Origin of the sequence: Vibrio sp. 947 (assembly GCF_033339115.1) — a bacterium.
In the GTDB taxonomy this organism is placed as follows: Bacteria; Pseudomonadota; Gammaproteobacteria; order Enterobacterales; family Vibrionaceae; genus Vibrio; species Vibrio alginolyticus.
The window spans coordinates 115,343-223,064 of the sequence record NZ_JAWOTX010000009.1; the positions used below are offsets into that span (position 1 = coordinate 115,343).

Below are 107,722 nucleotides of genomic sequence, written 5' to 3' on the forward strand. Positions count from 1 at the left end.
GATTCTCTCGGCGGTAGTTTCCGCGAGCCAGATTAGCAAAGTTGGTAGTGATTCGCGTGTTGTCTGATGGTTGGTAATTCTCATCAAAGCGAATGCTTTTGATAGCAAATGTGAAATCGTTATTCATCGTGAGTTGGTATCCTATTTCCTTAGATAAAGCAGACTTTTCCTAACTCTGTGCATGGGGACATTTTTTGTTTTTTGGTTTTCCCAATCGTTAGGTTGCACAGCACTTACGACGAACGGTTCGTACAAAAAACGACCGTCGCAGTGCCTAACACCAGAGCAGTCCTTTTTTTATACTTGCTTCACGAGTTGAGTAATATTGGTATTGTTTCACATTGAACATGAAGGAAATTCATAGTGGCAGTTCCAACCCTGAGAGAGCTATCGTAGATACTGTTTTTCATTGACACCAATACACGTAACTTGGCGAGCATATTGCCAATATGTGTAATTAAGAAACGGATAAGAGATTAGCAGTACGTAAACCAGTTTAAGCCGAGAAAACGCATTGTATAAACAAGACGCCAACTAGAATATAGGACAGCGTAACTTAAATAGCACGTTTCACATCCCATCGTTTATTCAAGCATTCGTTTAATTAGAAGTACGTTACATTTTATATTCTCGAAACATGATTATTTAATTATCTTATTTATTTCTTTTTCTATCTTTATCATCTTAAACGTAAAGTTTAATTTCCTGCTGTAAAAGCACATATAACTTCATACACGAACATGACAACTTCATTGACGGACTTTATCACTCAACTATTACATTAAGCTCTAAAAAAATAATAACAAAAAACATAAACCACTGTTTTAATTTGAATTGAACTCATAAACCCGAGATAACCACATAACGATACTTTACTTAGTTTGGTATAACAAAAACCCTAAAAATAACATGGCTAACATTTATAAAATTCACTTTTATCAATAAAAAAGCTCAATATAACATTAGAAAGTTAAAATTAAGCAATAACTTAAAAAGGCAAGACTTAATAACCAAATTCTTATTTATTATAGTTGAGAGGTAAATTTAAAAACTATGAGACATTAATCCCACGAATCTATCCTTTTTCTTTTTTTAATAAAAAACAAGATGCACTATTTCACCGCTCATTTATTGAGCTTGAATTTATAACCTGTCCATAATTATAAAGTGCCCATCAAGATAGTTTAAAACAAAAGTCTTTATGGGCTGACTAATAGGAAACAATAATGGAAAAACAGCATCTTTCCGCGAGTATTATCGCACTCGCTTTACTTGGTTCTTTAGCACCAGCACATGCTGAAGATACATTGAAATCTTACACTTCGACGTTGCTTCAGCTTGATGATGGTGATGCACGCTCGAAAAAAATCCGCTTAATTTATTCTTTAGAAAATGTCTGGAACCAATCTTTGCTACCAAATGGCGCTAAAGAAGCCAAGTTGATCCTAAATGGCGGTTCTGGCTTCGACATGACTAATGTTCCAAACAAAGAACAAATCTATGGTTTTGCCACTGGGGGAGATTACCGTTACACCGTTCCAACGGCTTTTAAGCTGGCACTGAGCTATTTAAATGGCGCCCCTTTACGCCACATGAGCCATGCTCCCGAAAACACCATTGCAACGGCATCTGTCAGTGAGTCTCTAGATTTTAACCTTGGATTTAGTGCTTCTACTTCTCCAAATATTAGTGGGGGAATCTCCTGGAGCAACCGTGTAACGTACGACCAGCCAGAGTTTCAAACGGTTGCCGATTTTAACCAAGCTAACGAAAGCATTAATTGGTTAATTGAAAACAAGACTATCCGCCATAATACGCCAGCTAAAGACTGGTTATTGTATCGTTGGACCAGTTGTGACATGGGTAATTTGATTGATTACAATGAGTTACCTGTCGTTATGCGTTCAGATTTTAAACCACAAGTCGGCGTCGTATATAGAAAAAATGACATTCAAGATGGCCTAGATACATCAGAGGTCAAGCTGGTTGCTGGTTGGCGAAAAACCAATTACTACTTTGGTCGCGACTGGTGTAGCTGGTATACCACTCCAGAAAATACCTGGAAGAAAAATCGTGATAGCAGTCAATGGACAGAGACTAGCCGAGCCGTAACTATCTCTTGGAATGACGATCTCTACCACTAACTTATTAGCCTGCGGCCACGGAATAAATAAGTGGCCGCCGTATTTACTAATGAAATAAACGGTAAGACATGACACATGACAAGTAACAAAAAACTCTTGACTGGATCGGCGCTAGCACTTGGTGCAGTACTCGCCATATTTCTGATTAATTCAAATAACAAGAATGCCCAGACCGAACCTGTTGCAAGCCTTGATGAGCAAATCAAGACAGAAGACGCTGCGACAATAAGTGTAACGCCTCCTGAGAGCGATGCTGCTCAAGAGGTTGTTACCGCTCCAACACCACTAAGTCGCAATGATGATACTTCCGACGTCATTCCAGCTACACCTTGGATATCTGCCCCATTAAATGAACTGAGCAATGAACTGTACGATTTTATTGAAGCTGAACAGGTAAGTTACATCAGTACGACCGACTATCCATTCGACGAGAAAAAGCAAAAACAATTGCGAACATTAGCTAAGCAAGGGGTTCCTATCTTGTTTGACAATACGGAGTCATCCTATTTGGATAGCTACGGTGTCAGCGAAACCAAAGTCGTATCAGAGTATTTTGGTACGGCGTCTGAAGGTGATGTCATCATCGCTACCGGAGTACAGAATGCAGATGGCAGCATTCATTATCTAGTTTTGCCTTTGAAGAGCAAAGATCTCAACGATAACAGTAAATTGATTGAGGACACTAAGCTCGCAATCACTCTACTTAAAGAACAAAAGCATGACTTGATAAAAGAGAGACAAAACGAACATCGCGAATAAAAGTAAAGGGAGATAGCCTCTGTATCGCTATTTCCCTTAAAACTCAGTTCTCAATTAAGAAAAGCTCATTTCTCCCTACTTACCGGCACCCTATCCGAAATCACCTTGCCGTCTTTGATGGTGATGATGCGTTTAGTGCGCTCTGCCAGAGCGTTATCGTGCGTCACGATGATCAGCGTTCTACCTTCGGCGTGGAGTTGGTTGAACAAGGCTTCAATCTCTGCGCCGGATTTTGAATCCAATGCACCCGTTGGTTCATCTGCTAAGATGATTTGCGGATCGTTGACCAAGGCTCTTGCAATCGCGACCCTCTGTTTTTGACCACCAGAAAGCTGGTTTGGTTTATGGTCTAAACGATCCCCTAGCCCGACTTGCTCTAGCAATTTAGCTGCGCGCTGGCGACGTTCTTTGGCTTTGATACCAGAGTAAACCAACGGCAGTGCCACGTTATCAAGCGCCGTCGCGTATTCCAATAAGTTAAAGCTTTGGAAGACAAATCCGATCTTTTGGTTACGAATGCCAGCCAGCTCATTCGCACTTAAACTTGCGACGTTTTGGCCGCCAAGTTGGTACTTGCCATCGGTGGGCTTGTCTAAACAGCCGAGCATGTTCATCAACGTTGACTTGCCTGAACCGGACGGGCCAAGAATCGAAAGAAACTCGCCTTGATTAATGGTTAAGTCAACGCCGTCTAGCGCGCGAACTTCCGCCTCCCCGCTTGAGTAGTATTTACAGATGTTGGTCAGCTCAACAAGCGGCTTGTTCGACATGTTCTTTCCAGAGTTATTGTTGTTATTCACTTTGTAGCGCCTCCAACGGGCTGACTTTTGCGGCTCGGTTTGCAGGTAACCATGCAGATGCCACACCAATGATCACTAAGGTGAGGATGACAATCGCGACAACGACCCACGACAACTCAGGGACAGGTTTACCTAGTTGTTCATAAAAAGCATTGCCCTCTAAAGGAATGGAACTGATGGCAGACACCAGCGCGTACGTAACGGCTAACCCAAACGCCCCCCCCATCATCATTGTCAATAAAGACTGCACTAAATAGTGCATGCGAATAGCCGTTGGTGTTGCACCGACTGCCATGCGCACACCGATATCACGCGTAGATCGCTTTACGGTGGCATACATCACATTGGCGATGCCAACACCAGCAACAGCTAACGTCACGAAGCCGATAATGCCAAGGAAACTCTGCAAACCTATCAGAAACTGCTGCATACTCTTTTGCTTAAGGAACATATCATCGACTTGGACGACCTGTTCATCACTGACACTTGCCCCGTGTTTACGGGCAATCACTTGCCTGATCGTCTTTGCTAAGGCTTCTCGGTCTACATCCGCTTGTGGCTGCACATTGATGCCACCAATTTCACCGTTGACATGAAATCGCTTCCACGTCGCTAACGGCACAAAGCTAGAATAGTTGATAAGATCCCCCAGTTCTATTTGGGAGCTGTTTTTCTCCAATACGCCCACAACAGTGAACTCCTCATTGCCGATTTTTACCTTTTTCCCCACAGGGTTGACTTGCAATGTGACTGTCGCAAACCAACTAAAGTCCTCATTAGGGTTGAATAAGTCGGCTGCCAGTTCATAACCCAGTACAACGACTTTGCGCGTCTCTTTTTGATCGAGTGGGTTTAACCATCGTCCCCCCGCCATCGGCACCAAATTGGTCATGGATTGAAACTCGCTCGTGACCGCTAACGGCTCTTGCCACGAGCTTCTGTCACCAACGGTGATGCGCTCTTTCCACTTCGCCGTTGGCGCAACGCTTTTTACATCGGGTAACGCTCGAACAACCTCTGAATCGTCCATTTTTAGTGTCAGAAACTTACCTTGGTGAAAAGCACCGTGGTCGACGGTGGCCATCCCTCCGGTCAAATAAATCAAGTTGCCGTTACCATTTTGTGCGGTTTTCAATACGCCCTGACGAATACCCTCACCTACCGCCAACATAGCAGCGATACAAAGGGTCGCCCACGCTACTGCTAGAATGGTCAAACCCAGTCTCAGCTTTTCTGCGGCCATTTCTTGGAAAATTTGTCTCATCGGTAACAACATGGCTAAGCCCTCGCACTCAAAGCAATGACTGGCGTGAGACGTGATGCTCGCCTTGCTGGGAAATACGATGCCATCAATGCCAAGATAAGCGTCACAAGTAAAGACCAAGCAATGGAATCTGGCGTGGTCACAGGCAAACCAATCCATTCCGGTAATCCCATGCTGCTTAGGACAGATACCACGGCATACGAAAACATCAGACCTAATGCCGTGCCCACAGCTACCAAAATAAGCCCCTCAAGAATAAACTGACTGAGTATGGATTTTTGAGTCGCCCCGATCGCCAAACGCACACCGATTTCACGCGTGCGCTCAGTGACGGATAAAAACATGATGTTGGCAACACCAAGCGCACCGACCGCCATGGTCATCGCACCGCTCGCTCCGAGAAAAATCTGAATGCCACGCAAAATTCCACTGATGACCGCCGCACCTTCACTAAAATCGGGTAATTCGACCGCATCTTTATCACTTGGGTCAAAATGAAGCTGCTTGGCGAAAAAGTTCACAATATTTTGTCGAAATGACGATGCATCCATCCCTTCTCTCGGCTTCATCAATACCATCCAAGGTTTCGCATCCCACAAATCGCGGTACGTTGTTTGAGGAATGAAAACCGTGCGGCTATCGCCGAATGAAATGCCAGTGTCCTCACCAACGGTTATCCCAATCACCAAAAACGGAATGCCGTTGACTTTGAGCCTATCCCCGATTTGGATTCCGCCCATTTGCGCAATTTGATCGCCTAACACTGCCACGCGAGTGTGGTTGTCCATATCACTTGGTGACAGGTTTCTCGAACCGGATTGCAGCTTGCGTTGCATTAAAGGAAAGTAAGACGTATCAATACCGCTGACCGTACTCGATAAATTCTGTCCTTTGAGATTGGTGATATTCGCATCCCATTTGGCGTAAACGCTCGACGCCTGTTGCACAAAGCCTGACTGTTTGATCATGTCGACTTTTTCTTGTGGAATATCAATTTGTCGCCTTGAAGGTAACCCTTGCCACGGTTTACTGGTACTCGACGGAAACACCACTTGCACATTGTTGATCATAAATGAAAACGACTGAGTCTGATGGCGATAAAAGCCTTCGCCAAGTGCGATTAACACCACCACAGAGATCACGCCCCAAGCAATCGCGATAATGGCTAGAACGCTCTTCATGCGGTGCGCCATCAACGTTTGCCAAGTTTGTTGCAATAGGCTGCTCATGAATGAAAAGCCCGAGAGATCAACGCCATGGTATCGTCATCGAGTTTCCCTGCGGTTTGCAGTAAGCCGATTCTCTTACGCCAGTAGCTGTACAAGTTGGTTTGCAGACTGTTTTTCGCCTCAAACAAGCTGTTGTGTGCGCTGATAACTTCCGACACTTCAAGCAGGCCAGCGTCGTAAAGTTTCTCTTTGCTTTGCAACACTCTGGCGCGCGACTCAACCAGCTCGTTCGCTATCAAAACTTGATTCCAGTTGATATCGACCTGCGTAAACTGCTGAATAACTCGTTTCTGAATATCAATTTCCACTCTATGCATATCTTGCTTGGCGCTTAAAATGTTCAACGATGCTTCGTCCACTTTCGCTCGCACTGCACCATTGAGGTCAATCGGCAAACTCAAACTAATCCCAGCGTTAAACTCGCCGTTTGAACGACTATCACCATCGCTGTAGCCCACACTGCCTTTGACGGTTGGGTAGTATCCACCTTTAGCTGAATCTTTCGCGAACTCGCTCGCTTTCACCATCTGCGCCGCCACCAACAGCTCTGGACTACTGTCTTTCGCCAGCTTTAGCCATTGCTCCTGAGAGTCCACCAGCATCGGTGGCTGAATCAAAGAATCCGTTCGAATTTGGTCGACACTCTCCGGCATTTGATTGATTAACGCCGCAAGCTCTGCTTTTTTCACTTCGAGATCGGCTTTTGCATTGAGGATACTTGCTTGCTCAGAAACTTGATTCGCTCGCATCTCTTCAACATCAACCGACTTCACTTTGCCTGCTCGATAGCGTTTCTCAATGATGTTGAGAAGTTCTTTCCCCTCCTCCAGCTTGGACTGTGCCAATTTGAGGTCGCCCTGTGCGCTTGCCACATCTAGGTAAGCGGTGAGCAACTTCTGCGCAAGCTCGTTATGTGATTGAGATAGCTCTAACTGTGCTTTGAGATAATTGGCATTCGCTTGATCCAGTTCCGACCACAAGCTGCTATCCCAAATAGTTTGAGATAAGGTAGCGCCGTAACTGTTCGAATGGCTTGAGGACTCATTCCAATCCGCTGACGCACTGGCACTTAAACCCGGCAATAACGCACTGCGGCTACTCTGTACGCCAACCTCGCCAAGCTGGACGCCGATTTTCGCTTTTTCGTAATTTGGATCGTTCTGCTTTGCTTGTTGCCAAGCTTGTTCAATAGAAATTGCGTAGGTCGGCAAACTGAGCGTGGCAGCCAACAATGCAAAGGCGATTGTTGATCGTTGCAGCTTAACCATGCGCCGCTCCCATCATACTGTTGTCGATAACCTCTTCATCAAGCTCCACGCCGTCAAGCACTTCGACATTGATGCCATCTGACAGACCGAGTTTCACAGGTTGTTTATGAAACCCTTGTTCTGAGCTATCGGGGATCAGAACATTCGGTGCGTCACCATCAAATTGCAGAGCGCGCTCCGGTAGAGTGAGCACGTTTTCAGACTTCTTCAGAATGATTTGAGCCGTCGATGAAAAACCAGAACGAAGCAACACATCTTGTGGGATCTTGAGTTCTCCCACTTCAACCTCAAAACCGTTATCAAAACTTTTTGCAGAAGCATTGCCCTCTGGTGAGTTAAGGTTCTCAGATTGAATCGCCACTTTGGTTAGCACACCAGAAATCGCCACATCAGGATAAGGCGCAACCGTCAACATAACGGGCATTCCCGGAGACAACTGCGCAGCATCATGCTCACTGACGCTACCTTTAAAAATCAGACTGTTCATGTCGGCCAATGACATCATTTCAGTCGCGGCTTGGCTTGATTGAGTCGAGATGATCGGCTCTCCGACCTCAACTTTCTGGTTGAGTACCGTGCCATCAATTGGCGCGTAGATCGTCGACGTTAAACGCGCATCACCGATAGACGCCTCACCACTGCGGATGAGTTCGAGATTCTGGCGCTTTTGCAATACGTCCGCTTGCGCAGATTTGACTGCCGAGCGCGCACTTACGTATTCGTCGTAGTTACTTGGAATAATGTCCTGCTTGACCAAGCTTTCTAAGTTGGACAGTTTTTGTTTGGCGGATTCCAGATCGGCTTCACTACGCATGAGTTCTGCCGATGCATCCGTTAATGCTTGGGGGGTTGGGTTTGGACGCACTTTGATCAGCGGCTGGCCTTGCTTCACCTTTTCACCAACTTTCGCGTAAATTTCACCGACGATACCGTCGATTTGTGACTTGATAGACACGGAGTGTGCAGGGACAATTTTACCAACAGCCACCGCTTGTTTTTCAATCGTGCCTTTTTCCACAATCAATGTAGGCAGCAATTCTGGTTGAGCGGCAGATTGGAGATAGAAATACGTACCACCGCCGAGCAGCGCAATGCTCACAGCGGAGACAAGCCAACGTTTCGTCATTATTTATTCCAACAATTATTGGGTAGTCTAATGACTACTCCTAAAACACAAAGTTGAAGGAATAATATCCTGCTTTAATAGCGGTATGGTTGTCACAGTTGGTATGGTTTTGTCAGTCGCCTCTGACAATCAAAGACTAAAAAATCTCGACGAATCATTCAGCAAAGACGCTGTCTACGATGGCGACTAACATGCTCTGTAACCGCTCGTTTCAACCGCTATCAATTTAATTCTGAACAATGTGCAAAATGGCGCTGTTCGATATCCTCCAATCGCATATCCATACAGTCTTGCGCCTCACGTCCTAGAGCAGGAAAAACTGCATGCGCTTTTAAAATGCCTTGGCTGATAAAGCCGCATTTCTCCAACACACGGATACTCGCGTGGTTGCCAATATGCGGGGCGGTGCGAATGCGCGTTATACCCAAGCTTTGCAGGTAGACAACGCCAAGTTTGCAGGCTTGGGTTGCATAGCCTTTTCCCCGATAGCGAGCAGAAATACCAAAATGGATTTCACTGCTGTCTTGCTCAGGTATCAGCACCAGACAACCAATAGGAGTTTGAGAAGTGAGTTCTTCAATAGCGAAGACTAAGAGATTGGGAGACTTTTGATCATATTGAGCACACCATCTTTCGATAGCTTCAAGGGTTTGATTAACATTTTGGTGGGCTTGGCGATTGAGGAAGCGGCATGCTTTCTCATCGCCTAAATAGTTTTCAAACAGGGGAGCAGCGTCTGTTGTTTTGAGGTATCTGATTGCCACTTGTTGAGATTCAACTCTCATCATGATTTAGCTCTGATAAACATTCGGTTTCCAGATTTGCATAAAGTTTTCTACTGGAGCAATAGGAGTGAACCCAAACTGTTCGTACAACCCATGAGCATCGCGGGTTGCAAGCATCATACGGCGTAAGCCTTGTAGTTCTGGATGAGCAACAATTTCTGAGATCAACCACTTACTGATGCCTTTACCACGGTGTACCTCCATAACAAACACATCGGCAAGGTACGCAAACGTGGTACGATCGGTAATTAACCGAGCAAAAGCAACGAGTTGATTTTCATCATCCAAAACCGCGAAACAGAACGAATGGCGCAATGACTTCTCAAGGCGTTCTCTTGGAATGCCCTTTCCCCAGTAACTGTTTGAAATGAACTCGTAGATAACGTCTAAATCCATGTCATCTAACGACGTAGTAATTCGAAATCCTTGCATTGTATCCCTCAACATTGATTTATATTTTCTTAGCCACACAGACAAGCGAGTTGGCATTCGCCTCAAATGCTTGCGCTGACCAAGACTGGTACTTCTCTATGATTCTGAATCCCGCTTGTTCAAGGAAAACCTCTATGTCTTCCAGCGGACGATATTTTAAATCAATGCTGGAATACTCAATCGTTCCACCTTCAAAATGGCGCTCTTTCTTCAAATACATGATGGATGTTTGCAAGTCATACTCGGCCTTCATACCGAAATAATTCACTTCACCATAGGTTGGAGAAACATAGGTTTGCCACAGTGCCATCTCATTATCCAGTTCTAGATTCTCTGGCGTTGGTAACCGCGTATCGAAGACAAATCGCCCACCTTTTTCGAGGTGTCTTGATATTGAGCTCAGTGCACCTGCTAGCATCTCATCACTTAAAAAGGCTTGGAATGCATTCCCTGTCATTATGGCTAGGTCAAACTTCTTACCTAACGAAAACTGGGTTGCGTCGAGATGAAGAAAACGCAAGTTACTCCTGCTTTTGGCTTTGTCCTTTGCGTGTTTGAGCATCCCTTCAGAAATATCAATGCCAATGGCTTCGTTGAGTTGCTCAGAGACTGGAATCGTGACAATGCCGGAACCACAACAGACATCCAGTACACTTCGAGCATTGGTTTCTTCGATTAACCTTGTGATAAAAGCAATGTCGTGATGGTAATGCTGGTCGTATTGAGCATCGTATTCAATGCCAGACCCGAACTCGGTTAAATCTTGTGTTTTCAAAAACAATCCTTGTTTGTTACTTATTTCATCGGTGTGACTTTTTCAGCTCTAGCATCAAGTATCGACACACATAACCAACACCAGATACGTAACCAATCACATTTTCTAGGGAAACCACTTCCAACCCCGCTTGCTGACAGAGTTGCTCAACTTCACTTTCGGTATATGCCGTATGCACGACCGATCCACTATAAGTATTTCGAGGCAAATCTTGTCCATCCGGATCGTGGTATTGAAAGCTGATAAAACATCGTCCATTCGCAGTTAGCTTATGCGAAATGCACTCCAGAAGTTGTTGAGGCTCTGCTAGAAACTCAGTAAAACCAAGTGCGGTGATAAGGTCGAAGGTTTGTTCAAACAAAAGGGAAAATGGCTCATCGAGATTATGAACCGCGACGCTTTGATAGAGGTTAGTTTGGCGCGCTTGATCAACCATTTTGGACGAGATGTCTAAGCCATGGATGGCGAGTTCTGGATAGTGACTTTTTACGACATGGCCGATACTGCCAGTCGCACAGGCTAGGTCGAGAACCGAGCCTTGCTCGATGGGAAAGGTTTTTAACTTCTCAGAAATCCAACGTGGACCGACGTAGTGACTGTCATCCACCAACTTTTGATAACGATCCGACACATCATCATACATTTTTGCTACGTTCATCGTTTCCTCCTTGATAACCAGAACGATGCTCGAATGTAGCACGCAATAAGCATCTAGACACTTATTGGTTAACTAGTTCTTTATGGTATGTGACCGACTGGTTGTTTAGGACAACAAAAAAATCCGATACTCAATATTTTGAATATCGGATTTTTATAGCGTTATCGAGCTAACCAAATTCTCGCTAGTATTCCTATCGGAGTGGTAACGCCAGTTGTGACAGAGGAAATTTCACCATTTCTTAAAACATAAATGGTTGGGGTCACGCTAATTTTCCATTCGCGCATAATATCGCTTGAAGGATCGTTTATGTTTTCGAAACGATATTCTTTTGCCTGCATAAACTGCGCCACACGCTCATTTGGCCCTGATGAGCCAGAAACACCAACTAAGGCATAGTCATCACTCAGCCAGCTCACGCTTGGGCTTACAAATTTACAAGCGGGACACCAAGTCGCCCAAAAATAAACAACGACAGGTTGTTCATAACTTTGCGCGATTGCATCGAAGTGTTCACCATCGCTCAATACGGAGCTCAATGGTGGTGACTCCTGTTTAGGAATATCTTTGGTGCGATACCAATCCATCACGATGGAAATGACGGTGACAATGAGCACCATCTGTACGATTTGAACGAGCCAATATCGGAATGTTCTACGCTGCTTTGTCGAACTCATTGAATGGATCCTCCACTCGCTTGTTTCACCGCGCTTAAAACAACATCATCAGTCAGAATCACAGGTAACGGGATACCTTGTCGCGCTGCCGGGCCATAGACGATGTTAAACGGCACACCGTAACGCCCATGAGCTCGTAAAAAGTCAGTTACCGAGCCGTCCGGATGTGTCCAATCCCCTTTTAACATCGCTACATTAGGGCTTTGCAGCAATGAGTAGACAGGATCTTGCCAGATCACACCGATCTTGTTCGCTTTACACGTGACACACCAATCCGCAGTGACATCCACAAACACCACTCGCCCATTATTGACGTGATCTTCAATCGCCGAGTTAGAAAGCTTCTGCCACGCTAAGTCCTCAGGAAGCGGTGTCGCCCATTGGTCGGCAGTGACACTACCAAGTAACAGGCCACCAGCTATCAACACTAATGACGCAGTTCCGGATACAGCAAGCGCTTTCTCACCATACACTTTCTTAACTCTTGCCATCATTACAACAAAAGCAGCCACAGCGATAAGTGCAATCCATAACATCGGAACATGATTTGCCATTAATGAAAGTAGCCAAACGCTGGTTGCCAACATCATTATGCCAAACACTATTTTAACGACATTCATCCACGAGCCAGGCTTTGGTAGTTTCAGCGCGATACTTGGAAACACAGCGACTAAGATCCAAGGCAGTGCCATACCCAATGCTAATGCTGTAAAAGTTGCAAATAACGTTAATACGTCGGCACCCAAGGCAAACGCCACGGCTGTTCCCAGGAAAGGCGCGGAGCAAGGCGTCGCAAGCAATGTGGCAAACATACCTTGAACATAGTGACCAACTAGGGAGTTATCACCTTTCGAGGCCAGCCATGTATTGGTACCCGATGATAGACGGATTTCAAACAGCCCCAGCATATTGGCCCCAAACAAAGTGGTGACCAACACCATAAAACCTAAGAACCAAGGGCTTTGAAATTGCACGCCCCAGCCAATGGCATTACCTGTTAGCTTGAGCACCAAAATAAAACCAGCGAGAATCCAGAACGACGTTAATATACCAAGTGACGAGGCAACAAACTGAGCGCGAATTTGACGACGCTCGATACCTTGAGCGGCAACAATACTACTTAGCTTCATCCCCAAAACCGGAAGAACGCAAGGCATAATGTTAAGAATTAAACCGCCGAGCAACGCGAATAGAAAAACACTCGTTAGAGACGTGCTCGGCAACGGTTCAACTATTGCCTCAGCAGTTGCTTGAGTGGTTTCTTCTGCTAGTAAATTGGTGTCTTTGATGGTCACAAACAGCGACTGATCATCTAACTCCACATCGCCCAGCCAAGTATCAACGATATAGCTCGCGGTGACGATGTTTCCTTCTTGATGCATTCCTTCAAGCTTGAAGCTATAGTCTCGCGTTGCTTCATCGACACCATCCACCAGCACTTGTGGTTGTTGCCAACCCTGACTGTTCTTTAGCTTGATTTGTAGTTTCGATTGGTTCGCATCCCAACTCGCCTGAGTAACATCAATAAACGGCGATGGCTGCGGCACGTTGCTCACTGCTTGAGCGTAACTGAACATCACGCCTTCATCGACTGTTAGATCAGAAGGCAAGAACGTCAATTGAATTTGATAGTCCGTCAGCACACAAATCGTCGTACAAGAAGAAAGTGTCAGTACCGCATCAATCGTGACAGGTTTGGACATGTCTTCGACGTGCAGCGTCATGGGGAACAAAGTGTCGCCTTTATACCCAAGAGTCTCGATACCTAATAGTTCGAATTTTTGTGGGTGCGGCCATTGCCAATCCACTTTGGATAAATTTTGTGAATTTTGCCAATCAATAGATGGTGCTACGCCGCCCTCACCAGGTGAACGCCAGTAAGTTTTCCAGTCCCCAGCCAACTTGACGTCCAGATAACCAGTGATTGTTTTGGCTTGCGGATCTTGTTGACCAGTGAGCACAAAGCGCGTTTGCACTGGAGGATGTTGTGGGTTGGTCAGCCAACCTGTATCAGTAGTTTGAGCTGAAACACTCAGAGAGAGCAAACTCAAAGCAAGCGTCATAAAAAACATGGACGCAAACTGAGTCAGTTTAGTAATTTGATTCATAGTGATTCCTAGTTATAAAGACAAAGGTGCTAAATAACTGACGCTAGTGGTCAGAAAGCACGCTTTTATTCTCGGAACACACAGAAAGTCAGATGGACTCGATACTTACGGCCTATCGGTTCCGTCCAATGTTGCGCACCAATATAGGCACTGCACAACCAAATTGCCGAAGCAAAAAGACCGACAAACAGAACAACAATAAATACATCGAGTTGATGTTGAGAAAACTGAATTAACTTTTCAGACAATTCGCACTTGCTAGTTTCTTTAGTATCAATCGACTTGACGCTCGAACGCTCATCAGCAAGTGAAACCGCGGGCGATTCCGTCTCATATTTCATAGAGCATGACGATGCAAAGCCTGAATTTTGCATCAGACACACAACCACCACCCAGCCAATAATCGCCAGTAGCCATTTTGCCCGCTTATGTGGCGTGTGATGTCGTTTAGTCAACAAACTCATAAGAATTCAGATAAGTAAGAACGAAGAAGATAATACGCGAGTCGTCATAAAGCTCAAGTTGTATCCTCTAAATAGCCTTAAGAGGCTTCACTCGGTAAGCTTTAATCTAGCTTGCCATAAATATATGCCAACTCTGCGACGGTTTTTGCCGAGAACTTCTTCAATAGATTAGCTCGGTGTACTTCAACCGTTCGCATTGCTATGCAAAGTTCGTCAGCAATACGAATATTGCGCTTTCCTTCAATAATCAAACGTAAAATGTCTTTTTCTCTAGGTGTGAGCGATTCATAAGCCGATTTAGCTGCTGCCATATCGAGGTTTGTGGCAGACTGCGCCTGTCCCTGCAAAATGGCTCGTGCCAGTTCATCGCCTTTGACTGGTTTTTGGAAGAAATTGACCGCCCCAGCTTGCAATGCATCGACCGCCATCGGAACATCACCATGCCCTGTCAGATAAATAACGGCTAGCGGGCTGTTGGCTTGATTTAAAATTTGGTGCACTTGCTGACCACGAAGGTTGGGCATTCGGCTATCAAGGATCACGCATCCGGCCTGATGAATGTTCACTTCGTCGAGAAAAGATTGCCCATCAGCAAAAGTCGTCACCTTGAACTCATGCTCTTCCAGCATAAAAGCGAGCGAGTCACGCACCGATTCATCATCATCGACTACAAAAACAGGTAGCTGCTTTTCACCGCTGCTCATTGAGTGCTCCTATGCCTAGTTCAGATTAGTTTTGATATGGAAACACAAGCTCAACCAAACAACCATGTGGTGCTATCGAGCTGATGACAAACTCGCCACCATGCATTTCCATCACATCGCGACAAATGGCTAACCCCAGCCCAAGCCCTTCTTCTTTGCTACTCACAAACGCTTGAGTCGGATTCTCTTGCTGCAACCCTGTACCATTGTCTAACACTCGAATAGAGAGTTGACTGATTTGGTAATCGCAATGCAGGGCAATTTTACCTTGATAACCTGATGAGTGATATTTCTCTTGGAACAAAGTACACGCATCAATCGCGTTGCTGATCACATTAACTAAAACCTGTTGTACGCCAACTGCATCGACAAGTAATGGACGAATGTTCCCTTCTGTACTGGCCACAATAGAAATGTTTTGCTTCTGCATTCGAAAATGGAGTAACTCAATCGTGTCATCAATGAGTACTTGAAGATCGCACGGCGCTTTGTCGACACTACGCTTGCGGATCAACGTTCTTAATCGCTGAATAATTGCATCGGCTCTTTCAACTTGGCCCTGTATTTTCTCAAGTACAGGGACAATATCTTCATGTGGGCGTTTTTTGGCCAAGCGAAGTAAACCGCCTTCACTATAATTGCGAATGGCTGCCAATGGCTGATTGAGTTCATGAGCAAGACTAGTGCCGATTTCTCCGACAATCGCGACCCTTTGTGAATGTTCTAACTGTTCACTTTTCTCTTTTAATCGTAACGATGTCTGCTCCAACGCTTGCTTACTCTTGCTAAATCGATACTCAAGCCAAAAGTGGTACGCGTTCAACACAATCACAAACATGAACAGAGCCCATGCCCATTCTTGATGACTACGCAGCCAGCGTAGAGCCTCACTCCACCAGGGTTGTTGCAACGGATGGAGATCCAACGCCTGATAAAGTTTGTCGATGCTCAGCAAGCTGACGGGGGACGTCCAACCTGACGCGCCTGCCGCAATAACCGCAGGGTGTTCAGGTGGCATCGCTAACAATGCTTGCGCAATCTGTTTGGCGATCTGAGCTGAGCCGCGCTCTGTTTTGGCAAATGACCAGTTAGGATAAAGCGGTGTGGAAACAGCGCATAACGAGCGCTCGTTCGGCTGTTGATTTAAAACTCGGTAATTACCCGGTTGTAAAAGCCCTTCACTTAGCATCTGTTCCAATAAACAAGCAGGGACGACGGCCGCTTCCACATTACCATCACGTAATTGATACAGGTTGGCATCAATAGGAAAACCAAGATAGCGGACATCAGAAAAGAAATCGTTTGGATTAAGCCCCATTTTGACTATTTGATAGCGCATCGTTAGATAACCACCAAACGCTTTTTCTGATACCGCCGCAACGGGACGTCCTGAGACATCTTGCACCGTTTGATAACTTGAATTGGCTCGAACCACAAGCGCCGAACCAATGCCGTAATTCGAGTTTTGTGGGGCTCTGCTGGTTAGCGTTGCCATCCACGACAGCGCGTATTGCCTGCCCAATCGCACTGCCTGACCTGGGTTGGTTAAGATGAAATCCATGGTCTGAAACTTCACCGCTTCGCCCATTTCATCCAAGTTAAGGGGATGAAGGACAAAATGCACATCGGAAATTTGCTGATTGAGCCAATCAATGGTCGGTTGCCATCTCTGCTCAGCATAAAGATGGCCGCGTATCGCTAACACGCCCACTTCGACTTTTTGCTTGGCCTGTGGCTGCTCTGCTTTTTGCTCTTGCATTCCTTGCAGATCTGCTTGTTCAGAAACTGCGCCCTGAGTCAAAGATGCAAAGGCAACTAAGCAAAGAATCCAAAGCTGAAGCCACAGTGCTTTTTTCATGATGAGTCGAATCGTTCCGTCAAGAGAGTACGACAAGAATAACAGCTACCTTCCCTAAACCACATTTGTTTTAGATCAAGTTTGATCTGGGTATGTGGAAATCCACAATATAAGCCTCGCAGTGCATTTCTCACAATGGAATCAGTCAATTCAAATACAACAAAAAAGCAGGTGAGTTATGGATTCCACCAAACGTCGCTTTCTCAGCGCGGTCACAGCCGGAGCCGCGTTAATTCCAGTCGCAGGCATTGGCACGGCAACTGCGGGAAACATTATTCGAAATAACCAGTCCGCTGACCGAAAAGGACAAATCGGCAAGCGTTATGCCATGGTGATAGATTTGCGTAAATGTGTCGGATGCCAAGCGTGCACCGTAGGTTGCAGCATTGAAAACCAAGCGCCAATTGGTCAATTCCGAACCACCGTAAAGCAATACGAAGTTACGTTAGATGATGGCTCTACAGCCACGCGAGAAGCAAAAGCCTTTATGCTACCGCGCCTTTGTAACCACTGCGACAACCCACCTTGCGTGGCAGTGTGTCCGGTTCAAGCAACCTTTCAGCGCGAAGATGGTATTGTCATGGTGGATAACAGTCGCTGCGTCGCCTGCGCGTACTGTGTACAAGCTTGCCCTTATGATGCTCGTTTTATCAATGAGGACACGCTCACCGCAGATAAATGTACCTTCTGTGCTCACCGTCTAGAAAAAGGTCTATTGCCTGCCTGCGTGGAAACCTGTGTTGGCGGTGCACGTGTAATTGGTGATTTGAATGATCCATCAAGCGAAGTCCGCCGCTTAATTGCGAAGCACCAAGACGATATCAAAGTGCTAAAACCCAATGAAGGCACCAAGCCTCACGTGTTTTACATCGGCATGGATGAACGCTTCACCAGCCACATCGACGGACAACCTGCTATTTACGACCCACAGGGAGAGCGCGCATGAACATCACCGAAGTGTTAGTCCAACCTCAAGCGATGGCTTGGCTCCCGTGGGCGGTGCAATATTTCTTCTACATCGGTTCGGCTTATGCGGCTGCTGTTTTATTCCTAATCGCCCTATTATTTGAAAAACACACCAGTCACAGACTGCGCGCTGCGCTTGTTCTGACGCTGGCCATCGGCGCCATCGTGGGGCCATTAGCGTTAACTGGCGACCTTCACCAACCGGGACGCGCATGGCATTTTTACGCACACATCACTCCGTGGTCATGGATGTCTTTAGGGTCGCTTTTCTTGCCTGTTTTCTCAGGTTTAGCGGTAGTGACTGCATGGCTGTATCTCCGCGAGGATCTGATCAACTTACGTAATCAGCCAGGGAAAGTACTGCCTCTAATTTCAAAGCTGTCACTGGGTGACTGGGCGCTCTCTCGTAGAGTCATGCTTATGGTATCTGTTATCACGGTGCTATCAGGCATCACCATTGCAGTCTACACAGGCGCTGAAATTGCAGTCGTTAAATCGCGCTCTTTATGGCACCAACCCGCGTCGCCGGTTCTTTGGTTTGTCACTGCATTTATGAGCGCGGTCGGATTTTCTCTGTTGATTTGGCTCTTGCTGCCTAGTCAGTCAAAGACGCTGACATCTGGCGATACTAATTTACTTAAAAAATCAGTGGTTACCAGCGGTGTATTAACGCTGATACTGCTACCGATTTGGGCATCCAACAATTCCGCATTTTCGCTCTATTCTAGCGAACAATGGATGCACAACATTGCCCTGCTCACTTTTGTCGTTTTAGGTTGTGTTTTGCTCGCTTTCATCTTCTTGCGCGATACCAAAAAGTCCGCATCAGCCAGATTTCGTCACGTCATAGGGCTCAGTTTCGTGTCTGCTGCCGCACTGGCAAGTGCATGGCTGATTCGCTGGTTTACCATCATGGAAGTGCAAACCATCGCCAAGTTCGATGCAGGGCTGTATCCATACCAACTCACTATGGATGGAAATGGCTGGATAGGCATTATCGGCATGCTCGGATTATGGCTTGCACTGGCACTGCTCGGTTCGGAGCTGGTTCAGTCAAAACAAAAGATCGAAGTAAAAGCCTCATCACTCACCTTAACTGAACGCTAATCAAAGAGGATTTCATCATGGATAACAAACGCCGTCAGTTTTTGAAATCAGGCATTGCAGTGGGTGGGCTTGGCGCATTCGCTGCGGGTTACGCTACCACCACCAAACACATAGTCGAGGGTGCGCTCGAAGGCACTGCGGGAGAAAAAACGCGTGATATTCACCACGGTAACTCGCTTGAACCAGAGTACACGGTCAACAGCAAAGGCAACCTAATCCCTAATCCAAATCAGCGCGTTGCGCCATCGATGTGCTTTGGTTGTTGGTCACTGTGCGGATTGCGTGTACGCATTGATAACCGCAGCGACGATATTTTGCGTATTACTGGCAACCCATATCACCCACTCTCTCATCAGCAACACATTCCGTTCGAAACGCCAGTCAAAGATGCTTATTTAAGTTTGGCAGGAGAAGCGGGCCTTGACGGTCGTTCAACAGCATGCGCACGTGGCAATGGGATGCTAGAAATTCGCAACAGCCCGTACCGCATTACTCAGCCACTGAAACGAGTTGGAAAACGCGGCGAAGGAAAATGGATTCCGATCAGCTACGAGCAATTGATAGAAGAAGTCGTAGAGGGTGGTGATTTATTTGGTGAAGGCCATATTGATGGCTTACGCGACATCCGCGATTTAACAACGCCCGTAGATCCTGAAAACCCAGAATATGGACCGAAAGCCAACCAATTGTTAATGACCAACGCCGGTAACGAAGGCCGAGACGACATATTCAAACGCTTCGCGTTCAACAGCTATGGTACACGTAACTTTGGGCATCATGGCTCTTACTGCGGCTATGCATTTCGTGCTGGCAGCGGCGCATTTATGAACGACTTAGATAAGAACGCACACTTAAAGCCAGATTTTGATAATGCGGAATACATCATCTTCATCGGTATGTCGCCAGCTCAAGCGGGTAACCCTTTTAAGCGTCAGGCGCGCCAACTCGCCAATGCGCGAACAGAAGGCAGCTTGGAATACACCATCATCACGCCAAGTTTGCCGGCGGGTTCATCGAGCTTGGCCGCCGGTGACAACAACCGCTGGATACCAATCAAACCGGGCACCGACTCTGCCCTCGTGCTTGGCATGATCCAGTGGATCATCGAAAACCAACGCTACAACAAAACCTTCTTGGCGCAGCCGGGGGCAAACGCGATGAAACGAGCCGGCACCGCGCACTGGTGTAATGCTACGCATCTTGTGATAAGCGATAATCAGCACCCGAGAAACGGCACGTTTTTACGCGCGTCGGACTTGAATCTGCCATTCGAGGGCGAAGCGTTGTCTGACTCCGACCCGTACGTCATCGTGGATGATCAAAGCGGCGAATTTGGTGTGCATACCCAGACAGAAGAAGCGGCACTGTTTGTCGATAAAACGGTTTCGCTTGCATCAGGCGAAGTACGAGTAAAATCGTCTCTACAAAGGCTCAAAGAAGAGGCGTTCAAATACAGCCTTGCGTTCTACAGCAAACAATGTGAGATCCCTGTTGAGCAAATCGCAGAACTAGCGAAACGCTTCACCAGCTACGGCACAAAAGCGGTGGTCGATACCCACGGTGGCAACATGCACACCAATGGGTTCTATAACTCGTTTACCATCATGATGCTCAATGCATTGATTGGTAATATCAACATGAAAGGCGGCGCGATGGCCAAAGCGGGTGGCTACCCAACTTCCGCTGCGGGTCCTCGTTACGACTTCACCAAATTTGCGGGTAAGGTCGGCCCGAAAGGCGTCTTTCTATCGCGCAGTAAATTCCCCTACCACAAAACCAGCGAATACAAGCGTCGCGTTGAGGCAGGAAAATCCCCTTACCCAACTCGCGCACCTTGGTATCCGTTTGCAGCGCCACTGCTGACAGAGCACCTATCTGCGGCTATTGATGGTTATCCATACCGCGTTAAAGCGTGGATCAATCACATGGCGAACCCAATGTATGGTGTACCCGGTTTGAAAGCGCTGCTGGAAGACAAGCTTAAAGATCCAAAACAACTCGGTTTGATTGTGTCTGTTGATGCGTTCATTAACGAAACCACCGCATTGTCGGACTATATTGTGCCGGACACGGTCACCTACGAAAGCTGGGGTATGGCAACGCCTTGGCACGACGTTCCGGTGAAAACCGTCACCGCTCGCTGGCCGATTGTGGGAGCGCGAACAGAGAAAACCGCCGATGGTCGTTCAATTTGCTTAGAAAACTTTTTGATTGATGTCGCCAAGAAAATGCAACTAGGCGGCTTTGGTGACAACGCGATTCAAGATGCGCAAGGGAATTGGCACGCCCTCCACAGCGCTGAAGATTTCTACTTACGTTCCGCGGCAAACTTGGCGTATGTGAAAGGCGGGGTGCCTGAAGTTTCGGCAGAAGACATTGCGTGGTCCGGCCTAGAGCGTTTAATGCCAGCCATGCAGAAGACGCTGACAGCGGATGAGATGAAACGTGTGGCGTTTATTTTTGCTCGCGGTGGACGCTTTGAAAATGCAACCGAAGCGTATCAAGGTGAGCAAATGAAGCACAAATGGACACGACCTGTTGCGATATGGAATGAACGTGTCGGCAGCGCAAGAAACACCATGACCGGTGATTTCTACACCGGTTGCCCAACATGGCATCCACAAAAACTGGCCGATGGCACACCAATGGAAGACCAGTTCCCAAGCTCAGAGTGGCCTTTCAGCCTGACGAACTTTAAATCCAACATTCACAGTGCGGTATCCAATCTATCGCCAAGGTTGAACTCGATTAAAGGCGTAAACCCAGTGTACATCCATCCAATCGATGCCGAGCGCGCAGGCATTAAAACAGGTGATGAGTTTGTTATCGAGACACCATCTGCAAGCACCAAAGCACTCGCGATGATAGTCAGCGGGATTCGCCCTAGTACACTCGGATTTGAACATGGGTTTGGTCATACCGAGCTAGGACAACGCTCGCACTGGATCGGCGATAAACAACAACCCGTAAAAACGCGCAGCCAAGATGGCGTCAACATTAACGACATTGGCTTAATTGACCCTACTCGAGAAGGCAAAGGCGTGTTGTTGGATTGGGTAGTGGGCGCGGCGGCACGTCAGTCCCTGCCGGCCAAAATCCGCAAAGCGTAACGCCGCACGTTAAGACGTCTCTACCACTTAGAGCTGCCGATTTGTGCAGCTCTTCACCACTTTGTTTTTATCGCTTATAGAACAACCAATAAAAACAAATACGGCCATTTACACTTATTAAATATGTGGAAATCCACAATACCTTTCATTATTGACAAGGCCGACAATATTGTCCAAGTGACTACCAAGTAGCACTTAGACATATTAATAAAAATTAAAGTGAGTCAGCATGTCAAAAATTCTTCCAGTGGTGGTGGCCTGTTTGTTAGCAACCACTATGGGCGCAAGCGCCTCGTCTATTCCGGAAAAAGCCAGCGTATGTAGCGGTTGTCACGGCCAAGATGGCATGGGACAGCCAAATATCGCGCCGATGATCGCTGGTTTAAACGCGAATTATCTCAACACTCAAATCGAACTATTCCTTAGTGGCGAACGCCAAAATGTGGTCATGCAAGGCATGGCGAAGGAACTCAGCGATCCCGCAGACCGTAAGGAAGTTATGGAGTACTTTGCTAACCTCCCGAGCTATGAGTTCACGAATCCAGAACAACGCGGCGACCAAGCTGATATTCGTAACCCGTATCGTAAGTTAATTTTCCAAGGCGATTGGGATAGAAATATTCCAGCTTGCGCAACTTGTCATGGAGCCAGCGGTATGGGCGTCGACAAGTTCCCTCGCCTCGCAAGCCAACATGCTGATTACTTAAAAACGCAATTGATGGCATGGAAAAACGGCACTCGCAGTGGCGACCCGCTCAATATGATGGGGACCATCGCAAAAAATCTCACTGACAAAGAGATCGAAAATCTTGCTTACTACTTTGCCTCATTACGTTACTAGGAGCAGTCATGAAACGTTTCTATTCTTTGTTCGCACTGCCTTTCATTTCTACGCTCGTACTAGCTAACGATCCATTACCGGACCGCCAGAAAGAGCTACCTGCGATAGAAAAAGAAAATCACGGTGAATACTTAAAACCGCGTGATCTCAGCACAATCCCAAACACCGCATTTGGTGAGCAAGTAAAACGCGGTTACTCGCTCTTTGTTAACTCACAACAAATGCGCGGAAAATACGTTGGCAACGAACAAAACTGTGTGAACTGCCATATGGAGGCAGGACGAAAAGCAAACGCTGCGCCACTGTGGGCAGCTTACATGGCATACCCTGCATATCGTAAGAAAAACGATCGCGTAAACAGCTATGCTGACCGTATCCAAGGTTGTTTCGAGTATTCCATGAACGGTAAAGCGCCCGCTTACGATTCGACAGAAATTGTTGCCCTTAGTGCTTACGCCTACTGGTTAGCGATGGGCGGCTTGCTTGACAAACATGGTATGGCGGATGAACCCATTCCAGAACTAGACGCAAAAACGTTGCAAATTGGTGGAAAAGCAAAAGACTTCCCGTTGCCCGAAGCCATCGCACAAGCATTACCAATTGAAAAGCGGGGTAATCTCTCTGGGCGTGGCTACCCAAAAATCGCCGCCCCTGAGCAAGAACCATCAATAGAGCGAGGCGCATTGGTCTACGAAAAGAACTGTGAAACTTGCCATCGCGCCGACGGTTCAGGCATCAAAGACACCAACGACCATTCATACATTCCACCACTTTGGGGCGAATATGCGTATAACTGGGGCGCAGGTATGCACCGGATTAACACTGCAGCCTATTTTATTTACGAAAACATGCCGCTTGGGAAAAGTGTGCAGCTGACAGAGCAAGAAGCTTGGGATGTCGCAGCATACGTCAACAGCCATGAGCGTCCACAAGATCCTCGATTCAAAGGCAATGTCACCGCAAACGCGGAGAAATATCACCAGCACCAAGGCTATTACGGCAAAACGCTCAACGGTACGCAAGTCGGGGCCAATGCCTTTAAGAGCGGAACGGTCAAATAAAGTACAACTAACCACTTTAAATAAAATACTCTTTTCCCTGCTCAGATTATCTGGGCAGGATTACTTACCCTTAAAAACAAGTAATTACCCCTCCACAGACAAGCAATATCACATTATTTTCGACTTCCAACATACTCATCTTCGCCGTAAAATCTTGTACCAAACGCGACTTCGTTTATGTCTTAGATCTCCCATATGCTCTAATGCCAAAAGTAAGAAACTCGTAAACTCCTGAATCAAAACAAGCGTGCCTAGTGAAAAAAGAGTATTCTTAAAGCAAATGAATCTAAAACCTACCCGATGAGTATTCAACCTAATTCCCGTCAGTTAATTTCATGCGAAGAGTGCGGCCTTGTTGTTCGCATTCCCGATATCGAACAGGGGCAAAAAGCACAATGTCCTCGATGTTCGCATTCGCTGACTAAAGTGAATGCCAAGCCTTACCAAAGCGTGATCGCCATATCATCGGCATGTTTGATCATGTTAGTGCTAAGCATTTCTTTCCCTTTTATGTCGTTCAGCGTGCAAGGGTTGTCGCAAGAAATCACCTTGTTGCACGCTGCAAAAATGCTGGCTGAGTTTCAAAATGTGCTTTTGGGTGTGCTGTTACTCGCAACAGTTATCGTTTTACCTGCAATCTATGTTGGCCTCATTCTCTTTCTTCACCTTGAAGCATTAAAAGCACGTAAACATACCCCCTCTAAAAAGCAGCAACGAATGGCAAAAGTTTTATGCCGTCTTCTGTTTCGAGTCGAACCCTGGTTAATGGTGGATGTCTTTTTGATTGGCGTGTTGGTCAGCTTAATTAAAATAGCTTCCCTCGTAGACATAGGAATGGGCACTTCATTCTGGGCGTTTTGTGTATATACCGTTCTGGTAGTCAAATGCATATCAATGGTCGACAAAAGCTGGCTCTGGGGGCACTTTATTCCAGCTATCGAGCTATCTGATGTAAAAGAGGGTGATACACACCATAACCACAACCATATTGGTTGTCATACGTGTCACCAGCTCAACCCTATTGAAGCTAAAAAACACCAACACTGCATTCGTTGTAAAAGCCCTATTCACAGATACAACCCCGCAGACAATTTACAAAAAGCTTGGGCGCTTTTGTTTGCTTCAGTCATTTTCTATATCCCTGCGAACCTCTACCCTATGATGTACACCGTAAGCCTTGGACATGCAGAAGGTTCGACTATCATGGAGGGGGTAATATTGCTTTGGCATTTAGGTTCTTACCCTATTGCGATGGTAATTTTCTTTGCTAGCGTATTTATTCCAATGGCGAAAATGCTGGCACTCGCGTGGCTGTATTACAATGCGCAAAAAGCGCGATATCTTCCGCACGAAGAGAGTATTTCACGCTTAAAGATCTACCGCATAACTGAGTTTATTGGCCGTTGGTCCATGATCGATATCTTCGTCGTCGCGATCTTAGTTGCACTGGTTCAACTGCAAAACTTAATGGCGATTTATCCAGGTCCTGCTGCGCTCTCTTTCGCGGCAGTGGTCATTTTTACTATGCTTTCTGCAATGATATTTGACTCACGTTTGTTGTGGCAATTGCCACAAAACGAAGTGCAGGAGCCGATTTCTGACAACTTAAACGAGAAAGCCAAATATGAGTGATGAGAACAACGTAACCGCTCAAATAAAACCGCAAAAGCAGATTTCTGCGATATGGATTGTCCCGATCCTTGCGCTAGCCATGGGAGCGTGGATGCTGTTCCAATATATCAACAGTACAGGCCCACAAATTACTCTCCAACTGCCAACCGCAGATGGGATTGAGGTTGGCAAAACCGAAATCCGAGCATTGAATGTAAAAGTCGGACTGATTACTGAAGTCACTCTCAGTGAAAATTACGATCACATCATCGCTAAGGCACAAATGAACAAGGATGCAGAACGCATGCTGCGAGATGACACCATGTTTTGGGTGGTGAAGCCTCGCATTGGCCGTGATGGCGTTTCAGGTTTAGAGACCTTGCTCTCTGGCGCTTATATCCAACTTCAACCGGGTAAATCTAAGATAGAGAAAGAGCGCTTTACGGTCTTAGATGTTCCCCCAGTGGCCTCTCCTGATGCAGAGGGGTTACGCCTTGTGTTAACACACCGCGAGGCTGGTAAGCTAGGCGTTGGTGACCCCGTCATTTATAAAGGCTTTACGGTTGGTCGTGTAGAGAAAACCAGCTTTGATGTTGACACTCGCAAAGCGTTATACCAACTCTTTATTTTCAAGCCTTATGACAGCTTAGTGCGCACTCGTACCAAGTTCTGGCTGAATTCTGGCGTAGATTTACAGCTCAATGCTGAAGGGTTCGAAGTCAAGTTTGGCTCATTAGAGAGCATGCTAACGGGTGGTGTTACCTTCGATACCGTTCCAGGTCTTGAATCCGGTGAACAGCTCACTGAAAATATGGTCAACTTCCGCTTGTACGATGATATTAAACAACTTCGAGAAGGCATGTACGATGATTATATTGAATTCGTTATGCTTTTTGATGAATCGGTACGAGGACTTAAACGTAAGGCACCTGTCGAATATCGAGGCTTGAGAATTGGTACTGTGATGCGTGTACCAATGCGACTTCCAACCCCAGAAGAGAACTTTTCTGCGAAAAAAATCCCTGTATTGGTACGTATCGAGCTCGGCCGTGTTTATGGCGATTTCCAATCCCAATCTTTACCAATGTTAAAAGATAAATTGAAGAGTGAGTTTGCTAAAGGCCTACGTGGTACTTTAAAAACAGGTAACTTATTAACAGGCGCACTGTATGTTGACGCCGACTTCTATCCAAACGACGAGCCTTACGTACCGAGTAAGTTTGCTGATTTAGATGTTTTCCCAACCATGCGTGGTGGTTTTGCGCAGGTTCAGCGCCAAGTGAACGACTTCCTAAATAAGATTAATAACTTACCAATGGAAGAAACACTAGACTCTCTCAATTCAACGTTAAAAACGTCTGAAAAAACGTTAGCTTCAGCAGAACGCGTGGCGGACAGTATTGATAAACTTTTGAATCAAAAAGAGACGCAAGAGATCCCAACAGATATTCGCCAAAGCTTACAGCAATTACAAAAAACACTCGATGGTTATGGGCCCAACTCAACCATGTACAGCGAAATGGAAGCCACGCTAAAAGAATTAGAAAGCGTGATGACAGAGTTTAAACCCGTACTTAAACAGCTAAACGAAAAGCCAAACTCTCTCGTGTTTGGAGAAGATGAAATCAGTGACCCAATACCAGTTAAAGGCAAAAACTAATGAAACGAGTATTCTTTCTGTCTATCGCGCTATTTGTCGGTCTAATGGGTTGCAGTAGCGCTCCGCAAACTAAAGGAGCTATGTACCTTCTACCTAAGGCGGAACCAGTGACGCTGAGCTCTTCTGATATCGCTCAGCGCCCAACTTTAGTTGTTCGTCCAGTGACATTGGCGAGTTATTTGAATGATAATGGCATTGTTTATCGAACCTCTGAGACCCAAGTTATTCAGGCAAAACACAATCAATGGGCGCACAGTATTTCCGAGCAAATCACTCAGAGAGTTGTCGCGGAACTACGTCACAAGCAAAGTCATTACTGGCCGACTGAAATGAATAATCTGTTGGATCAAAGCGGTGAAGCCAAACTACAGCTTACGTTAAATAAATTTAATGGCAGCTACAAAGGTAATATCGAAATTGAGGGGGAATGGTTACTCATTAATGCCGAAGGTAAGGTAGAAAACAGCGCGCCAATACAAATCTCTCAGCCGCTTCAAGATGAGGGCTATGAAGCGCTCGTCAACGCTTTATCCATAGGCTTAGAAAGCCTAACCTCAGACATTGCCAAACAACTCTAAAGTCAATGTTAATTACAGGGAAGCAAGTTGCTTCCCTTTTTTATGCAGAGTGTAGCGACTTCTACTAAGCTGAAAGCTGACGAAAAGCCGAAAAGGAAATTGGATGAAACCATGTAACCTGCTATCACTCTCCTCACTCATTCTTGTATTACCTACATCAGTAGCGCTCTCAACCGAGACACAAGAATCTCGTTGGCGAAATAGCATAGAAGTGTACATGCTAGGACTGAATATCCACGGGGATACCAGTATTGGTCGCTTTTCATCAGAGGTGGATGTCGATCCTAAGTTCATCGTAGACCACCTCGATATTGGGGCGATGTTGCGATTCGAGAGTATTTACCAAAGTAAGTGGGGCTACTACATAGATTATAGTTTCATGAACTTAAGTGGTGATGTTAATAATATCAAGGGCGCTCTGCCTAACGCTCGTTATCGTGCGGACATCGAAATACGGCAAGGTGTTCTAGAAGCAAAGGCATTCCAACGCGAACAATATTCATTTGGTAAACTGGATTATATGTTTGGATTACGTTGGTGGGACAATGACATCACCGGCAAGCTGTATCGTAATGATAACCGGGTACTAGAAGATAGACTGTCATTACAAGAAGATTGGGTCGATTTTTTAGTTGGCTTGCGACTCATTGATGAATTGAGCGAAAACTGGCGATTTCATGCCAGCATCGACGCCGGACTTGGCAACGATACTCACTTCACTTATGCCATTCAAACTGGTGTTCGTTATCGTTTTAACGAATGGTCTGATCTCAACTTAGCTTACAAGTCGACCTGGGTTGATTACAAAAATGAGGGAGTATTTGAATATGATACAGCTTCTCAAGGGCTTTTAGTCGGACTTGGCTTTTACTTTTGATCAGGTGAAACCCTAGCCTATATTCAAGCGTTGTAACGTGTACTAGCTCTAGGTACACGTCTAGTGTCGCGTTACAGATGCTTAAATAAGGCAAATTGATCTTCATCAGACTATAAATTGCTCTTCGGTGTTACTCTCTGTCGCAAAATATAAAACCCCACTCTATGACCTCATATAGGTCTTATTGATAAGGTTCCCGAGTAGCAATGTCGATTAACATTTCCGATTTAACCACCGCCCTAAATAAGGTGGAGCATATTCATAAAGTTCAGCTTGAAAACGTACATCAGTTCTTCAAAGCAAACGAAGCTTTTTCGTTGCAAACATTCAGCCAGCTGATATCTAGCGACTCGCTTGATGATCGATTTAAAACCATCGATAGAGCGTTCTCTTTGCTTGGTGATGCAAAAACCTACCTTTTAGAAGTGTCTTACCTTATTAAGTAAAAAAGAAAGCCCCGATAAAATTCATTATCGGGGCTATCATTTTCTCTCTAAACTACTGATTTACAATTTGTAACGATCATCAATTACCGTTAGTTCTGGGAAGGTTTTACCCTCGTCCATCGCTTCTTCTGTCTCTTCTTTTACTTGGTTATCAATCCAGAAATTACCGATATCCATTGGATGAAGCACCCATTCTGTCGCTTTTGTCATGCCGTTTTTAGGAATTTTAACCCAGCGCCAATGAGCAACTCGAGAATAAGGCACCATGTAGCCAGGAACGATGATATTTGCTTTGCTGACATAGTTTTGGATTTGATGCGACAAGTCGTAACGCTTCTCCTGATCAAACTCAGAGTCATACGCTTCAATTAACTTGTCTAGCTCAGGGCTGCTGTAGTTGGTGTGAGCATTCGTTTGTGGTCGATTTGCATTATCCGAGTGTAGGTATTCCCAATACGCAGGGATCTCACCAGAGCCCATATTCAAAAACGCTAGCTGATGCTTTTTCTCAAGAATGTATTTAAACGCAGATGAGCCATCCACCAAGTTTAACGTGAACTCAAGACCAGCAAGTTTCGCTTGCTCTTTCAGGTATGCAATACGCGGTGTCCAAGAGTTGTATCCGTAGGTGATAGCAAAGCTCAAGCGTTGGCCCTTGTCGTTAACACGAATACCATCTGCGCCCACTTTGTCAAAGCCCGCTTTTTCGAAGTGTTTAACCGCCGCATCAGCATCAAACTTTGGCGGTGTATTGTTAGGATCATCGTATTCGCCATGACCAAAGCCGAGTCCATGCGGTTTACGTGAATAATCTCCACGCATGATGTTTTCAATCATGCCGTCATAGTCAGTGGCTGCCATAACACCTTTACGCACTTCTAGGTTATCCAACATCGGCATAGCTGTGTTCATCCAAAGACCACCAGCTCCTTGCGGTGCTTCGTTAAAGCCCCAGTACTTTTGGATATAGCCTTTTTTGTACACATCACTATTGGTTTTGTCATGCCAAAAGCTTGGTAGCACCATCTCAAAGTAGTCTAAGTTGCCTTTCTCAAAGTGCTTCATGGCAATATCAGGATCGCGAATCACCTTAATGCGAACCTTTTCAACGTTATAACGGTTTTTATAGTAGCGGTTGTTGTATCCCCACCAATCTTCACCGACATGTTTGAATGTTACGCTCTTACCTTTCTTCACTTGATCAATGTAGTAAGGCGCTGCGGTTGGCTCAGATTTAAAGTTAAACTTTCTGACGAAGTTATCAGGCATGCCATCGTTATTTGCGTCCTTTTCTCCTTCAAAGAAGTGTTCAGGACGAGGCTGAAAACCATTACTTGGCATGTTAATCATAACCATAAGTGAGTCATGACTTTGAGCTACAGCAAGGTTGACTTTGATCGTGTAGTCATCAATTTTTTCAACACTCACAATACTGTTTGTGAAGAAGTCGTTATACCACGGGTCGATAATGTCTTTTGACGTGTAGTACTTCATCATAAAGACGTAATCATCTGCTGTAATTTTTTCACCATCTGACCACTCGGCCGTTTCGTCGAGTTTAAAGAATACGGTTTTGTTGTCCTCTCCAAATGCCCATGACTTAGCAAGTTGAGGGATCCATTTGCCAGTATTTGGATGACGCTGAGCCAGTTTTGGTGAACCATCCATTAAGTATTGGCGCAAACCTGAGTTCGCATCTGGACCAACACTTCGTAATGTTTGCGGAAAGCTCTGAATGTAAGTGCGATAGGTGCCACCTCGTACCGCCTCTTCAGAGGCAAATAGAGGTTCGTTGTTGTTTGAAATCCATTCGATATCAGCTGGCAATTCTGCCGCACTCAGTTGAAAACTGGCAGCGGTCAGTGTTGCTAGTACTGAAAATGGCAGTTTTTTAGTCATGTTTCTTCCTTGTTGTGTTTGCGCACTAAGGTCGTAACAAGGAAGACAGTGTGTGAAAGCTCACAGAAAGCTGCGATTTAAAATACGCAGATAGGAAATAATAGGAACGTAATATGAAGTGACGTCCTGCCAGCTTCTATATTAATTTCAAAGAGTTTCACTAGGTCATCCTAGACCTTACAACGCAGTGAATGCATCTTCGCCATAGTATTCTTTAGACATTTGTAACGCAAGCCATCAATAACACATGGTTGCATTTTCGAGGCATCACAGTGAGTTATGTTACAAAAGTGTGATCGACATAGTACCAAGCCCTACTTTACTCAGAATAAACCGCAGAACCTTGATCTCAATTGGCCCCGATATACCGGTTAAAGCGAGTAAATGATCAGACATAGCTGGTTAAAAGGAATGGTTGTTTACCGCGATCAGTATTTTCATTCGATGTAAAAAGTGAGGCATCTTAGCCTCACTTTTCTCCATACAATCGAGACAGTGCTTACATGTTAGATAAGCTCTCATTGATCGACTTCAGCACTTCTGCAGGATTTGACGCTTGAGTGATAGGGCGACCAATCACAAGATAATCTGAACCTGATTGGATAGCGTCTACTGGCGTCATGATACGGCGTTGGTCACCTTGTTCTGAGCCAGCAGGTCGAATACCAGGGGTCACTAATTTAAATTCTTGGCCTAGTTCGCTCTTCAGTAGTGAGGACTCTTGCGCTGAACATACCACGCCATCTAAACCTGCGTTTTTGGTCAAGGTTGCTAGACGAATAACTTGCTCCTGAGGCGCAACATTCAAACCAATACCAGCTAAATCACTTTGTTCCATACTGGTTAGTACCGTTACACCGATAAGAAGTGGACGATCTTTACCATATGGCTCAAGAATTTCACGTGATGCCGTCATCATACGCTCACCACCGCTCGCGTGTACGTTCACCATCCATACACCCATTTCAGCCGCAGCGCGAACTGCTTTCGAACAGGTGTTTGGAATATCGTGAAATTTTAAATCTAGGAATACAGAGAAACCACGTTTATGGAGTTCACGTACAAAATCAGGACCAAATAGCGTAAACATCTCCTTGCCAACTTTTAGTCGGCATGACGCAGGATCAATTCTATCTACAAACGCAAGTGCATCTGCTTGGTTATCATAATCCAGTGCGACAATAACTTTTTGGTCGATCATTTCATCTCCTAACTGTTTTGGTTCTTATTCAATAAAAAGTTAAAAAAATGCAGCGGACAGAAACTCTGCCAGCTGCATTAAGAATTATTCACCATCCAATCCGCGGATTGGCTTGATCGTCCCCCATCCTTTACAGGACGGACAATGCCAATAAAGGGAATGGGTAGAAAATCCACACTTCCGGCATCGGTAATGCGGTTTCACTTTTAACTGTTCACCCACCATCGCTTGTAGTGTTGATAGGCTGTCTTTCGCTCGACCATCTTCTGCTTCTGCAATGTGGTAGTCAATTAAACGGTAGAAGCCCTTCATGGTTGGATTTTTCAGCAATTGTTTCGTCAGTAACTCTTGAGCAGCCCCAACGTTCTCGTGATGAGCAACTAATTGAGCCAACATCAACTCGGCTGATACGCCTGCTTTCTTATCAATACAAGCTCTCAGAAACTCGACAAGTTCATCTTCCTGACCCAGATGATGATAGCATTCTGCAATAGTTGGCAAGACATCACTGATAAAGTCTTTATCTTGCTCAAGTACCCCCGTCAGATATTTGATGGTGTGCTTATAGTCTTCAGACTCTAGGTAAATTCGTCCCAAAGCAATACTTGCTCGAACACACTTCGGGTCTTCCGCTAACGCTTTTTTAAAATGCTGTATTGCCTTATTAGTATTCCCATCAGCTTGGTCGAGCATGGCTATTTCACACCAAAAATGGGCAATATTTGCACGCATCCTTGAGCGTTTATTACCTAACTTAGCCAATTGGTTCGCGTAATAAATCGCCTTTTCCCATTCTCGTGTTTGCTGATAAATGGTCACTAATTGTTGAAGAGCCGCCTCTTTGTAATCTGGCTCTTCGACTAACTGTTCGAAGATTTTCTCTGCACGATCAAGAAAACCAGAGACCATGTAGTCTTTCGCTAACTGTTGAAGGGCGAGGTTCTTTTGGTCCAGTGTTAAGCCTGAACGAGAAATAAGATTTTGGTGAATTCTGATTGCGCGGTCGACTTCACCACGAGACCGGAACAGGTTACCCAACGCAAGGTGAGTATCGATGGTCTCGTTATCAACTTGGAGCAATTCAATAAAGTGATCGACAGCCTTATCTGATTGGTCAGAGAGCAGCAGATTAAGACCCGTCATATACTGACGAGAGATTTGATGAGATTGCTTCTGCTTGTCTTGCTGAGCGCTGCGATGCCCCATATACCAGCCATACGCAGCAGCTATAGGCAACAACAAGAAGAGTAGTTCAAGCATTAAAGTTAAGCCTTATCCTTATGCCTGTTTTTCAATGGCTGGCTTATCAGCAGCGTTGTTTGATTCAGTTGGTTCGTACTTTTTCAGTTTTTTCTTTAAACGACGGACCTGTAGCTGAGTTTTCAGTTGGATGCTACCAAATATAACCCACGCTAAAGCAAAGCCAACCACAAATACTACACCTAATAGCGTAGATAAGTGGAACTCTCCTTTTGCTAGAAGATAGTTAAAAGTCACGAGCTCTTGGTTTTGGGAACCTAACGCCAATGCAATTAAAAAGAGAGCTAAAACAGCAACGATTTTTATAATTTTCATGTTACATCACCCTTCTAGGAGTAAGTCGGTAAGATTATGCAGGAAAATGCTTCTTCAGACTACGTATATTAGCAATAATCTATACCCAAGTAACCTCAAGATGCTTAGTTTGTAGACATGCTTAGAAGTTAAAGTTATTTGGGTATAGAAAACAGCTGAATCCACAATTAGATTAGTAAACGATCTTGGATGTATGACTAACTTGGATACATTACAAAAAAGCGGCATACACAAACGTATGCCGCTTTTTTCAAACTAATAAGAGTGCATTAACCAATATTTACACGCTCACGAAGTTCTTTACCAGGTTTGAAATGTGGAACGTATTTACCTTCCAATTCCACTTTATCGCCCGTTTTAGGGTTACGACCTACGCGAGGCTCGCGGTAATGAAGAGAAAAACTACCAAAGCCACGGATCTCGATACGGTCACCGCTCTCTAGTGTAGAGGCCATGTGCTCTAAAATATCTTTTACAGCATCCTCTACCTCTTTCGCTGATAAGTGTGTTTGCTCAGCGCAGAGTCTTTCAATCAGTTCAGACTTAGTCATAGTTGCCCTCTTTGAGTATCTTTATCACTTATTATAGTAAGTAATACTAATTCCAACAAACACTTGCTGACAATTCTAGACAAATTTTATGCAAAATGCGCAATGAAGAAATGCCTTTTATTAAGATAGTTTACTGTCATTAGTATTACTACTTAAATATGACCAAATATAAAAAAGGAGCCTTGCGGCTCCTTTTTTGCTTAAGCGAGTATATTATTCGCCTTTAGCAGCTTTGAAAGCGTCAGCCATTGCGTTACCGAATGCATTGTCATCTTGCTTGTTGATAGATGCCATTGCTTCTTGCTCGTCAGCTTCGTCTTTAGCTTTGATAGATAGGTTGATTACGCGGTTCTTACGGTCTACACCTGTGAACTTCGCTTCAACAACATCACCAGCGCTTAGGATTAGAGAAGCATCTTCTACGCGATCGCGTGATACTTCAGAAGCACGGATGTAACCTTCAACGCCTTCTGCGATTTCAACAGTAGCGCCTTTAGCGTCAACAGCAGTTACAGTAGCGTTAACTAGAACACCTTTCTTGTTGTCAGCAACGTAAGCATTGAATGGGTCATTTTCCATTTGCTTGATGCCTAGAGAGATGCGCTCACGCTCAGCGTCTACTGCTAGAACAACTGCAGAGATCTCGTCGCCTTTCTTGTACTCACGTACAGCTTCTTCGCCAGCAACATTCCAAGAAATGTCAGATAGGTGAACTAGACCGTCGATGCCGCCTTCTAGACCGATGAAGATACCGAAGTCAGTGATAGACTTGATCTTACCAGTAACTTTGTCGCCTTTAGCTTGTGCTTCAGCGAATGACTGCCATGGGTTAGCTTTACACTGTTTCAGACCTAGAGAGATACGACGACGTTCTTCGTCGATTTCAAGAACCATAACCTCAACTTCGTCGCCAACATTAACAACTTTAGAAGGGTGGATGTTCTTGTTAGTCCAATCCATTTCTGAAACGTGAACTAGACCTTCAACGCCTTCTTCGATTTCAACGAAGCAGCCGTAGTCAGTTAGGTTAGTTACGCGACCAGTTAGTTTGTGACCTTCTGGGTAACGCTTAGCGATTGCTACCCATGGATCTTCGCCTAGTTGCTTAAGACCTAGTGATACGCGAGTACGCTCACGGTCGAACTTAAGAACTTTAACTTGGATCTCGTCACCAACGTTAACGATTTCAGATGGGTGCTTAACGCGCTTCCAAGCCATATCAGTGATATGTAGAAGACCGTCAACGCCACCTAGGTCAACGAACGCACCGTAGTCAGTAAGGTTCTTAACGATACCTTTAACTTCAGAACCTTCTTGTAGAGTTTCTAGAAGCTCGTCACGCTCAACGCTGTTCTCTGATTCGATAACTGCACGACGTGAAACAACTACGTTGTTACGTTTTTGGTCAAGTTTGATAACTTTGAACTCTAGCTCTTTGTTTTCTAGGTGAGCAGTGTCGCGGATTGGACGTACGTCTACTAGAGAGCCAGGAAGGAAAGCACGGATACCGTTTAGTTCAACAGTGAAACCGCCTTTAACTTTACCGTTGATGATACCAACAACAGTTTCAGCTTCTTCGTAAGCTTTCTCAAGTACGATCCAAGCTTCGTGACGCTTAGCTTTCTCACGAGAAAGTTGAGTTTCACCGAAACCATCTTCAACAGCGTCTAGAGCTACGTCTACTTCAGCGCCAACTTCAACTTCAAGTTCGCCAGCAGCGTTCTTGAACTGTTCAGCAGGGATAGCAGATTCAGACTTAAGACCAGCGTCAACAAGAACGAAACCGTTCTCGATAGCTACTACAGTACCTTTAACGATGCTGCCTTGTTGGAATTCTGTTTCGTTTAGAAACTCTTCAAAGAGTTGAGCAAAAGATTCAGTCATTTAATTAATCTTCAATAAATTAAACTTCCACGGGTATCCTACCGCATGGGGTTATTAAATTCGCCAGTCATCATCCTTGCGACCAACGCTCTTAGCCTAGTCGAGTATTATTACTCAGCTAGCTTCGATTCGATATATTGTAGTGCCTTTTCTACTACTTCGTCGATAGTCATCGACGTAGAATCTAGCACAAGCGCATCCTCAGCAGGGCGTAATGGCGCCACTGGGCGGTTACGATCTCGGTCGTCACGCTCTTGGATCTCGCTTAAAAGGTCAGCAAATCTAACATCTAACCCTTTCTCTTGCAACTGTTTAAGGCGTCGATTTGCACGCTCTTCAGCACTCGCATCAAGGAAGATTTTTGCTTGCGCACTCGGGAATACAATTGTGCCCATATCACGACCATCAGCAACCAGACCCGGAGCGGTCTCAAATGCACGCTGACGACGTAGTAATGCTTCACGAACACGTGGCAAAGCCGCAACTTTAGATGCTGCCATACCCGTTTCTTCTTTACGAAGCTCCCCTGACACATCTTCGCCTTCTAGAATGACCTTAACTAAGTCACCTTCCGCGATAAATTGAACGTCTAGGTGTGTTGCTAGTGGGACAAGAGCATCTTCTGACTCGGTGTCGACACCGTGGTGAATCGCAGCGAGTGCAAGTACACGATAAATTGCGCCAGAATCTAAGAGTTGGAAACCCAACTTTTTCGCCAGCAACATACATAAAGTGCCTTTACCTGCACCACTAGGTCCATCTACGGTTACAACCGGAGTTTGAGAGGACATGTTCTTCTCCACCAATAGTTTCTTTTCAGCAATTTGCTCGGTTTTCGAGGCGCACATTATACGGGTAATCAGTCTTTGGAGCGAGGAAAAATGTCGTGTAAAGCATTACACCTAATGCGTAATTGGATTCATCAATAAACATAAAGTTCAACAAAAACGGCGAGAGCTTCCGCCCTCGCCGTTTTAAATGTCATGAACTTAAGCTCGATTAAACAATCGGCTTTTGACCACGCTCAGCTAACTTTAAAATCACACTATCAGCGACTTTACCCGCCACACCTGCTAGCTTGTCGGCCAGTTTTTTCTTTTGTACATAATGCACAGAAAGTACAGTTTTATCTTTGCATGCCGCAACAACGATATCATCAGATGTACTAATGTCATCCACCAAACCAAGCTCTTTCGCTTGTGTGCCGAACCAGTGCTCACCAGTGGCTACTTTGTCTAGGTCCAAACTAGGACGACGCTCACGGATGAAGTCTTTAAACAAGACATGTGTTTCTTCAAGTTCTTGCTTAAACTTATCGCGCGCTTTATCGGTATTCTCACCGAACATCGTTAGCGTGCGTTTATATTCACCCGCTGTTAGTTGTTCGTACTCAATGTCATGTTTCTTCAACAGTTTGTTGAAGTTAGGAATCTGTGCGATAACGCCAATAGAACCCACAATTGCAAATGGTGCAGAAACAATTTTATCTGCTACACATGCCATCATGTAACCGCCACTTGCCGCAACTTTGTCAACAGAGATGGTCAGAGGAAGACCCGCAGCTTTGATTCGGTCCAGTTGAGAAGAGGCAAGGCCGTAACCATGAACCATACCACCGCCAGACTCTAAGCGAAGTAACACTTCATCACCTTCACGTGCGACAGCCAAAATAGCGGTGATTTCTTCACGTAGAGACGCGACTTCTTTTGCGTCTATGCTACCGTTGAAATCAAGAACAAATAGGTGTGGTTCACGCTTGCTATCTAATGAACCGTCTTTGCTCGCTTGTTTGATTTCTTTCTCGCGAGATTTGTCCTTCTCTTTTTCTTCTTTCTTGACGGCTTTATCTCGAGCCTTGATGAAAGCATCGTCATGCAAATGATGCTCTAACTGCTCAACAGATTGTTTGTGTTGCTCTGAAAGGTTGGTAATCTCTAACTCCCCTTTCGCCGCACCCGATTTGCCACCAGCCGATTTTGCAATAATGAGCAGAACAATTATCGCAGCAACCACCGTGATAATTTTGGCCAGAAACAGACCATAATCTAATAAAAATTCCAACGAGAGCTCCTTTATCTCATTTCAGATGACGTTAGTATGTTACGCAGAAACATCAGCGAGAAGGCAGCGCGGTTTGTAACCACTTGTTCTGATTGATAGCATACCTAACGAAAGTTCTGGAATTGGTATAACACATGAATTGGTGTATTGTAACCATCTTGTCACGATTACCAAGATTTTCCATTGAGAAACAGGCGTTTTTTAGCGTCAATTAACTATCATGGACCCTCTTACAATAATAAGGATTTATCGCCGTGAACTACTCCGTTTCAGCTGATGCTCTAAAAGGTAAAGTCATTCTTGTTACTGGCGCTGGTAATGGCATCGGCCGTCAAGCCGCGCTTTCTTATGCCGAGCACGGTGCAACTGTTATTCTCTTGGGTAGAAATGTGCAAAACCTTGAATCTATCTATGATGAGATTGAAGCTGCTGGCTATCCACAAGCTGCTATCATTCCATTGGATCTCAAGGGTGCAACTCAGCAGAATTACATTGATATGGCAGAGACAATCGAAGGACAGTTTGGTCGCTTGGATGGTCTATTACACAACGCAGGTGTCTTGAGTTCGCTGTGTCCATTTGATCAAATCAAAGAGGAAGACTTCGACGATATCATGCAGATCAACGTGAAAGCCGAAGTGCTAATGACTCAAGCATTACTGCCTGTGATGCGTAAATCAGAAGCTGGGCGTATTATCTTTACCTCTTCAACCGTCGGCCACTCTGGCCGCGCATTCTGGGGGCCATACGCTATCTCTAAATTTGCCGTAGAAGGCATGATGCAAGTTTTAGCTGACGAGCTGAGTGATACACCGATCCGCGTTAACGCAATTAACCCTGGTGCCACTCGTACTCGCATGCGTGAAAAAGCATATCCGGGTGAAGATGCAAATACTCTCAAAACGCCACTGGATATCATGCCGCTATATTTGCACTTAATGGATCCTGCGGTTACCGATGTGAACGGTCAGTGCATCGACGCTCAACCGAAGCGTAAATAACTCATTCAGGTTACCTCACATAATCGATTGAAAAGGCAGCAAACGCTGCCTTTTTTCATTTCTCTCTTCATAAAAATCTTGCGACTTTCTCCCACAGAAATATACTGTATGTACATACAGGTATTTATTATGCAAGATATTATTCAGAACTTAAAAAGCCAACACCTTGTTTGGCAAGCAAATTTAACGAAAGCAGATCCTCAGCAGTTGCAGACTAGTTCCGGTTTTTCTGAATTAGATGATTTGCTCGGCGGAGGCTTTCCACCTCATGGCGTAGTGGAGATGGAATCTATTGGTAGTATTGGTGAATTGCGTTTGCTCGCTCCTTATTTAAAAGCCACCCAGACCAATGGTGTGACTGCATTTATTCAACCTCCCGCGTTAGTGAATTCTCTGTTCTTACACTACATCGGTTTGGATATAAACCAAGTGTGGGTCGTTAATCCAGCTCATCCCAAAGATGCTCTTTGGGCTGCAGAGCAATGTCTGAAAAGTGGGGTATGCAGTAATGTTTTGTTATGGCAAGAAGAGCTTGAAATACATCAAGTGAAACGCTTACAGGTAGCGAGTGAACAAGGTACTTGCCCTCTCTTTATGCTTAAAACAGATACTATCAACCGCTTGTCTTTGCCTGTGTCACTCAGTTTAAAACTGAAAGGCGACGAGCAAGGGATTCATGTTGAAGTGCTGAAAAGGAAAGGAGGCTGGAATAGAGGTAGCGTTAGTATCGGATTCCAACACCATTACCCGCAACTGGTGAAACCATCATCTGAAACTGTGCACTCGACTGTGGTCAATTTCCCACTGGCGAACCAAGGTTAGTGATATGGCTCTGTGGATTTACTTGCACTTCCCTCGCCTGCAGCTAGACGCACTCTTTGGTGATAACCAAGAACAACCCGTGGTGATTGTCGAAAGCCAACGTTGCCAGATTATTCAATACAACGAGATTGCCGAACAACAAGGCACTAAGCCAGGTATGGGCCTAGGCAGTGCTGCGTCCTTGTGTCGAGATTTACAAGTGCATCCTTATCATCCGCACACCGAATGGAGCAAGTTACAAGAAATTGCTCAATGGCTGTATTTGATCACATCTGACGTTGTGTTGATGCCAAACCAAGGTATTTTGCTGCGTGCTACTCCAATGCTCGCTCTGTATGAAGGGTTTGAAAACTATTGGAACAAAGTCAGAGCTCACTTATCGGAGCTGAAACTGAGTTTTCAATTCGGATGTGGTTTTTCGCCTTTTGCTGCCAAATTGATGGCATTATCAGGAGCGAACGTCATCAGCGAAGACAAATCTGCCATACAAAAAGCCTTATCACCAATACCGTTAACACTGACAGATTTATCAAACGCTACCGTAGAGAAGTTACAACGTGTAGGTGTCACCACATTGCAAAACCTGCTTGAACTGCCATTGCAAGACATCGCACGACGCTTTGATATCGATTTGGTGAACTACGTTGGTCGACTGACTGGGCAGTTTAAACACCCTGTCGACTTTTATCACCCTACCGAATCCTTCCAAGTTTATTTAGAGCTGTTGTTTGAGATCGAAAACGTTCAGTGGATTGAAAAGCCGTTGGCCAAATTACTTCGTCAACTCGAAATCTTTCTTAAATTAAGAGATAAGGTCGCTTTTGAACTGTGTTTAACACTCCACCAGCGTGAGAAACAAGAGCAACACCTTCAACTCACTTCTGCGCAAGGTGATTACCTATGTCAGCGTTGGCAACAGTTAGCGAGTTTGAGCTTAGAGTCACTCTCGCTTAATGGCCCAGTCACAGAGCTAACGTTAAAAGTCATCCGTCAAGGTGAGCCTCTTAGTGCATCACGCGATCTCTTTGCTGGGCAGAAAGGAAACATGAATGCTTTAGAGTTGCTTTCTTTACTGCAAGCTAAATTGGGAAAAAGTGCCGTTTTAAAACCCAATATTGCTTGCGATCCTAGACCAGAAAAGGCCAGTCAGTATCGCCCTGCTGATGCTCCGGATGAAAAGGGGCACGCCATACCATCCATACTACGCCCCGCAATGCAATTACCGACTCCCATTGTATTGCAAGAGCAAGTTTCTTTGGTCCACGGACCTGAGCGAATAGTTTCTGGGTGGTGGGATGGTGATGAGATCATGCGTGATTACTACATTGCACACACCAAGCAAGGCCGCTGGTTATGGATATTTCGCGATCAGCACAAGCACTGGTTTCTTCATGGCTATTTTTGTTAAATCGACAGTTATTTTTGTTGGGTCATTATGAGTTACGCGGAACTATTTTGTCAGTCTAACTTCTCTTTTTTGACTGGGGCTTCTCATGCAGAAGAGCTGGTACTCCAAGCTGCTTTCTATCGCTATCAAGCTCTAGCTATAACGGATGAATGTTCAGTCGCGGGCGTTGTCAAAGCCCATGCGACCATCGAACAACATAAACTCGATATCAAACAAATCGTTGGAAGTATGTTTTGGTTAAATGATGAATGCCAAATCGTACTGCTTTGCCCTTGTCGCAAGGCTTATGCCGAGTTGTGTCGTATCATCACAAACGCAAGGAGACGCAGTGAAAAAGGCAACTATCAACTGTTCGAATGGGATTTGATGTCGGTTCGACATTGTTTGGTATTGTGGCTGCCCACACATCAAGAGAGTGATCACTATTGGGGGCGCTGGCTCAATCAACACCACGCTAATCGTTTGTGGGTAGCGATTCAGCGCCATTTGAGTAACAACGATACTGAGTACATTGCGCACTGCGAGCAGTTAGCACATGAATTTCAATTACCTATAACTGCCTGCGGAGGCGTTCTCATGCATGATGTTGAACGCTTGCCATTACAGCATGTACTTACTGCTATAAAGCATGGGTGTAGCGTCGATAAACTCGGTTTTGATCGTATTTCGAATACAGAGCGAGCGCTTCGTCCTTTTAAAAAGTTGATTCGGATTTACAAACCAGAATGGCTGGAAGAAAGCACTTACATCGCCGATTTATGCGAGTTTAAGCTCTCAGATTTAAAATACGAATATCCTACCGAGCTGATCCCAGATGGTTATACACCCGACTCTTACTTACGTATGTTGGTCGAGCGCGGTAAAAAGCTGCGTTTTCCTGAAGGCGTGCCAGCAGAAGTCAATCAAACCATCGAGAATGAACTGGCGCTTATTCAAGAGCTGAAATACCACTACTACTTCCTTACTATTCACGACATCGTAATGTTCGCGAAACAGCAAGGCATTCTTTACCAAGGGCGGGGTTCCGCTGCAAACTCTGTGGTGTGTTATTGCCTGGAAATTACCGCCGTCGATCCTCGGCAAATCGCTGTCTTATTCGAACGATTTATCAATAAAGAACGTAAGGAACCGCCGGATATTGATGTGGACTTTGAACACGAGCGCCGTGAAGAAGTTATCCAGTATATTTACAAAAAATATGGCCGTGAGCGTGCAGCACTTGCTGCAACAGTGATCAGCTATCGCTTTAAAAGTGCCGTGCGTGAAGTCGGTAAAGCACTAGGGATTGAAGAGACCCAATTGGATTTTTTCATTAAGAACGTTAATCGCCGAGATCGCAGCCAAGGCTGGCAAGCTCAAATTATTGAACTGGGCTTACAACCAGAATCTCTCAAAGGGCAGCAGTTCATCCAATTGGTCAACGAGATCATTGGCTTCCCACGCCATTTATCTCAGCACGTAGGTGGCTTTGTAATTTCATCTGGCCCTTTATATGAGTTGGTTCCTGTTGAAAATGCCTCGATGGAAGAGCGCACTATCATTCAATGGGATAAAGACGATTTAGAAAGCTTGAAGCTACTAAAAGTCGATGTGCTCGCACTCGGCATGTTAAACGCCATCAAAAAGTGCTTTCAACTGGTCGAGAAACATCACCAGCGATCCCTCTCGATTTCCGAGATCACTCGCCGACAAGATGATCCACACGTGTACCGCATGATCCAAAAAGCCGACACGATAGGCGTATTCCAAATTGAATCTCGTGCACAAATGAGCATGCTTCCTCGCCTAAAGCCTGCTTGTTATTACGACTTAGTGATTCAAATTGCAATTGTTCGTCCAGGCCCTATTCAGGGTGATATGGTGCATCCTTTTTTAAAACGACGAGATCACAAAGAGCCTGTCAGTTATCCATCGGAAGAAGTAAAAAGCGTTCTTGAGCGGACTATGGGCGTCCCTATTTTCCAAGAGCAAGTCATCAAGCTAGCCATGGTAGCCGCAGGGTTTAGCGGCGGCGAGGCCGATCAACTCCGTCGAGCGATGGCATCATGGAAAAAGAATGGCGATCTCGCTAAATTCAGACCAAAACTGATCAATGGTATGCAAGAGAGAGGCTATGACTTAGCGTTTGCTGAGCGCATTTTCGATCAGATTTGCGGCTTTGGTGAGTACGGCTTCCCTGAAAGTCATTCAGCGTCTTTCGCAGTGCTGGCATATTGTTCTGCATGGTTAAAATATTATTACCCAGCCGAATTTTACACTGCATTGTTGAACAGCCAACCAATGGGATTTTATAGCCCATCGCAATTAGTACAAGATGCTCGCCGACATGGCATCGAAGTATTGCCGGTGTGCGTCAATCATTCAAAATATCAACATCATCTCGTCTCACGTCCGAATGGCAGGCTCGGCGTGCAACTTGGTTTTCGCTTGGTGAAAGGCTTTAACGCAGAAAGCGCACAAAGGCTTATTGAGCGCAAACCACTTAATGGTTACCGATCGATTCAAGAAGTAAAGCAGATATTAAGAAGCCGAAGTGACATTGAATTATTGGCTTCAGCCAATGCATTTCAGGCCTTATCGGGGAATCGTTATAACGCTCGCTGGGCAGCAATGGATTCCTTATCTGACCTACCATTGTTTCACAAGGTCGAAGAACCCAATGTTAGCTACCAGACTCAACCCTCTGAATATGAAAATTTAATTGAGGATTACGCAAGCACGGGACTATCTCTTAGCCGCCATCCAATTAAATTATTAGAAGAAACGGGCAAACTCCCTCACTTTACTCGCATGATGCAACTGGCAGAGAAGCCGCATAAGTCACTGGTCACAGTGGTAGGCGTGGTAACAGGAAGACAATCTCCAGGCACCGCCGCTGGCGTGACATTTTTTACGTTAGAAGATGACACGGGCAACATTAATGTGATCGTTTGGCAAGCGACAGCACGAGCCCAAAAGCAAGCGTATTTAGGCGCTAAAGTATTAATGGTGAAAGGCATTCTTGAAAGAGAGGGAGAAGTCACGCACGTTATTGCTGGCAGGTTGATTGATTGCACGCACTACTTGAACAATCTACAAAGTAAATCTCGGGATTTCCATTAGTACAGAGGAATTAAGGAGAGAGATGTTAAAAATCAGAGAGAGGTGCGCTCCCTCTGATTTCACTAGATCTAATCATGCACTTTTAGAAAGCATCTGGCGTAATCGGTCTTGAGCAACTTCAACCAGCAGATCCGGTTGGAATTTAGATATAAAGCGATCACAGCCTACTTTTTGTACCATGGCTTCATTAAAACTACCGCTCAGAGAAGTGTTCAATGTGATAAACAACTTAGACATACGTGGATCTTGGCGCACTTCATGGGTCAGTTTATAACCATCCATTTCAGGCATTTCAGCATCCGTAATCATCATCAACAGCTCTTTTTCTACATCTTTACCTTCATCACACCAACGTTTTAAAACCGTTAACGCTTCTAGCCCGTCACGACACTCGATGATATTCATACCTAATTGAGAAAGCGTATCGCGAACTTGATTACGAGCTGTAGAGGAATCATCCACAATCAGAACATTACGCCCGACCATTGCTTGGGCCAATTCTTGATCGAGAATGTCCTCCGAGATAGTCACGTCGTAATGTACGATCTCTGCTAAAACTTTTTCAACGTCAATAATTTCGACAATTTGAGAGGCATCCCCTTCTTTGATTTGCGTGATAGCCGTGAGGTAATTCGAGCGACCAGACGTGGAAGGAGGCGGCTGAATTTCAGTCCATGCCGTATTAATAATGTTTTTAACCGGACCGACTAAGAAGCCCTGCACCGTGCGGTTGTACTCTGTCACGATCAAATTTTCTTCTTCCGCTTCACCACGTAAAGCAGGAAAACCAATTGCGCCTCGTAAATCAATCACTGGTACCGCTTCACCTCGTAGAGAAGCAACCCCACGAATATTGTAGTGCGATCCAGGGAGCTTGGTTAACGGTGGAAGCTTGATGACCTCTTTCACTTTGAACACATTAATCGCAAATAATTGGCGACTATTTAAAGTGAACAGCAGAAGCTCTAGTCGATTTTCACCAACCAAGTTTGTACGCTGGTCAACCGTATTTAACACTCCGGACATACTACTACCTAAATTATGGATAATTCTTATTTTACTCGAAATCAGTACAGACACAGCAAGGTTATATAACCAAATAACCTTAAAATATTTGGCTTTTCGAGCACAGCTTTAAAGTACAACAGTTTTAGCGTATTACTTCTCTTTGCATCAGACGCAAAGTCACGCAGCACATTGAAAGCCATTTTGTTTATTTACTTGAGCTTTTTAGGAAATTACATGAATGGCGCAGATATAGCAATGCAACATAACTCAAATTCCCTTTCTAGTAATAGGCGATCAAAAAGGGTGAGCCGTTAAGTCTCACCCTAAATCACCTACAAATGCAGTCTCAACAGCCAGGCACATCATCATGTTAAAAAGTACTTAACCTTCCACAACCTTCATCAATAGTTGACCATCGTACAACGCTTGCTTAATCAACGCGGCACCAGGCATTGTGGCTTGCTTATAGAAACGAGACTCCACCAGCTCAAGATCTTGGTGATAAACAGGTAAACTCTGCTCTTCGATACAGCGACGAACCGCAGGATAAAGCACATCTTTTGCTTGGTTAATCACACCACCGATCAAGATTTTCTCAGGGTTAAATAAGTTGATCACAATAGCAATTGCAGAGCCTAAGTAGCGTCCAAGTTTTTCAATCACATCGACGGCCAAAGGATCACCGTTTGCAGCGGCTTCACAAATGCTCTCAATACTCATTTCCTCTTGTTTAGCAAGAATAGAGTCTTCGCCATCAGCTATTCGTCTTACGACTTCTTCACGAATTGCCTGAGAACTGGCAACGGTTTCCAAACAGCCAATATTGCCGCAATGACAACGTTTTCCATTTGGGTCAATTTGAATATGCCCGAGTTCACCAATGTTACCGTGACGGCCTTGCAAAACGCGCCCATCCAGAATGATGCCCGCACCTAAACCGTGGTGGATAGAGATAAGAACGGAGTTGTCATTATCTTGAGAATGACCAAAAAGCTTTTCTGCTAATGCCCAAGCTCGCGTGTCATTGGCAATGAAAACTGGCAAGCCCGTTGCTTTGTATATCTCTGGTCCAAGAGCAAGATTTTCGACATTGTAATGAGGCATCTGCAAAACGACACCTTGCTCTGAGTTCACGAGACCAGGCAGCGTAAGGGCAATACTGGTAACACGATCAAGTTGATCCGCGTAAGTCTGAAAGAATTCATCAATTTCGTAAAGCAGGCGCTCAAGCACATCGTCTTGATCAAGCTCGTGTATCTCGATTTTAGTATCGATTAGTACATCACCGCCTAACTCATGCAAAGCAATGGTTAAATAACCCCGCCCCAAACGCATTGACAAAAATTGCCAGCCTTCATTATTGACCTGCAAACCGACAGCAGGTCGACCACGACTCGTCGCTTCTTGTACTGTCGTTTCATGAATCAAGTGCGCTTCAATTAATTCTCGAGTGATTTTGGTGATACTAGCAGGAGCAAGCTCACTCTGCTTGGACAAATCAATTCGAGAAATAGGACCTTTTAGGTCAATTAGTTTATATACACGACCAGCATTGACCTGTTTGATATGATCAATATGGCCCGGTTGAGCCATGTACATCTTGCACTCCGAAATTCTATAACGGGACAATTTTTTTACTTTGCGAACTAATTGTGAAGTGAATTAATAAATCCCCGTGACAAGCATCACGTATAAACCTGTTTGTTTGTGTATTCAATCAAATAACGAAGAATCTACTCCTGTTAAATTGTTTGAAAAATAACTTATTTTTATTCACTAAATTATGAAGTAATGCCTTTAAAGCAGCGTATTTTTATCAATAAGGCCATTGCCTGTCGAATATCTGTCTGTTTTACCGGGGTTACTCTTAATGTAAACATTCTGTGCATATACTTATATTCAAGTAGCTTTAAGGTGTGGGCTAAGCGAGGCTAACCTTGAGAGCGATTGCGTAAAGTAAGGATAGAGTTCAAGTTACCTGTACACACATTCATCGGAGAATCTATGACTTCCAAATTAAGACGAACAAAAATTGTCACTACGCTGGGTCCTTCAACGGATAAGGACAATATACTTGAGGAGATCATCAAAGCCGGTGCAAACGTTGTCCGTATGAATTTTTCACATGGAACCAGTGAAGACCACATTCAACGTGCGAACAAAGTCCGTACCATTGCAGCAAAACTTGGGCGTCAGGTTGCAATTCTTGGTGACTTACAAGGCCCTAAAATCCGTGTATCAACGTTTAAAGACGGCCAAGTCATTTTGAATGTGGGCGATAAATTCACATTAGATAGTGATTTACCAAAAGGTGAAGGCAATCAAGAATCTGTAGGGTTAGATTATAAAGAACTACCGCAAGATGTTTCACCAAATGACATTTTATTACTCGATGATGGACGCGTTCAGCTGCAAGTTACCAAAGTAGAGGGTAATAAAGTTCATACCCGTGTGATTGTCGGTGGTCCACTGTCCAACAATAAAGGGATCAACAAAAAAGGCGGCGGATTGTCAGCCGATGCGCTCACAGAGAAAGATAAAGCCGACATTCTTACCGCCGCAGCAATTCAAGTAGACTACCTTGCTATTTCATTCCCGCGTAACGGCGAAGACATGCATTACGCTCGACGCTTAGCCAGAGATGCAGGCCTTGAAGCCATGTTAGTGGCTAAAGTCGAACGAGCAGAAACCGTCGCGACCAATGAGTCTATTGACGACATTATTCTCGCATCCGATGTGGTGATGGTTGCACGTGGTGACCTTGGTGTAGAAATCGGTGACCCTGAGCTCATAGGTGTCCAGAAAAAACTGATTCGCCGCGCACGCAGTTTAAACCGTATCGTGATTACTGCGACACAAATGATGGAGTCCATGATTACTAGCCCAATGCCAACGCGTGCTGAAGTGATGGATGTGGCCAATGCGGTTCTAGACGGCACTGACGCGGTGATGCTTTCTGGAGAGACCGCTGCAGGTAAATATCCTGTAGAAACGGTCAAATCCATGGCCGAAGTATGTGTGGGGGCAGAAAAAATGTCGGAGGCAAGTCTATCAACCTATCGCTTAGATAGAACCTTCGAAACCGCTGAAGAAACCATCGCAATGGCAACCATGTACTCTGCGAATCACATGGAAGGAATTAAAGCGATGATCTCGTTAACTGAGTCCGGCAGGACTGCGTTGATGATGTCTCGATTAAGCTCTGGCTTGCCAATATTTGCCTTATCACGGAATGAATCGACACTAAATCGAGCAGCATTATACCGAGGCGTGACACCTGTATATTTCGAGTCAAAAAGTGATGCGGGTTTACCAACGGCTCAAGCAGCGATTACTAGCCTTAAAGAGCAAGGGTTCTTGCACAAAGGTGATTTAGTCATTATTACTCAAGGCGATGTAATGGATGTTGTTGGCTCAACCAACTGCATGCGCATTCTACAAGCGTAGTCGTTATACCTAACCGGAGTTAACCACAAGAACCCGCAAATAAGGCTCCGAAAATGGAGCCTTATTTATATGCTTTGTATATTGCGCACATCGTGAACGTAAGAAGGTTTATGCACTCTCTCTACCATCAATTTCAACATCCAGCTGGTCGTAGAGTTGAACTAGGTTAAACCCAGCTTGAAGCCCAAGTTGATAGTCATGCTCTAGTGACTCTTGGTCACTTAACAAAGAAGAAGAACGAAGTCCCTCTTTAGGCGCAACTTGTAAAATAAAAGTGTCGTCAGGTGGAGCAGATATAAAGGCCTGAGTGAGCTCAAATGTTTGATAATGAATCATCAGCATGTCGGCTAAACCTGAATCAAAATTCTCACCAATCAGATGACTTAAACGATACAAGTTATCGGCACCGAACAACCAACGGCCTCCATTTAACAGCATTTTCCCTGCAAGCTTCGATTGATGTGCTGCATTAATTTTTTGTTGGAAGAACGACGCCCAATCCAGCTTCCACTGATTCACTTTTTGCTGCCATGATTGCTGTACTGAGTTGATAGACTCCCGATACCATTCGACAGGCACATCCCCCACCTCACTTTGGGCTCTCGCTTCAATCTCTGAAAACGGCTCTGTGCGAATGACAATAATGTTGCGAGCATTCTGACGCCACGCTTCTTGAACAGGGATAGAGGCAGACACGCCGCCATCCACAAACTTATTGCCATTTACGTCGACAGGTCCGTGATATAACTTGGGAATCGCACATGTCGCTAGCATAGTGTTAAACCACGAGTCATCCAAGATTGGTAGATATTGATCTGATAGCGTCTCTATATTCGTTACCGCAGCAAACGCCCCTCGTTTTCCCAATGCACTGCGACCTAAATCAAGGTCAAGCTTGTATGGGAAATCTTGAATCCGTTCTAATGCCCACTCTAAACCTAAGTACTGCTGCTTTCGGATATAGCGAAACAGATTAAAAAATTCAGGAGACGTTGTCAGCTCGGTAATAAAAGCTTTGCCCATGCCATGTTGACGACACAAGTAAGAACATAAGTTAAGTGCTCCGGCAGAGGTGCCATAGAATTCATCGAAAGGATCGAAGTTGGAAAGTAAAAAGGCGTCTAAAACGCCAGCGGTAAAAATCCCTCTCTGCCCTCCACCTTGCGTGACTAAAGCAGTTTTACCATGCCTAAAGTGCTCATAAACTTTTACATCAAGCTCTGCATGGCTTTCTGTGATTATACCGCTGTTACGTATCATAGGCTCACGCCGTTTTGTTAAAACGTTTGGTAAAAGTGGTTATCTTAAGCTGTTGTAATAGCAATGATGCCAAATGACAAAAGCACTGCAAAAACAGTCACCACAATGATTAATGCGGATTTTAGATCGTGTTCCATAAACACCTCCTTAATATGTAACAAATTAATAACACCGGTGTGAAATATGTTCAAGATTTGCTTAATTTAGTCGCGCAATTTTGACTAACCCATCACAATTAGCTTAGTCATAATAAGGAGATAGGGCATGAACCAAAAACTCAGCTGGCTAGTAGGAATCATGATGATGAGTACTGCTATCAATGCACAAGCGAATATCATCGTTACGCCATACATAGGCTATACAGGAGGCGGCCAAGTAGAGGATGAAAGTGGTAATACATACGCTCTCGACCCCGCAGTGAATTACGCTCTTTCAGTCGAGGCTCCCTTAGAAAAAGGAAGGATCGGATTGTTTTACTCCAATCAATCGACGGAACTTGAAAAGCTGTCCAACTCGGCAGATATACATTATCTGCACTTCCAAAGCAGCATGTACTATCCTGTCGCAGAAAATTGGCAAACCTATATCGGTGTAGGTTTGGGCGCTTCTTATGCCGATGTGGATTGGGTAGACAAAAAATACGGATTTTCGGCTAGCGCTTTTGCAGGACTGGAATATGAATTTTCAAAGAACTTTGCATTAACAGCCCAACTGAGATGGTTAGGAACGGTCGTTGATAACGATACATCTGGCGCCTGTACTCTACCTAATGACGGCTCAAGCTGTATCATTAAGTTCGATACTGATTGGATGAACCAATTCCAATCAAATGTCGGTTTTAGTTTCCGCTTCTAATTTTTATGCATGTTCCTTTGTAGGACTCGTCACAAAGAACGCTGAACGAGTCCTGCACAGAGCCGATAAAGGATATCGTCTAAACACCATTGTTTGGCAAAGTAACGAAGCATCATCTAGATAGGTGCACAAAAGATAGCCGTACGCCCTAATTAATCAAAATAGTCTTAAACACCAAAGCAATTATTAGATCCCAGTCATTTATTCCAGACAAACAACCAATCACCCACACAAAACCACAATCAAACTCAAATTTAACAAGATTAAAACCAGACAACGCATCTGAATTAACATTTAGATTCTATTGCGCTAAGTATTATTAGAAGTTAGTCTGATCAGTGAAAACAGATAAATATTTCAGTTTTATCAAACACACATCAAAATTTTAAGATTAATAATCTACTTTCTCTTACAGTAGCCAGAATATAGCTCTATAAAATTATAAGAAGTTAGAATTAAGGATAGAAAAGCTGATGGATAACAGCGGTCCTTTCTTCCAACTGTTGGCGCAATTATTACTGTGTTACGTAGAGAGCTTCATTCCTCAGGGAGTCTTATAGGAGTCAAATATGAAGCGAGAACAATGGGGATCCCGGGCGGGATTCATCTTAGCAGCAGTTGGGTCTGCTATCGGTTTGGGAAACATTTGGCGTTTCCCATACATGGCCTATGAAAACGGTGGCGGCGCATTTTTTATTCCTTACATTTTTGCCATGATCACTGCCGGTATTCCATTTATGATCCTTGAGTTCAGTATGGGACAAAAATACCGAGGCTCGGCACCAAAAACACTTGCGAAAATTCATTCTAAATTTGAATGGCTTGGCTGGTTCCAAGTTGGTGTGGCTGCAGTTATTGCCGTTTACTATGTGGCTGTTATCGGTTGGTCGATTTCTTACTTTGGGTTGTCGTTCACTCAAGGTTGGGGAACCGATACCAACGCATTTTTCTTTAGTGAATACCTAAAGCTAGGTGACAACTCACCAACAGACTTAGGCAGTATTCAATGGAAGATTGCTTTATCCATGGTAATTGCTTGGGCAATTACTTACACCGCCATTGCCAAAGGCGTGAAATCAGGAATTGAACGAGCATCTAAAATTATGATGCCAATCCTATTCTTGATGGTGATTTTCTTAATCGGACGTATGATTTTCTTGCCAGGAGCTCTAGATGGCGTGAACTACATGTTCGAACCCGATTTCAGCAAAATTTGGGATGTGAAAGTATGGGCAGCGGCATATGGTCAGATCTTCTTTACGCTAAGTATCGGCTTCGCCATCATGCTAGCTTACTCTAGCTACCTACCAGAAAAGTCAGACATAACGAATAACGCGTTTATGACCGTGTTGATCAACTGTGGCTTCTCGATCCTAGCCGGCATCATGATCTTCTCAGTATTGGGTTACATGGCTCAAGAGCAAGGTAAGCCGTTAACAGAGGTGGTATCTGCAGGCGTTGGCTTGGCTTTTGTTACTTTACCTGCGGCAATTAACCTACTACCTGCCCCATATATTCTTGGTCCACTGTTCTTCTTTGCACTGGTGGTTGCTGGTCTAAGTTCGCATATTTCAATTATGGAAGCCGTAACTTCAGCCATTATCGACAAGCTGAAGTGGAGCCGTAAAAAAGCTGCAAATGTTGTGATTGGTATTGGCTTCGTTGTCTCTATGGCGTTTGCTACCAATGGCGGTCTGCTGCTACTCGATCTAGTAGACCACTTTGCAAACAACGTTGGCATCATGGTTGGTGGTCTGGTTGAGATTGTCTTGATGGCGTGGCTATTGAAGCGCGTGCCAGAAGTACGTAATTACGTTAACGAGCGCTCTGATTTCTCTGTTGGTCAATGGTTCGAGATCTGCTTACGCTTCGTTACATCAATCATGCTCGCCATTATCTTAGCGACCAAGCTATACGCCCTAATTACTGAAGGCTACGGTGGCTATGATCTAACTTTAGGCTGGGCACTTATCGCCGCACTCTTTATCTTTGGTCTAGTGATCAACGCAGTGAACCGCAAGGAGACAGCAAAATGACAATCAGCGCAATTATTATGATGGTTATTGGTTTAGGTATCACTTGGGGCGGCGCTGCCGTTTGCATCAAGCGAGCCATGGATAAACAATAGAACGTTAAGTTCCACATAAAAAAACGCCGGTAGTTACCGGCGTTTTTTTATACATACATTAGTTCAATTCTAGAAACTGTACTTGATGCCAACGGCGCCGCCAAGTTGCAAGTCAGCACCTTTGTAAAGATCTAGCTCTGGGTGTATTTGACCATAAAGGTCCCAGCCGCGTGATAAATCCCAGTTCACACCAAGTGGTACTCTCACACCAAACTCGTCATCCCATTCATACCAGCCACCAACGCCGACATACCAAGTCACAGGCATGTTTTGATCGAATGTTCCACGCTTAGCGATGTAATCAAACGCCATACCATCGTTTCCGATAATGCCACGATATTTGTTATCTAACTCTACAACAACACTTAATTGTTGATCGACAGCCATACCAACTGATAGATCCGTTGGTTCGCTTGCCGCCATTGCCGTACTAGAAACTAGTCCCAAAACTAAAATGAATTTGTTCTTCATACACGTTATCAATTATTCAAAAAAACATTATTCGCTATTCAAACATAATGGCATATCAATATGTCAACGATGGGTAAGCTCGATGTATGAAAAAGCTGACAAAAGTAAAGATGAGTTTAGGATCACACTAAAAAGGAACTGTCAGTTAATAAAATAGGAACTAAAAAAGGAGGCCGAAGCCTCCTTTTATGCATTACTATGAATGACTGCGATTAACCGTGGTTACGAATCCACTCATCCATTTCAGTTTTTAGGTTATCAGACTTAGTACCGAAGATAGCCTGTACACCACCAGCTACAACTACAACACCAGCAGCGCCTAGTTGTTTTAGCTTGTCTTGGTCAACAGCTGCTGTATCTGCAACTGCTACACGTAGACGTGTGATACATGCATCTAGACCAGTAATGTTAGCTTTACCGCCAAACGCTGCAACCAGTTCACCGCCCATATCAGAGCCAGAAGTTACAGCTGCACTTTCCGTTTCATCTTCACGGCCAGGTGTTTTTAGATCAAGCGCTGTGATTACACCACGGAACACTACGTAGTAAATTACTGCGTAAACTAGACCAACGGCAATCATTAGCACCATCTTCTGAGCGTTACCAGATAGAACTAGGAAGTCGATCAGACCGTGAGAGAAAGAAGTACCGTGTACAAAGCCTAGAGTGTTCGAAACGATGTATGCAGAACCAGCTAGTAGAGCGTGGATACCGTATAGTAGTGGAGCAACGAATAGGAATGAGAATTCGATTGGCTCAGTAATACCAGTTAGGAATGAAGTCAGTGCAGCTGACGCCATGATACCCATTACTTTTGCACGGTTTTCTGGTTTAGCACAATGAGCAATTGCGATTGCTGCAGCTGGTAGACCGAACATCTTGAACATGTAACCACCCGCTAGCTGACCGAAGCCATTACCAGCAGCACGAGATGCTTCATCAGCAACTAGGTAACAAGTTAGTACACCATTTTGAGCTTCACCGGCAGCGTTAACACAGGAACCTGCTTCGAAGAAGAACGGTACGTTCCATACGTGGTGTAGACCGAATGGGATTAGAGAACGCTCAACAACACCGTAGATACCGAATGCTAGCTGTGGGTTTTGGTGTGCAGCCCAATCAGAGAATGCAGAAATTGCACCGCCAATTGGTGGCCAGATAACAGAAAGGATAACACCTAGGATGATCGCAGCAAAACCAGTGATGATTGGCACTGCGCGCTTACCAGCGAAGAAGCCAAGGTACTCTGGAAGTTGGATTTTGAAGAAACGGTTGAATGCCCAAGCAGCCACACCACCGACAAGGATACCACCTAGTACACCTGTATCGATTTTCTCAACACCCATAACGCCCGCCATTACACCTAGCGTTGCCGTCATGATGCCGTAACCAACGATAGCTGCAAGACCTGCAACACCGTCGTTGTTAGTGAAGCCTAGAGCTACACCTACTGCAAATAGAAGTGCCATTTGGCCGAATACTGAACCACCAGCTTGTTCCATAAGATTAGAAACGATCTCTGGAATAAAGCTTAGATGGGCAGCACCCACACCTAATAAAATACCTGCAACTGGTAAAACTGATACTGGAAGCATCAGAGCCTTACCAACTTTTTGCAGGTTAGCAAAAAGGTTCTTAAACATGTTTATGCTCCTGATAAATTTATAAGTATTATTTGGGCACTAACGGCACACCCCCGTAGCCTAAAGGTTAGCACCCAATGAAAATGTAACCACAACTGCATTATATTTTCCGGCTCTAAATATATATTGATGACCCTCAAACTTTCCACACAGTTACGAAATTTAGTTTCAAAACAAGTCTTGGATCACACCCAAAAACAGCCGATGAAAAGGTTTGCATTGCACTTATATTACTGTTTTATAAAGAATTAATTATTTATATAATTAATTTTAAGGCGTAAATAAAATACGCCTCAATGTTATTTTTAGTAACAAAATTACATTTGTGATTTTTGAATGTTATTAAATCAACATTTTTAGTAAACATTAAACTCGTGAGCGTATCTGTTGTTTTTATCAACAAAAAAGGAGCCTAAGCTCCTTTTTTATGCTCTTATTATTTTTTCATCACAAAAAAAGATTTCGGAAGTTTTCGGTGGTTTTTTGTGCCACTTCAGAAAGAGAGCACGATTTGAGTTGCGCAATATAAGAAGCGACTTCGACAACGTAAGCGGGTTGATTCTCTTTGCCACGATGAGGGACAGGAGCCAAGTAAGGAGAATCTGTCTCAATAAGAAGCTTCTCTAAAGGTAGAGTCTTCACCACTTCTTTTAACTCTGTAGCTTGACGGAAAGTAACAATCCCCGAGATAGAAATATAAAACCCCAGCTCCAGTGCAGCTTCAGCAAATGGAAGATCTTCTGTAAAACAGTGGATAACACCACCACATTTCTCTGCCCCACCCTTACGCAAAATATCTAGAGTATCCGCACGTGCGTTTCTGGTATGGATAATTAAAGGTTTGTTGAGCTCCACTGCAAGATCAACGTGTTGCTCAAAGCGCTCTTTCTGTAACGCGGCCGTTTCGGGCTTGTAATGATAATCTAAACCCGTTTCGCCAATAGCGACGACTTTTGCATTCGACGCATGGTGGCGCAATACGTCCATCGAAAAGTCGCTTTCAACATCAAGTGGGTGCACACCGCACGAAGCATAAACATTGTCATAAGGCTCGATCATTTCCATCATTTTCGGGAAAGAATCCAGCGTTACTCCAACAGAAAGTAGCTCAGTTACGTTTGCTTGTTTAGCTTTGTTAATAACGTCTTCCACATTGATGTGGAGATCGTCGTAATTCAATTTGTCTAAATGACAATGAGAATCTACGAACATAATGCCTCTCGTGATTCAATTAACCAATTCATTGATAGTAGTTCAAGGTTCAGGCCAGGAAAGGCTTGCACCTGAGCTTTCAGGTTCATCAGCGCCTTCGCTGATGAGTACAAACCGTTATAGTTGTCCGGTTGAAACTTTGTCGCGCCCGGAAGCATTTGAGCTTCTGATACACCAAACTGCGCTTTCTGAGCATCTGTCAGTAAATACCATGCCCAGTCTAATGATTGCTCTGAGTGTTTAGCGATTAAAGAAGCACACTCAGAAACGTCTGAAACAGGCGAAGACATTGCCTTAATAAAACTGCGTTCAAAAGCCAAGTAAGCTTCGAGCTCACCATTATTTAACGCATCCAATGTTTTTATTGGAGAGCCCATATTCAGTTTTAAGGCATAAGCAGGAACTTGCTTCGCCCCTTGTTCGTGCATCCATTGCATCGCTTGTTCCGCTGACGGAGGCGCAACAACCCAGTGTTGGCAACGGCTACGAATCGTTGGGAGCAGACGCTCCTGATTGTGGGTAACGAGCAAAAACAAGCACTTTGCCCCAGGCTCTTCTAGCGTCTTTAACAGCGCATTCGATGCCGACTCGTTCATAGAGTCCGCCGGTTCTATTACAAATAGGCGGTAACCATTAAGCTGAGATGATTCCTGAGCAAGACGGTTACAAGCGCGAATTTGGTCCACCGTTATCGCCTTTCCTTCTTTCTCTGGCTTGATCCAGTGTAAATCAGGGTGGTTTTGAGATTGATTTAGCTGGCAGCTATGACAAAAACCGCATGCTTCACTCGCGTAATTTTGGCAAAGAAGTACTTGGCTAAAAAACTCGATAAGTTTTTCGATGCCCAAGCCCTGCTCGCTTTGTAATAAAAGCGCACCTGGTATTCTGTCCGACTCTAACCCTACTTTGAGGTTATCCCATATTGGCTGTAGCCATGGATAATCATTTAACATGAGTCACCTAAATTTACGTTTCACTTATTGACGAGCTAGCCACTCGTTTAGAGCGTCCCGAATATCACGCGACACGCCTTCAATCGTCTGTTCTGCGTTAATGATAACGATGGAAGGATCGGCATGAGCAATCTCCAAATAACGCTCACGTGTACGCTCGAAGAAACTAATATCCATCTTCTCTATACGATCTAACTCACCACGCCCACGTGCACGCTCAAGCCCAACACGAGGGTCAATATCCATATAGAGAGTGAGAGCAGGTTTAAAATCACCAAGCGTTGTATCCCGGAGATTTTTCATTAACGATGCGTCAATCTGACGGCCACCACCTTGATAAGCTTGCGACGACATATCGTGTCGGTCACCAACCACCCACTGACCGTTTTCCAAAGCTGGTTTGATCACGTTCTCAACCAACTGAACACGTGCAGCGTACAGAAGAAGCAACTCCGTCATGTCCTTAAGTTCTTCGCCTTCGTGCTCTTCTTTCACCAGAGCGCGCATTTTTTCTGCTAGCGGTGTGCCTCCTGGCTCACGGGTATTTACGATATCCTCAATACCGGCCGCTTTTAGCGTATCTAAAACGGTTTTAATCGCAGTGCTTTTACCCGCGCCTTCTAGGCCTTCAACGACAATAAAGTTTGCTTTCATCATTTGTTCTTTCTTAGTTCTCTTAAATAGGCACGAACAGCACGGTTGTGCTCAGCAAGGGATTTCGAAAATACATGTCCGCCCTTTCCACTTGCTACAAAATATAAATAGTTGCTGCTTTCTGGATTCAAAGCCGCTTCAATGGAAGCTTCACCAGCCATCGCAATCGGTGTTGGTGGCAAACCATTGATGGTATAGGTGTTATATGGTGTCGGCGTACGCAAATCTTTCTTACGAATGTTGCCATCGTAGGCGTCACCCATACCATAAATAACTGTCGGATCAGTTTGTAACCGCATGCGTTTGTTCAATCGGTTGATAAACACAGAAGCGACGCGCTCACGCTCAGAATCAATAGCCGTCTCTTTCTCGATGATAGACGCGAGAATCAAGGCTTCATATTTGTCCTGTAATGGCAGCTTTTCTTGACGCGCTTCCCAGTTAGCATCCAGTATTTTATTGAGTTTTCGATGCGCTCGTTTTAATAACTGGCTTTCACTCGCACCCGCTGTGTAATGGTAGGTTTCTGCTAAAAACAACCCTTCTAGCTTTTCTCTCTCAATTCCGAGCTTCGCAGCCATTTCTTTTTCTGAAAGATCGGTTAAATCATGCTTTAAATAAGGAGCACTTTTTAGTTGATCTACCCATTCAGAAAAGCGGCTGCCTTCAACAAAAGTGATCGCAAACTGGTATTCTTTTCCAGTATTCAGATGCTCCAATGTTTGCGAAAGTGACATACCAGGCTCAAGTTGGTAAGTACCCGCTCGCACTTGCAACAATTCTGGATATAAGTGAGGAATTAAACGGATGTACTCCGATGTTTCAATCACCTCACCTTCAACTAAGGCGCGCATGACATGATGAAAGCTTGTACCACTTTCTACAGTAAACAGCTGAGGTTGTTCCAATAGAATAGGCTTTTCAACGTATTGTTTAGCCTGTGAAATTATATAAAAAACAGCTGCTGCGCCTATCACTGCGATCAGCACAACAAAAGCCAACAGTTTTTTAATCACGTAGTTAAATTCCCTTGCAGTCGTTGAGTCAATTTTCCTATCGGAAATATAGTCTTAGAGTTCGATGTCACTATGCTGCGAATAGGTGCGACACCTAATATTGAGTTACACATGAAAGCCTCGTCAGCACTCAGCAAATCTGGAAGTATAAAACGCCCCTCGATGACTTCAATATGACTTACTTTAAGTAACTCAAGCACCTTACGACGCATTACGCCCGTAACGCCTGATAAGGTCAGCTCCGGCGTAAATACTTTATTACCTTTAACCCAAAAAAGGTTGGCCATTGTAGTTTCAATGACATGGTTTTGCACATTTAACGTTATTGCATCTGCAAACTCTGTATTGTCGATTTCAGCCTTGGCGAGAATCTGCTCTAAACGGTTGTTGTGCTTATGTCCCGCAAGTAAAGGTTGAATCCCTAGACGAGTATTACAAACGCCCAAGTCCACACCTTGTTCTTGCCAAGATGAATAATGAGAAGGAAATGCAAAATTGGAAATCGTCACGATAGGGCCTTTAATCCCATTAGGGCTATACCCTCGCCCGCCAATACCGCGGCTAACGTGAATCTTCACCCCCGCTCGTGCGTCAGATAAAACCGCTTTGCTTGCCCAACCATGCACAACTTTCCAGTCAGGTGAAGAGATCTTCAAAGCGTCAAGGCAAGCACTCATGCGCTCAGTATGCTCCTGCCAGTAAACCAACTCTCCATTTTGGGTCAGGATGGTGGTAAAGCCTCCATCACCGTATTGGAATGAGCGATCACCTAGCTCTACATGCGTTTGCGGAACTCCATTTACCCAAAACATTCACGTACCTTCAAATTAGCAGACAACAAATAAAACAAAACGGCTCAATGCTAAGCATCGAGCCGTTAGAATACAAGTTTCGCTTATCTAAATAAGGTTAGATAGTGTTACTCAGCGAACTTTTTGAAGATCAAAGAACCGTTTGTACCACCAAAGCCAAACGAGTTACAGATAGCGTATTCCATACCTTCAACTTTGCGCGCAGTGTGCGGCACAAGGTCGATGTCTAGACCTTCTTCTGGATCATCAAGGTTAATCGTTGGTGGAACGATTTGGTCAACCAAAGACATAACCGTGATAATTGCTTCAACAGAGCCTGCTGCACCTAATAGGTGACCAGTCATAGACTTAGTTGATGATACAAGTACTTTCTTCGCACCTTCTTCACCAAGAGCACGTTTCACGCCCTTGATTTCTGCAACGTCGCCAGCAGGAGTAGATGTACCGTGAGCATTCACATAACCTACTTGGGTACCTGTGATGTTCGCGTCACGCATTGCCGCTTCCATCGCAAGTGCACCACCAGAGCCATCTTCGCTTGGAGAAGTCATGTGGTAAGCATCACCAGACATACCAAAACCAACCAGTTCTGCGTAAATCTTCGCGCCACGTGCTTTTGCGTGTTCGTACTCTTCAAGCACCATCATGCCAGCACCATCACCTAGAACAAAACCATCACGGCCTTTATCCCATGGGCGAGACGCTTTTTGAGGCTCTTCATTACGAGTAGATAGTGCTTTAGCTGCACCGAAGCCAGCCATGCCAAGAGGCGTAGAAGCTTTTTCTGCACCACCAGCAACCATCGCATCTGCATCGCCGTAGGCAATCATACGTGCTGCATGGCCGATATTATGCAGGCCAGTAGTACATGCGGTAGAAATCGCGATATTTGGACCACGGAGACCACGCATGATAGATAGGTTACCTGCAACCATGTTTACAATGGTCGAAGGAACAAAAAATGGGCTAACTTTGCGAGGGCCTTTGTCTACTAATGCAGTATGGCCAGTTTCGATAAGGTCAAGACCGCCAATGCCTGAGCCGATAGCAACACCAACTCGAGCCGCATTTTCTTCGGTAATTTGTAAGCCAGAGTTATCAAGAGCTTGAATACCCGCTGCAATGCCGTACTGGATGAAAAGGTCCATCTTACGAGCATCTTTTTTAGACATGTACTCTGTGCAATCGAAATCTTTAACAAGACCTGCAAAACGAGTTGAGAAGTTCGTAGTATCAAAGTGCTCGATATTTACGATACCACTTTGACCTTCTAGCAGGGCTTTCCAAGATGATTCTACTGTGTTGCCTACCGGTGACAACATACCCATGCCAGTGACAACTACACGACGCTTGGACACGATATAATTCTCCGGGAATTGAATATTTCTATGAGAGGATAGAAGAAGTTAGAAAGAACACAGGCGGTCTAGGAGACCGCCTGGGAGAGCTAATTACTGAGCGCTGTTTACGTAGTCGATTGCAGCTTGAACAGTAGTGATCTTCTCAGCTTCTTCGTCAGGAATCTCAGTGTCGAATTCCTCTTCTAGAGCCATAACTAGTTCTACAGTGTCTAGAGAATCAGCACCTAGATCATCAACGAAAGAAGCTTCGTTTTTAACTTCTGCTTCGTCTACACCTAGCTGTTCAACAATGATTTTCTTTACGCGTTCTTCGATGTTGCTCATTTTTCTTTTCCTTTACAGATTTCGCCTAATGCGATGATTCCGTAGTTTATTCGAACTATTGAAAGTTGCAAGGGGGTCCTTGCTGGTCAAACCACAAAATTAGCGAATTTAACCGAATTTCAATACATTTTTGACTTAAATCATGCACAAATCTTGCGCATAAGCATGACAAGTTCATGACAGTTAACTGCAACTATAGGCTATTTTTCACAATGTAAAATAGCTTATTTTGCATAAACTGTCGCATTAAACCATGTACATGCCACCATTTACATGCAAAGTTTCACCAGTAATGTACGCTGCTTCAGGAGAAGCAAGGAAAACTACTGCTGATGCAATTTCACGTGGGTCACCTAAACGACCTGCTGGCACGTTCGACAAAGTTGCCGCACGTTGGTCATCACTTAGCGCCTTAGTCATGTCAGTTTCGATGAAACCAGGAGCAACAGTGTTCACTGTTACACCACGAGACGCAACTTCACGAGCCATTGATTTAGTAAAACCAATCACGCCCGCTTTCGCTGCTGCGTAGTTAGTTTGACCAGCATTACCCATGGTACCAACAACAGAGCCTACGTTGATGATACGACCCGCACGTTTTTTCATCATACCGCGTAAAACCGCTTTAGACATGCGGTAGATAGGCGTTAGGTTGGTATCGATGATGTCGTTCCACTCATCATCTTTCATGCGCATCAATAGGTTGTCACGAGTAATACCAGCGTTATTCACCAGAATATCGATCACACCAAATTCTTCGTTGATCGTTTTTAATGTCGCTTCGATAGACTCGACATCAGTCACGTTAAGCGCTAAGCCTTTACCGTTATCACCAAGATACTCGCTGATAGCAGCCGCACCACTTTCAGAAGTAGCAGTACCGATAACCGTAGCACCTCGCTCGACAAGAAGTTCCGCGATCGCGCGGCCAATACCACGGCTTGCGCCGGTAACTAGCGCGATCTTACCTTCTAGATTCATCATGTTGTGTTTCCTTTTCTTATCGCAAATTTATCGCTTGATGGATTACTTCGCAGCGTCTAGCGATGCGATATCATTCACTGCTGCTGCAGTTAGCGTTTTCACGATACGTTTTGTTAGACCTGTTAAAACTTTACCAGGACCAAGCTCAAGAAGATTTTCTACGCCTTGTTCGTGCATCAGTTCAACTGTTTCAGTCCAACGAACTGGGCTATGTAGCTGACGAACAAGCGCATCTTTGATTTTTGCAGGATCTGTCTCAGCAACCACATCAACGTTGTTGATAACTGGCAGCTGTGGTGAGTTAAATTCGATAGACTCAAGAGCTACAGCAAGTTTTTCCGCTGCTGGCTTCATAAGTGCACAGTGTGAAGGTACTGAAACAGGAAGAGGAAGCGCACGCTTCGCACCAGCTTCTTTACATAGCGCACCAGCTCGCTCTACTGCGTCTTTGCTACCAGCGATAACGACTTGACCAGGCGAGTTAAAGTTTACTGGAGAGACCACTTCGCCTTGCGCTGCGTCTTCACACGCTTTTGCAATCGCATCATCAGCCAAACCGATAATCGCGTACATTGCGCCAGTACCAGCTGGTACTGCTTCTTGCATAAGTTGACCACGTAATTCAACCAGCTTGATGGCTTCTTTAAAGTCGATAACACCCGCACATACAAGTGCTGAGTACTCACCTAGGCTGTGACCGGCTAGGTTTGCTGGTTGCTCTAAGCCAAGTTCCTGCCATACACGCCAGATTGCAACAGATGAAGCTAGCAAAGCTGGTTGAGTACGGAAAGTCTCGTTTAAATCTTCTGCAGGTCCATTTTGAACAAGCGCCCATAGATCGTAACCTAGTGCGTCAGATGCTTCTGCAAATGTTTGTTTTACTACGTCATATTGTTCGCCTAGTTCTGCAAGCATACCTACAGCTTGAGAACCTTGACCTGGAAATACGATAGCAAACTTGCTCATGTTGTTTTCCTTTAAGCAAAGTAAAAAGAAATAAGATGCACCAAGTGCACCTTAAATTTTGAATTCTTGTGAAACTTAGAACTTCACAAGGGCCGAGCCCCAAGTGAATCCGCCGCCAAACGCTTCAAGAAGCAGAGTTTGACCGCGTTTAATACGACCATCACGTACCGCTTCATCTAGTGCTGTTGGCACCGTCGCAGCTGATGTGTTGCCGTGTTTATCAAGTGTAATCACGACTTGGTCTAGTGACATCGAAAGTTTCTTCGCTGTCGCTGAAATAATGCGGTAGTTCGCTTGGTGCGGCACTAGCCAGTCTAGTTCAGACTTATGCATGTTGTTGGCTTCAAGCGTATCTTTTACTAGTTTCGATAGCTGAGTTACAGCGACTTTGAATACTTCGTTCCCAGCCATATGAAGCCATTTATCCGCATCTTGCCCCCGCACAGGTACAGGTAGGCTTAGAAGCTCTCCGAATTGACCATCCGAGTATATGTGGGTAGAGATAATGCCAGGCTCTTGGCTAGCGCCTACGACAACGGCTCCGGCACCATCACCAAATAGGATAATGGTTGAACGGTCTGTCGGATCACACGTTTTAGACAAAGCATCTGAACCAATCACAAGTACGTTTTTGCACATACCAGATTTGATATGTTGGTCTGCAACAGATAATGCGTACACAAAACCAGAACAAGCAGCGGCTAAGTCAAAAGCTGGACAACCTTTAATGCCAAGCTTTGCCTGCACCTGACACGCAGATGAAGGGAAAGTATGGCTACTGCTCGTTGTGGCTACGATAATCAGGTCGATATCGTTTTTATCAATACCCGCCATATCGATAGCGTTTTCAGCTGCGTAGAATGCCATGTCTGCTACAGTTTCGTTTTCTGCAGCAATTCGACGCTCTTTAATACCCGTGCGAGCAACGATCCACTCATCACTTGTATCTACCATTTTCTCTAGATCTGCGTTTGTACGCACCTGAGATGGCAGGTAGCTGCCAGTACCTAAAATTTTGCTATACATGAAGACTAATAATGCCTCTCGAGTAAAACCGCTTCCAAACGATCGCTAATACGGCTTGGTACTTGTCGTTTGACCTCGTGTACTGCCTCGCCAAGTGCATTGACAATCGCAGATACATCCGCACTTCCATGGCTTTTTATGACAATGCCGCGCAATCCTAGCAAACTTGCGCCGTTATACTGGTCGGGGTTCAGTGTTTTTAGTTCATTAAACAGCCTAGAAAACAACTTTCTAGCTATCCAACCCTTTATCGTTGATGCCATTATGCTGGTTTTAATTTTTTCGATAAAAAGTTGAGCTGTTCCCTCACTGGCTTTTAAGCATACGTTGCCGACAAATCCATCACAAACAATGACGTCCGCAACATCATGCAAAATTTGATTACCTTCAATATAACCGACAAAGTTAATCGCATCGGTCTGAGAAAGCATTTCTGCGCAACGTTTGACTAAATCGTTACCTTTAATCTCTTCTGCGCCAATATTGAGTACAGCAACGCGAGGAGGACGACCCAAGTGTTCTTCAGCTAATGCACTGCCCATTACAGCAAATTGGAACAAGCTATCAGCATCGCACGATACATTCGCCCCCAGATCCAGCATCCAAGTACGCTTTCCGGTAATCGTCGGTAAAGCGGAAACTAAAGCAGGACGTTCAATGCCAGGAAGTAACTTAAGAATGAAACGCGATAGTGCCATTAATGCACCGGTGTTGCCACCACTAACACAAGCATCCGCTTTCTGCTCAGAAACCAAATCGATAGCCATACGCATAGAACTATTTTGGCTATTACGTAACGCCAATGAAGGTTTTTCTGAGTTCGAGATAACTTTCTCGCTGTGAAGAATAGTCAAGCGGGAACTGGTCGAGGTACCGAGTTGAGATAATTGAGACGTGATCAGAGATTGATCACCAATAAGAATCACTTTTAGCTCTGGGAAATGAGACAGTGCCTGCACGGCGGCAGGCACTGTTACGCGTGGACCGAAATCCCCGCCCATTGCATCAAGTGCAACGGTAATACTTTGCAAAGGTTCAACCTTACTTGTTGATAACCTTTTGACCACGGTAGTAACCTTCAGCAGTTACGTTGTGGCGTAGGTGAGTTTCACCAGAAGTCGCGTCTACAGATAGAGCAGCTGTAGTTAGCGCATCGTGTGAACGACGCATACCGCGCTTAGAACGAGTTTTACGGTTTTTCTGTACGGCCATTGACCCTACTCCTATACTATTGGGTTAAAAACCTGAAGAAGAATCGGCTACCACACCTATTACTTTTTCAGACTTTTCAAAACGTCGAATGGATTCGGTTTTTCTTCCTCAATTTCTTCAGGAATCTCACCAAAAACCATGTTATTTGAATCAACGCTACAATCCGCTTCATCGTGCATCGCAATTTGAGGTAATGCTAAGATGAACTCGTCTTCAACAAGTTGTATGAGGTCTAATTCACCATATTCATTTAGATCTACCAAATCATAAATTTCTGGTGCTTCCTGTTCTGTTTTCTCACCGTAGTAAGGAGTAGAAAGGAATTCAACTTCGCACTCATGTGCGAATACCTCATTACAACGCTGACACTCTAAATCGACTTCGATGTTAGCTTTACCAGAGATAACAACGAGTCGCTGTTCATCCATCCCAAATGACAATGAGACTTCTGCGTCGCGTTTTACGCCTTCAGTTGTTTCCACTAAGCGCTTGAAAAGACTAGCTTGGATGATGCCATCGTAATCCAATCGTTTCTGTGCAGCTTTAGCTGGGTCAACCGTTCGCGGTATTTTTACCTTTTGCATAGGGCGCGAATATTATCTTCCAAATCAAAATTAGTCAAAGAAAAAGGCAAAAAAGTTGTACTTTTTTACGCTTAACATACAGAGCATTAGCCAGAATCATTTTTGATCTATTATCCTATTGGAAATGCTCCCACGAATTGTAATTCAAAATGAAAAATTACCAACTGGTTTTAGCCTCAACCTCCCCTTTTCGTAAACAACTGCTTGAAAAGCTCTCACTACCATTCGTTTGTTTATCACCTGATTGCGATGAAACACCTTTTGACCAAGAAACGCCAACTGAACTTGTGCAGAGACTGGCCCAAGAGAAAGCAATATCTTGCCAGACGGATAAAGCAAGTTTAGTTATCGGCAGTGACCAAGTTTGTGTCATTAATGGTGAAATCGTTGGCAAGCCTTTAAATAGAGATAACGCGATAAATCAACTTTTGGCTCAAAGTGGAAAAGTCATCACTTTCTATACTGGTCTTGCGGTACATAACACCGTGACAAACCATACAGAAGTCGGCTTTGATTCTTTCGAGGTGCACTTTAGAGATTTAACGCTTGAACAAATCGAACGCTACGTCGACAGGGAAGAACCTTTTTACTGCGCAGGCAGCTTTAAAAGCGAAGGCATGGGAATTTGTTTGTTTACGAAATTAGTTGGTAAAGACCCGAACACACTTGTCGGACTACCATTGATTGATTTGATTGATATGTTGCATGTTCAAGGACTCGATGTCCTTTAACCCAAATACGATAAAAGGGAGCCACAGGCTCCCTTTTGCATCCGCGAGGAAAACATGGTTACGCGTTTCTTAAACCCGCCAACACTTTTTCTAGTTTCGGTTCCATCGGTGCGTTGATTTCCATCCACTCATCATTTGATGGGTGTTGGAACTTGATGTTTGCCGCGTGTAGGAACAAACGATCTAAACCAACTTGACCTGTGTAAGCATCAAAGCGACGATCACCGTAGCGATCATCCCAAGCGATTGGGTGACCAGTGTATTGCGTATGAACTCGTATTTGGTGAGTTCGACCAGTAATCGGACTCGCCTGAATCAATGTAGCTTGTTCGAACTTTTCCAAAATCTTAAAACGCGTTTCTGACGGCTTACCATTAGGGTTAACACGAACAATACTGTTCACTTCGTTTTTGAGCAGTGGCGCGTTCACAACCTTACAACTGCTTTTCCATTGCCCCATGACAAGAGCTAAGTAAAACTTCTTTACTGTCTTTTCACGAAACTGGGCTTGCAAGTGACGAAGTGCAGAACGCTTCTTAGCAACCAGCAAAATCCCTGAAGTATCACGGTCAATACGATGCACAAGTTCAAGAAAGCGAGCTTGAGGACGCAGAGCCCTAAGCGCTTCAATCGCACCAAACTTTAAACCACTGCCACCATGCACAGCGGTGCCAGATGGTTTGTTTAGAATCAACATATGGTCATCTTCGAAGATAATCATATTTTCCAACTCAGCGACTTTGTTAAGTTTCGTACTTGGTGCGACATCGTCATCTTTTTTCTCGACGGTCACCGGTGGAATACGAACGAGATCGCCTGCTTTTAACTTGTACTCTGCTTTTATACGCTTTTTATTTACGCGCACTTCGCCCTTACGCACAATTCGGTAAATCATGCTTTTAGGAATGTCTTTTAATTGGTTGCGCAAAAAATTATCAATGCGCTGACCCGCCATATCTTCGTCGATGTCGACGAACTGGACTTTTGTTCTTATTTCGTTCATGGGCGGTATTGTAAACTCAATTTCGTGCGACTTCACATTATTCTTGTCGTAAAAGAAACACTCGGTGGCACATACTGGTCTAAATTTCGCCAAGCTTTTGTTTAAATTATTAAAACTCTCAATCAAGTTCTCAATTTGTTTTCTGTCCTGAACAGTTTGCACATCTCAATTGCTTATGAAACAGCCAGTTATAAATTAGAAATTTTGAGTTTAGCGGCAAATTTTCTATCGTTTGCGTGAAAGCAGATTGCTGATAGCCACGCGCACTGCTATAGTTCACAGCTGCTAAGGAAGGTTTGGTTACATTTTATTCATTACCAATCATTTATCCTCAAGCAATGTGAGTAGATCGTTGAAGGTCGAGTGCAGCATTGGCGTGAGACACATCGAATTCAACACTCTTGCCACCCTACTCCTCGCATATTCACGTTGAGTACCTACCGCCCAAATAGCGGGTCACAAGTCTACGTTTCCAACAGAAACCACAAGAGGCTTGTGATGACTGAAGTGCCCGAGAGCATCCCCTTCCAGCCGGGAGGCTGCAAAATACAAGCCATGGGATCAGGCACCGTGAAAGAGCGAAAAAACAGTGGCAAGTCGACAAGAAAGATATAAAAGAAAAGACAACGAGAATTTTCAATGAAAAGAATGTTAATTAACGCAACTCAAAAAGAAGAGTTGCGTGTCGCTCTGGTTGATGGCCAGCGACTTTTCGATCTTGATATCGAGAGTCCAGGTCATGAATCTAAAAAAGCGAATATCTACAAAGGACGTATCACACGTATCGAACCAAGCTTAGAAGCCGCATTTGTTGATTACGGCGCCGAGCGTCACGGTTTCCTCCCTCTCAAAGAAATTGCCCGCGAATATTTCCCTGAAGGTTACACCTACCAAGGTCGTCCAAGCATCAAAGAAGTGCTAACGGAAGGCCAAGAAGTTATCGTTCAAGTGGAAAAAGAAGAACGTGGAAGCAAGGGCGCAGCTCTTACTACTTTCATTTCTCTTGCTGGTAGTTACCTTGTTCTGATGCCTAACAACCCTCGTGCTGGCGGTATTTCTCGTCGAATCGAAGGTGACGAGCGTACTCAACTAAAAGCCGCATTAAGTACTTTGGAACTGCCTCAGGGCATGGGCCTAATCGTACGTACTGCTGGCGTTGGCAAGAGTGCTGAAGAGCTTGAGTGGGATTTGAATGTACTACTTAACCACTGGGGTGCAATCAAAGGTGCAGCGGACTCTAACCCTGCTCCATTCTTAATCCACCAAGAAAGTAACGTTATCGTTCGTGCAATCCGTGACTATTTGCGTCGTGATATTGGCGAAATCTTAATTGATAGCAACACCATCTACGAACGTGCAAAAGAGCACATTCAATTGGTGCGCCCTGATTTCCTTAACCGCGTTAAGAAATATGAAGGTGAAGTTCCACTATTCAGCCACTACCAAATCGAAAGCCAAATTGAATCGGCTTTCCAACGTGAAGTGCGTCTTCCATCTGGTGGTTCTATTGTTATTGACCCGACTGAAGCACTAACGTCTATCGATATCAACTCTGCTCGTGCAACCAAGGGCGGCGATATTGAAGAAACAGCTCTAAACACGAACCTAGAAGCAGCCGACGAAATTGCTCGCCAATTGCGTCTACGTGACTTAGGTGGCTTAGTGGTTATCGACTTTATCGATATGACCCCAGTTCGTCACCAACGAGAAGTAGAAAACCGTCTACGTGAAGCCGTTCGCCTTGACCGCGCTCGTGTACAAATCGGTCGTATTTCTCGCTTTGGTTTGTTGGAGATGTCACGCCAGCGCTTGAGCCCTTCTCTTGCAGAAGCAAGCCATCACATCTGTCCTCGCTGTAGCGGAACTGGTGTCGTTCGCGACAACGAATCTCTAGCACTTTCTGTACTTCGTTTAATTGAAGAGGAAGCGCTAAAAGACAACACAGCACAAGTACTTGCAGTCGTACCTGTGCCAATCGCCTCTTACTTATTGAACGAAAAACGTCGTTCAGTAAACCATATCGAACGCATTCAAGAAGTGAAAATTACGGTTGTTCCTAACTCTGATATGGAAACACCGCACTTTGAAGTTATCCGTGTTCGTGAAGGCGAAGAGTTCGATCTGATATCTTACTTACTTCCTAAGAAACTGGAAGCAATGAAAGAAGCAGAAGGTAAAGAGCCAGCGGAAGTTGACGTAAAACCAAAACGAATTGAAGAGCCAGTTCTTAAAGGCTTTGCTGCTCCGTCTCAAACCGCACCTGCACCAGCAGCTAAACCAGCTCCTGAGGCGAAGAAGAAAGAACAAAATGTTGAACAAGAAGAGAAACCTGGATTGTTCAGCCGTCTGTTTAAAGCACTTGGTAGCTTCCTATTCGGTGGTTCTGAAGAAACAAAAGAAGAACAGAAACCTCAGGAAGAGAAAAAACCAAATCGCGATAATCGACGTAATAAGCGTGATCGCAACGATCGTCGTCGCAATAACAACCAGCGCGATAATCGTGATAACCGCGACAATCGCGATAACCGACGTCGTCGTAAGCCTCGTGATGAGCAAGCGAATGAGCAAAACGAAGCTCAACAACAAACCAATAAACAGCAAAACCGCAACCAAAAGCGTAAGCCTAAAGCTCAACAAGCAGACAAAGCCCAAGAGCAAAAAGCAAATGCAAAAGTAGCGGAAAAAGGCCTGCAGCTAGCGGCGGAAGCTCGAACTGAAACAAAACCAGAAGAGAGCAAACCAAAGCAACAAAACGCGAAAGCAGAAAAAGTGAAGGAGCGTCGCCAACGTCGCAAACTGAACAAGTCTGTACGCGTTAAAGACCAAGAAGCGGTTGAGAGGAAAGCCGAAGAAACAGCGGTTAAGACTCAAGAAACGGTTGAAACCAAAGTTGAGAAGCCAACAGAAGCAGCGGTAGAAGCACAGCAAGACAACAAGCAAGCAGAGTCTAAGCAACGTCGTAATCGTCGTTCGCCACGTCACCTGCGTGCAAGCGGCCAGCGTCGTCGCCGTGGCCGTGATCGCCGCCCTAACCCGTTCCGCCTACGTAAGGGAGGTGTCGCTTCTCCTGAAATGGCTATGGGTAAAGTAATGCCACGTTACATTCCGAAACCAGCACCTAAGAAGGAAGAGCGAGTTAAGGAAGAAGCTGTAGCAGCAGTACCTACAATCCAAGGTGGCTTTGCGTGTCCAGAAATGGCAATGGGTAAAGTGATTATTCGTCGCGAGCAACCTGTCGTAACAGATGCTCCAGTTGTTGAACACAAGGTTCAAGAAACCGTTGAAGCGAAAGTTGAATCTCCAGCAGTAGAAGCACCTGTTGTGGAAGCAGTAATCGCAGAAAAAACTGAATCGGCAGTAGTAGAAACAGCCTCTGTAGAGCCTATCGTTGAAACTCCTGCAACTGAACATGCTGAACCGGTTGATGCCATTGTAGAAACGGCACCAGCTGAAGAGCCTGTGGTTGAAGCAGCAAAAGAGATTGCAGCCGAAGCGCCAGTAGCTAAACCAGAGCCTAAAGTCGAAGCCATCAAAGTTGCTGCTAAGCTAAACGCTAGCGCACCGATGACAAAAGCACCTGGCCCTCAAGAGCTACGCGAAATCACGGTTGCAGCAGCACCGTTCAAAACCGAACGTTACCAAGCTAAAGGTGCGGGTAGCCAAGTGGCTAAAAACCGCGCATCGGCAGAGATGACAAAGCCTAACTTTAACTAGGCTAAATCATTACGTTCAACTGCTTAACGGCATAAATAAATTAAAGGCTACCATCTGGTAGCCTTTTTTATCTTCATATCTGCCCAATAAATTGTTCATATAAATACCAATTCGCGATCACATTTGTACGCCATTATTCGTATCATTCTTGAACTTAATCACACTTTTCGGTAGCATGCGCCGACTCAAGTTTTCGACACCATTCTGATGCTGCTCTTTTAATACTACGGTTTACACTGCAATGTTTGATTAGAAATCAACCACTCAGTGGCTTGTGCAAATACGAATATGTGTCGGGTTTAACTCATTGCAAAGAGAACTTAAAAACAAACATGTTCGAATTTCCCCAATTTTCTAAGCACTCCGTAAAAAATGATGTGCTATCAGGCTTAACCGTTGCGCTAGCATTGGTTCCTGAAGCTGTCGCATTTGCGTTCGTCGCAGGCGTAGATCCGATGGTCGGTCTTTACGCTGCATTCATCGTTGGTCTTATTACTTCCATTTTCGGTGGTCGTCCCGGCATGATCTCTGGTGCAACAGGTGCCATGGCAGTCGTAATGGTTTCGCTTGTCGCGACTCACGGTGTCCAGTACCTATTCGCAGCCATCATGCTCGCTGGTATTCTTCAAATTGCCGCTGGTATGTTTAAATTGGGTAAGTTCATCCGTATCGTACCTCACCCTGTGATGATCGGTTTTGTGAACGGTCTGGCTATTGTTATCTTCCTAGCTCAGTTGGGTCAGTTTAAAGCGCCTGACATCAACGGCATGCTTACTTGGCTACCACAAGACCAGATGCTGCTAATGCTTGGTTTGGTTGCGCTGACTATGGCAATCATTCACTTTCTACCAAAAATCACAACAGCTGTACCCTCTTCACTTGTTGCGATCGTAACGGTGACGGCTTTAGTGGTTGGCTTGGATCTGGAAACTCGCACTGTTGTTGACTTCCTGCGTACAATGTCTGGAGATGAAGCTGCAACACTCGCAGGTTCACTACCAACCTTCTCTATTCCTGCGGTACCATTTACACTAGAGACACTACAAATCATTCTTCCATACGCGATCATTCTCGCGGCCATTGGTCTAATTGAATCTCTACTAACACTGACAGTTTTAGATGAGATGACGAATACTCGTGGTCAATCTAACCGCGAATGTATCGGTCAAGGTATGGCAAACATGACGTGTTCTGTGTTTGGCGCAATGGGTGGTTGTGCGATGATTGGTCAGTCGATGATCAACGTAAACTCAGGTGGTCGCGGCCGTCTATCTGGTATCGTTGCGGCTATCGCTCTATTGATGTTTATCTTATTCGCTTCTTCGCTAATTGAAATGATCCCACTCGCTGCTCTGGTTGGTGTGATGTTCATGGTTGTCATTGGTACATTCGAATGGGCAACATTTAAGCTAGCACGCCGCGTACCGAAGCAAGACTTCTTCGTTATTGTTCTTGTGACCGTTGTTACTGTTCTTACTGACCTTGCTGTTGCCGTAGCGGTTGGTGTTATCGTTTCTGCATTAATGTTTGCATGGCAACACGCTAAGCACATCTATGCCGACACGTGCTTAAACGAGGAAGGTTCAAAAGAGTACAAGATTCACGGCCCTATTTTCTTTGGCTCTGCGGCTAACTTCCTGGAGTTGTTTAACGCGCCTGAAGATCCAAAAGATGTGATTGTCGATTTTGCAGACTCTCGCGTGACAGATCACTCTGCAATTGAAGCCATTGAAACACTGGCTGAGCGTTACAATGCTCAAGGTAAAACGCTGCACCTTCGTCACCTAAGCCCAGATTGTCGTAAACTTTTGGACAAAGCTGGCAGCTTGGTTGAAATTAACGTGAAGGAAGACCCAAGCTACAAAGTCGCAACCGACATACTAGCGGGTTAACACGAATAAAAAGGGATGAGCTGAGCTCATCCCTTTTTCTATTGTCTTCAAGCCCGGCGATTATAGCTTCTTCAAAATAGCATCTGATGCCTCTTCGATTAAATCAAGCACCAGTTCAAAGCCATCTTCCCCACCATAGTATGGATCAGGGACTTCGTCGTAACCTGACCCAGAATGACTTAAAAATAACGATACTTTGTGTCGATACTTCAACGGACAAATATCCAATAAATCGGCCAAATTTGCTTTATCTGCGGCTAATATAAGGTCAAACTTTTCAAAGTCATCAATGGTGACTTGGCGCGCTTGCATTCCTCTAAAAGAATAGCCTCGCAGCTTTCCTGCTGCCATCGCTCTTGAATCCGGTCGGTTTCCTGCGTGGTAGCCAATTGTACCTGCCGACTCAACCTCTACTTCAACGCCTAGCTTTTGAGCTTTCGCTCTTAACACTGCCTCTCCAGTTGGTGACCGACAAATGTTTCCCATACAAACAACAAGTATTTTCTTCATTTTATTCCCTGAATTATCGGTGGTTTTTCTTCACGATATGTTGGTCTATCATAGCGAGATAAATCAATGAACCCAAATTAGCTTGGGCACAGCACGAAAAGGAATTGAGGAAGTATTATGTCTATCGAAGAAAATAAAGAAGCACGCCATAAAGCTCGCCAACAAAAAGTCAAAGAACAGGTAGACGCAAAAATCGCTGCTGCTCAAGAGGAAAAAGGTCTGCTACTGATCATTACCGGAAATGGTAAAGGTAAATCGACATCAGGATTCGGTACGATCGCACGCGCAGTGGGTCATGGTTTGAATTGTGCTGTCGCGCAGTTTATTAAAGGTACTTGGGACAACGGTGAGCGCAACCTACTTGAGAAACTCGGCGTTGAATTCCAAGTAATGGCGACCGGCTTTACATGGGAAACTCAAAACAAAGCCGCTGATACCGAAGCAGCGCAAGGCGTATGGCAAGAATGTAAACGCATGATGCAAGACGACTCTATCGATGTCATCTTGTTTGACGAGCTAACTTATATGGTGAGCTACGGCTACATCGACTTAGACGAAGTGGTCGAAGCGCTGAGCAACCGACCTAAAATGCAGTCGGTTATTATTACTGGGCGTGGCGCACATCGAACCCTGATTGAAATGGCCGATACCGTTTCTGAAGTGAAAAATGTAAAGCACGCATTTGAATCTGGCGTAAAAGCCCTCAAAGGCGTCGATTGGTAACACTCGCAGAGTAATTTAAAAAGGGTTGGCAAAATGCCAACCCTTTTGGTTTTCACGCACGGTTAGTTGAAAAGATTCTTCAATAAACCATCGACCGCATCTTTGGTTTTCTCGTCTTTGATTTTGTCCGTTAGCTTCTCCACGCCACGATCGATTTCTTTTTGAGCTTTCTGCTTCAGAACATCATCGAATACGAGCTTGAATTTAGGTTCTGCCCACTTACCAGACACATTGATTGGAATCGTGATGTCTTTCAGCTCATCTATATCTTTACCGCCCTGGCCTTCTAGGCTGCCTACAACTGACGTGCTGATAGTAAAGTCGACTGTTTCATTGATGTAGTTTGCGGTACCTTTACCACGAACACGTAACAATGGAGACTGAGCTTGCATATTATCCGTTGATACTACACCTTTGTTGAGTTTCAATGTCGCCGTCATCGCACTGAAGTCTGTTTTCTTAGCTTCATTGGTGCCTTCAACTTTTTGCCCTTTAAATTTCGCATAGTTTTCACGAATCAACTGAGCAACGTTGATGCCATTCACCGCACCGTCAGCAAAATTGATAACAACCGTACCAGATAGATTCTTCTTGATACCGGTAGGCGTTAGACTCTTACCTGTAACATTCACATCAATGTTACCTGTCCCTTCAAGTTTGTCGTTCTCAGCAACGTCTATAAGTAGCGGTTGAACTTTCACGCCTTTGATTGACTTTTTAACGCTGTAAGTCGCTGGTGATTGGCGTGCATCTAACTTCGCTGTCGCTGAGATTGAGCCTTGGTACAACTTCGAACTAAATGATGTAAGCTCAAACACGCCACGATTTACAGTGAAGCTCGTTTTTACCGCTTCCATCTTCGCATTTGCCGCTTTGAATTTGTCGATGGTAATGTCACCCTTTACATCTAACGCTTTCAACGCAGACAAATCAGGCTCAACCTCAGGTCCGGCAGGAGCACTCTCGCCACCAGAAGCAGGCTTATTACCTTCGGCAGCTTGCTTATCTAACCCTAAGAACTCATCAAGATCGATATTGGGGCTATGGAGAGCAAAGCGTACTTTAGGAATATCACCGAGTGTCACATCTGCCTTACCATCTAGGGCGATAGCATTCGCTGTTAACTTCTCTAGAACAAAACTCAGATGGTTTTTCGTTAGGTCGAAAGACAGATCAGACACCATGTCGACTTTCATCGGGGACTGAGGTAAAGCATCACCCTCAAAAGTCGATTTAAGAGTTAACTTATCCAACTGTACTTTGCTGATAGCCTTGTCCACGCTAAGTTGACCAGCACCCTGCATATCTAACTTCATACCACCAGCGTCACCCTTAATGGCATAAGTCAGGTTATTTACTTTATCGAATTCAAACGTGTCTAAACCGATCGTTGCCGATTCAATTTTATTGGCAGGGTCAGAGTATGTCGCATCAAAGTTGATGTTCTTTAGCGCGTAGTTTGCCAAACCTTTTTCTAGCTTAAAGTCTGCCTGACCTTTCGCGGTGAACTTTTGGTCGTTCATTTCGCCCTTCACGCCAAAATCAGCCGTTGTCCAGTTGTCAAAAGCGAATTCGGAAAGGTTTAATGAAATATCATAAAGTTTGGTGTAACTACCGGCTTGCTTATCCTGCATTTCTAATGAACCGTTAGAAACCGTAACGCCAGCAAGATTAATACTCCAATCAGAACCAGAAGTTTTCGTTTCACCATTTTGCGTAGGCGCAGCATTGCTCTCTTGTTCTGCTTGTTGTGTTTGGGCTTTCGTCAATGCATCAATATTCTTGCTGCCATCTTTCTTGGTTTCAATGTAGAACTCAGCACCATCAAGCGTGACGTTTCCAATTTCAAGCTGTTGACTAAAAAGTGGCATAACAGAGATGTCTACACCAACGGTATCAACTTTGAATAAATTGGGTTTACTAAAGCCTTGTGGGTTTCGCAATTCTGTATGTCCCAACTCAAAGCCAATCGATGGGAAAAATTGCCAACTGATATCCCCTTCAATCACCAACTCTAATCCCGTTTGCTTTTGCGCTTGCTCAACAATAAGGGGTTTAAACTGATTCGGATTGACGAAGATGGTTAACGCTAAAATTGCGACCAAAATGACCACAATCGGTATTGCTAGAATTAAGAGCAGTTTCTTCATTTGTTTTTCCTTGCTCGAGTGTTTTTACAATTATAAGCGCAGACTCCATTTACCGCTGACAGTTCCACAAAAGCGTGAAAAGTGTCTGGTTTTAACCTGCAACTGACTAATTTAAAAACAAAAAAAGAAGTGGCACTTAAGGTGCCACTTCTTCTCTTAAAAATAAAGCGATATAGCCGTCTATAGGCTTAAGCTTTCAAAAGTCTTGCAATGTGAGCTTTTAATACATCAATTGCGATACGGTTTTTACCACCGCGAGGAACAATAATGTCCGCATATTGCTTAGAAGGTTCGATAAACTGCATGAACATCGGACGTACTGTTTGTTGGTATTGCTTAAGAACAGACTCCATAGTTCGGCCTCGTTCTTCCACATCACGCTTAACACGGCGAAGCAAGCAAATATCTAACGGTGTGTCCATAAATACTGTCGCATGCATCAAATCACGAAGACGAGGGTCTGTAAGAAGAAGGATACCTTCTAGAATGATCACCTTTTTAGGTGTCATTGTGGTGGTGTTAATTGTTCTTGTGTGCTCAGTGTAGCTGTACTCAGGCACTTCTACTGCTTCACCACGTACCAATTTTTCTAGGTGCTCACACAGTAGGTCGTGGTCCAACGCACTCGGGTGATCGTAGTTCGTCTTTACTCGCTCTTCCATGCTTAGGTGGCTTTGGTCGTTGTAGTAGCAATCTTCCGTGATGACACCGATTTGATGATCGCCTACTTTCGCGCGAAGCTCATTATAAATAGTGCTCGCGATCAGACTTTTTCCAGAAGCAGAAGCGCCAGCAATACCTACGATGACGCATTGATTATTATCAGACATTAGTTTGCACCCGATGATGATTTCTAGTCACATAAAAAGATAAACTGCCTGATTATAGGGAGTTCACCCCATAGTTACTAGTTGGAATTAGGGTTTAGTCATAAGTTTCTGCCTGCTCAGAGGATTAACCTCCGAGCAAACGTTAAAATGTGCAATTATCAACCAACAGGCATAGTAAACTTAGTTCACCATTGTAAAGCTAATCGCATTAGGTTTTGCTTTGCCTTGCCAAAACATCGTGCTACATACGCGATCGGCAAGTTGCTTATAATACCCTGCATGCTCACTTTCTGGGCGTCTTGCTACCGTTGGCACGCCAGCGTCAATATCTTCTCGCATAGAGATATGAAGCGGAATTTGTCCTAACAATGCTAAGCCAAATTCTTGCGACATTTTTTCAGCTCCGCCCATACCAAAAATATGCTCTTTCGCGCCACATTGACTACAAATGTGATAACTCATGTTTTCCACAACACCAATGACTGGGACATGGACTTTGTTAAACATTGCCGCACCCTTCCTTGCATCGGCAAGAGCTAAATCTTGCGGTGTTGTGACTAGCACGCTACCTGTTACCGGAATTTGTTGTGACAGAGTCAATTGAATATCCCCTGTACCTGGCGGCATATCAATCACCAAATAATCCAAATCTGGCCAATCTGTTTCAGTTAATAACTGCGACAACGCTTTTGAAGCCATTGGACCGCGCCATATCGCCGCTTCTGATTTATCCACCAAATAACCGATAGAATGAGTATAGATGCCGTGAGCAAAAATGGGTTCCATCCACTTGCCATCACGAACTTCTGGTTTAGCATCTTCTTGCCCCAACATCATAGGTACAGACGGACCATAGATATCTGCATCCAACAATCCCACTTTCGCCCCAGATTGAGCAATTGCCAACGCTAAGTTAACTGCGGTAGTAGATTTACCAACGCCACCTTTCGCAGAACTGACGGCAATGATGTTCTTAACACCCTTAACCGAGTTAGCCACTTGAGTTTCTAAAGCTTTAACTCCAAGGCGAATATTAAATGGGAACTCAGCCACTTTACCCGAGGCTTGCTGCTGTTTGATCCAGTCATGCAGTACGGTTTGAAGCTCATTACTTGCGAATGGCAACGTTATATCAATAGAACCCTGTGTCGTAATCGAAATTGCGCCATGAATATCTGCCCAGTTTTCCACCAAATGTAGATGTTGGAATTGGTTAAACCAGTGACAAAAATCTTGTTTTGAAGTGAACTGATGCATAAGCCCTCCTTTTAGATGTCATGCTACCACCGTCCAGGCTCAACCAGAACCCCAAAAAAACTAAGGCATTCCGCAGTTTGACACCTTGGAGTTAGTCAGTTCATGGGGTAGTATTATCCATCAAAATTTATTTATACCTATCAAGAAAAGCGAATATTAAGTATGGCAAACGATCCAAAAAACTTTCCGTCAAGGAAAATGCTGGTAACTTGTGCCCTTCCGTACGCTAACGGTTCGATCCACCTTGGTCATATGCTTGAGCATATCCAAGCGGACATTTGGGTTCGTTACCAACGCCTACGCGGCAACACTGTAAACTTCATCTGTGCTGACGATGCTCACGGCACGCCAATCATGCTTAAAGCGCAACAGATGGGTATTACTCCTGAAGAAATGATTGCCGCAGTTAGCGAAGAGCACCAAAAAGACTTCGCTGGATTTGATATCAGCTTTGATAACTACCACAGCACACACTCAGATGAGAACCGTGAGCTAGCGTCACACATTTACCTTGAGTTGAAGAAAAATGGCTTTATCTCTAGCCGCACTATCTCTCAGCTGTTCGATCCAGAAAAAGAGATGTTCTTACCGGACCGTTTCGTAAAAGGTACCTGTCCAAAATGTAAGTCTGAAGACCAGTACGGTGACAACTGTGACAACTGTGGTGAGACTTACAGCCCAACAGAACTGATCAATCCTAAATCTGCGGTTTCTGGTGCGACGCCAGTAATGAAAGATTCAGAGCACTTCTTCTTCGACCTACCTCAGTTTGAAAGCATGCTAAAAGAGTGGACTCGCTCTGGCTCGCTGCAAGCTGAAACAGCGAACAAAATGCAAGAATGGTTCGAATCTGGTTTGCAGCAATGGGATATCTCACGTGACGCACCATACTTTGGCTTCGAGATCCCTGGTGAGAAGAACAAATTCTTCTACGTGTGGCTAGACGCGCCTATCGGCTACATGGGCTCTTTCAAAAATCTATGTGACAAGCGCGACGACCTAGATTTCGACGAGTATTGGAAAAAAGACAGCTCAGCAGAGCTGTACCACTTCATCGGTAAAGACATCGTTTACTTCCACAGCCTATTTTGGCCAGCAATGCTAGAGGGTTCTGGCTTCCGCAAGCCTAACAACGTATTCGTACACGGTTACGTAACCGTAAACGGCGCGAAAATGTCGAAGTCTAAAGGTACGTTCGTAAAAGCAAGCACTTACCTAGAGCACCTAGACCCTGAGTGTCTACGTTACTACTACGCTGCGAAGCTAAACAGCCGTATCGACGATCTAGATCTTAACCTTGAAGACTTCACTCAGCGCGTAAACGCTGACGTTGTTAACAAGATCGTTAACCTGGCATCTCGTAACGCAGGTTTCATCGCGAAACGTTTTGAAGGCAAACTGTCTGACAACTTTGCAGAGCCTGAACTTTACAACGAATTTGTTTCTGCTGCTGACCGTATCGCTGAGCTTTACGAAACGCGTGAGTTTGGCCGTGCAATCCGTGAAATCACGGCATTGGCAGACAAAGCTAACCAATACGTTGATGAAAAAGCACCGTGGGTTGTAGCAAAAGAAGAAGGCAAAGATCAGGAACTACAAGACATCTGTTCTGTCGGTATCAACCTATTCCGCGTACTGATGACTTACCTGAAACCAGTAATGCCATCGCTAGCTGCGCGTACTGAAGCGTTTCTAAACCAAGAGCTAACTTGGGAAAACATCGCTGCTCCACTAACAGGCCACGAGATCACTAAGTTCAAAGCACTGTTCAACCGTATCGATCCGAAGAATGTTGAAGCGATGATCGAAGCGTCTAAAGAAGATGCGGCGGCAGAAATGGCGGCGAAAGAGAAAGCTGAAGCGGAAAAGAACAAGGCTAGCCAAACCGAGCTAGACAAAGAACCAATCGCTGAAGAGATTGAGTTCGATGCTTTTGCTGCAGTAGATATGCGTATCGCTCGTATCATCTCTTGTGAAGAAGTACCAAAAGCCAACAAACTGCTTAAGTTCCAATTGGACATCGGTGGTGAAACTCGTCAGGTATTCTCTGGCATCAAGTCAGCTTACAAACCTGAAGAGCTAGAAGGCAAGCTAACGGTAATGGTAGCAAACCTAAAACCTCGTAAGATGAAGTTTGGTATGTCTGAAGGTATGATCCTAGCGGCAGGCCCTGGTGGTAGCGACCTGTGGATCCTTGAGCCACACGAAGGCGCTCAACCTGGCATGCGCGTAATGTAAGTTGTAGCTTTACGATCAAATTTAAAAAGTCCTCGCCAGTTCAGCGGGGACTTTTTTTGACTGAATTCACACTCTTGGGGAATTTGTGCACCAAACTTGTACAGCACCTCTCCCATCACAATCCTAAATTACTGTTTTAATAGAATTTAATTAGTGGCATCAAAACTGCAATCTTTCTTGTTAGGTCCAAACACTAACAAGGAGTTGGTTATGTTTGTTTTGATTTCCACACTATTGTCCATCGCTATTTTAGCTGGAATATATCACTTATCTTCTAAACGAGAGCAGCAACATGCGCGCAAATATCAGCTGTTAACATTGTTGCGAGATGTTGTTCACCTTCTGAGACACCACCGAGCTGCTACTCACTACTCGCTTCAATTCCAACAAAACGATCAACAAAAATTGGACGCTCTTCATGATGCTCTGACTAACAAGCTGCATCTTTTAGTCGAAACATCACGGTTTGAAAACAAACCCATGTATCGCGTATTACAGATTAAAGTAGGGAAACTACTTGAACAATGGAATGACCATAGTGTTGCAAGAAACCAGATGGAGCATGGTAAGTTAATTCGTCATTGCTTGTTTTTGATGGATGAAGTAACCATCGCATGGCTAGCGGTTGAGCAAAGAGATGACTTGCATAATGAGTATCACATGAACTGGCAAAACATCATGGATAGCTTGGAGACCCTGACTCAGTTACGAATCAGCATTCAAGATTTAGGAGAACAAGGCGGAAATGAGCGTTTCAAAAACTATGCATCGGTCATGATGCGTAAGCTAAACCAACTAGCGGTTATCGCTCCACTTAGCATTACCTCTCCTGCTTCCACGCGCTCAATACAGACGCTAAATGAATACGTGACAGGGAGTCATGTCGACTTAACAGAAGCAGAGCTTTATGGCGTCACATCGGACTTGTCATTGACCATCTTCAATACTTACGACCATGTCCTTTCAGATGTCGTAGAGTCATTATATCTACCGTTACCCAGACTCTCACTAGCAGGATAAACGTTCCATACCTTATTATTGGTGCTTGGTTCGTCGCCGACTTATAAATAAAAACAAAAAAACCGCAGGCCTAAGGCACTGCGGTTTTCGTTTATCCAACTTGTCAGCGCTTAGCTGTCGTCTTCCGTGAAGTTCGTTGGTAATTGCTTTTTCATTTCGTTCCAGATCAACGCACTTTCCATACCATAATGACGAATCACTACTGGTAGTTGCTCACGCTGGCCACTTTCACAAGTTTCGAGCAATTGATGGTAAAACTTCAGAGCTAGCTCACGAGAAGCTGGATTTGAGAAGTAGTAGCTACCGACACGATCGTAGAGCTTCTTCAAACCATTAAAGATCAAACCGTAAATTTGATTTCCTGAATGGAATGCTAGGCGCTGGAAAAGCATATAATCGTAAAAGTTGAACGTTTTAGCAATCAAGATTTCTTGACGCTTCGCTTCATCTTTCTCGTTATCTTCTTTCACATTCTGCAGAACTTTTTCAGCATACGGCGAAGAAGCGATGAATTCGTCCCAGGAAGCCGCATTCATTAAAGCTTCACAAGATTCGATTACGTTCTTAATTGTACGCTCAGAGCTCTCTTTGTTCGCTTTAAATGCATAGCGCATAAAGATAGGACTGATGTTGGTACGTGCCGCAAGCAGATCTTCTACAATGTTTGTCGCATTATCAACGTCTAGCGTCATTAAAGTATCCAAAATATGCAGGCCAGAGGTCTCCATAAATTGGTTAACTTTCGTAGGTTTGCCGTGCTGGATAGTTAACCATCCGTCACGGGCTAGTCGTTGAAGAACCTCTCTTAAAGTCGTTCGAGTAACACCAATCAGTTCGGACAGCTCGCGCTCAGCAGGTAAAATTGAGCCTGGAGGAAAACGGCCGTTCCAAATGCTCTCGATAATATATTTTTCTGCGAATCCCGCAGGGCTTTTCGCCTTTATGACCATTCTACTTTTTATCCAATATTGATTTCTGAGGGTCGATACTACTCATCATACCACTACTTAGCGGTTTGAGAAAATTTACGATCAATAGTGGAAATGACTCCATAACATAGAGTTAATACTCTATATGTTGTGTCAATTTAAGAGGCTCTAACATGCGAGCGAAAGCAGTAAAATATGAATTTTCATTTAATTAAACAGCTCACAAATCTCGGAGAAATAAAGACAACCGTGTCACATTTTTATATTCAAAATATGAAAAATTACTTTGTATATCACAGTTAATATTCTTTCTTAATTTGCCTTTTCTCGTCACTGACCGTCATTTAAAATCCAAGAGGATTTTTTTAAGACTTTCATGGTATAGTAACGCCGTTTTGATCGCGTTATTACATTTAAAAAGTCATTTTAGTCGGTAGCATCACGTTTTGTTATTGACTAATAAATGCCTGAGTGTAGAGTTTGCGGTCGAAAGTGAGCGGTGCTTGAGTTCAGGGGAAGTAACTTGGCAAGACTACAATAAACAAAGGATTGTTGTTTTACTAAGTTATTGTTTTTAAAGACTAGTTAATAAGTCTAACAAACAGATACTTAAGCACTATTGTAGTGTCTATTCATAATTTTGTTATAAAGAGAATTATCATGCCGATATCGCTCGGAAACGCTTTTATCAAGAACTTCCTTGGTAAAGCGCCTGATTGGTACAAAGTTGCCATTATAGCCTTCTTAATAATTAACCCGATTGTATTCTTCCTAATAAACCCATTTGTAGCTGGATGGTTGTTGGTCGCTGAATTTATTTTCACGCTAGCAATGGCATTAAAATGCTACCCATTACAACCTGGCGGTTTACTTGCTATTGAAGCCATTGCTATCGGCATGACTAGCCCTGCGCAAGTTAAGCACGAATTAGTAGCAAATATCGAAGTACTGCTACTTCTGGTGTTTATGGTTGCGGGCATCTACTTCATGAAGCAGCTATTGCTGTTCATTTTTACCAAAATTTTACTTGGCATTCGCTCTAAAACCCTACTATCACTCGCGTTCTGCTTTGCTGCGGCATTTTTGTCTGCATTTTTGGATGCCTTGACGGTTATCGCCGTTGTTATCAGCGTGGCGATCGGCTTTTACTCTATCTATCACAAAGTAGCGTCTGGTAACCCTATCGGTGACCATGACCATACACAAGATGACACGATCACTGAACTAACGCGTGATGACTTAGAAAACTATCGTGCCTTTTTGCGCTCTTTGTTGATGCATGCTGGTGTAGGTACTGCCTTAGGTGGCGTAACCACGATGGTTGGTGAACCTCAAAACTTAATTATTGCAGACCAAGCGGGTTGGTTATTTGGTGAATTCCTAATCCGTATGTCTCCAGTGACACTACCTGTATTTTTCTGTGGTCTCATCACTTGTGCTTTAGTTGAAAAGCTTAAAGTGTTTGGCTACGGCGCGAAGCTTCCTAATAACGTTCGTCAGATCCTCGTCGATTTTGACCGTGAAGAGCGTAAAACGCGAACAAATCAAGATGTCGCAAAACTCTGGGTTCAAGGTCTTATTGCGGTTTGGTTGATCGTTGCACTCGCTTTGCACTTAGCTGCTGTCGGCTTAATTGGCCTTTCTGTGATCATTTTAGCGACCGCATTTACTGGTGTCATTGAAGAGCACTCCATGGGGAAAGCGTTTGAAGAGGCCCTGCCCTTCACTGCACTGCTTGCAGTATTTTTCTCGATCGTTGCTGTAATCATTGACCAAGAGCTGTTTAAACCAGTCATCGATGCGGTGCTTGCCGTTGAAGATAAAGGTACTCAGCTAGCTCTGTTCTATGTGGCGAATGGCTTATTATCTATGGTGTCGGATAACGTGTTCGTTGGTACGGTTTACATCAATGAAGTAAAAACTGCACTCATTGAGGGCCTCATTACTCGTGATCAGTTCGACTTACTGGCGGTGGCAATCAATACTGGTACTAACCTGCCTTCTGTTGCAACGCCAAACGGTCAAGCGGCATTCCTATTCTTACTCACATCGGCTCTCGCTCCATTAATTCGTCTGTCTTACGGTCGAATGGTTATCATGGCGCTGCCTTACACCGTCGTTCTTGCGATTGTCGGTCTGATGGGAATCATGTTCTTCCTAGAGCCTGCAACAGCTTCTTTCTACGAAGCTGGTTGGATTTTACCTCATAGTGGTGATCTGACTCCCGTAGTATCCGGTGGTCACTAAAATTTGAGTTGATTAGGAAACTTATCCACGATAAAAAGCTCTGAGTATTCAGAGCTTTTTCTATTTCAGACAGGAACAAAAACGTGACTATTTTAAATTCACTTAACCAGTTTTCAAAGGGACGTTTATCGTGGCTACTGCTTCTGCTATTCGTCGTTTTCTTTGAAGCATGTGCCCTCTATTTTCAGCACGTCATGATGCTTGCACCATGTGTCATGTGTATTTATGAAAGAGTCGCGATGATGGGAGTGGGCGTCGCTGCAATGGTTGGTATATTGGCACCCAAGAACCCAATTTTCCGCTGGCTAGGTTTGATAGGCTGGGGATTAAGTGCTTACAAGGGTTTGTTACTTGCGATGCAGCACGTTGACTACCAGTTTAATCCATCACCATTCGCGACTTGCGATTTATTCGTCACATTCCCTAGCTGGGCTCCGCTCAATCAGTGGGTTCCTTGGATGTTTGAAGCATATGGTGATTGCTCTAAGGTTGTATGGCAGTTCCTTGATTTATCAATGCCACAATGGTTAGTCGTAATTTTTGCAGGCAATTTAATCGCTTTGGCATTAATTGTAATTGCACAATTCTTCCCTGCAAAACGCGTTAATCCAATTCGTTAATCCTACTGACGCGTAAAAATTAACAAAAAGCCGACCATCTGGTCGGCTTTTTGTTAAGTGGATAGCGCGGCGATTCGACTTAGCCGCGTTATTGACCACAGCACTGCTTGAATTTTTTTCCGCTCTCACAAGGACAGAGATCATTGCGCCCGATACCTTTGAATGGGTTTAGGCTTTGAGCTTTATTGCCTACCATCAACTCATCCGCGCCCAGCGCGACTTCACCGACCATTAAATCAAGCTGGTCGACTAAATCTGTCAGGGCCGGTGGCGTTTCAATACCTGCGTCGCGCATCTGTTGCTGCGTTGCTGGCTCATCGATCGCCAGCATCAAAGTGGTCAGTAATGCTTGCAGCATACGCTGTAATCCATCATTGAGCTCAACGTCTTGCCACTGTTCTTCAATCATTGGCCAAACAGACATAAAGCCTTCGGCAAAATCAGCAAGTTGTTCAGGTTCTTTGCCTGTTAGCTCTAGCACGGAATATTCGTTTCGTTGAATTCGGTTATGCTGCTTGTGAATTTGCTCTTCCACAGCTGGTTGAATCGCTTTGAATCCCTCACCTAATAGCGGCTCTAACCACTTTTCAGGAGCGAGTGGTTTTGTCGTCAGATTCGCAGCTAACACTGCGCCTTCGATAAATAGGCAAGATTCATCGACGTGAACTTCACCTTTTTCAATCAATGTGTATTGCATGACATCTGGTTTCCCATAAATTTGGCGGCATTATACCTCAGAGCTCAAAAGCACGTAACCTAACGTTGTGTGTTTGACTACATTGGGCGCTTCGACTCTTTTAATGACAAACTTAACTTACATCGCTACAATCGCCCTCCTTTTTACCACCAAACTGTATTAGGCAAGCTATGCGAGTTGTACTAGGCCCAATGGAAGGCGTTTTAGATCATTTGATGCGCCAAATCCTGACCGAGATAAACGACTATGACCTGTGTGTTACGGAGTTTGTTCGCGTAATCGACCAGCTATTACCCGATCATGTGTTTCACCGTTTATGCCCAGAGCTGTTGCAAGGTTCTCAGACTGCATCTGGTGTGCCAGTACATGTGCAATTGTTGGGACAAGAACCGAACTGGATGGCTGAGAACGCAATTAAAGCGGCAAACCTTGGCGCAAGAGGCATTGATATAAACTTTGGTTGCCCAGCCAAAATGGTCAACAAAAGTAAAGGTGGAGCAGCGCTACTCCAACATCCAGAGCTCATTCACCGTGTGGTTAAAGCTTGTCGAGAAGCCGTTCCAGAAGCCATTCCCGTAACTGCAAAAATTCGTCTTGGCTGGGAGAACCCTGAAGATTGCTTTGAAATTGTCGATGCCATTCAGTCTGCTGGCGCAAATGAATTGACCGTACACGCACGTACTAAACAAGGTGGTTATAAAGCTTCTGAGATAAAATGGGATTACATCAACCAAATTCGCGAACGTTTTGATATCCCACTGATAGCGAATGGTGAAATTTGGAATTATGAAGACGGTCAACGTTGCATTGAAACGACTGGCGTTAACTCTTTGATGGTGTGCCGAGGCGCTTTCAATATCCCTAACTTAGGCAATATGGTGAAACATAACCACCAGCCAATGTCATGGCCCGAGGTGGTTGAGTTGCTCATCTATTACTCCAAGTTCGAGATGAAAGGCGATAAAGGCTTGTATTACCCAAACCGCGTAAAACAATGGTTCTCTTACTTACGTCAGGCTTATCCTGAAGCAAAAGACCTATTTAGAGAAATCAGAACGTTCAACAAAGCCGCACCAATTGTTGAGCATATTCAACGCTACCGCGATGACTTAAACTCTCAGGTTGCATAATTCCCGAACACAAAAAGGACGAATATCTCGTCCTTTTTAGTACCTAAATCCTAGTAACAAATCTTATTTTTTCCGGTACTTTTGGCTTGATATAACTTTTCATCCGCCGCTTTAAACAACTCATCAAAGTTTTCTACTCGGCTCTCTTTACTAAACACCACACCGCCAGAGATCGTAAAGCCTTCTTTCGTTACGCGTATCGAGCGCTCATCTATGGCTTTTTTTACTCTGTTTAAAATGAGTTTAATGCCTTCTGAATCTTCGTCATAAATAGCTAAAACGAACTCTTCGCCACCAAACCTTGAGGCAACATCGGTATGGCGAATATTTTCACGTATACATTTTGCAACAAGCTGAATTGCAGAATCACCGACATCATGACCATAGGTGTCGTTGATCTTCTTGAAGTTATCAATATCGAACACTGCCAAAGCAACCTGTTTTTTTGTCATCTTATTACGCCACACGGTTTGCATACCTCGACGATTCAATAAGCTGGTCATTGGGTCTCTTGCTGCCAGTTCTTTAAAGTAACGTCGCTCGCTATGCATATTCACATAGAACAAGACGACGGTACTCAGCACGTAAATAAATAGTGCGACAATAAGGCTGTATTTTTCAAAAACCGCTAGGTTCTTAGCTTCATCCCAAAGGTTGTACTCGTAGTACATGCTGTGATTCGCACTCAATCGCTCTAATTCGACTGGTTTGATTCGTGTACTGTTTGAAGGAATGGATTGTAAATTGGAAACCAAATGAAACTGACCAACAAGACCTAGCGACGAAGCCATGAGCGTATTGATGTCAAAATCAATAGACAAAACACCTTGATGTTCTCCTTTCTCATAGACGGGTACCGTCATACTAATGACTTGACCTTCCATCGAGTCCAACACAGGCCCTGGTCCAGCCAAGGTAATGTTCACTTTATCTTGCGCGGTTTTTTGCCCAAAAGGTCGGGCTTTTAGCGTTGACAAAAGCTCTCTAGTGAAATTTTTTGCGTAGGTATCGGGTGAGGAGATAACGTAACCGCGCTTGTCAATGTAATGGATTCCAACAATGTGCGATTCAATATCGTGCAGAAATGACAATGACGGCGCAAAACCCGCCTTTTGTTCAGCTAACTGGTTAATCGTTGAACCTTGCTGACATAAGCTTTCATCCCCTACGATCATATAATCAAGGTCAACCGCAGGTAACCCCTCACTATAAACACTTTCGAGTAATAACACATCTATAGGCCAAAGATAACAAAGCCCTTCTTTGACTAAAGAATTATGTTCTTCAAACAGTGGGTTAGCGTAATTGGTATAGTTGGTGAAGCTGTAATCTAAAGCCGTGAGTACTTTAATACCGCGAGACATTGCACGCTCGATACGCGAATACTCAGAATCGATATAGCGGTTAACCGCATCATAGTAATTTTTCGTTGTCACGAGTAAAACCACTACAAATAACGCCATAGGAAAAAAGATGACAAATGAGAGGCTAAATCGCCTTTGGTTTACCATTGAGTACCATGCATATGAAAGGTCAATAGTCTCTTATGACTGCTATTAAATTGATACTCGTTATCTGGTGACGCATGCAATGCAGCACCAGATAACAAGAGACCAAACAAATGTGTGCGCGCTGTTTGAGACCGTTTATATATTAAAGGAGTTTAATCAATATAGAGTGTGGTGTCACTTTAGTCGCCATAATTTGCAGCTCTGTGCCGACATATTGACAGAGATATGACCTTTATAATCAACCTGTTCTGTGTCATCTAACAACGATATAACTTGGCTAACCTCCAAGCCCAGTTGCCACATAGGTAAATCGATTGAACATTCATTACCACTGAGATTAATCATAACAACGACTGCTTCACGACCCAGTACACGTGCGTACGCCAACTGGTTGTTAGTGCAATGCAGCCATTGAATACAGCCCGACTGTAAAGGCTTACATTGTTTACGTATCTTGATCCATTGTTGGTAAAGCGATAGCCATTGTGAACTTTCGATTTCATTCCAAGGAAAACAACGACGATTATCCGGGTCTAGACCTCCTTCTAGACCGACTTCACTCCCGTAGTAAATACAAGGCGTGCCAACGTAAGTCATAAGCATTGCTAGCGCGATGTTCATTTTACGCTTATCACCATCAACCAGTGTGATAAACCGAGCAGTATCGTGACTATCGAGTTGATTCAGCTGCGATAGCTGATTCGAAAATGGGATTTTTGCTCTGGCTTCGTCCAACCATACTTTAAACTCCAAACCATCAATGTTGATTGGATCGTACATAATGTCTTGTCGTGCGATAAAAGCTCGGACTGGATGAGCAAAACCGTAGTAGTTCATCGCCCCATCCTCTTGATCACCTTGCAACCACTGCGTTGCTTCAAAAAAGTGCTCACCTAACACATAAGCATTCGGGTTTACTGACTTAGTTGCATGACGAAACGCTGCCACATAATGAGCATTGTTTTTCGCGCCTTCCCCTTCGCCAAGCATATGGATTACATCAAACCGCCAGCCATCAACCAAGTACGGTGGCTTCAGCCAATACTTGATGACAGACTCTTCACTTTGGTAGATGTAGTCGCGCACCTGTTCATTTTCAAAGTTCAGAACCGGTAAGTTACCAATGCCTTTCCAACCCATGTAGTGATTGGTTTCGCCTTCGAAAAAGTAGTAATCACGGAACTTTGACTGCGGATTGCCATACGCTCCTTCTCCTTTTTGTTCGATATCAAACCAAGGATGATGCACTGACGTGTGGTTAAACACCGCGTCTAAGACAATCTTCATATTCTTACCACGGATTTTCTCACACAGTTCAGCAAACTGATCATTGGTGCCGAACATAGGGTCAACAGTGAAGTAATCAGTGGTGTCGTATTTATGATTACTTGGTGAAGAAAAGATCGGATTAAAATAAAGCGCAGTAACGCCGAGCTGTTCAAGATAGTCCAACTTTTGCTCCACACCTTTGAGGTCGCCGCCAAAGAATTCACGCGCCCCGGTATTTTGGTGAGAGCCTACCGCGTCTCCCCACGGCTTGACGATCGATGCAGAATCATACTGAGCATAAGCGTGGCGAATATCAGACTCACTTTTACTAGCAGAAAAACGGTCAGGAAAGATTTGATAGAAAACTTGCTCTTGGACCCAGCTTGGTGGTTGATGCTCTACATTCAACTTAAAGTGGAACTCTTTGGGTGGAATACGCTTTTGTACGCCTCGTGCATCGAGCCAGTATTGTTGTCCGTCTTTGAGGAGCTTAAACACATAATGTGTGACATCTCGATCTTGATTTGGTCGAAACGATGCCTCCCATAGTAATAATTCACCAGCCGTTCCTACTTGAGCCATGTCGACCAGATATTCTTCATTGTCCGGCTCAATACGCACATAGACGGAATCAAAATCCAATGTCTCGGTTTTCAGTCTGACTGTAACTTGCTCGTCATTAAAAGCTAAACCATCAATAGTTTGACTATGAAAAATAAATGGCAGGTTCATTATGGGCACTCCTCGTCATCGGATATGCCACTATGTTATTGAAGAATTAGAGACAAGAAATCCTCCCTGCGAGTTGACATATCAGCCAATTTTCTCAAGGAGGATCACACTTAGTAGGCGTAGTGACTTGTCGGATACCGCTTAGTTCAACAAAAGACTGTCATCTGCCAGCTCTTCACCACGCACTTTAGAGAACATATCCAGCAAGTCTGGTACTTGCATGTTAGCACGCTGCTCTCCAGCCACATCAAGCACAATTTCACCTTGGTGAAGCATTACGGTCCTATCGCCACATGCTAATGCGTCTTTCATCGAATGCGTCACCATCATCACGGTTAAGTCGAACTCATCGACAATACGTTTAGTTAAGTCGATAACAAACGCCGCCATACGAGGATCAAGCGCAGCCGTGTGTTCATCAAGCAATAACAACTTACTCTCCGATAACGTCGCCATCACAAGGCTAACGGCTTGTCGTTGCCCACCAGACAGCAACCCAATGCTATCGCCCAAGCGGTCTTCTAAACCAAGACCAAGGATGCTAATTCTCTCTTGGAACAGCTTGCGACGTTTAGTAGAGAGCGCCAACCCCCAGCTGCGTTTTTTACCACGCATGTGCGCTAGAGCCATGTTCTCTTCTATCGTCAGTTCACCACAAGTCCCGGCCAATGGATCTTGAAACACTCGGGCACATTGCGTCGCACGTTGGGCTACCGTCTGCTTGGTGACGTCTTTGCCATCAATGATCACCTGACCACCTATCATCGGCGTCTCACCTGTCACCGCACCAAGCAACGTCGATTTTCCTGCGCCATTAGAACCAATCACGGTAAGAAATTGATGCTCTGGAACCTCTAAAGAGACGCCTTTCAATGCACGATTTTCCAAAATCGTCCCTGGGTTGAACGTGACCTGAATGTTATTTAGTTCGATCATAATGCCTCCCCAGAACCATTTTTTGATGCCGCTTGTTTAGCATCAGTAACGCGTTGTTTCGCTCTCATGCTCTGTTTTAGCTTTGGCGCAATAAGCGCCACGGCCACCAATACTGCGGTAACCAGGTTGAGGTCTGAAGCTTGTAAACCAAACATGCCAGAACTCAAAGCGAAAGCCACTGCAAGACGATAAAGTACCGAACCGATGATGACCGCAAATACCGCAACCCAAATCTTGCGCCCGGGAATGAGGGTCTGGCCCAAAATCACAGCAGCCAAACCAACGACAATGGTGCCCACGCCAGAGGTCACATCCGCAAAGCTGTTCGTTTGTGCAAACAACGCGCCTGCGAATCCCACAAACCCGTTGGATAAAGCCAAGCCAAAGTAGGTATAAAAGCCAGTGCTAGCCCCTTGCGCAGAAACCATACGCGCATTCACACCCGTGGCTCGTAAACCAAGACCAAAGTCGCTGTTCAGCAGGCGAATGACAAAGAAAGCGGACAGAAGAACTAAGACCCCAACAACCAGAGGGCGAATAAACATCGCATCGCCCAATGCTTCAAACGGAGTGAGAATAGTATCCTCTCCAAGCAACGCCATATTAGGTTTGCCCATAATACGAATATTAATTGAAAATGCAGCGATCATGGTAAGAATGGAAGCTAACAGGTGTAAAATACCACACCGAACAGCCAGAAAAGCGGTTACCCACCCCGTCATACTACCAGCTATCATCGCCATTATTGTCGCAAACCAAGGATTAATACCTGCGACAATCGCCGTTGCAGCCACCGCAGCTCCCATTGGAAAGCTGCCATCCACACTCAAATCGGGGAAATCTAGAACACGGAACGTAAGATACACACCCAGAGCGACTAGGCCATAAATCAAGCCAATTTCGAGTGCGCCAAAAAAAGCAAATGCAGACATAACTGCTCCTTTCTGCATACTCAGGCTGGCTAATACCAACCTGAACGTAAGACTTCTAACGTATACTCCCCTTCTTCTCTAGCAGAATGCTCTACACGAGAAATCCGGCGAGTATCAATTTTGGGGCAAGCCTCTATCAACCAACGTGACAGGCTTAACCCCAAAAAGCGTTACTTATTGCATGCTTGTCGCACGTTCAATCACAGAACTTGGCAGCTTGATACCGAGCTTAGATGCTGCGCTTTCATTAATTACAAGGTCAGAGCCCGTCGCGACTTTTACATCCAGCTTGCCTGGTTCTTGACCATCAAGAATCGCCGCAACGTAATCCGCGGTTTGTACACCAACCTGGTAGTAGTCAAAACCTAAGCCTGCAATCGCACCTTTTTCGACATATGACGTCGCGCCACCAAATACAGGTTTCTTCGCTTGATTCGCTGCCACAATCATCCCTTCAATCGCACTTGCAACTGTATTGTCTGTTGGGGCGTAAAGAATGTCTGATTTCGCTGCAATCGCTTGAGTCGCAGACTGAACATCAGCACTTTTTAGTGCGGTCGCTTCAACCACTTGTATGCCTTTTGCTTTTGCGCTTTCTTTTAGTAATTCAACTAAAGTCACGGCATTAGCTTCACCGGGATTAAATACAACCCCGATGCTTTTCACCTGAGGAAGAATTTCTTGGATGAGATCGACATGCTGAGCAACGGGTGAAAGATCAGACAGGCCAGTTACGTTTTTGCCTGGTTGTTCCATCGACTTAACCAATTTCGCACCAACCGGATCTGTTACCGCAGTAAAGACAACAGGAATAGAGCGAGTAGCCGACACCAAGGCTTGTGCCGAAGGTGTCGCGATGCCAACTAACACATCAGGATTTTCGCCGACGTACTGACGGGCAATTTGCACCGCAATCGCTGGATTACCCTGTGCGGTCTTATAATCAAATTCTAGATTTTTGCCTTCTTCGTAGCCTTTCGCTTTCAAACCATCAAGTAACCCTTGGCGCGTCGCGTCTAACGCCGGGTGTTCGACAATCTGTGAAACTGCGACAGTTGCAGTGGCGGCCAGTACATTGGTAGAAGAGAAAATAGCAGTAGCTGATAGAACGGCAGTGGCTAATAAACGTTTCGTTTTCATCATAACTCCTTGATGTGACTTCGTCCTTGTTTCACGAGCTTTCAATATGTGTATCGACTCGTGAATTCAAATGTTTGAAGGCGGTATTGTTGTGTTCATATAACTGTGCACTTCTTGCGCATCTTGTTTTTATTATTACTACTAAGTCTTAGTAAAGAAAAGAAAGATTTAACACTAAAGCAACATTTGTGATCGGGGGGACTTCTTCATCCGGAAAGAATCTTTGGTAAACAAAGCTTCGCTCGCTTCATCAACGACCGTCAAAGTAGGTAATAGAGGCAGGATCAAAAATGGAGCGGCCAGTGCACACTCCATTTCAAACAATTTAAATTAGAACCAACGCTCTAATGACGATTTATCGAGCTGGCGAAACGCTCGGTTCAGTATTATCGCAAGCTCTTTGTAACGAGGGCGAGCTTTGACAGGCTCTAATGCAAAACCTGTTTCCACAATTTTTTGATGCAACTCCCGATACCAAGAGGCCAAAGAAGGCGGCAATTTCGTGTTGGATCGAGCACCAAGCCACCAAATGCCTTGAAGTGGCAAGCTAATCGCAAACAAGGCGACAACAATGGATTGAGGTAACGCGTGGTAATTGTTGAATGCCATTTGAGTGAGTACGCTGATCGCAGCAACGGCCGGCATGACTTTAATGCCAAAGCGAGTCGCCTTAATGATACGCTGTTCCGGAAATATGGCGCTTAGCTCTTTACGAACCGGCCAGATCTCCATGTAATTCTGGCCATCTTTCAGGCTATGGATCAATCCGACTTTATTACTCATACCGCTCTCTCACTAAAAAATAGTTGAACATTTCAACTGAAGGTACAAAAAATTGATGAAAGTTAATATTCTTTCAAATTTTTTTTGTTATCATTGCTTATTATCGCTATCCTTTGCAGACCCTCAATCTCATTGTTGCTGTTATTTACAATTTAAGCAACTCCGAGATATCTATCTGCACGGATCGCATCATAGTGATGGAAGGGTTCATCACTATTTCTTTATATGGAATTAGAACAATTTTTGACCAGGATTAGTACGCAGCCTTCTGGGTATCGGCTATTCTTGTGATTAATTTTTCATTCTTTAACTGATTTTTTATCAGACGAATAACAGGTAGTCATACATGTCTAAGCTAGTTTTAGTTTTAAACTGCGGTAGTTCTTCTCTTAAATTTGCCGTTGTTGATGCCGAGAACGGCGACGAGCACTTGTCAGGTCTTGCTGAGTGTCTTCACCTTCCTGAAGCTCGCATCAAGTGGAAACTTGATGGCAAGCACGAAGCTCAACTAGGCAATGGTGCAGCTCACGAAGAAGCACTAGCGTTTATGGTAGAAACTATTCTTGCTTCTAAGCCAGAGCTTAAAGCTAACCTAGGCGCAATCGGTCACCGTATCGTTCACGGCGGCGAGCAGTTCACTCAATCTGCACTAATTACTGATGAAGTTCTAAAAGGTATTCAAGACGCTGCAACATTTGCACCTCTTCATAACCCTGCTCACATCATCGGTATCGAAGCGGCTAAGAAAAACTTCCCAGAGCTGAAAAACGTTGCTGTATTTGACACTGCGTTCCACCAAACTATGCCTGAAGAGTCTTACCTATATGCTCTTCCATACAACCTATACAAAGAACACGGTATCCGTCGTTACGGCATGCACGGTACTTCTCACTTGTTCATCACTCGTGAAGTTGCAGGCCTACTAAACAAACCAGTTGAAGAAGTAAACATCATCAACTGTCACCTAGGTAACGGCGCATCTGTATGTGCGATCAAGAACGGTCAATCTGTAGACACTTCTATGGGTCTTACTCCACTTGAAGGTCTGGTAATGGGTACTCGCTGTGGCGACATCGACCCTGCTATCGTCTTCCACCTACACGACGCTCTAGGTTACTCTGTTGATCAAATCAACACGATGCTAACTAAAGAGTCTGGTCTTCAAGGTCTAACTGAAGTGACTTCTGACTGTCGTTTCGTTGAAGACAACTACGGTCAAAAAGAAGAAGCAACACGCGCAATGGACGTGTTCTGCCACCGTCTAGCTAAATACGTTGCTGGCTACACTGCTTCAATGGAAGGCCGTCTAGACGCAATCACTTTCACTGGCGGTATCGGCGAGAACTCTGGCCCTATCCGTGAAATGGTTCTAAACCGTCTTGGCATCTTCGGTATCGAAGTAGATAGCGAAGCTAACCTTAAAGCTCGCTTCGGCGGCGAAGGCGTTATCACGACTGAAAACAGCCGTATCCCTGCAATGGTTATCTCTACTAACGAAGAGCTAGTCATCGCTGAAGACACTGCTCGCCTGACAGGTCTTTAATTGAATTCCTGGCTAGCCACTCGGCTAGCCAGATTTTCATTCAAACGAATTTCTTAGGGGCTCAACTCCTATTCTTCGAGCTTCATGGAATAAGAGTTGAGCTTTTATCCCCCAAATAGCTAAAGGTACTCTACGAATGTCTCGTACTATTATGCTTATCCCTACTAGCGCAGGCGTTGGCCTAACAAGCGTTAGCATGGGTGTTCTTCGCGCTATGGAGCGTAAAGGCGTTAAAGTTTCTTTCTACAAGCCAATCTGTCAGCCACGTTCAGGTGGTGATCAACCAGATCTGACTTCAACTATCGTTGGTCGTAACAGCGATATGAAGATCGGTGAACCAATGGCGATGTCTGTTGCTGAAAGCCTAATCGGTAACGACAACATGGACGAGCTGCTAGAAACCGTTGTTGAACGTTACAACCAAATCAACAAAGACGCAGACGTTACGCTAATCGAAGGTCTTGTACCTACTCGTAAGCACCCATTTGCAAACCAAGTAAACGCGGAAATCGCGGCAACACTTGGTGCAGAAATCGTGCTAGTTGCGACTCCAGGTACTGATAACCCTGCGCAACTGAAAGAGCGTATCGAAGTAGCATGTTCTAACTTCGGCGGCACTAAAAACAAAAACATCTCAGGTGTTATCATCAACAAGCTAAACGCTCCTGTTGACGAAGCTGGCCGTACTCGCCCTGACCTATCTGAAATCTTTGACGATGCAGACAGCGCGAAACAAAACGAATTGAAAGTGATGGAAATTTTCAACACTTCTCCAATTCGTGTACTAGGTTGTGTGCCATGGAGCATTGATCTGATTGCGACTCGTGCAATCGACATGGCTAAACACCTGAAAGCAGATATCATCAACGAAGGTGACATCAACACTCGTCGCATCAAGAGCATCACTTTCTGTGCACGTTCTCTGCCAAACATGATTGAGCACTTCAAACCGGGTTCTCTACTTGTTACTTCTGCAGACCGTCCTGATGTTATCGTTGCTGCTTCTCTTGCTGCAATGAACGGTGTGGATATTGGTGCTGTACTGCTAACTGGCGGTTACGATATCCCTAGCGAAATCGAAGGCCTATGTAAACCAGCATTCGACACTGGTCTACCTATCTTCAAAGCACAAGGTAACACTTGGCAAACGTCTCTAAACCTACAGAGCTTCAGCATCGAAGTACCTGCAGACGATAAAGAGCGTATCGAGTTCATCAACGAACACGTTGCTGGCCACATCGACGGTAACTGGATCGAGTCTATGACTGAAGGCACTCAGAAGTCTCGTCGTCTAAGCCCACCAGCGTTCCGTTACCAGCTAACTGAACTTGCTCGTAAAGCAGGTAAGCGTATCGTTCTTCCAGAAGGTGACGAACCACGCACAGTTAAAGCAGCGGCAATCTGTGCTGAACGCGGCATTGCAGACTGTGTACTTCTAGGTAACCCAGATGAAATCCGTCGCGTAGCGGCTCAACAAGGCGTTGAGCTAGGTACTGGTGTAACCATCATCGATGCAGATGCTGTTCGTGAAAACTACGTTGCTCGCCTAGTTGAGTTGCGCGGTGCGAAAGGCATGACTGAAGTTGTGGCTCGTGAGAAGCTACAAGATTCAGTATTCCTAGGCACAATGATGCTTGAGAACGACGAAGTTGACGGCCTAGTTTCTGGTGCTGTTCACACTACGGCGAACACTATCGTTCCTCCGTTCCAAATCATCAAGACGGCACCAAATGCGTCTATCGTATCTTCAGTATTCTTCATGCTTCTGCCTGATCAAGTACTGGTTTACGGTGACTGTGCAATCAACCCAGATCCAACTGCTGAACAGCTTGCTGAAATCGCTATCCAATCTGCTGACTCTGCAGCAGCATTCGGTATCGACCCTCGCGTTGCTATGATCTCTTACTCTACTGGTGAATCTGGTAAGGGTGCAGACGTTGATAAAGTACGTGAAGCAACAAAACTGGCTCAAGAGAAACGTCCTGATCTTATCATTGACGGTCCTCTACAGTACGACGCTGCTATTATGGAAAACGTTGCTGCTTCTAAGGCACCAAACTCTCCAGTTGCAGGTAAAGCGACAGTATTTGTATTCCCAGACCTAAACACGGGTAACACAACTTACAAAGCGGTACAACGTTCAGCTGACCTAGTATCTATCGGTCCAATGCTGCAAGGTATGCGTAAGCCTGTAAACGACTTATCTCGTGGCGCGCTAGTAGACGACATCGTGTACACCATCGCTCTAACAGCTATCCAAGCAGACCAAGAAGCTAAATAATCGCTTCTGACATCTAGTTGGATATAGATACAAAGCCCTCGATTCGTCGAGGGCTTTTTCTATTGCTGGCCAGAACACTTATTTGTTTTTTGTACCAATCACTGCACAACCTATAATTACTGGTGCACAAAGCTTTTCTCCCTATCGCCCCCCATACCTAATCGACATTGCTCGTGCTTGTTCTTACACCGATTGACCCACTCCCAAAAAATGCATTGGCTCCAAAGCAGCACGGTCCCTGTTCAATTTATCGACATTATTTACGTTTTAGCTAAACTTTTTTGCTAGGAAATACGTAAAAGCTACTGCAATGCACAAACTCATTGACTGCTAAGGAATATATATGAAGGATTTCATCAATACATCACTGATAAAGTTTGGTTTAGCTGCGTTTCTGATTAGTTTTTCTTCATTCAGCTTTTCCGCCCCGAGTATTAAAGGCGTCGATCAAGATATGTCCGGAGGAACGGTGACCGCTGAAATGGCTCATGCTGATGACAATGGGTGGATGGTTGTCCACCGAACAGACGAATCAATGAAGCCTGGTCCTGTTATCGGCTACGCTCCGTTAAAAATGGGAAAGAATGAAAACGTAAATGCAATTTTGATGGAACCAGTAGAATCAGGCGATATGCTGATGTTAATGGTCCACGGAGAGAAAGGTGGCATGAAGACTGGTGTGTTTGAGTATACGCTCGGCGCTAAAGAGGACGGTCCTGTAAAAGTGGACGGAAAGCTAGTGATGGACATCGTACGCGCTAAGTAAGGTGGCGATGAATGAAAAAGTAAACTTCCTACTCCCGGTATTTAGATGACACAAAAGTACTTAACGGCATTGCTAACCGTTAAGTACTTTTTCATTTGCGATGGAAGCAGCAAACTAGCCAATCCTTTCTCTTCCATGAGGAGTATTTAGGTCTAAATCAGGCCCTTTAGGTACAACTTGCGTCGGATTAATCCCAGTGTGGCTGAAGTAGTAGTGGCGTTTAATGTGATAGAAATCCGTCGTGTCTTCGACGCCTTCAACTTGATACAACTCTTTTAAGTAGCCTTGTATATTTTCGTAGTCTGCGATGCGCTGCTTGTTACACTTGAAATGCCCCACATACACCGCATCAAAACGAATAAGAGTCGTAAACAAACGCCAATCCGCCTCAGTAATTGTGTTCCCTGCTAAGTAACGATGCGTCGCTAGGTGAGCATCGATTTTATCTAACGCATTAAACAAAGAATCAAACGCTTCTTCATACGCCTCTTGCGTAGTCGCGAAGCCACAACGATACACTCCGTTGTTGACATTCGGATAAACAAAATCGTTCCACTCATCAATAACGTGTTTTAGATGTTCTGGATAGTAGTCGTCGTGATTCCCTGTTAACGCATTGAACTCCGAGTTAAACATACGAATGATCTCTGACGACTCGTTTGACACAATAGTATTGGTCTTTTTATCCCAAAGTACAGGCACGGTTACGCGGCCCGTGTAATCGGGTTTGGCCTGCGTGTAAATTTGATACATGCGCGTGTGACCAAACAATGGCTCAGGAAGCCCCATTTGCCAACCTTGGCTGAGCATATCAGGGCAAACGACCGTGACATCAATATGTGGTTCTAAACCTTTCAGCTTGCGGAAAATGAGGGTTCGATGTGCCCACGGACAAGCAAGAGAGACATACAAATGGTATCGACCGGACTCTGGTGTAAACTCCGCATCAGGGTCGTTTTTAACCCAGTGACGGAATCCGGCATCTTCGCGCACAAATTTGCCACCATTTGATTTTGTGTCATACCAGACATCTTGCCAAACACCTTCAACCAACTTACCCATGATTGCTCTCCTCTCGTTCTGTTTGTGTCTATATTAGCGTTTCCTATCAAACAGAGAATCATCGAACTTAGGACATCATGTTCAAGAAATTCGAATGTATAAATCAGACACATAAAAAAAGCGCGACCCGATGAAGGTGTCGCGCTTAAGCCCGTCACAGGCTGAATTTATACACTAACGTGTAAACAAGATACCGCGTGAACGTCATTACCTAAAATGGTTGGCTTTGTCTTCGCACACTCTTCGGTTGCTTGTGGGCAACGAGTGCGGAATACACAACCCGACGGTGGGTTGATAGGTGAAGGAAGATCACCCTCTAGCATTTGGATTTTCTTATTGCGCTCAATATCCGGGTCCGGGATCGGAACCGCAGACATCAGCGCACGCGTATATGGGTGCTTAGGATCAGCAAACAGAGCCTCGGCCTCGCCAAGTTCCACGGCATTACCTAAATACATAACTAAAACGCGATCTGAAATGTGTTTAACGACAGACAAGTCATGCGCAATGAATACCAGAGAAAGCCCTAACTCTTTTTGAATCTCTTTAAGTAGGTTAACCACCTGAGCTTGAATAGATACATCAAGCGCCGATACTGGCTCGTCACAAATGATCATCTTAGGCTTAAGGATAAGCGCACGCGCTATCCCGATACGCTGACACTGACCACCCGAGAACTCGTGTGGGTAACGGTTAATCACGTTAGGTAATAGGCCAACTTTCGCCATCATCTCTTTAACGCGATCTTTCACTTCCTGCTTAGACAGTTCTGGATAGAATGTCTCAAGAGGTTCAGCAATGATATCACCAACAGTCATACGCGGATTCAGCGATGCCAATGGGTCTTGGAAAATCATCTGAATTTCTTTACGCGTCTCACGGCGCTGAACGCTTTTCATTTTAGTAAGGTCTTGACCCAACCAAACTACTTGGCCGTCAGTAGCTTCAACCAGACCAATGATGGCACGAGCAAACGTCGATTTACCACAACCTGATTCACCTACTACACCAAGCGTTTCCCCTTCGTATAGTCGAACGTTCACGCCATCTACCGCTTTCAGGCTCGAAGGCTTTGACCACGGCCATGCCGACTTTGAGGCAATGCTGAAGTGAACTTTCAGCTCAGAAATGTCCAGAATTAGTTTTTTGTCTACTGCGTTCATTTGTTCCAAGCCTCCCATTCAGAAAAACATGCACGCTGACGACCATCACCAAATGGTGTCAGAATTGGCGCCTCGCGCTTACAACGATCCATCACACGGTGACAGCGCTCTTGATAAGGGCAGCCCGGCGGTAGACGAAGCAAGTTTGGTGGATTACCAGGAATGGTCGGCAGAATTTCACCCTCAGTATCGAGGCGAGGAATCGCCTTCAGCAGCCCCTCCGCATAAGGATGGCTTGGATTATAGAAAATTTCGTTTACGTTGCCGTACTCCATGGTACGGCCTGCATACATCACCAGCACCTTGTCACACGAACCTGCAACCACACCAAGGTCGTGCGTGATCATGATGATCGCTGTGTTGAACTCAGATTTCAGCTCATTCAACAAGTCCATGATCTGTGCTTGTACCGTCACATCAAGTGCTGTTGTTGGCTCATCGGCAATAAGCAGTTTAGGACGACATAACAACGCCATCGCGATCATTACACGCTGACGCATACCGCCTGAAAACTCATGCGGGTACATCGTGATACGCTTACGCGCTTCAGGGATTTTTACCGCTTCCAGCATGCGTACTGATTCTTCAAATGCTTCCGCTTTGCCCATGCCTTTGTGCAGCATAAGCACTTCCATCAACTGATCACTCACTTTCATGTAAGGGTTCAGTGATGTCATTGGGTCTTGGAAGATCATTGCGATCTGTTCCGCACGCACTTTGTTCAGTTCTTTTTCTGGTAAGTTTAGGATTTCTTTACCTTCAAACTTTGCGCTACCAGAAATAATACCGTTCTTAGCCAAAAGGCCCATGATTGCGAATACGGTTTGAGATTTACCTGATCCCGACTCTCCAACGATACCTAAGGTTTCGCCTTGGTTGAGAGAGAAGTTCAAATCGTTTACTGCGGTTACGATACCATCTTGCGTGGTGAATTCGACGCGCAGATCTTTGACATCTAATAAGCTCATCATTGCTTCCTTAATCTTATCTTTTAATTATCTGTCTTTTGGATCCAGCGCATCGCGCAGGCCGTCACCAACGTAGTTGAAGCAGAATAGCGTCACAACCATGAACACTGCTGGGAATGCCAGCTGCCAGATTGCTACTTCCATTGTCTGTGCACCTTCTTGTAGAAGAGCGCCCCAACTTGTCATTGGTTCCTGAACACCAAGACCAAGGAATGATAGGAATGATTCCGTTAGAATCATACTTGGGATAAGCAGCGTAGAGTATACCGCTACAATACCCAGTACGTTCGGTACGATATGACGAGTAATGATTTTCCAGTTGCTTACACCACACACATGTGCCGCTTCGATAAACTCCTTGCTACGTAGACTAAGAGTCTGACCACGTACGATACGCGCCATATCTAGCCATGCGATAGCACCAATCGCAACGAAGATCAGCATGATGTTACGACCGAAGAATGTTACCAGTACAATCACCAGGAACATAAACGGTACCGCGTATAAAATTTCTAGAATACGCATCATTACGCGGTCAACTTTACCGCCGATGAAACCAGATGCTGCGCCGTAGAGCGTACCAATCAGTACCGCTACAAATGCACCCATAACACCTACCATCAACGAAATACGACCTCCAATTAGCGTACGCACGTATAAATCACGGCCTAAGCTGTCAGTACCAAACCAATGGTCAGCATTCGGTGCAACGTGCATCGCGTACCAGTCAGTATCATCAAATGTGTACGGTGCGATCATTGGCAGGATAATAACCGCCAAGGTCATTAGAACAAGAAGGAATAAGCTCACCATCGCCGCTTTGTTGCGCATGAAACGGATACGAGCATCTTGCCAAAGACTGCGACCTTCAATCTCCAAGTTTTCGGAGAATTTCTCAATCGCTTCTAGGTTTTCTTTTTTCGTTAACATAACCAAACGTCCCTGTTAGTAGCGAATTTTCGGGTCAATCATTGCAAGTAAAATATCTACAATCGCGTTGAATAGAATGAATAGGAAACCAATCAGAATGGTTACCCCCATTACTAGCGAGTAGTCACGGTTAAACGCAGCGTTAACGAATAGTTTACCAATACCAGGCAGACCAAAAATGGTTTCGATAACAACGGAACCGGTGATGATACCTACGAAAGCTGGGCCCATGTAAGAAACAACAGGGAGAAGTGCCGGCTTAAGAGCGTGTTTGATAATGATATAACGGTAACTTAGACCTTTAGCACGTGCCGTACGAATAAAGTTACTGTTTAGGGTTTCGATCATCGAACCACGCGTGATACGAGCAAAGGTAGCAACATACAGTAGCGACATACCAATAACAGGAAGCACTAAATACTGCCAGCTACCATCTTGCCAACCGCCCGCAGGGAAGATATTCCAATGAAGCGAGAATATGTAGATAAGCGCAGGCGCTAATACAAAGGATGGCATTACGACACCAAGCATCGCAGTCGACATAATGGTGTAATCAATCCAAGTATTTTGCTTGAGCGCAGCAATGGTACCGACGGTAACCCCCATTATCAAAGTAAAGATAAAGGCGATGAAGCCCACTTTAGCCGAAACAGGTAAGGCAACCGCGATCAGCTCGTTTACTGAGTAATCAAGGTATTTAAATGACGGTCCGAAATCACCTTGGATAACATTGGTCAAATACGTGGTGTATTGTTCAAATACAGGTTTATCCAAGCCATATTTAGCTTCGATGTTTGCCATTACTTCGGGTGGCAATGGACGCTCTGTCGAGAAAGGGTTTCCCGGTGCAAAGCGCATAAGAAAGAAAGATACGGTGATCAAAACCAACATTGTTGGGATCGCCTCAAATATCCTTTTTGCGATGAATTTAAGCATAAACTCACTCTTTCAGTCTGTGACAGTTAAATTAAAGAAGTCGTCCAATTCTTTTGGACTAAAGATAGGCGCTACATGCAATTTCTCACATGTAGGGCCTCATTTTTATAGTTCTATCGAGTTACGAATTACTCTGTGATGTAGAGATCTTTAGAGTAAATCTTGTCTTCCGCGTTATTTACTGGGAAGCCACCAACTTTCGGTGATAGTAGACGTGATTTCACGTACTGGTAGATAGGTGCGATTGGCATATCTTTTGCCATCAACTTCTCTGCTTCTAGGTAAAGTGCTTGGCGCTCTTCGTCAGAAGTTGAAGCAAATGCTTTGTTCATGATCGCATCGTACTCTTTGCTGTCGTAGTGAATACCACCAGTAGTGTTATTACTCATCATCAGCGTTAGGAAAGATGAAGCTTCGTTGTAGTCGCCACACCAACCTGCACGAGCAACCTCAAAGTTGCCAGAATCTTTGGTAGATAGGTAAGTTTTCCACTCTTGGTTTTCTAGCGTAACGTCTAGACCAAGTGTCTTCTTCCACATTGAACCCAGTGCAACCGCAAGTTTCTTGTGGTTCTCTGATGTATTGTATAGAAGGTTAAATTCAAGAGGGTTGTCTGCGCCGTAACCCGCTTCTTCCAATAGACGCGCAGCTTCTGCGTTACGCTCTTCTTGCGTCATTTTGCCGTATGCAGGAATTTCTGGGTTGAAACCTGCCGTAATTTCAGGTGTTAGGAAGTAAGCTGGCTTTTGACCTTGACCTAAAATCGCATCGGTCACAATGTTACGGTCAATCGCATAAGAAATCGCTTTACGCACACGAACATCATCAAACGGCTTTTTCTTCGTATTGAAGATGTAGTAGTAAGTACATAAGTTACCGGTTACAGACACTTCTTGTGGGTGCTCTTTCTTCAGACGCTTGAAGTGCTCTGTAGGCAGCTCGTTCGTGAAGTCGATTTCACCCGCTAGGAAGCGGTTCATTTCCGCTACTTGGTTCTCGATTGGTAGGAAAGTAACTTGGTCAAGCGTCGTGTTTTCGTTGTCCCAGTACTGTTCGTTACGTTTTAGAACCAAACGCTCGTTTACAACCCAGTTGTCAACAACATAAGCACCGTTACCTACAAAGTTCTCTGGCTTCGTCCATTGATCGCCGAACTTTTCAACAGTTGCTTGATGAACAGGTTTCACTGTCGTGTGGCCCATCATCATTACAAAATATGGTACTGCAGTATCTAACTCAACCACTAACGTGTGATCGTCAACCGCTTTAACACCTAACTCGCTCTTATCTTTTTTACCCGCAACAATGTCTTTTGCGTTCTTCATCTTGGTGTATTCCATGTACCAAGCATATGGAGAGGCGGTTGCTGGATCGACTGCGCGTTGGAAGCTGTAAACGAAATCACCTGCAGTGACAGGATCACCGTTTGACCATTTTGCGTCTTCACGTAAGTGGAAAGTGTATGTTTTGTTGTCTTCAGTTTCCCAAGATTCTGCAACACCAGGGATAGTGTTACCGTCCGCATCTTGGTTTACAAGGCCTTCAAGAAGATCGCGAATCACGTGGGATTCTGGAACACCTTGAGATTTATGAGGGTCTATTGTCGCAACTTCTGTACCGTTACCACGCACCAATTCTTGAACAGCAGCAAGTTTTGGCTCTTTAGAATCAGATTTAGCTTCAGGGGCTGGAGCCGGAGCAGGCTCAGCAGCTTGTTTCTCCGCAGGCTTTTCACCACAACCAGCTAGAGCGAGAGAAAGACCAGCACCAATAAATAAAGCGCGCGTGATTTTATTCTTATACATGCGTAAAACTCCAAATTTTTTCGTTAGCATCCATGACTTCTTTGTAAGGGCCTGGAACGGTCAGAGTTTTAGATTTTTTTAGTGCACTTTCTGAGCACAAAAGTCTAAAACCTTACAAAGACTGCGGCACACATTAGCAATCATTGAAGTAATTTGCCATAAAAATGTAGCAAAAAAACCAATAATGCTGACTAAACCACACATATCTAGCAGTAAACTCTAACCCCAAAGCATTCACCAGCCAAATAAAGACCAGAAGCGACATTTAACAGGCGAAACTTTCGATTAATCTGAGTTTAAACCATTTACTAGCATCTTATGCTAGATATTTACACATCATTTAACATTTATGACAAATCAAGTCTAACAAATAATTGTTTATATATTGGGCAAAAAACTTTTATTGTGAAGAATATCACCAGACAAAAGATAGGAAATATTGAAACAAAGTGAGCAATACAATGAAGATATGACCCGTCCTGATATGGGTTGACACTTTTTAACTAAAACGCTCGATGTACTTCATCGGGCGTTTTGTATTTTAAA

General features: G+C 44.7%; 93 protein-coding genes (1 of these 93 only partly in view). 32 read left to right on the forward strand and 61 right to left on the reverse strand.

Annotation, left to right across the window (positions count from 1 at the left end; genetic code table 11):
• Positions 1-127 carry the start of a DUF1852 domain-containing protein gene (locus R7Q39_RS13585; protein ID WP_139059381.1) on the reverse strand. Its footprint begins 848 nt before the window's first position, so the window shows 127 of its 975 coding nt (coding positions 1-127); the start codon lies at positions 125-127; the stop codon falls past the left edge of the window.
• A gap of 1,099 nt (positions 128-1,226) precedes the next feature.
• Between R7Q39_RS13585 and R7Q39_RS13590 the strand changes: the two genes are divergently transcribed.
• Together R7Q39_RS13590 and R7Q39_RS13595 are read left to right on the forward strand one after the other, a co-directional pair.
• Positions 1,227-2,144 carry a leukocidin family pore-forming toxin gene (locus R7Q39_RS13590; protein ID WP_005376731.1) on the forward strand — a complete coding sequence of 306 codons (918 nt, stop codon included), beginning with the start codon at positions 1,227-1,229 and terminating at the stop codon, positions 2,142-2,144.
• A 75-nt stretch (positions 2,145-2,219) separates the two neighbouring features.
• Positions 2,220-2,903, forward strand: a complete 684-nt coding sequence (locus tag R7Q39_RS13595; RefSeq protein ID WP_213872655.1) for a topoisomerase I — start codon at positions 2,220-2,222, stop codon at positions 2,901-2,903.
• A gap of 65 nt (positions 2,904-2,968) precedes the next feature.
• On the opposite strand, the gene R7Q39_RS13600 is transcribed toward R7Q39_RS13595, so the two are convergent.
• From R7Q39_RS13600 to R7Q39_RS13665, 14 genes are all read right to left on the reverse strand, one after another.
• Positions 2,969-3,673, reverse strand: coding sequence for an ABC transporter ATP-binding protein (locus R7Q39_RS13600; protein ID WP_025767247.1), 705 nt, complete (start codon positions 3,671-3,673; stop codon positions 2,969-2,971).
• Between the two features lie 22 nt (positions 3,674-3,695).
• Positions 3,696-4,979: an ABC transporter permease gene (locus R7Q39_RS13605; RefSeq protein ID WP_215810334.1), complete on the reverse strand. Its 1,284-nt coding sequence runs from the start codon at positions 4,977-4,979 to the stop codon at positions 3,696-3,698.
• Between the two features lie 2 nt (positions 4,980-4,981).
• Complete coding sequence (locus R7Q39_RS13610; RefSeq protein WP_318076376.1) at positions 4,982-6,196, reverse strand: ABC transporter permease; 1,215 nt, start codon at positions 6,194-6,196, stop codon at positions 4,982-4,984.
• Entirely contained in the window at positions 6,193-7,464 is a 1,272-nt protein-coding gene (locus tag R7Q39_RS13615) for a TolC family protein (protein ID WP_170893494.1), read from the reverse strand. The genes R7Q39_RS13610 and R7Q39_RS13615 overlap by 4 nt, the downstream gene beginning before the upstream one ends.
• On the reverse strand, positions 7,457-8,590 hold the full coding sequence (locus R7Q39_RS13620) for an efflux RND transporter periplasmic adaptor subunit (protein WP_005376722.1): 1,134 nt from the start codon (positions 8,588-8,590) through the stop codon (positions 7,457-7,459). The genes R7Q39_RS13615 and R7Q39_RS13620 overlap by 8 nt, the downstream gene beginning before the upstream one ends.
• Before the next feature lie 221 nt (positions 8,591-8,811).
• Positions 8,812-9,378 carry a GNAT family N-acetyltransferase gene (locus tag R7Q39_RS13625; protein WP_005376715.1) on the reverse strand — a complete coding sequence of 189 codons (567 nt, stop codon included), beginning with the start codon at positions 9,376-9,378 and terminating at the stop codon, positions 8,812-8,814.
• A 3-nt stretch (positions 9,379-9,381) separates the two neighbouring features.
• Positions 9,382-9,807, reverse strand: a complete 426-nt coding sequence (locus R7Q39_RS13630) for a GNAT family N-acetyltransferase (protein WP_005376713.1) — start codon at positions 9,805-9,807, stop codon at positions 9,382-9,384.
• A gap of 19 nt (positions 9,808-9,826) precedes the next feature.
• A complete protein-coding gene (locus tag R7Q39_RS13635) occupies positions 9,827-10,582 on the reverse strand; it encodes a class I SAM-dependent methyltransferase (protein WP_005376712.1) in 756 nt (251 codons plus the stop codon).
• A gap of 25 nt (positions 10,583-10,607) precedes the next feature.
• Entirely contained in the window at positions 10,608-11,240 is a 633-nt protein-coding gene (locus R7Q39_RS13640; RefSeq protein WP_258515651.1) for a class I SAM-dependent DNA methyltransferase, read from the reverse strand.
• A gap of 161 nt (positions 11,241-11,401) precedes the next feature.
• The gene (locus R7Q39_RS13645; RefSeq protein WP_005376704.1) at positions 11,402-11,917 is read right to left on the reverse strand and encodes a protein disulfide oxidoreductase; all 516 of its coding nucleotides are present in this window, start codon (positions 11,915-11,917) and stop codon (positions 11,402-11,404) included.
• Complete coding sequence (locus tag R7Q39_RS13650; protein ID WP_005376703.1) at positions 11,914-14,025, reverse strand: protein-disulfide reductase DsbD family protein; 2,112 nt, start codon at positions 14,023-14,025, stop codon at positions 11,914-11,916. The genes R7Q39_RS13645 and R7Q39_RS13650 overlap by 4 nt, the downstream gene beginning before the upstream one ends.
• 65 nt (positions 14,026-14,090) lie before the next feature.
• Complete coding sequence (locus R7Q39_RS13655) at positions 14,091-14,489, reverse strand: hypothetical protein (RefSeq protein WP_005376702.1); 399 nt, start codon at positions 14,487-14,489, stop codon at positions 14,091-14,093.
• 101 nt (positions 14,490-14,590) lie between these two features.
• Entirely contained in the window at positions 14,591-15,193 is a 603-nt protein-coding gene (locus R7Q39_RS13660; protein WP_005376701.1) for a response regulator transcription factor, read from the reverse strand.
• Between the two features lie 25 nt (positions 15,194-15,218).
• Entirely contained in the window at positions 15,219-17,051 is a 1,833-nt protein-coding gene (locus R7Q39_RS13665) for a sensor histidine kinase (protein ID WP_318076377.1), read from the reverse strand.
• A 178-nt stretch (positions 17,052-17,229) separates the two neighbouring features.
• Between R7Q39_RS13665 and dsrO the strand changes: the two genes are divergently transcribed.
• The 10 genes from dsrO to R7Q39_RS13715 all read left to right on the forward strand — a co-directional run bounded on the left by dsrO (position 17,230) and on the right by R7Q39_RS13715 (position 29,308).
• On the forward strand, positions 17,230-17,997 hold the full coding sequence (dsrO, locus tag R7Q39_RS13670) for a sulfate reduction electron transfer complex DsrMKJOP subunit DsrO (protein ID WP_318076378.1): 768 nt from the start codon (positions 17,230-17,232) through the stop codon (positions 17,995-17,997).
• Complete coding sequence (gene nrfD, locus R7Q39_RS13675; RefSeq protein ID WP_206959668.1) at positions 17,994-19,124, forward strand: NrfD/PsrC family molybdoenzyme membrane anchor subunit; 1,131 nt, start codon at positions 17,994-17,996, stop codon at positions 19,122-19,124. The genes dsrO and nrfD overlap by 4 nt, the downstream gene beginning before the upstream one ends.
• A 17-nt stretch (positions 19,125-19,141) precedes the next feature.
• Complete coding sequence (locus tag R7Q39_RS13680; RefSeq protein WP_318076379.1) at positions 19,142-22,234, forward strand: tetrathionate reductase subunit A; 3,093 nt, start codon at positions 19,142-19,144, stop codon at positions 22,232-22,234.
• A gap of 277 nt (positions 22,235-22,511) precedes the next feature.
• A complete protein-coding gene (locus R7Q39_RS13685; RefSeq protein ID WP_370687796.1) occupies positions 22,512-23,075 on the forward strand; it encodes a c-type cytochrome in 564 nt (187 codons plus the stop codon).
• A gap of 8 nt (positions 23,076-23,083) precedes the next feature.
• On the forward strand, positions 23,084-24,136 hold the full coding sequence (locus R7Q39_RS13690; protein ID WP_318076380.1) for a c-type cytochrome: 1,053 nt from the start codon (positions 23,084-23,086) through the stop codon (positions 24,134-24,136).
• 300 nt (positions 24,137-24,436) lie between these two features.
• Positions 24,437-25,768, forward strand: coding sequence for a paraquat-inducible protein A (locus tag R7Q39_RS13695; protein WP_318076381.1), 1,332 nt, complete (start codon positions 24,437-24,439; stop codon positions 25,766-25,768).
• Entirely contained in the window at positions 25,761-27,407 is a 1,647-nt protein-coding gene (pqiB, locus tag R7Q39_RS13700) for an intermembrane transport protein PqiB (RefSeq protein WP_017821656.1), read from the forward strand. The genes R7Q39_RS13695 and pqiB overlap by 8 nt, the downstream gene beginning before the upstream one ends.
• Positions 27,407-27,985 carry a membrane integrity-associated transporter subunit PqiC gene (locus R7Q39_RS13705; protein WP_318076382.1) on the forward strand — a complete coding sequence of 193 codons (579 nt, stop codon included), beginning with the start codon at positions 27,407-27,409 and terminating at the stop codon, positions 27,983-27,985. The genes pqiB and R7Q39_RS13705 overlap by 1 nt, the downstream gene beginning before the upstream one ends.
• A gap of 103 nt (positions 27,986-28,088) precedes the next feature.
• Positions 28,089-28,862 carry a hypothetical protein gene (locus R7Q39_RS13710; protein ID WP_042523080.1) on the forward strand — a complete coding sequence of 258 codons (774 nt, stop codon included), beginning with the start codon at positions 28,089-28,091 and terminating at the stop codon, positions 28,860-28,862.
• Positions 28,863-29,068: 206 nt separating this feature from the next.
• Entirely contained in the window at positions 29,069-29,308 is a 240-nt protein-coding gene (locus tag R7Q39_RS13715; RefSeq protein ID WP_033905728.1) for a hypothetical protein, read from the forward strand.
• 60 nt (positions 29,309-29,368) lie between these two features.
• Here the strand turns inward: R7Q39_RS13715 and R7Q39_RS13720 are convergent, their stop codons facing one another.
• From R7Q39_RS13720 to sohB, 8 genes are all read right to left on the reverse strand, one after another.
• Positions 29,369-31,207 (reverse strand): extracellular solute-binding protein, encoded by a 1,839-nt coding sequence (locus tag R7Q39_RS13720; protein WP_017633867.1) that lies wholly within the window; start codon positions 31,205-31,207, stop codon positions 29,369-29,371.
• A 499-nt stretch (positions 31,208-31,706) separates the two neighbouring features.
• Positions 31,707-32,408, reverse strand: a complete 702-nt coding sequence (gene pyrF, locus R7Q39_RS13725; RefSeq protein ID WP_005376667.1) for an orotidine-5'-phosphate decarboxylase — start codon at positions 32,406-32,408, stop codon at positions 31,707-31,709.
• Positions 32,409-32,492: 84 nt separating this feature from the next.
• On the reverse strand, positions 32,493-33,668 hold the full coding sequence (lapB, locus tag R7Q39_RS13730; RefSeq protein WP_005376665.1) for a lipopolysaccharide assembly protein LapB: 1,176 nt from the start codon (positions 33,666-33,668) through the stop codon (positions 32,493-32,495).
• Between the two features lie 18 nt (positions 33,669-33,686).
• Positions 33,687-33,983 (reverse strand): LapA family protein, encoded by a 297-nt coding sequence (locus tag R7Q39_RS13735; RefSeq protein ID WP_005376663.1) that lies wholly within the window; start codon positions 33,981-33,983, stop codon positions 33,687-33,689.
• A 269-nt stretch (positions 33,984-34,252) separates the two neighbouring features.
• On the reverse strand, positions 34,253-34,534 hold the full coding sequence (ihfB, locus tag R7Q39_RS13740; RefSeq protein ID WP_005385816.1) for an integration host factor subunit beta: 282 nt from the start codon (positions 34,532-34,534) through the stop codon (positions 34,253-34,255).
• Between the two features lie 213 nt (positions 34,535-34,747).
• Entirely contained in the window at positions 34,748-36,418 is a 1,671-nt protein-coding gene (gene rpsA, locus R7Q39_RS13745; protein WP_005385817.1) for a 30S ribosomal protein S1, read from the reverse strand.
• 110 nt (positions 36,419-36,528) lie between these two features.
• A complete protein-coding gene (gene cmk / locus R7Q39_RS13750) occupies positions 36,529-37,209 on the reverse strand; it encodes a (d)CMP kinase (RefSeq protein WP_021033981.1) in 681 nt (226 codons plus the stop codon).
• A 208-nt stretch (positions 37,210-37,417) separates the two neighbouring features.
• Complete coding sequence (sohB, locus tag R7Q39_RS13755; RefSeq protein WP_206959656.1) at positions 37,418-38,479, reverse strand: protease SohB; 1,062 nt, start codon at positions 38,477-38,479, stop codon at positions 37,418-37,420.
• A 254-nt stretch (positions 38,480-38,733) separates the two neighbouring features.
• Here sohB and R7Q39_RS13760 point away from each other — a divergent pair, with 254 nt between their 5' ends.
• The 4 genes from R7Q39_RS13760 (at position 38,734) to R7Q39_RS13775 (ending at position 44,812) form a co-directional block, all read left to right on the forward strand.
• Entirely contained in the window at positions 38,734-39,480 is a 747-nt protein-coding gene (locus tag R7Q39_RS13760; RefSeq protein WP_005372980.1) for a YciK family oxidoreductase, read from the forward strand.
• A gap of 129 nt (positions 39,481-39,609) precedes the next feature.
• Positions 39,610-40,302 (forward strand): translesion DNA synthesis-associated protein ImuA, encoded by a 693-nt coding sequence (gene imuA, locus R7Q39_RS13765; RefSeq protein WP_017633866.1) that lies wholly within the window; start codon positions 39,610-39,612, stop codon positions 40,300-40,302.
• Positions 40,303-40,306: 4 nt separating this feature from the next.
• A complete protein-coding gene (locus tag R7Q39_RS13770) occupies positions 40,307-41,710 on the forward strand; it encodes a Y-family DNA polymerase (RefSeq protein ID WP_213868096.1) in 1,404 nt (467 codons plus the stop codon).
• A gap of 27 nt (positions 41,711-41,737) precedes the next feature.
• A complete protein-coding gene (locus R7Q39_RS13775) occupies positions 41,738-44,812 on the forward strand; it encodes an error-prone DNA polymerase (RefSeq protein ID WP_318076383.1) in 3,075 nt (1,024 codons plus the stop codon).
• A gap of 72 nt (positions 44,813-44,884) precedes the next feature.
• Here R7Q39_RS13775 and R7Q39_RS13780 read toward each other — a convergent pair whose 3' ends face one another.
• A complete protein-coding gene (locus R7Q39_RS13780; protein WP_005372976.1) occupies positions 44,885-45,838 on the reverse strand; it encodes a chemotaxis protein CheV in 954 nt (317 codons plus the stop codon).
• 363 nt (positions 45,839-46,201) lie between these two features.
• Entirely contained in the window at positions 46,202-47,419 is a 1,218-nt protein-coding gene (locus R7Q39_RS13785; protein ID WP_005385828.1) for an ROK family protein, read from the reverse strand.
• Positions 47,420-47,824: 405 nt separating this feature from the next.
• Between R7Q39_RS13785 and pyk the strand changes: the two genes are divergently transcribed.
• The gene (gene pyk / locus R7Q39_RS13790; RefSeq protein ID WP_005385829.1) at positions 47,825-49,267 is read left to right on the forward strand and encodes a pyruvate kinase; all 1,443 of its coding nucleotides are present in this window, start codon (positions 47,825-47,827) and stop codon (positions 49,265-49,267) included.
• Between the two features lie 108 nt (positions 49,268-49,375).
• On the opposite strand, the gene R7Q39_RS13795 is transcribed toward pyk, so the two are convergent.
• Complete coding sequence (locus R7Q39_RS13795; RefSeq protein WP_005372971.1) at positions 49,376-50,527, reverse strand: patatin family protein; 1,152 nt, start codon at positions 50,525-50,527, stop codon at positions 49,376-49,378.
• Between the two features lie 44 nt (positions 50,528-50,571).
• The gene (locus R7Q39_RS13800) at positions 50,572-50,664 is read right to left on the reverse strand and encodes a YnhF family membrane protein (protein ID WP_005372970.1); all 93 of its coding nucleotides are present in this window, start codon (positions 50,662-50,664) and stop codon (positions 50,572-50,574) included.
• A gap of 127 nt (positions 50,665-50,791) precedes the next feature.
• Between R7Q39_RS13800 and R7Q39_RS13805 the strand changes: the two genes are divergently transcribed.
• The 3 genes from R7Q39_RS13805 to R7Q39_RS13815 all read left to right on the forward strand — a co-directional run bounded on the left by R7Q39_RS13805 (position 50,792) and on the right by R7Q39_RS13815 (position 53,510).
• Positions 50,792-51,382, forward strand: coding sequence for an outer membrane protein (locus R7Q39_RS13805; protein ID WP_318076384.1), 591 nt, complete (start codon positions 50,792-50,794; stop codon positions 51,380-51,382).
• A gap of 569 nt (positions 51,383-51,951) precedes the next feature.
• Positions 51,952-53,418, forward strand: a complete 1,467-nt coding sequence (locus R7Q39_RS13810; protein WP_258488631.1) for a sodium-dependent transporter — start codon at positions 51,952-51,954, stop codon at positions 53,416-53,418.
• Positions 53,415-53,510: a MetS family NSS transporter small subunit gene (locus R7Q39_RS13815; protein ID WP_005372963.1), complete on the forward strand. Its 96-nt coding sequence runs from the start codon at positions 53,415-53,417 to the stop codon at positions 53,508-53,510. Before R7Q39_RS13810 ends, R7Q39_RS13815 begins: the two co-directional genes overlap by 4 nt.
• A gap of 69 nt (positions 53,511-53,579) precedes the next feature.
• Here the strand turns inward: R7Q39_RS13815 and R7Q39_RS13820 are convergent, their stop codons facing one another.
• The 15 genes from R7Q39_RS13820 to yceD form a co-directional block, all read right to left on the reverse strand.
• Positions 53,580-53,981 (reverse strand): hypothetical protein, encoded by a 402-nt coding sequence (locus tag R7Q39_RS13820; RefSeq protein WP_005372960.1) that lies wholly within the window; start codon positions 53,979-53,981, stop codon positions 53,580-53,582.
• A gap of 212 nt (positions 53,982-54,193) precedes the next feature.
• Positions 54,194-55,624: a PTS glucose transporter subunit IIBC gene (gene ptsG, locus R7Q39_RS13825; protein ID WP_005372959.1), complete on the reverse strand. Its 1,431-nt coding sequence runs from the start codon at positions 55,622-55,624 to the stop codon at positions 54,194-54,196.
• Between the two features lie 447 nt (positions 55,625-56,071).
• Positions 56,072-56,836 carry a TatD family hydrolase gene (locus R7Q39_RS13830; RefSeq protein WP_054577648.1) on the reverse strand — a complete coding sequence of 255 codons (765 nt, stop codon included), beginning with the start codon at positions 56,834-56,836 and terminating at the stop codon, positions 56,072-56,074.
• Complete coding sequence (locus R7Q39_RS13835; protein WP_054577647.1) at positions 56,827-57,789, reverse strand: DNA polymerase III subunit delta'; 963 nt, start codon at positions 57,787-57,789, stop codon at positions 56,827-56,829. Before R7Q39_RS13835 ends, R7Q39_RS13830 begins: the two co-directional genes overlap by 10 nt.
• Positions 57,790-57,813: 24 nt before the next feature.
• Complete coding sequence (gene tmk / locus R7Q39_RS13840) at positions 57,814-58,446, reverse strand: dTMP kinase (RefSeq protein WP_005387350.1); 633 nt, start codon at positions 58,444-58,446, stop codon at positions 57,814-57,816.
• Entirely contained in the window at positions 58,443-59,459 is a 1,017-nt protein-coding gene (gene mltG / locus R7Q39_RS13845; protein ID WP_042523092.1) for an endolytic transglycosylase MltG, read from the reverse strand. Before mltG ends, tmk begins: the two co-directional genes overlap by 4 nt.
• Positions 59,456-60,271, reverse strand: coding sequence for an aminodeoxychorismate lyase (gene pabC / locus R7Q39_RS13850; protein WP_042523095.1), 816 nt, complete (start codon positions 60,269-60,271; stop codon positions 59,456-59,458). The genes mltG and pabC overlap by 4 nt, the downstream gene beginning before the upstream one ends.
• A gap of 107 nt (positions 60,272-60,378) precedes the next feature.
• Positions 60,379-61,629, reverse strand: coding sequence for a beta-ketoacyl-ACP synthase II (gene fabF, locus R7Q39_RS13855; RefSeq protein WP_318076385.1), 1,251 nt, complete (start codon positions 61,627-61,629; stop codon positions 60,379-60,381).
• A gap of 93 nt (positions 61,630-61,722) precedes the next feature.
• On the reverse strand, positions 61,723-61,956 hold the full coding sequence (acpP, locus tag R7Q39_RS13860; protein ID WP_004406112.1) for an acyl carrier protein: 234 nt from the start codon (positions 61,954-61,956) through the stop codon (positions 61,723-61,725).
• A 246-nt stretch (positions 61,957-62,202) separates the two neighbouring features.
• Positions 62,203-62,937 carry a 3-oxoacyl-ACP reductase FabG gene (fabG, locus tag R7Q39_RS13865; protein ID WP_025767222.1) on the reverse strand — a complete coding sequence of 245 codons (735 nt, stop codon included), beginning with the start codon at positions 62,935-62,937 and terminating at the stop codon, positions 62,203-62,205.
• A gap of 45 nt (positions 62,938-62,982) precedes the next feature.
• Positions 62,983-63,906 (reverse strand): ACP S-malonyltransferase, encoded by a 924-nt coding sequence (gene fabD / locus R7Q39_RS13870; RefSeq protein WP_005387313.1) that lies wholly within the window; start codon positions 63,904-63,906, stop codon positions 62,983-62,985.
• A 75-nt stretch (positions 63,907-63,981) separates the two neighbouring features.
• A complete protein-coding gene (locus R7Q39_RS13875; RefSeq protein ID WP_017821385.1) occupies positions 63,982-64,932 on the reverse strand; it encodes a beta-ketoacyl-ACP synthase III in 951 nt (316 codons plus the stop codon).
• Positions 64,933-64,937: 5 nt separating this feature from the next.
• Complete coding sequence (plsX, locus tag R7Q39_RS13880) at positions 64,938-65,963, reverse strand: phosphate acyltransferase PlsX (protein ID WP_017633846.1); 1,026 nt, start codon at positions 65,961-65,963, stop codon at positions 64,938-64,940.
• A 10-nt stretch (positions 65,964-65,973) separates the two neighbouring features.
• Positions 65,974-66,144, reverse strand: a complete 171-nt coding sequence (gene rpmF / locus R7Q39_RS13885; RefSeq protein WP_005396978.1) for a 50S ribosomal protein L32 — start codon at positions 66,142-66,144, stop codon at positions 65,974-65,976.
• A gap of 59 nt (positions 66,145-66,203) precedes the next feature.
• Positions 66,204-66,728 carry a 23S rRNA accumulation protein YceD gene (gene yceD, locus R7Q39_RS13890; RefSeq protein WP_005387307.1) on the reverse strand — a complete coding sequence of 175 codons (525 nt, stop codon included), beginning with the start codon at positions 66,726-66,728 and terminating at the stop codon, positions 66,204-66,206.
• Positions 66,729-66,877: 149 nt separating this feature from the next.
• Here yceD and R7Q39_RS13895 point away from each other — a divergent pair, with 149 nt between their 5' ends.
• A complete protein-coding gene (locus R7Q39_RS13895) occupies positions 66,878-67,459 on the forward strand; it encodes a Maf family protein (protein WP_005380845.1) in 582 nt (193 codons plus the stop codon).
• Between the two features lie 58 nt (positions 67,460-67,517).
• Here R7Q39_RS13895 and rluC read toward each other — a convergent pair whose 3' ends face one another.
• Positions 67,518-68,462: a 23S rRNA pseudouridine(955/2504/2580) synthase RluC gene (rluC, locus tag R7Q39_RS13900; protein ID WP_021033985.1), complete on the reverse strand. Its 945-nt coding sequence runs from the start codon at positions 68,460-68,462 to the stop codon at positions 67,518-67,520.
• A 639-nt stretch (positions 68,463-69,101) separates the two neighbouring features.
• Here rluC and rne point away from each other — a divergent pair.
• Complete coding sequence (gene rne / locus R7Q39_RS13905) at positions 69,102-72,176, forward strand: ribonuclease E (RefSeq protein ID WP_193837603.1); 3,075 nt, start codon at positions 69,102-69,104, stop codon at positions 72,174-72,176.
• Between the two features lie 332 nt (positions 72,177-72,508).
• Entirely contained in the window at positions 72,509-74,068 is a 1,560-nt protein-coding gene (locus tag R7Q39_RS13910) for a SulP family inorganic anion transporter (RefSeq protein WP_005380840.1), read from the forward strand.
• A 60-nt stretch (positions 74,069-74,128) separates the two neighbouring features.
• Here the strand turns inward: R7Q39_RS13910 and R7Q39_RS13915 are convergent, their stop codons facing one another.
• Positions 74,129-74,578, reverse strand: a complete 450-nt coding sequence (locus tag R7Q39_RS13915) for a low molecular weight protein-tyrosine-phosphatase (protein ID WP_176311094.1) — start codon at positions 74,576-74,578, stop codon at positions 74,129-74,131.
• Positions 74,579-74,695: 117 nt separating this feature from the next.
• Here R7Q39_RS13915 and cobO point away from each other — a divergent pair, with 117 nt between their 5' ends.
• Entirely contained in the window at positions 74,696-75,301 is a 606-nt protein-coding gene (cobO, locus tag R7Q39_RS13920) for a cob(I)yrinic acid a,c-diamide adenosyltransferase (protein ID WP_318076386.1), read from the forward strand.
• Positions 75,302-75,363: 62 nt separating this feature from the next.
• Here cobO and R7Q39_RS13925 read toward each other — a convergent pair whose 3' ends face one another.
• The 3 genes from R7Q39_RS13925 to apbC all read right to left on the reverse strand — a co-directional run bounded on the left by R7Q39_RS13925 (position 75,364) and on the right by apbC (position 79,538).
• On the reverse strand, positions 75,364-77,451 hold the full coding sequence (locus R7Q39_RS13925; protein ID WP_085569760.1) for an AsmA family protein: 2,088 nt from the start codon (positions 77,449-77,451) through the stop codon (positions 75,364-75,366).
• 188 nt (positions 77,452-77,639) lie between these two features.
• The gene (gene udk / locus R7Q39_RS13930) at positions 77,640-78,281 is read right to left on the reverse strand and encodes a uridine kinase (RefSeq protein WP_005380833.1); all 642 of its coding nucleotides are present in this window, start codon (positions 78,279-78,281) and stop codon (positions 77,640-77,642) included.
• A gap of 180 nt (positions 78,282-78,461) precedes the next feature.
• Entirely contained in the window at positions 78,462-79,538 is a 1,077-nt protein-coding gene (apbC, locus tag R7Q39_RS13935; RefSeq protein WP_213899693.1) for an iron-sulfur cluster carrier protein ApbC, read from the reverse strand.
• 162 nt (positions 79,539-79,700) lie between these two features.
• On the opposite strand from apbC, the gene metG reads away from it, so the two are divergent.
• Positions 79,701-81,776 carry a methionine--tRNA ligase gene (gene metG, locus R7Q39_RS13940; protein WP_062730503.1) on the forward strand — a complete coding sequence of 692 codons (2,076 nt, stop codon included), beginning with the start codon at positions 79,701-79,703 and terminating at the stop codon, positions 81,774-81,776.
• A gap of 210 nt (positions 81,777-81,986) precedes the next feature.
• On the forward strand, positions 81,987-82,796 hold the full coding sequence (locus R7Q39_RS13945; RefSeq protein ID WP_017821380.1) for a hypothetical protein: 810 nt from the start codon (positions 81,987-81,989) through the stop codon (positions 82,794-82,796).
• Positions 82,797-82,906: 110 nt separating this feature from the next.
• Here the strand turns inward: R7Q39_RS13945 and fadR are convergent, their stop codons facing one another.
• Positions 82,907-83,746 carry a fatty acid metabolism transcriptional regulator FadR gene (gene fadR, locus R7Q39_RS13950; RefSeq protein WP_005380824.1) on the reverse strand — a complete coding sequence of 280 codons (840 nt, stop codon included), beginning with the start codon at positions 83,744-83,746 and terminating at the stop codon, positions 82,907-82,909.
• Between the two features lie 639 nt (positions 83,747-84,385).
• On the opposite strand from fadR, the gene nhaB reads away from it, so the two are divergent.
• Positions 84,386-85,972 (forward strand): Na(+)/H(+) antiporter NhaB, encoded by a 1,587-nt coding sequence (gene nhaB, locus R7Q39_RS13955; protein ID WP_005380822.1) that lies wholly within the window; start codon positions 84,386-84,388, stop codon positions 85,970-85,972.
• Between the two features lie 83 nt (positions 85,973-86,055).
• Positions 86,056-86,592 carry a disulfide bond formation protein DsbB gene (dsbB, locus tag R7Q39_RS13960; RefSeq protein WP_017821379.1) on the forward strand — a complete coding sequence of 179 codons (537 nt, stop codon included), beginning with the start codon at positions 86,056-86,058 and terminating at the stop codon, positions 86,590-86,592.
• Positions 86,593-86,680: 88 nt separating this feature from the next.
• On the opposite strand, the gene R7Q39_RS13965 is transcribed toward dsbB, so the two are convergent.
• Positions 86,681-87,289 (reverse strand): YecA family protein, encoded by a 609-nt coding sequence (locus tag R7Q39_RS13965; protein ID WP_017821378.1) that lies wholly within the window; start codon positions 87,287-87,289, stop codon positions 86,681-86,683.
• 170 nt (positions 87,290-87,459) lie between these two features.
• Between R7Q39_RS13965 and dusC the strand changes: the two genes are divergently transcribed.
• A complete protein-coding gene (gene dusC, locus R7Q39_RS13970; protein ID WP_017633856.1) occupies positions 87,460-88,419 on the forward strand; it encodes a tRNA dihydrouridine(16) synthase DusC in 960 nt (319 codons plus the stop codon).
• A gap of 50 nt (positions 88,420-88,469) precedes the next feature.
• Here the strand turns inward: dusC and R7Q39_RS13975 are convergent, their stop codons facing one another.
• From R7Q39_RS13975 to yfbV, 6 genes are all read right to left on the reverse strand, one after another.
• Complete coding sequence (locus R7Q39_RS13975) at positions 88,470-89,930, reverse strand: diguanylate cyclase (RefSeq protein WP_318076387.1); 1,461 nt, start codon at positions 89,928-89,930, stop codon at positions 88,470-88,472.
• 174 nt (positions 89,931-90,104) lie between these two features.
• A complete protein-coding gene (malZ, locus tag R7Q39_RS13980; RefSeq protein WP_025767213.1) occupies positions 90,105-91,931 on the reverse strand; it encodes a maltodextrin glucosidase in 1,827 nt (608 codons plus the stop codon).
• A gap of 141 nt (positions 91,932-92,072) precedes the next feature.
• The gene (locus tag R7Q39_RS13985; protein ID WP_005387275.1) at positions 92,073-92,867 is read right to left on the reverse strand and encodes an ABC transporter ATP-binding protein; all 795 of its coding nucleotides are present in this window, start codon (positions 92,865-92,867) and stop codon (positions 92,073-92,075) included.
• Complete coding sequence (locus tag R7Q39_RS13990; RefSeq protein WP_085569758.1) at positions 92,864-93,799, reverse strand: ABC transporter permease; 936 nt, start codon at positions 93,797-93,799, stop codon at positions 92,864-92,866. The genes R7Q39_RS13985 and R7Q39_RS13990 overlap by 4 nt, the downstream gene beginning before the upstream one ends.
• Positions 93,800-93,973: 174 nt before the next feature.
• The gene (locus tag R7Q39_RS13995) at positions 93,974-94,939 is read right to left on the reverse strand and encodes an ABC transporter substrate-binding protein (protein ID WP_005380811.1); all 966 of its coding nucleotides are present in this window, start codon (positions 94,937-94,939) and stop codon (positions 93,974-93,976) included.
• Positions 94,940-95,269: 330 nt separating this feature from the next.
• A complete protein-coding gene (gene yfbV, locus R7Q39_RS14000) occupies positions 95,270-95,722 on the reverse strand; it encodes a terminus macrodomain insulation protein YfbV (RefSeq protein ID WP_005380809.1) in 453 nt (150 codons plus the stop codon).
• Positions 95,723-96,068: 346 nt separating this feature from the next.
• Between yfbV and R7Q39_RS14005 the strand changes: the two genes are divergently transcribed.
• The 3 genes from R7Q39_RS14005 (at position 96,069) to R7Q39_RS14015 (ending at position 100,312) form a co-directional block, all read left to right on the forward strand.
• Positions 96,069-97,265 (forward strand): acetate kinase, encoded by a 1,197-nt coding sequence (locus R7Q39_RS14005; RefSeq protein ID WP_005380807.1) that lies wholly within the window; start codon positions 96,069-96,071, stop codon positions 97,263-97,265.
• Positions 97,266-97,401: 136 nt separating this feature from the next.
• Positions 97,402-99,546, forward strand: coding sequence for a phosphate acetyltransferase (pta, locus tag R7Q39_RS14010; protein ID WP_104979559.1), 2,145 nt, complete (start codon positions 97,402-97,404; stop codon positions 99,544-99,546).
• A 343-nt stretch (positions 99,547-99,889) separates the two neighbouring features.
• The gene (locus R7Q39_RS14015) at positions 99,890-100,312 is read left to right on the forward strand and encodes a hypothetical protein (protein ID WP_005380804.1); all 423 of its coding nucleotides are present in this window, start codon (positions 99,890-99,892) and stop codon (positions 100,310-100,312) included.
• 114 nt (positions 100,313-100,426) lie between these two features.
• Here the strand turns inward: R7Q39_RS14015 and R7Q39_RS14020 are convergent, their stop codons facing one another.
• The 6 genes from R7Q39_RS14020 to R7Q39_RS14045 form a co-directional block, all read right to left on the reverse strand.
• Positions 100,427-101,374, reverse strand: a complete 948-nt coding sequence (locus R7Q39_RS14020) for a glutathione S-transferase family protein (RefSeq protein WP_318076388.1) — start codon at positions 101,372-101,374, stop codon at positions 100,427-100,429.
• A gap of 167 nt (positions 101,375-101,541) precedes the next feature.
• On the reverse strand, positions 101,542-102,555 hold the full coding sequence (gene oppF, locus R7Q39_RS14025; RefSeq protein WP_005387265.1) for a murein tripeptide/oligopeptide ABC transporter ATP binding protein OppF: 1,014 nt from the start codon (positions 102,553-102,555) through the stop codon (positions 101,542-101,544).
• The gene (locus R7Q39_RS14030) at positions 102,534-103,505 is read right to left on the reverse strand and encodes an ABC transporter ATP-binding protein (RefSeq protein WP_005380792.1); all 972 of its coding nucleotides are present in this window, start codon (positions 103,503-103,505) and stop codon (positions 102,534-102,536) included. The genes oppF and R7Q39_RS14030 overlap by 22 nt, the downstream gene beginning before the upstream one ends.
• Before the next feature lie 27 nt (positions 103,506-103,532).
• Positions 103,533-104,435: an oligopeptide ABC transporter permease OppC gene (oppC, locus tag R7Q39_RS14035; protein WP_017633861.1), complete on the reverse strand. Its 903-nt coding sequence runs from the start codon at positions 104,433-104,435 to the stop codon at positions 103,533-103,535.
• A 15-nt stretch (positions 104,436-104,450) separates the two neighbouring features.
• A complete protein-coding gene (gene oppB, locus R7Q39_RS14040) occupies positions 104,451-105,371 on the reverse strand; it encodes an oligopeptide ABC transporter permease OppB (RefSeq protein ID WP_005380786.1) in 921 nt (306 codons plus the stop codon).
• Positions 105,372-105,499: 128 nt separating this feature from the next.
• Positions 105,500-107,176 carry an ABC transporter substrate-binding protein gene (locus R7Q39_RS14045; RefSeq protein WP_017633862.1) on the reverse strand — a complete coding sequence of 559 codons (1,677 nt, stop codon included), beginning with the start codon at positions 107,174-107,176 and terminating at the stop codon, positions 105,500-105,502.
• Positions 107,177-107,722: the final 546 nt, after the last annotated feature.

What these genes read in the sequence shown, in the direction of transcription:
- R7Q39_RS13590 (WP_005376731.1), top strand. Translation starts at nt 1,227, where the DNA reads ATGGAAAAACAGCATCTTTCCGCGAGTATTATCGCACTCGCTTTACTT.
- R7Q39_RS13595 (WP_213872655.1), top strand. Translation starts at nt 2,220, where the DNA reads ATGACAAGTAACAAAAAACTCTTGACTGGATCGGCGCTAGCACTTGGT.
- R7Q39_RS13600 (WP_025767247.1), bottom strand. Translation starts at nt 3,673, where the DNA reads ATGTCGAACAAGCCGCTTGTTGAGCTGACCAACATCTGTAAATACTAC.
- R7Q39_RS13605 (WP_215810334.1), bottom strand. Translation starts at nt 4,979, where the DNA reads ATGTTGTTACCGATGAGACAAATTTTCCAAGAAATGGCCGCAGAAAAG.
- R7Q39_RS13610 (WP_318076376.1), bottom strand. Translation starts at nt 6,196, where the DNA reads ATGAGCAGCCTATTGCAACAAACTTGGCAAACGTTGATGGCGCACCGC.
- R7Q39_RS13615 (WP_170893494.1), bottom strand. Translation starts at nt 7,464, where the DNA reads ATGGTTAAGCTGCAACGATCAACAATCGCCTTTGCATTGTTGGCTGCC.
- R7Q39_RS13620 (WP_005376722.1), bottom strand. Translation starts at nt 8,590, where the DNA reads ATGACGAAACGTTGGCTTGTCTCCGCTGTGAGCATTGCGCTGCTCGGC.
- R7Q39_RS13625 (WP_005376715.1), bottom strand. Translation starts at nt 9,378, where the DNA reads ATGATGAGAGTTGAATCTCAACAAGTGGCAATCAGATACCTCAAAACA.
- R7Q39_RS13630 (WP_005376713.1), bottom strand. Translation starts at nt 9,807, where the DNA reads ATGCAAGGATTTCGAATTACTACGTCGTTAGATGACATGGATTTAGAC.
- R7Q39_RS13640 (WP_258515651.1), bottom strand. Translation starts at nt 11,240, where the DNA reads ATGAACGTAGCAAAAATGTATGATGATGTGTCGGATCGTTATCAAAAG.
- R7Q39_RS13645 (WP_005376704.1), bottom strand. Translation starts at nt 11,917, where the DNA reads ATGAGTTCGACAAAGCAGCGTAGAACATTCCGATATTGGCTCGTTCAA.
- R7Q39_RS13650 (WP_005376703.1), bottom strand. Translation starts at nt 14,025, where the DNA reads ATGAATCAAATTACTAAACTGACTCAGTTTGCGTCCATGTTTTTTATG.
- R7Q39_RS13655 (WP_005376702.1), bottom strand. Translation starts at nt 14,489, where the DNA reads ATGAGTTTGTTGACTAAACGACATCACACGCCACATAAGCGGGCAAAA.
- R7Q39_RS13660 (WP_005376701.1), bottom strand. Translation starts at nt 15,193, where the DNA reads ATGAGCAGCGGTGAAAAGCAGCTACCTGTTTTTGTAGTCGATGATGAT.
- R7Q39_RS13665 (WP_318076377.1), bottom strand. Translation starts at nt 17,051, where the DNA reads ATGAAAAAAGCACTGTGGCTTCAGCTTTGGATTCTTTGCTTAGTTGCC.
- dsrO (WP_318076378.1), top strand. Translation starts at nt 17,230, where the DNA reads ATGGATTCCACCAAACGTCGCTTTCTCAGCGCGGTCACAGCCGGAGCC.
- nrfD (WP_206959668.1), top strand. Translation starts at nt 17,994, where the DNA reads ATGAACATCACCGAAGTGTTAGTCCAACCTCAAGCGATGGCTTGGCTC.
- R7Q39_RS13680 (WP_318076379.1), top strand. Translation starts at nt 19,142, where the DNA reads ATGGATAACAAACGCCGTCAGTTTTTGAAATCAGGCATTGCAGTGGGT.
- R7Q39_RS13685 (WP_370687796.1), top strand. Translation starts at nt 22,512, where the DNA reads ATGGGCGCAAGCGCCTCGTCTATTCCGGAAAAAGCCAGCGTATGTAGC.
- R7Q39_RS13690 (WP_318076380.1), top strand. Translation starts at nt 23,084, where the DNA reads ATGAAACGTTTCTATTCTTTGTTCGCACTGCCTTTCATTTCTACGCTC.
- R7Q39_RS13695 (WP_318076381.1), top strand. Translation starts at nt 24,437, where the DNA reads ATGAGTATTCAACCTAATTCCCGTCAGTTAATTTCATGCGAAGAGTGC.
- pqiB (WP_017821656.1), top strand. Translation starts at nt 25,761, where the DNA reads ATGAGTGATGAGAACAACGTAACCGCTCAAATAAAACCGCAAAAGCAG.
- R7Q39_RS13705 (WP_318076382.1), top strand. Translation starts at nt 27,407, where the DNA reads ATGAAACGAGTATTCTTTCTGTCTATCGCGCTATTTGTCGGTCTAATG.
- R7Q39_RS13710 (WP_042523080.1), top strand. Translation starts at nt 28,089, where the DNA reads ATGAAACCATGTAACCTGCTATCACTCTCCTCACTCATTCTTGTATTA.
- R7Q39_RS13715 (WP_033905728.1), top strand. Translation starts at nt 29,069, where the DNA reads ATGTCGATTAACATTTCCGATTTAACCACCGCCCTAAATAAGGTGGAG.
- R7Q39_RS13720 (WP_017633867.1), bottom strand. Translation starts at nt 31,207, where the DNA reads ATGACTAAAAAACTGCCATTTTCAGTACTAGCAACACTGACCGCTGCC.
- pyrF (WP_005376667.1), bottom strand. Translation starts at nt 32,408, where the DNA reads ATGATCGACCAAAAAGTTATTGTCGCACTGGATTATGATAACCAAGCA.
- lapB (WP_005376665.1), bottom strand. Translation starts at nt 33,668, where the DNA reads ATGCTTGAACTACTCTTCTTGTTGTTGCCTATAGCTGCTGCGTATGGC.
- R7Q39_RS13735 (WP_005376663.1), bottom strand. Translation starts at nt 33,983, where the DNA reads ATGAAAATTATAAAAATCGTTGCTGTTTTAGCTCTCTTTTTAATTGCA.
- ihfB (WP_005385816.1), bottom strand. Translation starts at nt 34,534, where the DNA reads ATGACTAAGTCTGAACTGATTGAAAGACTCTGCGCTGAGCAAACACAC.
- rpsA (WP_005385817.1), bottom strand. Translation starts at nt 36,418, where the DNA reads ATGACTGAATCTTTTGCTCAACTCTTTGAAGAGTTTCTAAACGAAACA.
- cmk (WP_021033981.1), bottom strand. Translation starts at nt 37,209, where the DNA reads ATGTCCTCTCAAACTCCGGTTGTAACCGTAGATGGACCTAGTGGTGCA.
- imuA (WP_017633866.1), top strand. Translation starts at nt 39,610, where the DNA reads ATGCAAGATATTATTCAGAACTTAAAAAGCCAACACCTTGTTTGGCAA.
- R7Q39_RS13770 (WP_213868096.1), top strand. Translation starts at nt 40,307, where the DNA reads ATGGCTCTGTGGATTTACTTGCACTTCCCTCGCCTGCAGCTAGACGCA.
- R7Q39_RS13775 (WP_318076383.1), top strand. Translation starts at nt 41,738, where the DNA reads ATGAGTTACGCGGAACTATTTTGTCAGTCTAACTTCTCTTTTTTGACT.
- R7Q39_RS13780 (WP_005372976.1), bottom strand. Translation starts at nt 45,838, where the DNA reads ATGTCCGGAGTGTTAAATACGGTTGACCAGCGTACAAACTTGGTTGGT.
- R7Q39_RS13785 (WP_005385828.1), bottom strand. Translation starts at nt 47,419, where the DNA reads ATGTACATGGCTCAACCGGGCCATATTGATCATATCAAACAGGTCAAT.
- pyk (WP_005385829.1), top strand. Translation starts at nt 47,825, where the DNA reads ATGACTTCCAAATTAAGACGAACAAAAATTGTCACTACGCTGGGTCCT.
- R7Q39_RS13795 (WP_005372971.1), bottom strand. Translation starts at nt 50,527, where the DNA reads ATGATACGTAACAGCGGTATAATCACAGAAAGCCATGCAGAGCTTGAT.
- R7Q39_RS13800 (WP_005372970.1), bottom strand. Translation starts at nt 50,664, where the DNA reads ATGGAACACGATCTAAAATCCGCATTAATCATTGTGGTGACTGTTTTT.
- R7Q39_RS13805 (WP_318076384.1), top strand. Translation starts at nt 50,792, where the DNA reads ATGAACCAAAAACTCAGCTGGCTAGTAGGAATCATGATGATGAGTACT.
- R7Q39_RS13810 (WP_258488631.1), top strand. Translation starts at nt 51,952, where the DNA reads ATGAAGCGAGAACAATGGGGATCCCGGGCGGGATTCATCTTAGCAGCA.
- R7Q39_RS13815 (WP_005372963.1), top strand. Translation starts at nt 53,415, where the DNA reads ATGACAATCAGCGCAATTATTATGATGGTTATTGGTTTAGGTATCACT.
- R7Q39_RS13820 (WP_005372960.1), bottom strand. Translation starts at nt 53,981, where the DNA reads ATGAAGAACAAATTCATTTTAGTTTTGGGACTAGTTTCTAGTACGGCA.
- ptsG (WP_005372959.1), bottom strand. Translation starts at nt 55,624, where the DNA reads ATGTTTAAGAACCTTTTTGCTAACCTGCAAAAAGTTGGTAAGGCTCTG.
- R7Q39_RS13830 (WP_054577648.1), bottom strand. Translation starts at nt 56,836, where the DNA reads ATGTTCGTAGATTCTCATTGTCATTTAGACAAATTGAATTACGACGAT.
- R7Q39_RS13835 (WP_054577647.1), bottom strand. Translation starts at nt 57,789, where the DNA reads ATGTTAAATGATTATCCATGGCTACAGCCAATATGGGATAACCTCAAA.
- tmk (WP_005387350.1), bottom strand. Translation starts at nt 58,446, where the DNA reads ATGATGAAAGCAAACTTTATTGTCGTTGAAGGCCTAGAAGGCGCGGGT.
- pabC (WP_042523095.1), bottom strand. Translation starts at nt 60,271, where the DNA reads ATGTTTTGGGTAAATGGAGTTCCGCAAACGCATGTAGAGCTAGGTGAT.
- acpP (WP_004406112.1), bottom strand. Translation starts at nt 61,956, where the DNA reads ATGAGCAACATCGAAGAACGCGTAAAGAAAATCATTGTTGAACAGCTA.
- fabG (WP_025767222.1), bottom strand. Translation starts at nt 62,937, where the DNA reads ATGAATCTAGAAGGTAAGATCGCGCTAGTTACCGGCGCAAGCCGTGGT.
- fabD (WP_005387313.1), bottom strand. Translation starts at nt 63,906, where the DNA reads ATGAGCAAGTTTGCTATCGTATTTCCAGGTCAAGGTTCTCAAGCTGTA.
- R7Q39_RS13875 (WP_017821385.1), bottom strand. Translation starts at nt 64,932, where the DNA reads ATGTATAGCAAAATTTTAGGTACTGGCAGCTACCTGCCATCTCAGGTG.
- rpmF (WP_005396978.1), bottom strand. Translation starts at nt 66,144, where the DNA reads ATGGCCGTACAGAAAAACCGTAAAACTCGTTCTAAGCGCGGTATGCGT.
- yceD (WP_005387307.1), bottom strand. Translation starts at nt 66,728, where the DNA reads ATGCAAAAGGTAAAAATACCGCGAACGGTTGACCCAGCTAAAGCTGCA.
- R7Q39_RS13895 (WP_005380845.1), top strand. Translation starts at nt 66,878, where the DNA reads ATGAAAAATTACCAACTGGTTTTAGCCTCAACCTCCCCTTTTCGTAAA.
- rluC (WP_021033985.1), bottom strand. Translation starts at nt 68,462, where the DNA reads ATGAACGAAATAAGAACAAAAGTCCAGTTCGTCGACATCGACGAAGAT.
- rne (WP_193837603.1), top strand. Translation starts at nt 69,102, where the DNA reads ATGAAAAGAATGTTAATTAACGCAACTCAAAAAGAAGAGTTGCGTGTC.
- R7Q39_RS13910 (WP_005380840.1), top strand. Translation starts at nt 72,509, where the DNA reads ATGTTCGAATTTCCCCAATTTTCTAAGCACTCCGTAAAAAATGATGTG.
- R7Q39_RS13915 (WP_176311094.1), bottom strand. Translation starts at nt 74,578, where the DNA reads ATGAAGAAAATACTTGTTGTTTGTATGGGAAACATTTGTCGGTCACCA.
- cobO (WP_318076386.1), top strand. Translation starts at nt 74,696, where the DNA reads ATGTCTATCGAAGAAAATAAAGAAGCACGCCATAAAGCTCGCCAACAA.
- R7Q39_RS13925 (WP_085569760.1), bottom strand. Translation starts at nt 77,451, where the DNA reads ATGAAGAAACTGCTCTTAATTCTAGCAATACCGATTGTGGTCATTTTG.
- udk (WP_005380833.1), bottom strand. Translation starts at nt 78,281, where the DNA reads ATGTCTGATAATAATCAATGCGTCATCGTAGGTATTGCTGGCGCTTCT.
- apbC (WP_213899693.1), bottom strand. Translation starts at nt 79,538, where the DNA reads ATGCATCAGTTCACTTCAAAACAAGATTTTTGTCACTGGTTTAACCAA.
- metG (WP_062730503.1), top strand. Translation starts at nt 79,701, where the DNA reads ATGGCAAACGATCCAAAAAACTTTCCGTCAAGGAAAATGCTGGTAACT.
- R7Q39_RS13945 (WP_017821380.1), top strand. Translation starts at nt 81,987, where the DNA reads ATGTTTGTTTTGATTTCCACACTATTGTCCATCGCTATTTTAGCTGGA.
- fadR (WP_005380824.1), bottom strand. Translation starts at nt 83,746, where the DNA reads ATGGTCATAAAGGCGAAAAGCCCTGCGGGATTCGCAGAAAAATATATT.
- nhaB (WP_005380822.1), top strand. Translation starts at nt 84,386, where the DNA reads ATGCCGATATCGCTCGGAAACGCTTTTATCAAGAACTTCCTTGGTAAA.
- R7Q39_RS13965 (WP_017821378.1), bottom strand. Translation starts at nt 87,289, where the DNA reads ATGCAATACACATTGATTGAAAAAGGTGAAGTTCACGTCGATGAATCT.
- dusC (WP_017633856.1), top strand. Translation starts at nt 87,460, where the DNA reads ATGCGAGTTGTACTAGGCCCAATGGAAGGCGTTTTAGATCATTTGATG.
- R7Q39_RS13975 (WP_318076387.1), bottom strand. Translation starts at nt 89,930, where the DNA reads ATGGTAAACCAAAGGCGATTTAGCCTCTCATTTGTCATCTTTTTTCCT.
- malZ (WP_025767213.1), bottom strand. Translation starts at nt 91,931, where the DNA reads ATGAACCTGCCATTTATTTTTCATAGTCAAACTATTGATGGTTTAGCT.
- R7Q39_RS13985 (WP_005387275.1), bottom strand. Translation starts at nt 92,867, where the DNA reads ATGATCGAACTAAATAACATTCAGGTCACGTTCAACCCAGGGACGATT.
- R7Q39_RS13990 (WP_085569758.1), bottom strand. Translation starts at nt 93,799, where the DNA reads ATGTCTGCATTTGCTTTTTTTGGCGCACTCGAAATTGGCTTGATTTAT.
- R7Q39_RS13995 (WP_005380811.1), bottom strand. Translation starts at nt 94,939, where the DNA reads ATGAAAACGAAACGTTTATTAGCCACTGCCGTTCTATCAGCTACTGCT.
- yfbV (WP_005380809.1), bottom strand. Translation starts at nt 95,722, where the DNA reads ATGAGTAATAAAGTCGGATTGATCCATAGCCTGAAAGATGGCCAGAAT.
- R7Q39_RS14005 (WP_005380807.1), top strand. Translation starts at nt 96,069, where the DNA reads ATGTCTAAGCTAGTTTTAGTTTTAAACTGCGGTAGTTCTTCTCTTAAA.
- pta (WP_104979559.1), top strand. Translation starts at nt 97,402, where the DNA reads ATGTCTCGTACTATTATGCTTATCCCTACTAGCGCAGGCGTTGGCCTA.
- R7Q39_RS14015 (WP_005380804.1), top strand. Translation starts at nt 99,890, where the DNA reads ATGAAGGATTTCATCAATACATCACTGATAAAGTTTGGTTTAGCTGCG.
- R7Q39_RS14020 (WP_318076388.1), bottom strand. Translation starts at nt 101,374, where the DNA reads ATGGGTAAGTTGGTTGAAGGTGTTTGGCAAGATGTCTGGTATGACACA.
- oppF (WP_005387265.1), bottom strand. Translation starts at nt 102,555, where the DNA reads ATGGGAGGCTTGGAACAAATGAACGCAGTAGACAAAAAACTAATTCTG.
- R7Q39_RS14030 (WP_005380792.1), bottom strand. Translation starts at nt 103,505, where the DNA reads ATGAGCTTATTAGATGTCAAAGATCTGCGCGTCGAATTCACCACGCAA.
- oppC (WP_017633861.1), bottom strand. Translation starts at nt 104,435, where the DNA reads ATGTTAACGAAAAAAGAAAACCTAGAAGCGATTGAGAAATTCTCCGAA.
- oppB (WP_005380786.1), bottom strand. Translation starts at nt 105,371, where the DNA reads ATGCTTAAATTCATCGCAAAAAGGATATTTGAGGCGATCCCAACAATG.
- R7Q39_RS14045 (WP_017633862.1), bottom strand. Translation starts at nt 107,176, where the DNA reads ATGTATAAGAATAAAATCACGCGCGCTTTATTTATTGGTGCTGGTCTT.